Origin of the sequence: Vagococcus martis (assembly GCF_002026305.1) — a bacterium.
In the GTDB taxonomy this organism is placed as follows: domain Bacteria; phylum Bacillota; class Bacilli; order Lactobacillales; family Vagococcaceae; genus Vagococcus; species Vagococcus martis.
On record NZ_MVAB01000001.1, the window covers coordinates 2,117,672 to 2,233,014 of the forward strand.

The 115,343-nt window shown below is 33.6% G+C and carries 106 protein-coding genes, 1 tRNA gene, 1 pseudogene and 1 riboswitch (2 of these 109 running past the window's edge); of the genes and pseudogenes, 93 read left to right on the plus strand and 15 right to left on the minus strand.

The window, feature by feature from the left end:
* The 17 genes from nadE to BW731_RS10410 all read left to right on the plus strand — a co-directional run.
* Window positions 1-587, plus strand: the 3' portion of a protein-coding gene (gene nadE, locus BW731_RS10330) for an ammonia-dependent NAD(+) synthetase (protein ID WP_079347929.1). The gene continues 247 nt to the left of window position 1, outside the view; only the last 587 of its 834 coding nucleotides appear in the window; the start codon falls outside the window, past its left edge; it ends in the stop codon at window positions 585-587.
* Entirely contained in the window at window positions 584-2,452 is a 1,869-nt protein-coding gene (locus BW731_RS10335; RefSeq protein ID WP_079348628.1) for an LTA synthase family protein, read from the plus strand. Before nadE ends, BW731_RS10335 begins: the two co-directional genes overlap by 4 nt.
* Window positions 2,453-2,695: 243 nt before the next feature.
* The gene (locus BW731_RS10340; protein WP_079347931.1) at window positions 2,696-5,368 is read left to right on the plus strand and encodes a calcium-translocating P-type ATPase, PMCA-type; all 2,673 of its coding nucleotides are present in this window, start codon (window positions 2,696-2,698) and stop codon (window positions 5,366-5,368) included.
* Window positions 5,369-5,548: 180 nt separating this feature from the next.
* The gene (locus BW731_RS10345) at window positions 5,549-5,989 is read left to right on the plus strand and encodes a hypothetical protein (protein ID WP_079347933.1); all 441 of its coding nucleotides are present in this window, start codon (window positions 5,549-5,551) and stop codon (window positions 5,987-5,989) included.
* Between the two features lie 130 nt (window positions 5,990-6,119).
* Entirely contained in the window at window positions 6,120-8,453 is a 2,334-nt protein-coding gene (locus tag BW731_RS10350) for an HAD-IC family P-type ATPase (protein ID WP_079347935.1), read from the plus strand.
* A 96-nt stretch (window positions 8,454-8,549) separates the two neighbouring features.
* Window positions 8,550-9,005, plus strand: coding sequence for a hypothetical protein (locus BW731_RS10355; protein ID WP_079347937.1), 456 nt, complete (start codon window positions 8,550-8,552; stop codon window positions 9,003-9,005).
* Between the two features lie 106 nt (window positions 9,006-9,111).
* Entirely contained in the window at window positions 9,112-9,642 is a 531-nt protein-coding gene (gene rimM / locus BW731_RS10360; RefSeq protein ID WP_079347939.1) for a ribosome maturation factor RimM, read from the plus strand.
* Window positions 9,632-10,372: a tRNA (guanosine(37)-N1)-methyltransferase TrmD gene (gene trmD / locus BW731_RS10365; RefSeq protein ID WP_079347941.1), complete on the plus strand. Its 741-nt coding sequence runs from the start codon at window positions 9,632-9,634 to the stop codon at window positions 10,370-10,372. Before rimM ends, trmD begins: the two co-directional genes overlap by 11 nt.
* Window positions 10,373-10,490: 118 nt before the next feature.
* Complete coding sequence (rplS, locus tag BW731_RS10370) at window positions 10,491-10,838, plus strand: 50S ribosomal protein L19 (RefSeq protein WP_079347943.1); 348 nt, start codon at window positions 10,491-10,493, stop codon at window positions 10,836-10,838.
* Between the two features lie 277 nt (window positions 10,839-11,115).
* Entirely contained in the window at window positions 11,116-12,495 is a 1,380-nt protein-coding gene (locus tag BW731_RS10375; RefSeq protein ID WP_079348630.1) for a M24 family metallopeptidase, read from the plus strand.
* 93 nt (window positions 12,496-12,588) lie between these two features.
* Entirely contained in the window at window positions 12,589-13,350 is a 762-nt protein-coding gene (locus BW731_RS10380) for a threonine/serine exporter family protein (protein WP_079347945.1), read from the plus strand.
* A 12-nt stretch (window positions 13,351-13,362) separates the two neighbouring features.
* Window positions 13,363-13,833, plus strand: a complete 471-nt coding sequence (locus BW731_RS10385; protein ID WP_079347947.1) for a threonine/serine exporter family protein — start codon at window positions 13,363-13,365, stop codon at window positions 13,831-13,833.
* An 87-nt stretch (window positions 13,834-13,920) separates the two neighbouring features.
* The gene (hprK, locus tag BW731_RS10390; protein WP_079347949.1) at window positions 13,921-14,862 is read left to right on the plus strand and encodes an HPr(Ser) kinase/phosphatase; all 942 of its coding nucleotides are present in this window, start codon (window positions 13,921-13,923) and stop codon (window positions 14,860-14,862) included.
* Window positions 14,859-15,677 carry a prolipoprotein diacylglyceryl transferase gene (lgt, locus tag BW731_RS10395; protein WP_079347951.1) on the plus strand — a complete coding sequence of 273 codons (819 nt, stop codon included), beginning with the start codon at window positions 14,859-14,861 and terminating at the stop codon, window positions 15,675-15,677. Before hprK ends, lgt begins: the two co-directional genes overlap by 4 nt.
* A gap of 101 nt (window positions 15,678-15,778) precedes the next feature.
* Window positions 15,779-16,789: an NAD(P)H-dependent glycerol-3-phosphate dehydrogenase gene (locus BW731_RS10400; RefSeq protein WP_079347953.1), complete on the plus strand. Its 1,011-nt coding sequence runs from the start codon at window positions 15,779-15,781 to the stop codon at window positions 16,787-16,789.
* Window positions 16,790-16,804: 15 nt separating this feature from the next.
* A complete protein-coding gene (galU, locus tag BW731_RS10405; protein WP_071457146.1) occupies window positions 16,805-17,734 on the plus strand; it encodes a UTP--glucose-1-phosphate uridylyltransferase GalU in 930 nt (309 codons plus the stop codon).
* A gap of 35 nt (window positions 17,735-17,769) precedes the next feature.
* A complete protein-coding gene (locus BW731_RS10410; RefSeq protein ID WP_079347955.1) occupies window positions 17,770-18,762 on the plus strand; it encodes a nucleoid-associated protein in 993 nt (330 codons plus the stop codon).
* Here the strand turns inward: BW731_RS10410 and BW731_RS10415 are convergent.
* The 4 genes from BW731_RS10415 to BW731_RS10430 form a co-directional block, all read right to left on the minus strand.
* Window positions 18,759-19,520 (minus strand): alpha/beta fold hydrolase, encoded by a 762-nt coding sequence (locus tag BW731_RS10415; protein WP_158080209.1) that lies wholly within the window; start codon window positions 19,518-19,520, stop codon window positions 18,759-18,761. The genes BW731_RS10410 and BW731_RS10415 overlap by 4 nt on opposite strands.
* 107 nt (window positions 19,521-19,627) lie before the next feature.
* Window positions 19,628-20,380 (minus strand): TPM domain-containing protein, encoded by a 753-nt coding sequence (locus tag BW731_RS10420; protein ID WP_158080210.1) that lies wholly within the window; start codon window positions 20,378-20,380, stop codon window positions 19,628-19,630.
* A 41-nt stretch (window positions 20,381-20,421) separates the two neighbouring features.
* Window positions 20,422-21,471 carry a TFIIB-type zinc ribbon-containing protein gene (locus BW731_RS10425; RefSeq protein WP_079347961.1) on the minus strand — a complete coding sequence of 350 codons (1,050 nt, stop codon included), beginning with the start codon at window positions 21,469-21,471 and terminating at the stop codon, window positions 20,422-20,424.
* A gap of 19 nt (window positions 21,472-21,490) precedes the next feature.
* Window positions 21,491-22,717, minus strand: a complete 1,227-nt coding sequence (locus BW731_RS10430; RefSeq protein ID WP_079347963.1) for an SPFH domain-containing protein — start codon at window positions 22,715-22,717, stop codon at window positions 21,491-21,493.
* Window positions 22,718-22,897: 180 nt separating this feature from the next.
* Between BW731_RS10430 and dnaX the strand changes: the two genes are divergently transcribed.
* From dnaX to BW731_RS10550, 23 genes are all read left to right on the plus strand, one after another.
* Window positions 22,898-24,616 (plus strand): DNA polymerase III subunit gamma/tau, encoded by a 1,719-nt coding sequence (gene dnaX / locus BW731_RS10435; RefSeq protein ID WP_079347965.1) that lies wholly within the window; start codon window positions 22,898-22,900, stop codon window positions 24,614-24,616.
* A 25-nt stretch (window positions 24,617-24,641) separates the two neighbouring features.
* A complete protein-coding gene (locus BW731_RS10440) occupies window positions 24,642-24,956 on the plus strand; it encodes a YbaB/EbfC family nucleoid-associated protein (RefSeq protein ID WP_079347967.1) in 315 nt (104 codons plus the stop codon).
* 60 nt (window positions 24,957-25,016) lie between these two features.
* Window positions 25,017-25,613, plus strand: a complete 597-nt coding sequence (gene recR, locus BW731_RS10445; RefSeq protein ID WP_079347969.1) for a recombination mediator RecR — start codon at window positions 25,017-25,019, stop codon at window positions 25,611-25,613.
* Window positions 25,614-25,629: 16 nt separating this feature from the next.
* A complete protein-coding gene (gene tmk / locus BW731_RS10450) occupies window positions 25,630-26,280 on the plus strand; it encodes a dTMP kinase (RefSeq protein ID WP_332881443.1) in 651 nt (216 codons plus the stop codon).
* Window positions 26,281-26,297: 17 nt separating this feature from the next.
* Window positions 26,298-26,627, plus strand: a complete 330-nt coding sequence (locus tag BW731_RS10455; protein WP_071457136.1) for a cyclic-di-AMP receptor — start codon at window positions 26,298-26,300, stop codon at window positions 26,625-26,627.
* The gene (locus BW731_RS10460; protein ID WP_079347973.1) at window positions 26,627-27,568 is read left to right on the plus strand and encodes a hypothetical protein; all 942 of its coding nucleotides are present in this window, start codon (window positions 26,627-26,629) and stop codon (window positions 27,566-27,568) included. The genes BW731_RS10455 and BW731_RS10460 overlap by 1 nt, the downstream gene beginning before the upstream one ends.
* Before the next feature lie 12 nt (window positions 27,569-27,580).
* Window positions 27,581-28,399 (plus strand): PSP1 domain-containing protein, encoded by an 819-nt coding sequence (locus tag BW731_RS10465; protein ID WP_079347975.1) that lies wholly within the window; start codon window positions 27,581-27,583, stop codon window positions 28,397-28,399.
* 14 nt (window positions 28,400-28,413) lie between these two features.
* Window positions 28,414-28,746, plus strand: a complete 333-nt coding sequence (locus BW731_RS10470) for an initiation-control protein YabA (RefSeq protein WP_071457134.1) — start codon at window positions 28,414-28,416, stop codon at window positions 28,744-28,746.
* A 44-nt stretch (window positions 28,747-28,790) separates the two neighbouring features.
* Entirely contained in the window at window positions 28,791-29,657 is an 867-nt protein-coding gene (gene rsmI, locus BW731_RS10475) for a 16S rRNA (cytidine(1402)-2'-O)-methyltransferase (RefSeq protein WP_079347977.1), read from the plus strand.
* Between the two features lie 175 nt (window positions 29,658-29,832).
* On the plus strand, window positions 29,833-31,719 hold the full coding sequence (locus BW731_RS10480) for a coiled-coil domain-containing protein (protein ID WP_079347979.1): 1,887 nt from the start codon (window positions 29,833-29,835) through the stop codon (window positions 31,717-31,719).
* Window positions 31,720-31,743: 24 nt separating this feature from the next.
* Complete coding sequence (locus BW731_RS12660) at window positions 31,744-33,405, plus strand: glucosaminidase domain-containing protein (protein WP_158080211.1); 1,662 nt, start codon at window positions 31,744-31,746, stop codon at window positions 33,403-33,405.
* Window positions 33,390-33,487: riboswitch (purine riboswitch) on the plus strand. Its footprint overlaps the gene before it by 16 nt.
* 54 nt (window positions 33,488-33,541) lie before the next feature.
* Window positions 33,542-34,114, plus strand: a complete 573-nt coding sequence (locus BW731_RS10495; protein ID WP_079347983.1) for a xanthine phosphoribosyltransferase — start codon at window positions 33,542-33,544, stop codon at window positions 34,112-34,114.
* Between the two features lie 237 nt (window positions 34,115-34,351).
* Window positions 34,352-34,672: a 5-(carboxyamino)imidazole ribonucleotide synthase gene (locus BW731_RS10500; protein ID WP_143592783.1), complete on the plus strand. Its 321-nt coding sequence runs from the start codon at window positions 34,352-34,354 to the stop codon at window positions 34,670-34,672.
* Complete coding sequence (locus BW731_RS10505; protein WP_079347987.1) at window positions 34,651-35,529, plus strand: ATP-grasp domain-containing protein; 879 nt, start codon at window positions 34,651-34,653, stop codon at window positions 35,527-35,529. The genes BW731_RS10500 and BW731_RS10505 overlap by 22 nt, the downstream gene beginning before the upstream one ends.
* Complete coding sequence (locus BW731_RS10510) at window positions 35,516-36,145, plus strand: GntR family transcriptional regulator (RefSeq protein ID WP_158080212.1); 630 nt, start codon at window positions 35,516-35,518, stop codon at window positions 36,143-36,145. Before BW731_RS10505 ends, BW731_RS10510 begins: the two co-directional genes overlap by 14 nt.
* A 12-nt stretch (window positions 36,146-36,157) precedes the next feature.
* Window positions 36,158-37,075: an aldo/keto reductase gene (locus BW731_RS10515; RefSeq protein ID WP_079347991.1), complete on the plus strand. Its 918-nt coding sequence runs from the start codon at window positions 36,158-36,160 to the stop codon at window positions 37,073-37,075.
* A gap of 18 nt (window positions 37,076-37,093) precedes the next feature.
* Window positions 37,094-37,972 (plus strand): ATP-binding cassette domain-containing protein, encoded by an 879-nt coding sequence (locus BW731_RS10520; protein WP_079347993.1) that lies wholly within the window; start codon window positions 37,094-37,096, stop codon window positions 37,970-37,972.
* Window positions 37,973-38,728: an ABC transporter permease gene (locus BW731_RS10525; RefSeq protein WP_079347995.1), complete on the plus strand. Its 756-nt coding sequence runs from the start codon at window positions 37,973-37,975 to the stop codon at window positions 38,726-38,728.
* A gap of 180 nt (window positions 38,729-38,908) precedes the next feature.
* Entirely contained in the window at window positions 38,909-39,886 is a 978-nt protein-coding gene (gene guaC, locus BW731_RS10530; protein ID WP_071457124.1) for a GMP reductase, read from the plus strand.
* 149 nt (window positions 39,887-40,035) lie between these two features.
* Complete coding sequence (locus tag BW731_RS10535; RefSeq protein ID WP_079347997.1) at window positions 40,036-41,766, plus strand: ABC transporter ATP-binding protein; 1,731 nt, start codon at window positions 40,036-40,038, stop codon at window positions 41,764-41,766.
* Window positions 41,759-43,534, plus strand: coding sequence for an ABC transporter ATP-binding protein (locus BW731_RS10540; protein ID WP_079347999.1), 1,776 nt, complete (start codon window positions 41,759-41,761; stop codon window positions 43,532-43,534). Before BW731_RS10535 ends, BW731_RS10540 begins: the two co-directional genes overlap by 8 nt.
* Window positions 43,535-43,758: 224 nt before the next feature.
* On the plus strand, window positions 43,759-44,448 hold the full coding sequence (locus tag BW731_RS10545; RefSeq protein WP_071457857.1) for a response regulator transcription factor: 690 nt from the start codon (window positions 43,759-43,761) through the stop codon (window positions 44,446-44,448).
* 59 nt (window positions 44,449-44,507) lie between these two features.
* Window positions 44,508-45,989, plus strand: a complete 1,482-nt coding sequence (locus BW731_RS10550; RefSeq protein WP_233120461.1) for a HAMP domain-containing sensor histidine kinase — start codon at window positions 44,508-44,510, stop codon at window positions 45,987-45,989.
* A 61-nt stretch (window positions 45,990-46,050) separates the two neighbouring features.
* Here the strand turns inward: BW731_RS10550 and BW731_RS10555 are convergent, their stop codons facing one another.
* The 3 genes from BW731_RS10555 to BW731_RS10565 all read right to left on the minus strand — a co-directional run bounded on the left by BW731_RS10555 (window position 46,051) and on the right by BW731_RS10565 (window position 47,419).
* On the minus strand, window positions 46,051-46,563 hold the full coding sequence (locus tag BW731_RS10555; protein ID WP_079348001.1) for a thioredoxin domain-containing protein: 513 nt from the start codon (window positions 46,561-46,563) through the stop codon (window positions 46,051-46,053).
* 12 nt (window positions 46,564-46,575) lie between these two features.
* Window positions 46,576-47,169 (minus strand): ATP-dependent Clp endopeptidase proteolytic subunit ClpP, encoded by a 594-nt coding sequence (gene clpP / locus BW731_RS10560; protein ID WP_079348003.1) that lies wholly within the window; start codon window positions 47,167-47,169, stop codon window positions 46,576-46,578.
* Window positions 47,170-47,347: 178 nt separating this feature from the next.
* A tRNA-Arg gene (locus BW731_RS10565) sits at window positions 47,348-47,419 on the minus strand.
* Between the two features lie 62 nt (window positions 47,420-47,481).
* On the opposite strand from BW731_RS10565, the gene rpoN reads away from it, so the two are divergent.
* The 8 genes from rpoN (at window position 47,482) to BW731_RS12880 (ending at window position 56,875) form a co-directional block, all read left to right on the plus strand.
* A complete protein-coding gene (gene rpoN, locus BW731_RS10570; protein ID WP_079348005.1) occupies window positions 47,482-48,825 on the plus strand; it encodes an RNA polymerase factor sigma-54 in 1,344 nt (447 codons plus the stop codon).
* Between the two features lie 173 nt (window positions 48,826-48,998).
* Window positions 48,999-50,036, plus strand: a complete 1,038-nt coding sequence (locus tag BW731_RS10575; protein ID WP_079348007.1) for a sugar-binding transcriptional regulator — start codon at window positions 48,999-49,001, stop codon at window positions 50,034-50,036.
* Between the two features lie 42 nt (window positions 50,037-50,078).
* A complete protein-coding gene (gap, locus tag BW731_RS10580; RefSeq protein WP_079348009.1) occupies window positions 50,079-51,083 on the plus strand; it encodes a type I glyceraldehyde-3-phosphate dehydrogenase in 1,005 nt (334 codons plus the stop codon).
* A 90-nt stretch (window positions 51,084-51,173) separates the two neighbouring features.
* Window positions 51,174-52,361 (plus strand): phosphoglycerate kinase, encoded by a 1,188-nt coding sequence (locus tag BW731_RS10585; protein ID WP_079348011.1) that lies wholly within the window; start codon window positions 51,174-51,176, stop codon window positions 52,359-52,361.
* Window positions 52,362-52,382: 21 nt separating this feature from the next.
* On the plus strand, window positions 52,383-53,138 hold the full coding sequence (gene tpiA / locus BW731_RS10590; protein ID WP_079348013.1) for a triose-phosphate isomerase: 756 nt from the start codon (window positions 52,383-52,385) through the stop codon (window positions 53,136-53,138).
* Window position 53,139: 1 nt separating this feature from the next.
* Window positions 53,140-54,666 carry a 2,3-bisphosphoglycerate-independent phosphoglycerate mutase gene (gpmI, locus tag BW731_RS10595; RefSeq protein ID WP_079348015.1) on the plus strand — a complete coding sequence of 509 codons (1,527 nt, stop codon included), beginning with the start codon at window positions 53,140-53,142 and terminating at the stop codon, window positions 54,664-54,666.
* Window positions 54,667-54,769: 103 nt separating this feature from the next.
* Window positions 54,770-56,071 (plus strand): surface-displayed alpha-enolase, encoded by a 1,302-nt coding sequence (eno, locus tag BW731_RS10600; protein ID WP_079348017.1) that lies wholly within the window; start codon window positions 54,770-54,772, stop codon window positions 56,069-56,071.
* 648 nt (window positions 56,072-56,719) lie between these two features.
* Entirely contained in the window at window positions 56,720-56,875 is a 156-nt protein-coding gene (locus tag BW731_RS12880) for a helix-turn-helix domain-containing protein (RefSeq protein WP_079348021.1), read from the plus strand.
* A gap of 80 nt (window positions 56,876-56,955) precedes the next feature.
* On the opposite strand, the gene BW731_RS10615 is transcribed toward BW731_RS12880, so the two are convergent.
* Window positions 56,956-57,957 carry a hypothetical protein gene (locus tag BW731_RS10615; protein WP_198931938.1) on the minus strand — a complete coding sequence of 334 codons (1,002 nt, stop codon included), beginning with the start codon at window positions 57,955-57,957 and terminating at the stop codon, window positions 56,956-56,958.
* Between the two features lie 68 nt (window positions 57,958-58,025).
* Between BW731_RS10615 and BW731_RS10620 the strand changes: the two genes are divergently transcribed.
* The 4 genes and pseudogenes from BW731_RS10620 to BW731_RS10635 form a co-directional block, all read left to right on the plus strand.
* Window positions 58,026-58,829 (plus strand): DUF5677 domain-containing protein, encoded by an 804-nt coding sequence (locus BW731_RS10620; protein WP_079348023.1) that lies wholly within the window; start codon window positions 58,026-58,028, stop codon window positions 58,827-58,829.
* 29 nt (window positions 58,830-58,858) lie between these two features.
* Entirely contained in the window at window positions 58,859-59,620 is a 762-nt protein-coding gene (locus tag BW731_RS10625) for a hypothetical protein (protein WP_079348025.1), read from the plus strand.
* A gap of 71 nt (window positions 59,621-59,691) precedes the next feature.
* On the plus strand, window positions 59,692-60,195 hold the full coding sequence (locus tag BW731_RS10630; protein ID WP_079348027.1) for a hypothetical protein: 504 nt from the start codon (window positions 59,692-59,694) through the stop codon (window positions 60,193-60,195).
* Between the two features lie 117 nt (window positions 60,196-60,312).
* A pseudogene (locus BW731_RS10635) lies at window positions 60,313-60,426 on the plus strand (hypothetical protein); the annotation flags it as partial.
* Between the two features lie 142 nt (window positions 60,427-60,568).
* Here BW731_RS10635 and BW731_RS10640 read toward each other — a convergent pair.
* Entirely contained in the window at window positions 60,569-61,858 is a 1,290-nt protein-coding gene (locus BW731_RS10640) for an ISL3 family transposase (RefSeq protein WP_079348029.1), read from the minus strand.
* A 233-nt stretch (window positions 61,859-62,091) separates the two neighbouring features.
* Here BW731_RS10640 and BW731_RS10645 point away from each other — a divergent pair, with 233 nt between their 5' ends.
* The 14 genes from BW731_RS10645 (at window position 62,092) to BW731_RS10710 (ending at window position 77,943) form a co-directional block, all read left to right on the plus strand.
* Window positions 62,092-63,042: a hypothetical protein gene (locus BW731_RS10645; RefSeq protein WP_079348031.1), complete on the plus strand. Its 951-nt coding sequence runs from the start codon at window positions 62,092-62,094 to the stop codon at window positions 63,040-63,042.
* Window positions 63,043-63,142: 100 nt separating this feature from the next.
* A complete protein-coding gene (locus BW731_RS10650) occupies window positions 63,143-63,997 on the plus strand; it encodes a MurR/RpiR family transcriptional regulator (protein ID WP_079348033.1) in 855 nt (284 codons plus the stop codon).
* A 118-nt stretch (window positions 63,998-64,115) separates the two neighbouring features.
* On the plus strand, window positions 64,116-64,946 hold the full coding sequence (locus BW731_RS10655; protein WP_198931939.1) for a Cof-type HAD-IIB family hydrolase: 831 nt from the start codon (window positions 64,116-64,118) through the stop codon (window positions 64,944-64,946).
* 82 nt (window positions 64,947-65,028) lie between these two features.
* Window positions 65,029-65,802 carry an ankyrin repeat domain-containing protein gene (locus tag BW731_RS10660; RefSeq protein ID WP_079348037.1) on the plus strand — a complete coding sequence of 258 codons (774 nt, stop codon included), beginning with the start codon at window positions 65,029-65,031 and terminating at the stop codon, window positions 65,800-65,802.
* A gap of 223 nt (window positions 65,803-66,025) precedes the next feature.
* Entirely contained in the window at window positions 66,026-68,554 is a 2,529-nt protein-coding gene (secA, locus tag BW731_RS10665; protein WP_079348039.1) for a preprotein translocase subunit SecA, read from the plus strand.
* 66 nt (window positions 68,555-68,620) lie between these two features.
* Window positions 68,621-69,719, plus strand: a protein-coding gene (gene prfB / locus BW731_RS10670; RefSeq protein ID WP_143592784.1) for a peptide chain release factor 2 whose coding sequence is annotated in 2 segments (ribosomal slippage) — window positions 68,621-68,692 and window positions 68,694-69,719 — 1,098 coding nt in all. Because the reading frame shifts where the segments join, the coding sequence is not laid out codon by codon here.
* Between the two features lie 123 nt (window positions 69,720-69,842).
* Complete coding sequence (ftsE, locus tag BW731_RS10675) at window positions 69,843-70,529, plus strand: cell division ATP-binding protein FtsE (RefSeq protein WP_071457108.1); 687 nt, start codon at window positions 69,843-69,845, stop codon at window positions 70,527-70,529.
* On the plus strand, window positions 70,522-71,409 hold the full coding sequence (ftsX, locus tag BW731_RS10680; RefSeq protein WP_079348043.1) for a permease-like cell division protein FtsX: 888 nt from the start codon (window positions 70,522-70,524) through the stop codon (window positions 71,407-71,409). Before ftsE ends, ftsX begins: the two co-directional genes overlap by 8 nt.
* A gap of 119 nt (window positions 71,410-71,528) precedes the next feature.
* Window positions 71,529-72,425 (plus strand): RNase adapter RapZ, encoded by an 897-nt coding sequence (gene rapZ, locus BW731_RS10685; RefSeq protein WP_079348045.1) that lies wholly within the window; start codon window positions 71,529-71,531, stop codon window positions 72,423-72,425.
* Window positions 72,422-73,414 (plus strand): gluconeogenesis factor YvcK family protein, encoded by a 993-nt coding sequence (locus BW731_RS10690; RefSeq protein WP_071457106.1) that lies wholly within the window; start codon window positions 72,422-72,424, stop codon window positions 73,412-73,414. Before rapZ ends, BW731_RS10690 begins: the two co-directional genes overlap by 4 nt.
* 18 nt (window positions 73,415-73,432) lie before the next feature.
* Complete coding sequence (gene whiA / locus BW731_RS10695) at window positions 73,433-74,365, plus strand: DNA-binding protein WhiA (RefSeq protein ID WP_079348047.1); 933 nt, start codon at window positions 73,433-73,435, stop codon at window positions 74,363-74,365.
* Between the two features lie 152 nt (window positions 74,366-74,517).
* Window positions 74,518-74,859 (plus strand): putative DNA-binding protein, encoded by a 342-nt coding sequence (locus tag BW731_RS10700; RefSeq protein WP_079348049.1) that lies wholly within the window; start codon window positions 74,518-74,520, stop codon window positions 74,857-74,859.
* Between the two features lie 11 nt (window positions 74,860-74,870).
* Window positions 74,871-76,304 carry a signal recognition particle protein gene (gene ffh / locus BW731_RS10705; RefSeq protein WP_079348051.1) on the plus strand — a complete coding sequence of 478 codons (1,434 nt, stop codon included), beginning with the start codon at window positions 74,871-74,873 and terminating at the stop codon, window positions 76,302-76,304.
* Between the two features lie 205 nt (window positions 76,305-76,509).
* Window positions 76,510-77,943: an amidase family protein gene (locus tag BW731_RS10710; protein WP_079348053.1), complete on the plus strand. Its 1,434-nt coding sequence runs from the start codon at window positions 76,510-76,512 to the stop codon at window positions 77,941-77,943.
* A 22-nt stretch (window positions 77,944-77,965) separates the two neighbouring features.
* Here BW731_RS10710 and BW731_RS10715 read toward each other — a convergent pair whose 3' ends face one another.
* Window positions 77,966-79,180, minus strand: a complete 1,215-nt coding sequence (locus BW731_RS10715) for an FtsW/RodA/SpoVE family cell cycle protein (protein WP_079348055.1) — start codon at window positions 79,178-79,180, stop codon at window positions 77,966-77,968.
* A 197-nt stretch (window positions 79,181-79,377) separates the two neighbouring features.
* Here BW731_RS10715 and BW731_RS10720 point away from each other — a divergent pair, with 197 nt between their 5' ends.
* The 12 genes from BW731_RS10720 to arcC all read left to right on the plus strand — a co-directional run bounded on the left by BW731_RS10720 (window position 79,378) and on the right by arcC (window position 94,096).
* Window positions 79,378-80,541 (plus strand): MFS transporter, encoded by a 1,164-nt coding sequence (locus BW731_RS10720; protein WP_079348057.1) that lies wholly within the window; start codon window positions 79,378-79,380, stop codon window positions 80,539-80,541.
* Window positions 80,542-80,620: 79 nt separating this feature from the next.
* Window positions 80,621-81,589, plus strand: coding sequence for an asparaginase (locus BW731_RS10725; RefSeq protein WP_079348059.1), 969 nt, complete (start codon window positions 80,621-80,623; stop codon window positions 81,587-81,589).
* Between the two features lie 373 nt (window positions 81,590-81,962).
* Window positions 81,963-83,444 carry an allantoin permease gene (gene allW, locus BW731_RS10730; protein ID WP_079348061.1) on the plus strand — a complete coding sequence of 494 codons (1,482 nt, stop codon included), beginning with the start codon at window positions 81,963-81,965 and terminating at the stop codon, window positions 83,442-83,444.
* A gap of 12 nt (window positions 83,445-83,456) precedes the next feature.
* Window positions 83,457-84,824 carry an allantoinase AllB gene (gene allB / locus BW731_RS10735; RefSeq protein ID WP_079348063.1) on the plus strand — a complete coding sequence of 456 codons (1,368 nt, stop codon included), beginning with the start codon at window positions 83,457-83,459 and terminating at the stop codon, window positions 84,822-84,824.
* A gap of 162 nt (window positions 84,825-84,986) precedes the next feature.
* Window positions 84,987-86,225, plus strand: a complete 1,239-nt coding sequence (locus BW731_RS10740) for an MFS transporter (RefSeq protein ID WP_079348634.1) — start codon at window positions 84,987-84,989, stop codon at window positions 86,223-86,225.
* Window positions 86,226-86,231: 6 nt separating this feature from the next.
* Window positions 86,232-87,464, plus strand: a complete 1,233-nt coding sequence (allC, locus tag BW731_RS10745; protein ID WP_079348065.1) for an allantoate deiminase — start codon at window positions 86,232-86,234, stop codon at window positions 87,462-87,464.
* A gap of 24 nt (window positions 87,465-87,488) precedes the next feature.
* Window positions 87,489-88,274, plus strand: coding sequence for a (S)-ureidoglycine aminohydrolase (allE, locus tag BW731_RS10750; protein ID WP_079348067.1), 786 nt, complete (start codon window positions 87,489-87,491; stop codon window positions 88,272-88,274).
* A gap of 19 nt (window positions 88,275-88,293) precedes the next feature.
* Window positions 88,294-89,361, plus strand: coding sequence for an ureidoglycolate dehydrogenase (gene allD, locus BW731_RS10755; protein ID WP_079348069.1), 1,068 nt, complete (start codon window positions 88,294-88,296; stop codon window positions 89,359-89,361).
* Window positions 89,362-89,379: 18 nt separating this feature from the next.
* Window positions 89,380-91,056, plus strand: a complete 1,677-nt coding sequence (gene fdrA, locus BW731_RS10760; RefSeq protein ID WP_079348071.1) for an acyl-CoA synthetase FdrA — start codon at window positions 89,380-89,382, stop codon at window positions 91,054-91,056.
* A gap of 80 nt (window positions 91,057-91,136) precedes the next feature.
* Window positions 91,137-92,399 (plus strand): YlbE family protein, encoded by a 1,263-nt coding sequence (locus BW731_RS10765; RefSeq protein ID WP_079348073.1) that lies wholly within the window; start codon window positions 91,137-91,139, stop codon window positions 92,397-92,399.
* Window positions 92,399-93,157 (plus strand): DUF2877 domain-containing protein, encoded by a 759-nt coding sequence (locus BW731_RS10770; RefSeq protein ID WP_079348075.1) that lies wholly within the window; start codon window positions 92,399-92,401, stop codon window positions 93,155-93,157. Before BW731_RS10765 ends, BW731_RS10770 begins: the two co-directional genes overlap by 1 nt.
* Window positions 93,158-93,166: 9 nt before the next feature.
* Window positions 93,167-94,096 carry a carbamate kinase gene (gene arcC, locus BW731_RS10775; protein ID WP_079348078.1) on the plus strand — a complete coding sequence of 310 codons (930 nt, stop codon included), beginning with the start codon at window positions 93,167-93,169 and terminating at the stop codon, window positions 94,094-94,096.
* A gap of 34 nt (window positions 94,097-94,130) precedes the next feature.
* On the opposite strand, the gene BW731_RS10780 is transcribed toward arcC, so the two are convergent.
* Together BW731_RS10780 and BW731_RS10785 are read right to left on the minus strand one after the other, a co-directional pair.
* A complete protein-coding gene (locus tag BW731_RS10780; protein ID WP_079348080.1) occupies window positions 94,131-94,967 on the minus strand; it encodes an alpha/beta hydrolase in 837 nt (278 codons plus the stop codon).
* A gap of 90 nt (window positions 94,968-95,057) precedes the next feature.
* Window positions 95,058-96,686: a PucR family transcriptional regulator gene (locus BW731_RS10785; protein WP_158080213.1), complete on the minus strand. Its 1,629-nt coding sequence runs from the start codon at window positions 96,684-96,686 to the stop codon at window positions 95,058-95,060.
* A gap of 159 nt (window positions 96,687-96,845) precedes the next feature.
* Between BW731_RS10785 and BW731_RS10790 the strand changes: the two genes are divergently transcribed.
* The 5 genes from BW731_RS10790 to BW731_RS10810 all read left to right on the plus strand — a co-directional run bounded on the left by BW731_RS10790 (window position 96,846) and on the right by BW731_RS10810 (window position 102,028).
* Window positions 96,846-98,063: a pyridoxal-phosphate-dependent aminotransferase family protein gene (locus BW731_RS10790; protein ID WP_079348084.1), complete on the plus strand. Its 1,218-nt coding sequence runs from the start codon at window positions 96,846-96,848 to the stop codon at window positions 98,061-98,063.
* A 159-nt stretch (window positions 98,064-98,222) separates the two neighbouring features.
* A complete protein-coding gene (locus tag BW731_RS10795; protein WP_079348086.1) occupies window positions 98,223-98,801 on the plus strand; it encodes an MptD family putative ECF transporter S component in 579 nt (192 codons plus the stop codon).
* 27 nt (window positions 98,802-98,828) lie between these two features.
* Window positions 98,829-99,530, plus strand: a complete 702-nt coding sequence (locus tag BW731_RS10800; RefSeq protein WP_158080214.1) for an energy-coupling factor transporter transmembrane component T — start codon at window positions 98,829-98,831, stop codon at window positions 99,528-99,530.
* Window positions 99,527-100,927, plus strand: a complete 1,401-nt coding sequence (locus BW731_RS10805; RefSeq protein ID WP_079348090.1) for an ABC transporter ATP-binding protein — start codon at window positions 99,527-99,529, stop codon at window positions 100,925-100,927. Before BW731_RS10800 ends, BW731_RS10805 begins: the two co-directional genes overlap by 4 nt.
* Window positions 100,928-101,194: 267 nt before the next feature.
* On the plus strand, window positions 101,195-102,028 hold the full coding sequence (locus tag BW731_RS10810; RefSeq protein ID WP_158080215.1) for a YdcF family protein: 834 nt from the start codon (window positions 101,195-101,197) through the stop codon (window positions 102,026-102,028).
* 529 nt (window positions 102,029-102,557) lie between these two features.
* Here BW731_RS10810 and BW731_RS12745 read toward each other — a convergent pair.
* The 3 genes from BW731_RS12745 to BW731_RS10825 all read right to left on the minus strand — a co-directional run bounded on the left by BW731_RS12745 (window position 102,558) and on the right by BW731_RS10825 (window position 104,154).
* The gene (locus BW731_RS12745; protein ID WP_169817662.1) at window positions 102,558-102,707 is read right to left on the minus strand and encodes a hypothetical protein; all 150 of its coding nucleotides are present in this window, start codon (window positions 102,705-102,707) and stop codon (window positions 102,558-102,560) included.
* Between the two features lie 161 nt (window positions 102,708-102,868).
* Complete coding sequence (yidC, locus tag BW731_RS10820; RefSeq protein ID WP_079348096.1) at window positions 102,869-103,786, minus strand: membrane protein insertase YidC; 918 nt, start codon at window positions 103,784-103,786, stop codon at window positions 102,869-102,871.
* A 92-nt stretch (window positions 103,787-103,878) separates the two neighbouring features.
* Window positions 103,879-104,154 carry an acylphosphatase gene (locus tag BW731_RS10825; RefSeq protein ID WP_079348098.1) on the minus strand — a complete coding sequence of 92 codons (276 nt, stop codon included), beginning with the start codon at window positions 104,152-104,154 and terminating at the stop codon, window positions 103,879-103,881.
* 115 nt (window positions 104,155-104,269) lie between these two features.
* Between BW731_RS10825 and BW731_RS10830 the strand changes: the two genes are divergently transcribed.
* The 10 genes from BW731_RS10830 to BW731_RS10875 form a co-directional block, all read left to right on the plus strand.
* A complete protein-coding gene (locus BW731_RS10830; RefSeq protein ID WP_233120462.1) occupies window positions 104,270-105,031 on the plus strand; it encodes a TrmH family RNA methyltransferase in 762 nt (253 codons plus the stop codon).
* A 114-nt stretch (window positions 105,032-105,145) separates the two neighbouring features.
* Window positions 105,146-105,646, plus strand: a complete 501-nt coding sequence (locus BW731_RS10835; RefSeq protein WP_079348100.1) for an HD domain-containing protein — start codon at window positions 105,146-105,148, stop codon at window positions 105,644-105,646.
* A 76-nt stretch (window positions 105,647-105,722) separates the two neighbouring features.
* Window positions 105,723-106,049, plus strand: a complete 327-nt coding sequence (locus BW731_RS10840) for a winged helix-turn-helix transcriptional regulator (protein ID WP_079348102.1) — start codon at window positions 105,723-105,725, stop codon at window positions 106,047-106,049.
* A 301-nt stretch (window positions 106,050-106,350) separates the two neighbouring features.
* On the plus strand, window positions 106,351-107,397 hold the full coding sequence (pheS, locus tag BW731_RS10845; RefSeq protein WP_079348104.1) for a phenylalanine--tRNA ligase subunit alpha: 1,047 nt from the start codon (window positions 106,351-106,353) through the stop codon (window positions 107,395-107,397).
* Window positions 107,398-107,403: 6 nt separating this feature from the next.
* Complete coding sequence (gene pheT / locus BW731_RS10850; protein ID WP_079348106.1) at window positions 107,404-109,830, plus strand: phenylalanine--tRNA ligase subunit beta; 2,427 nt, start codon at window positions 107,404-107,406, stop codon at window positions 109,828-109,830.
* Window positions 109,831-109,949: 119 nt separating this feature from the next.
* Window positions 109,950-111,353 (plus strand): DUF1958 domain-containing protein, encoded by a 1,404-nt coding sequence (locus BW731_RS10855; protein ID WP_158080216.1) that lies wholly within the window; start codon window positions 109,950-109,952, stop codon window positions 111,351-111,353.
* Window positions 111,354-111,384: 31 nt separating this feature from the next.
* Window positions 111,385-112,233, plus strand: coding sequence for an aldo/keto reductase (locus BW731_RS10860; RefSeq protein ID WP_079348110.1), 849 nt, complete (start codon window positions 111,385-111,387; stop codon window positions 112,231-112,233).
* Window positions 112,234-112,297: 64 nt separating this feature from the next.
* Complete coding sequence (gene cls / locus BW731_RS10865) at window positions 112,298-113,830, plus strand: cardiolipin synthase (protein WP_079348112.1); 1,533 nt, start codon at window positions 112,298-112,300, stop codon at window positions 113,828-113,830.
* A 36-nt stretch (window positions 113,831-113,866) separates the two neighbouring features.
* Window positions 113,867-115,015, plus strand: a complete 1,149-nt coding sequence (locus tag BW731_RS10870) for a cysteine desulfurase family protein (RefSeq protein ID WP_079348114.1) — start codon at window positions 113,867-113,869, stop codon at window positions 115,013-115,015.
* A 58-nt stretch (window positions 115,016-115,073) separates the two neighbouring features.
* Window positions 115,074-115,343, plus strand: the 5' portion of a protein-coding gene (locus tag BW731_RS10875) for a cysteine desulfurase (RefSeq protein WP_079348116.1). 72 nt of this gene lie beyond the right edge of the window; only the first 270 of its 342 coding nucleotides appear in the window; it begins with the start codon at window positions 115,074-115,076; its stop codon lies off the right edge, out of view.

Genomic DNA, 115,343 nt, shown 5'->3' on the forward strand with positions numbered 1-115,343 from the left:
GTTTGCCTTATGGCGTTCAAAAAGATGAAGATGACGCACAAAAATCATTAAATTTTATTCAACCAGATGAATCATTAGTTATAAATGTAAAATCTAGCGTGGATGCTTTAGTGAAAGAATTAAATGAAGGTTCAACTATCGAGGTGAGTGATTTTAATAAAGGAAATATTAAAGCTCGTCAAAGAATGGTATCGCAATATGCGGTGGCAGGTCAAAGAAGTGGCGCGGTAATTGGGACAGATCATGCCGCTGAAAATCTAACAGGTTTTTTCACCAAATTTGGTGATGGCGCAGCAGATGTTTTACCTTTATTTGGATTAAACAAAAGACAAGGAAAAGCCTTGCTAAAAGAACTGGGTGCTGATAAATCATTGTATGAGAAAATTCCAACAGCTGATTTAGAAGAAAATAAACCAATGATAGCTGATGAAGATGCTTTAGGCGTGACTTATGAGGCAATTGATGATTACTTAGAAGGTAAAGAAGTTAGTGATAAAGATAGAGAAACAATTGAGAGATGGTATAAAAAGTCAGAACATAAACGTCATTTACCGATTACGTTAGGAGACACGTTTTGGGTAAAATAGAATCAAGGGTTCAAAGACGAGTAGAGCAGAAGCAAAAAAAATCATGGCTAAAAAGGATTTTTACTAATCCAATTACCAAAATCTTACTAACTTTAATTATTGTTTACTTAAGTAATTTCTATTTACAACTAAGTCAAAATTCTTGGAGCTTCTCGCTTGCGTGGAAGTTTGCCATGGAGTGGCATGTTGAGAAATTTCTACTAGGGACGCTAGTATTGCTATTTTTAGATATGTTTCTTATTAGTTTAAGCGGGTCGTTTTTAATAGGAAATATCATTTATATCACGAGTATTGGGTTACTGGGTATTGCCAACAGTCAGAAAATGGCATTGAGGATGGAACCTATCTACCCAGATGATTTAAAAATGATTTTTGAGTTTACGATGATGAAAGATATCATTGGAAATACGTATTTCATTTTAGCGTTGATACTGATAGGTCTAGCATTAGCAGGACTAGTCTATGCCTTGTATCGGTCAATTCGTTTAAGCAAGCGTCAACAAATCGTTCGTTTAGTGTGTTTTGCCGTGTCAATCGCAGGGCTATTTTATGCCAGCTTATTTAATCAACCAAACAACCTATTGCGAAAAGAATATAATAAAACAGCTTTATGGATTCCATATAGTCAAAAAATGAATTACTATAATACAGGTTTCATGGGAGGCTTTTTATATAATTTAAAAGTTGAAGCCATGGATGAACCAAAAAATTATTCGAAAGAAACAATCGACAAAATCGTCAAAAAATATGATACAAAAGCAAAAGAGAATAATGCTAAAAAGAAATACAAAGAAAAACCTAATGTGGTCTTTATCATGTCTGAAAGTTTTTCTGATCCTGAAAAGTTAGATGGCATTAAATTAAATAAAAGTCCTATTACTGATTTTAGAAGTGTAGCACGTCAGTCGGTTTATTCTGGTGAGATGTTGTCGCAAAACTATGGTGGTGGGACAGCAAATATCGAATTTGAAGCATTGACAGGAATTTCAATGGGGTTACTTAATTCTCAAATGACGACACCATATACTATGATGTTACCTAAGAAAACGGAATTTCCATCGATTGTATCGAGTTTAAAACAACAGGATTATCAAACGGTGGCTATTCATCCTTACAATACATCAATGTATAAACGTAAAGATGTTTACAATGTTCTTGGTTTTAATGAGTTTTTAGATGAAAATACCATGACTCATAAGGAAAAGTTATCAGATAATGGTTATATTTCAGATGCCTCAGCGTTTAGTGAAGTGCTAGATGTGATGGGTAAATCTGATCAAGCGTCTTTTGTGCACTTAGTAACCATGCAAACACATATGCCTTATAACAATAAATACACAAATTCGCCGTTTACGCAGACAACATCAACGACAAATGCGTCGATTGATAATTACGCATTTGATATTTCTTATACATCAGAAGCGTTGAAACAATTTATTGAAGAAATCAATAAATTAGATAGACAGACGATTGTGGTTTTCTGGGGAGATCATCTACCGTCTATTTACCCAGATGATATTGTTGAAAAAAACAACCCAATTACCACTCATTTAACAGAGTATTTGATATATGATACGTTGTCGAAAGGGATACATAAAGAAGAAGTCATGAGCCCATTTTACTTTTCAAGTTTGATTACTAATTTTTCCCCTGTCGAACAAACAGGATTTAATGCTCTATTACTTGAATTACAGAAAGTATTACCAGCATTTGAAAAACAAATGTATTATGTAAATGGAAAATGGGAAAAAGAAGTATCTTTTACTAAAGAAGAAAGAGAACTCTATGAGGACTATCAGTTAATGGTTTATGATTTGGTTTCAGGTGAAAAGTATGGTCAGAAAATGTTTGATGTCCAATCATAATATGAATTTTTTAATAAAATAGTGAATTAATTGTAGTTTAAAAATTTTCATGATATAATCAGTTAGAATTATTCATAAGGGAGTAACTGGCAGTGCTACATACTGCGATAATGCCACCAATCGAAATCACTGTGTATTTCTGGTATTATCTTAAATAGTGAGACTTATGTATGTAGTTAAGCATACATAAGTCTTTTTTTATTTGACTTATGTATAGCGCGACAAATAAAAGGAGGAAAAAAAATGTCAGATCAAAAAAAGAAGCAGTTGAATGATGCATTTTATGTTGAAGATGAGAATATAGTGCTAGAAAAACTGCAATCAACTCCTAATGGGTTGAGTACTGCTGAAGCAGAAAAACGCCTTAAGGAGTATGGTCATAATCAATTGGATGAAGGGAAGAAAAAAAGTTTATTTAGTAAATTTTTAGACCAATTCAAAGATTTTATGATTATCATTTTACTTGCGGCAGCGGTACTATCATTTTTCATGGGAGACCAAGTTGAAGCGATTATGATTATTGTCGTGGTATTTATTATGGCAATCTTCGGAGTGGTGCAAGAAGCAAAAGCTGAAGAAGCAATTGAAGCATTGAAAGATATGTCAACACCAAATGCTAATGTACGTCGTGATAACACAACGAAAACAGTTAAAAGTACAGATTTAGTACCTGGTGATATTGTGTTGCTAGAAGCTGGAGATGTGATTCCGGCTGATATGCGTTTGATTGAAACAGCGTCGTTAAAAATTGAAGAAGCAGCCTTAACTGGTGAATCCGTTCCAGTTGAAAAAGAAGATGTGGTTTTAGAAAAAGAAGATATCGGTATTGGTGATCGTATCAATATGGCTTATATGAACAGTAATGTCACATATGGTCGTGGTGTTGGTGTGGTAACAGGTACAGGAATGAATACCGAAGTTGGTAAGATTGCTAACATGTTAGCTCAAGCTGACGAAACGAATACACCATTAAAAGAAAACTTAAATAAATTAGGTAAGGTGTTATCTATTGCGATTATTTTCATCTGTATTGTGATGTTTGGAGTGGGAATGTTACGTGGTGGACATGATTGGATGGAAATGTTGTTAACATCTGTATCATTAGCCGTTGCAGCAATTCCAGAAGGATTACCAGCGATTGTAACGATTATTTTAGCCTTAGGAACTCAAAAAATGGCGAAACGTAATGCGTTGGTCAGAAAATTACCAGCTGTTGAAACATTAGGTAGTACAGACATTATCTGTTCTGATAAAACAGGTACATTAACATTAAACCAAATGACAGTGGAAGAAGTGTTTACAAACAATGAATCAATTCGCGATTCAAAAGATATTCCATTAGAAAACACAACCTTAAAAATCATGACATTTTGTAATGATACAAAAATTTCTGACGATGGCACATTAATTGGTGACCCAACAGAAACTGCTTTAATTAAATATGGTGAAGATCGTGGTTATGATATTGCATCAAAATTAAAAGAAGAACCACGTTTAGCCGAAGTACCATTTGATTCTGATAGAAAATTAATGTCGACATTCCATAAATTACCTGACGGTCGCTTCTTTGTAGCTGTAAAAGGTGCGCCTGATGAATTATTGAAACGTTGTACAAACTATGACGTCAATGGCGAAATTAAATCAATGGATAAATCAGAAGAAGACTTGATTTTAAAGACTAATAAACAATTAGCGACACAGGCATTACGTGTACTTGCTATGGCTTATAAAATTGTAGATGAGATTCCAAGTGAATTAACAAGTGAAAATGTTGAAACGGATTTAATCTTCTCAGGTTTAGTCGGGATGATTGACCCAGAACGTAAAGAAGCAGCTGAAGCTGTACGTGTTGCCAAAGAAGCCGGTATTCGTCCAATCATGATTACTGGTGACCATAAAGACACAGCTGAAGCAATCGCTGTGCGTCTTGGTATTTTAAAAGAAGGTCAACATGATGCTGTTATTACTGGTGGCGAATTGAATAATATGTCAGATGAGCAACTAGCTAATTCGATTGAACAATATTCCGTTTACGCTAGAGTGTCACCTGAACATAAAGTACGTATTGTTAAAGCATGGCAAAAAGATGGGAAAGTAGTGGCGATGACAGGTGATGGTGTCAATGATGCACCAGCTCTTAAAACTGCTGATATTGGTATAGGTATGGGTATTACTGGTACGGAAGTATCTAAAGGTGCAAGTGATATGGTCTTAGCTGATGATAACTTCTCCACTATTATCGTTGCCGTTGAAGAAGGGCGTAAAGTCTTCTCAAACATTCAAAAAACAGTTCAATACTTACTTGCTGCAAACTTAGGGGAAGTTTTAACCTTATTTATTGCGACAATGCTCGGTTGGGATACATTATTACCAGTCCATTTATTATGGATTAACGTCGTAACTGATACATTCCCTGCGATTGCATTAGGATTAGAGCCTGCTGAAAAAGGGATCATGAAACACAAACCACGTGGTCGAGATTCAGACTTCTTCTCAGGTGGTGTGATGAGTAGTATCATCTATCAAGGGATTTTAGAAGCTGGATTGACATTAGGTGTATACATGTATGCAATTAATAACCCTGTCCACTCAAGCTATGATGCTATTCATGCAGATGCGTTAACGATGGCTTATGCAACACTTGGTTTAATCCAATTAATCCATGCGTTTAATGTAAAATCTGTGCATGAATCACTATTTAAAGTAGGACCATTCAGAAATAAAATCTTTAACTACGCGATTTTACTTTCATTTGTTTTACTAGCATCTACAATTGTGATACCTGGATTTAATGATTTGTTTAAAGTAGCTCACTTAGATGGCCATCAATGGTTGGCAGTATTAATTGGTTCATTTGCTATTCTACCAATAGTAGAAATTGTTAAATGGGTTCAACGAAAAACGATTTATAAATAGGGCGTTTAAACTATCCATATTTTTTTGGATAGTTTTTTTATTTATGTTGACAAAATAAGAGTATATCTATAATATTGGAGTTAATGTGTTGCAATTTGAAAAAAATATGGCAGCCAATCCTTTAAAAAAATTTTAAAAAAAGGTAAAATAAATAAGAGTTAATGAAAGAAGGGAATATCATTGAAAAAACCAAATGTTGGCCAATATTTGCAAGTTATTAATGCAGTTGTCACAGAATCTGAAAACGTTGGAGAAAAGATGAATCCGTCATATGAAATTGTTCGTAAAGCAATTGATGACAATGAATTATCAGAATTAACTGTTGAGCAACTAACAGAAATAAAAAATCAATTTACTACTGGTACTGAGGCCTATCGAGTAATGGAAAACTCATTACTTCATTTAAAAGCACCTGTGAAAGTATTAGGTATCCATAAAAAACTAGAAAAAGCATTTAAGGATTATGTTGAAGGGTGTCAAGAAATGATTGATTCGATTGATGCTGAGAATGCTAAGGTTGATAGTGAAGCGTTTGATCTATCTGAAGCAAAACAAGATGCGGCAACAGATGGTATTTCATTCTGTATTCAACGCATTACACAGATTATTATGAATAAGTAAAGTAAAAGAGATGAGAGAATCATCTCTTTTTTAAATATAGGTAAAGATTTTTAAAATTAAATTAGTAAACAGACAGATAAAATAATTAATGGTATTCTTATTGTATAACAAGTGTTAGGAGTGGGATGATATGTCAAAAAGAAAATCCTATCCAGGACTGACAGATGAAGAAGTGTTAAATAGAATAGCTAGAGGAGAAGTAAATCAGGCAATTCCTAAGACAACACGTTCACTTAAACAAATTGTGTTTGAAAATAGCTTTACATTATTTAATTTTATTAACTTAGTGATAGCTGGCTTTATCGTATATACAGGTAGTTACAAAAATTTACTTTTTCTTGGGGTCATTATTACAAATACATTAGTTGGAGTATATCAAGAAATTAAAGCAAAAAATAATATTGATCGATTAAGTTTATTAAGTGAATCGAAAGTCAGTGTTATACGAAACTATAAGGTATTAGAGATTCCGCAAAATGAAGTGGTTAAGGATGATTTAATTAACATAAAAAGAGGACAACAAATTGTTGTTGATGGTATAGTGCTGGATACTGAAGGCATGGAGTGTGACGAATCTCAATTGACAGGTGAGTCCGATCCAATCATTAAAACAAATGGTTCAGAAGTCTATTCTGGCAGTTTTATCGTGAGTGGTAGTGGGTTGATGCAAGCTACACATGTTGGAAAAGATAGTTACAGTTATAAACTGAGTATAGAAGCAAAGCAAACAAAAGGCATATATAGTGAATTGATCATGATGATGAATCGCCTGATTCGTCTTCTTACTATGGTAATCATTCCAATTGGTGCCATTCTAATGATTACAAGTCTAACAAGCGGAACGCAATTAAATGAAGCGATACTCGGTAGTACGGCTGCTATTATGGGAATGATTCCAGAAGGATTAATTTTACTTACAACTGTTGCTTTAGCGGTTGGTGTCATAAAGTTAAGTCGTAGGCAGGTTCTTGTTCAAACGATGGGGGCAATCGAAACACTTGCTAGAGTAGATGTGTTGTGCCTTGATAAAACTGGAACGTTGACAAGCGGACAATTAAAAGTGGTTGAATTTGATACAGTTGATGAGAATCATCTATCAAAAGAAACATTTTCAGCAATGATAGGATCGATGGTTAAAGGTCTGGATGAAGATAATGCAACGGGTCTTGCTTTGATGGATTACTTTAATGAAGTAGATGAGCAGTTAATACCATCAAAACAAATTCCGTTTTCTTCTGCTAGAAAATGGAGTGCGATTACGTTTAAAAATGATTATACTTATTTCATGGGAGCACCTGAATATTTATTTGATGATTTTTCAGAAGCTCAAACAGCTAAAATGTCTGAAGCGTTTAGCCATGGATTACGTATCATTGCCATTACACGCAGTCAGGTTGATGAAGCAACAACAGTCTTACCAAATGATTTAGAGTTATTAGGGTTTATTTATTTGGAAGATGAGATCAGACCAGAAGCACCGCAAACACTTGAGTATTTTAAACAAGAAAAAGTAGATATTTGCATCATTTCTGGTGATCACCCTGAAACAGTAGCACAAATTGCGAAGCGATCGGGTGTGTCACATGATGAGGAATCAATTGATATGAGTAAAATACCTGATGATAAAATTCCGGAAGTAGTGAAGACTCACCGCATTTTTGGGCGAGTGTCACCAGAACAAAAGAAAAAACTCGTTACAGCACTCCAAGATGACCATCATGTTGTGGGAATGACAGGAGACGGTGTGAATGATATTTTAGCATTGAAACAAGCTGATTGTAGCATTGTTATGGCTAATGGTAGTGACGCAGCTAAGGGAATTGCTGATTTTGTTTTATTAGACTCTAATTTTGACTCCATGATTGATGTGGTGTTGGAGGGAAGACAAGTTATTAACAATATTCAACGTGTGTCATCTCTTTACTTAACTAAAACAGTTTACTCATTATTTTTAGCTGCTATTTTTATTTTTGTGAGTTCACCTTATCCGTTTCAACCAATCCAATTGAGTCCAATAAATGCCTTAACAGTCGGAATTCCGTCATTTTTCTTAGCGTTGCGACCAAATACACAACCAATTAAAGGAATGTTTTTAAAGAATGTTTTTGAACCGCCTTTAGCAAGTGGCTTGACTGTGGTTATCACAACATTACTTATTGAGGTGTTTGGAAATGTACTCGGTTGGAGTTATGAAGAAAAATCAACCGTGACAGTCTTATTAGCCGGGTTTATTGGTTTTATTGTTTTAAGAGAAATTTCAAAACCTCTTACTACGAAGATTAATGTACTTTTAAGTGCTTTGTTATTATTTTTCTTGTGTCTTTTTACTTTTTTTGATAGAATTTTTTCGTTAGTTAATTTATATAATATAAAATTAGCTATTGTGTATATACCATTAATGTTGCTAGCGATTCTAATATTCTATACAATTCGATGGCTTGTAAAAAAAATATTTAGAGAGTAAGTTAACACAAAATTCATACTTTATTATAAAAAAAAATGTATTTTACTTGTAATATATATTTATAGTATAAGAATTAGTTTAATATGGGAGGGTAAAATGAAAAAAATGGTCATAGGTAGTGTACTACTTGGTAGTGTATTTGTGATGTCTGGATGTACGTCAGGCTTAAATACATCGGCAAGTGAAGGTCAAACTACTAAACGCACAGGTGAAATTTCAACGTCTACTACGAATGAGATAAACTATGAAAGTAATCCTATTTTTGAGGGTAGATTAATCGGTGATCCAGTGATAGATAAGAATTCGGTTATTCTATCGTTTGAGTCAGTTGATGCGGTAAATGACCCTGAATCGATCCATGACGTGTTAGATTCAAACGGTGTAGTATTGAATGTTGATAAAACAATCTTTGATAAAACAAAACACAAAGAGAAGTTTAAACAAGGCGCATTAGTAGAATTTACGTTGACCAAAACACCTGCATTGACATATTCGATACCACCCCAAGTCCCTGGAGACTCAATTAAATCAGTACAAATTAAGGATAATTAATATCAAAAAGCATTTGGCAAGTCATGTCAATGCTTTTTTTATGTTTCGTAATGTAAATCAAAATGTTACAATAATAAAATGACACAAGTGAAATGAGGGAATATAGGTGACAGAGTATTTAAACGTTGGGAAAATTGTTAACACACAAGGAATTAAAGGTGAAGTTCGGGTGATTTCTCAAACAGATTTTCCTGAAAAGCGATATAAAAAAGGAACCGTCTTATATCTCTTTCAAGAAGGAAAAGACGTAGTAGAACTAACAATAAAATCACATAGAAAGCATAAAAACTTTGATATCGTGAGCTTTGAAAATCATCCTAATATTAATGATGTTGAAAAGTATCGAGATGGTATTTTAAAAGTTAAAAAAGACGAAGTAGGCCAGTTAGAAGAAAATGCCTTTTATTATCACGAAATAATCGGGTGTGAAGTGGTAGATGAAACAGGTAAACTCTTAGGGACAGTAAAAGAAATTCTATCTCCTGGAGCTAATGATGTATGGGTAGTAAAACACAAAGAACATGGTAAAAAAGATATACTTTTACCTTACATTGAGTCAGTCGTGTTAGACGTTAATGTCACAGATAAAAAGATTACGGTTGAAATTCCAGAAGGGTTGATTGACGATGAGAATTGATGTTTTGACTCTTTTTCCAAGAATGTTTGAAGGCCCACTAACAGAATCGATTTTAGGAAAAGCGATTGATAAAGAGTTATTGAATGTTTATGTTAGAAATTTTCGTGATTTTTCTACCAACAAACATCAACAAGTAGACGACTACCCTTATGGCGGTGGAGCTGGAATGTTACTTAAAGTCCAACCAATTCATGATGCTTTAACATTTATTAAAGAAGATGCACAGACTCAGCCACGCGTCATTTTACTAGACCCAGCAGGAAAACCATTTAATCAACAGATGGCAGAAGAGTTTTCCAAAGAAGAACATTTGGTGTTTATTTGTGGTCATTATGAAGGATATGATGAAAGAATTCGTTCGTTAGTAACAGATGAAGTATCACTTGGAGACTACGTATTAACAGGTGGCGAGCTTGGTGCGATGGTGATGATTGATTCAACAGTCAGATTGTTACCTGAAGTTTTAGGTAATGATGAGTCTGCTAAAACAGATTCGCACTCAACCGGACTGTTAGAACATCCGCAATATACACGACCGGCAAATTATGAAGGAATGGAAGTCCCTCATGTTCTGACAAATGGGAACCACAAATTAATTGAAGAATGGCAGTTAAAAGAGTCGTTAAGACGAACTTTTTTAAGACGACCAGATATGTTAGAATCACTTGACATGACGAAAGAAATGGAAAGATTACTTGAAGAAGTGAAAAAGGAAGAAAAAAGTATTTAGCCACTTTACTGAAAAGAGTAATTATGCTATTATAATTTAGTGAGTCAAATGGCTCATCTATTACAACATTCCGCTGTGCTAAATGCATATGAGTGTTTAGAATAAGGAGAATGTGGACATGAATCCATTAATAGAAGAAATTACAAAAGAACAATTACGCTCTGATATCCCAGCTTTTAGACCTGGTGACACTGTACGTGTACATGCTAAAGTTGTTGAGGGTACTCGTGAACGTATCCAGTTATTTGAAGGTGTTGTAATCAAACGCCGTGGAGCTGGAATTAGCGAAACTTACACTGTACGTAAAATTTCTAATGGTGTTGGTGTGGAACGTACTTTCCCAATCCATACACCACGTGTTGCTCAAATCGAAGTAATCCGTTATGGTAAAGTTCGTCGTGCGAAACTTTATTACATCCGTGCATTACATGGTAAAGCAGCAAGAATTAAAGAAATCCGTCGTTAATCATTTATTAACAGGTGAAGGCTCTATGAAAATAGGGTCTTTTTTTGTATCATTTATATATCAACTCCTTTTTTGAAAATATCATAAATCATAAGAAGAAAAGAAAACCTATCGTACTCGTTTAAATCATGATTATTATGTCGTTTAAAATCTAAATATGATCATATAGTTTTCTCTAAATTTATATAAACTATTATTCTATTAGGATGATAACAGTATTTAACTATGTTATGATATGAAGCAAGAATGCAAAAACAGGAGGTTTATTATGCGAGAGATTATATCACTGGAACCTGTAGAGGAGTTAGTCGTCGAAAGAAATTTGGTACCAGTTGCACTAACAGATGAAACCATGGATGAACGACTTGAAAAAGTAATCAGTAGAATGATAGAGGAAAACTTGGATGCATTAGCCATTTATTGTGATTTAGAACATGGTGGCAATTTTGAATACTTAACAGGCTTTATTACACGTTTTGAAGAAGGATTGCTCGTATTACACAAAAATAAAGATGCCTATTTAATATTAGGTAACGAAAATCTAAATAAAGCATCTAAATCACGTATCAAAGCTAAAGGAATCCATATGCCACATTTATCACTTGCAAATCAACCAATGGATGATGATAAACCAGTTGTAGATTACTTTGAAGAAGCTGGGCTAACAAGTGATATGCAAGTTGGTGTAGTTGGATGGAAATTATTTACTAGTCAATATGGTAATGACAAAACTTATTTTGATTTACCTAATTTTTTAGTTGATGGCCTAAAAGATGTTGTTGGAGAAAACAATCTATCGAATCAAACAGGTCTTTTTATTAATAGTGACACTGGAGCAAGAGTGACAAATAATAGTAATGAAGTTGCGCATTACGAATTTTGGGCACAATTATCTAGTCAAAGTATGTCGAAAGGATTGCAAAAATTTGATGTCGGTGTATCAGAAATGGAAATTGGAGATGTTATGCAAGAAAAAGGTCAGCCAAGAAGTGTCGTGACCATTGCAGCAACAGGCGAACGTTTTGTCAAAGCAAACATGTATCCAACAGATAAAAAAGTGACATTGGGTGATCCGGTATCGATGACAGTTGGCTATAAAGGTGGATTAACCTCAAGAGCAGGGTATGCTGTTGAAAAATCCAGTCAACTTCCAAAAGGGCAAGAGGATTATTTAGATGCTTTAGCTAAACCTTATTTTAATGCTATTGCGACATGGCTTGAGACAATAAAAATCGGGATGACCGGCCAAGAGATGTATGATGTAATAGAAAAAGTGTTACCGCAAGAAAAATACGGATGGCATCTAAATCCAGGTCATTTATTTGCGGATGAGGAATGGCTATCTTCACCAATTTATCCTAACTCTAATATCCAGCTAAAAAGCGGGATGATGTTTCAAACTGATATTATCCCTTCTCTTTCAGGTTATGCTGGGACAAGTTGTGAGAGTGGAATTTTATTAGCCAATAAAGAACTACAAGAAGATATCAAAAAAAACTATCCAGAAATGTATGATAATTTTATGAAACGAAGAGAATTTATTAAAACACAACTAAATATTGATATTAGTGAAGATATATTACCTATGACAGATACAGTGGCTTATTATCGACCATTTTTCTTAGATAAAAAGCAGGCATTAAAACGAAACAAATAAAAAAATCATTATTTATTCCTATTATATTTTTATAATAGGAATTTTTTTTCGTTATAGTGGTACAGATACCTTGTTTGAAAGAAGGAACGAATCATGGATTCACAAACTAACTTTGATGATATCGTGCAAGTCTGTCTGCTTTATGGCAAAATTTTACAAGAGAGCAATGCGACGAGTGATATGATAAATGGAAATATACAAAAAATAATTCACCATCTAAACGTAGAAAATGATGAAATATCAACATTTAATGCTGAAACGAGCTTTGTTATTATTAATCGTCATGATAATACAGTAAAGATGATTCCAGTTGAACGTTCTGGATATAACTTTGAAAAAATACTTCGGGTAGAAAGGGTACTAGATGATTTTTTGGCTAATAAACTAGATACCCAATCTTTTCTAAATGAATTAAGAGTGATTAATAATAAAACCTATTCTTTCCCAAAACGCATAAGAATCATTAGTGCAGCCCTTGTTTGTGGTGGGATGAATGTCATTATGAATGGCTTGAATTGGAATTTTTTGACGACGTTTTTCTTAGGCATGATTGGTTACTGGTTGTATTTAAAAATTAAAGAAACAACAAAAATTAATATCTTTGCGATTTTGTCTTATTCAACCATTATTTGCTTTTTGATTGTTGGTTTAGTCAAGCTTCATATTGTTGTAGAGCCGTATTCGATTTTATTTAGTTGTATCATGCCATTATTACCAGGCACGACATTTGTTAATGCGATTCGTGCCATGATGGATGGTAATTATTTAACAGGCATGATTCAGTCGATGGATGCCTTTAGTACGGCTTTGATGTTAGGTTTACCTGTAGCGATTATATTTTCAAGTGTGTTATAAGGAGATGATTGAATGCTGATTAAATTATTTTTTAGTTTTGTCGCCGGATGTGCGATTGCGATTCTTTATAATATAGAAAAAGATTACACATTGCTATGTGGGTTGTCAGGGATGTTTACGTGGTTCATCTACTATATTTGTACAAAATTGTCCTTTAGTGAGGCGATGTCTTCATTAATAGCGTTGCTAGCGTTAATCTTTCTTTCTCATCTTTTAAGTAAATGGAAAAATGTCTCCAGTCTGGTTTTTAATATGCCAGGAATTATGCCGATAGTCCCTGGAGGATTACTATTTAAAACGTTTAATAATTTAACTGAGAAGCACTATGAAGTAGCGCTACATTACGGATTTCAAGCATGCTTAGTAGGGGGTGCGATTGCGATAGGATTTATTATCAATGAAGCGGTATCTAAAATTTTATTGGCCGCTAAAATAAAAATCGAGGAAGAACCATTTATTAACAAAAAAAATAAATCATCTTAAGAAGTAAAACGGTATCAAATGATAGTCACTTGTAACTTTAAATGTTAGAATGGATAAGATGAGTATTTAAAGTAAGGAAGTGAATAAATGGTTCAAGTTAAAGATATTGTGAATCAACTACATTTGGATGTCTATTCAGGTGATGACTTTTTAAATCGTACTATAGCATCTAGTGAAATATCTAGACCGGGATTGGAATTAACAGGGTACTTTAATTATTATCCGTATGACCGAATCCAAGTTCTAGGGATGAAAGAAATTACCTTTATAGAAAAAATGACATCTGCTGAAAAATCGATGATTTTTAAAAAATTATGCAATGAAGACACACCTTGTTTTGTCATTGCACGAGGTCTAAGCATACCCGAAGAATTAGTTAATGCAGCAAATAAGAAAGAAATACCAATTATACAGTCGACAATTTCTACCTCACGATTGTCTGGGATGATTTCAAATTTCTTAGAAAGTCAATTAGCAGAACGTGTATCGATTCATGGCGTGCTTGTTGAAGTCTATGGATTAGGTGTATTAATTCAAGGAAGTAGTGGTATTGGAAAAAGTGAAACCGGTCTTGAATTAATTAAAAAAGGGCATCGCTTGATTGCAGATGATCGTGTCGATATTTACCGTCAAGATGAACGAACAGTCATAGGTGAGTCACCAAAAATTTTAGAGCATTTAATGGAAATTCGTGGTGTTGGTATTATTGATGTGATGAATTTATTTGGAGCAAGTGCTGTGAGAAATCATGCTCATATCTCACTCGTTGTCAACTTACAAGACTGGAGTGTCGACAACACATTCGACAGGTTAGGATCTGGTACAGAATCAATTGATTTAGCTCATGTTCCAGTACCAAAAATTACGATTCCAGTTTCCAATGGACGTAACGTTGCGACAATCATTGAAGTCGCTGCGATGAACTTTAGAGCTAAAACAATGGGGTATGATGCGACGAAAAAATTTGAAAATAATTTAGCACAATTAATTGCTGAAAATTCTGAGAGTGATAAGGAGTTTGATAAATGATTGCAGCGATAAATCCGACAGCTTTTCATATTTTTGGTATAGGCATTCAGTGGTATGCGGTTATCATCGTGTCAGGAATAGTCCTTGTGTCATGGTTGGCAACCAAAGAGGCTGTTAAAGTTGGATTAAAAGAAGATGATGTCATAGATATGATGTTATGGGCGTTACCTATTTCGATTATCGGGGCAAGGCTATACTATGTTATATTTGAGTGGCAATATTACGCACAGAATCCTATCGAAATTTTTGCGATACGAAATGGTGGGCTTGCAATATATGGTGGATTAATTGCCGGTGGATTGGTACTGTATTTTTACACACGACATCATTTCATTAATACATGGACATTTTTAGATATTGCAGCACCAAGTGTGTTGTTAGCACAAGCAATCGGGAGATGGGGAAACTTCATGAATCATGAAGCCTTTGGAGAAATTACAACCAAAGCGTTCCTTATGAAACTTCATCTACCTAATTTTATTATTGAAAACATGTATATTGATGGGGCGTATAGACAGCCAACGTTTCTATATGAAAGTTCATGGAACGTATTAGGATTTATTATGATAATTTTACTAAGACGAAAAGAACATTTCTTTAAGCAAGGTGAAATAGCTTTAACATATGTTTTATGGTATTCATTTGGGCGTTTCTTCATTGAAGGAATGAGAACAGACAGTTTGATGTTCTTTGGTGGCTTGAGAGTGTCACAAATATTATCTGCTGTTTTATTCTTTGGAGCATTAGCTATTATGATTATTAGACGTCGTAATAAAGAGTTACCATACTATAATCGCTCGTATAGTATTAAATAAGAAGTAAGATGTGAGGCGTTTTCGTCTCTTATCTTACTTCTTTTAGTAACCTATGATAAAATAAGGTTACCAATGTTTTTTTAAAGGAGACAATTAATTTTATGAAACAAAAAATTGCTGTTTTAGGAGCAGGCTCATGGGGCACCGCTCTAGCTATGGTTCTCGTAGAAAATGGTCATGATGTGACGATTTGGGGAAATAAAGAAACGCAAATAAATGAAATAAATGAGAAGCACACAAATACGCATTACTTAAAGGAAATAACGTTACCAACGGAATTAGTGGCAACAATTAATTTAGAAGAAGCGATTAAAGACGCTGATGCTGTATTATTTGTTGTGCCGACAAAAGCGATGCGAGATGTATCGAAACAATTTAATGAAGTTTGTCAAAATAAACCAATTGTCATCCATGCAAGTAAAGGCTTAGAGCAAGACACACATAAACGTATTACTGAAGTACTTGAAGAAGAAATTTCTCCAAGTCATCGTGAAGCGATTGTAGTATTGTCTGGGCCAAGTCATGCTGAAGAAGTGGCTGTAAAAGATGTGACAACAATTACGGCAGCATCAAGCTCAATGGAAGCTGCTGAATACGTTCAAAAGTTATTTTCAAATGATTATTTTAGAGTATATACCAACAGTGATGTGATTGGTGTCGAGATGGGCGCTGCGTTAAAAAATATTATTGCGCTTGGATCTGGTGCTTTAAAAGGGTTAGATTATGGCGATAATGCACGTGCGGCTATTATGACACGTGGATTAGCTGAAATTAGTCGATTAGGTGTGGCAATGGGGGCGAACCCGTTAACATTTATCGGCTTAAGTGGTGTCGGTGATTTAGCTGTAACGTGTGCTAGTGAACACTCTCGTAACTTTAGAGCAGGTTACTTGTTAGGGAAGGGTAACTCTTTAGATGATGTGTTAGATAATATGGGCATGATCGTTGAAGGGGTTTATACGACAAAAGCGGCGTATGAACTAGCGCAAGAAAGACAAATTGAAATGCCAATTACTGAAGCGATTTATGATGTTATTTATAACCATAAAGATGTGTCATCAACAGTTAAAAATATTATGCTTAGAGAACATAAATCTGAGCAGGAATTATAAAGGAGATAGTAAACAATGGTTAAAGTTAAAAAGGCTGTTATTCCAGCAGCAGGGTTAGGAACGCGTTTTTTACCAGCAACAAAAGCAATGGCAAAAGAGATGTTACCAATTGTCGATAAACCAACGATTCAATTTATCGTAGAAGAAGCACTTGCTTCAGGGATTGAAGATATTTTAATCGTCACAGGCAAAGCAAAACGCCCAATCGAAGATCATTTTGATTCAAACTTAGAACTTGAAACAAACTTAAAAGAAAAGGGTAAATTAGAGTTATTAGAGCTTGTTGAAGAAACAACTGGTCTAAACTTACACTTTATTCGTCAATCACATCCTTTAGGGTTAGGTCATGCTGTCTTGCAAGCAAAATCATTTGTAGGCAATGAGCCATTTGTCGTGATGCTAGGTGATGATATTATGGAAGATGATATTCCTTTAACAAAACAATTAATCAATGACTATGATGCGACTCACGCTTCGACACTTGCTGTGATGGAAGTACCAAAAGAAGATGTGTCAAAATATGGCATCATTAACCCAGGTGGTGAAGTAGCTAAAAACTTGTTCAATGTCAAAAATTTTGTAGAAAAACCACCAGTAGAAAAAGCACCAAGTAATATGGCGATTATCGGTCGTTATCTATTAACGCCAGAAATTTTCCAAGTTCTTGAAGAACAAGAACCAGGAGCTGGAGGAGAAATCCAATTAACAGACGCGATTGATACATTAAATAAAACACAACGCGTATTTGCACATAACTTTACCGGAATTCGTTATGATGTTGGTGATAAATTCGGTTATATGAAAACAAGTATTGAATATGGTTTGAAACATCCTCAGATTAAAGATGATTTAGCCCAACTTATTTTAGATTTGAGTGAAGACATCAAAAAAGAAAAAGGCATCACAACAAAAAAAACTGAGAGCAAAAAAACTGAGAAGGAATAATTCCCTTCTCTTTTTCTTGTTTAAAGGAGATTATCATGGAAATAAATAAAGCAATTTTGCACATTATTGATAAAGATTCGGGGCAATTGATTTGTTCACAAGCTGAACTTGACTTACGAGAATTTCATGTGAGTCAGTATATGGAAACTATTTTAAAAAGACTTGATAAAGGGGAATACAAGCATGGGATATTGTCAGAAGACAATGAGATTGTTCCTTTTATTAAAGAAGTGCAAACAGATTTTATTAAGGCAACACAAGATATTGCACAATCGATGTTTGATGTGTTAGCTATTAGTGAGGATGCGCCAAGTGGGGATGTGTTGTTTTTAGATACGCAAGATTCAGAGGACAATCATTCGTTAGTGGTGATTAAATTTAACTATAAGCCACAGTTTACTCATCACGTAACTTATGTAGATGATGTGATGCAAAACAACATCATTTTAAATCGAACAGTGTTTCCTTCAGTAACCCAGAAAATAGATGAGTGTTTTATTGTTAATTTGAATGATTTAGCCACACGAGTGATTGAAAAACGCTACATGTTTGAAGGTGAGAAACGCTTCTACTTTACAGAACGATTACTACAGCTTGATCCACTTCCAACTGTTAGTGAGAAGTTGAAAATTGTTAAAAAGGCAGTTAAACAAGTCGCAAAACGCTACAACGAAGAAGAATATGTCAGCATGAGCCAAGCACAACAAGCTATTTTTGAAAGTATCGAATCTGATGGAATCATTGACACACAAAAAGTGGCAGATGTTGTGTTTAAAGACAACATTTCTGCCAAAGAAGAGTATCAAGAAATTATTGAGAAAACCAAATTCACAGAAGACATTCCAGAAAATATTGTGAAATATGAAAAAAAATACAGTAAACAAAAGTTTAAATTAGCAAATGGGATTGAATTATCCATCCCAAGTGATGTGTTTAACGACCCAAACATGGTTGAATTTATTAATAATCCTGATGGAACCGTATCAGTAATGATAAAAAATATTGAAGAAATCATTAGTAAGTTTTAGTGTGTAAAATGTTTGTCTAAAAACGTCGCCATTGTTTCCATTGTTTCTATTGTTAAAATATGTGGTTCATCAACCCCTGTGTCAAAGACCATTTGTTGTCCAAAAGGTTTATGTCGATAGGTTTCAAAAAAATCGTGACTTGCATGGTATGGTATTTTTTCATCTTTTGTTCCATGCCAAAAATAGATTGGGCGGTCTGCCATTTTTTCTGGTTGAGTATTCAAATCATAGTGTTTTGTCCATGACAAACTATCTTCTAAATCTGGTGGCAACGGGATATTTCTTTGATTACTGTGAAATACTAATCGGTCAATAAATCCTTGATAATCAGGTGTTCCCATTAAGATTGCAGCAGATGTGATATCGGGATGCTTGGTTAGTAATCCAGCACTTGTCATGCCACCCATGGAAAAACCAGCAACAGAAAGTTGGTTATTTAGAACGAATTGTTTTTTATATAAATAATCTTTAATTAGATTAAACTCAATTAAATTATGTTGAATACTAGACCAAAATGCAAATGATGGAATTTTTGAACGATTTTCGACACGTCTTGAGCCATGATACATTGCATCAGGTACAATTACCCGATTATTTAGTTGTGCAAGTTTTCTCGCAGGAGTTAAAGCAAGTTCTTTTGAGGTTTGCCACCCGTGATAAAATACGATGCACGGAAGTTCGTCATATTGATAATTATCAGGAACTACCTCAAGAACTGGAATATGTTCTATCATTCTCTCTTTCGTAATAGTTTTCATAAACATCACTCCTTTTTGTTAAGGGTATCTGTATTTTAGAAAGAATGCAATTTATAAAACTGACAAAAAATAAGGACCAAGTATATAAACTACTTCGTCCTTATTTTTTAAAAACTACCGCTACCTCCACCGTGACTTGTTCCGCTGCCACCCATGTGAGTACTTGACCCATTGCTTGGTGGTGGTTTTGGTATGTGTCTTGTTGTGGTAACGTCAAATACTTTGTTAGTACGTGATTCTGTCAATTCTAGCTGACTCATTTCATAATATGGATAACGATATGTTGCTTTTTTTAGTAGATAATTTCTAGAAATATAAAAATAAAACCCAAGAGCTGACGCAATACCGGCAATACTAGCGATAATAATGGTCACAAACGTAAAAGAAGATTTATCACGAGAAACACGATGTGAATTAGCAGCAGGACCTTGTTGTACGTAGCTTTCTGATTTAGCTAAAACATTTTCTATGGCATCGTAGTAACGACCATCTGCCATATCGCTTGTTGAACTCTCAATAATGTTATCAATACGATTGTCATTGAGTATGTCAATCATACTTCCCGTAGTGGAGATGTGAAATTTACGATGCTCCATGTCGATTAAAAACAGCATACCATTTTTATCATCGCCAAGCCCAAAGCCATTATCATCATAGTAATCATCAGCATATTCTTCCCATGTTTTACCTTTAGTATCATTTGTTGAAACAAAAACAAAATCTTGGTTAGTTTGTTCTTTAAAAGACGTAATCGCTTGTTCAAGCGAATTTTTTTCATCAGAAGAAAGTAACCCAGCGTCATCAAATACACGGGTACTTGCTTCAGCAAAAACAGTCAGAGATGAAAAAGACAGTCCCAAAAGAATCAATGTGAAGAGGTATAGTAAGATAACTCGCTTCTTTAAAATAGTAAATACCCCCCAACTAAAATAAGTAAAGTAACCAAAACACCAATTGAAATAGAAGTGCCGATTAATTTAGGTTTATTTAAAGGTAATTTCCCACTAGTTTTACCTGTCACACCATTCATCGCATAATAAAACGGTTCATCGCTCGTTTCTGATTGATATGTTACTACCCAAACAGGTAAAAGGAGGTATTTATTTGATTGATTGATGATTTGACTATCATGGTAAGTAGTAGAAATGGTCGTAAATCCTTGCATTTCGTTTTCTAAAATATTTTGTGTGTAGTGTGATAACTCACCTGTTAAAGAAGGCTCGATGTCAGAAAACTCAAGATCACGTTTTTCAGCCTGAAAACCAGATAGATATTTTGAATCAAAATTTGTCACATCCGTGAGTGGAAAAGGTTGAACAGACTCAATCATCAATTGTTTAGTGTTCTTTTGTAACGCGTTTTTGATTAAATCTCTAAATTCGATTTTTCCACCGCGTGTTAGTTTATATTTTCTTGTACGAGTGTACTCTGTTTCACCAACACGCCAAACAGTGATTTTTGTTCCAGTTGCATCGACACGTCCTTTTGTAGTGGCATCTGTTTTCCAGTAAGGGAAATAAATGCCAGTGATTTTTTCAATTTGAGACTCGTCAAAAAAATCTTCTGGAATGAATTTTTTTGATTTTGCCCAAGATAAAAATTGCTCTTTAGCTTCATCTTCTGAAATTTTAAAAGGTAGAATATTGTTTGGTAAAAATTCACCACTCACTCTATCTTTCAAGACAACAGGATTATGACAATAATAACAAAATGTTGCAGCCGTTGTATCATCGGTGACTATTTCAGCTCCACAAGAAGGGCAATCATATAGATTAAATAGCTCGCTACTTGTGTGAGTTAAATTTTCAGCTGATTTTTTTTGTGCTGTAGCATCTAGATCTTGCTCATTAAAAACACTTAAACAATATTCACAATGGAATGTTTGATTGCTTGGATCAAATAAAAGAGGACCATCGCAATTTGGACATTTATGAGATATTACATCAGACATAAGCTAACCTCATTTCTTATTATAAAGGCAAGCCTTGGAAAGGAGCCCCACATTCTGGACAGAATTTTGGCATTTGAGTTGTGATTGTCACAACATGATGGCAGTTGGCACATTTCATTTGAATGCCTGAAGATGCTTGTTCAACTGGTTTAGCTTGCCCGCATTCAGAGCAGAATTTCCCAGTGTTTTCTGTTTGATCGTTTGGACAAGTCCAAGTGTCATTATTTGTTTGTTTGGCCTGTTGCTGTTGCATTTGTTCTTGATTTCCTTTAGAACTTTGGCTTAAATAATCACCCGTTGCATTCATTCCCATGCCGACACCCATAAAACCATTGACGCTGCCGTTAGGATTACTACCAGCATCTTGTAAACCTTGTGCCACTGAACCTTGAACAAACCCTTCGCGAATAGATGCATCAGATAACATGGCACCTTTGTTTCTCATATTGATGAGTTCTTGTGAGTCATCTGTATAAGAAATACTTGCGACACCTACACTGACAACTTCCATTCCACGAAGTTTAGTCCACTCTTCATCAAGGGCAGACGCCATGAATTTACTTAGTTCCATACTTTTTGATGGAACGTATGAAATTCGTTCACCCATCATAGACATTTGATTGATTGAAGTTTGTAGGGCGGATAAGAATTCAGATAAAAATTGATCATTGATATCAGAAATGGATACATGATTTTTATTCTTAGGTAACACATTTTTATAGAATAAAATAGGATCTACCACTTTGACAGAATAAGTTCCATGAGCACGTAAAAAGAGTTCTGCATTATAAAAATTATCAAAATAATTTAAAGGACTAGGTGTGCCAAATTTGATGCCTTTAATTTCTTGTAGATTAATGTAAATAACTTGCTGTGTTTGAGGTGGTAGGCCGCCAAACTTGAAACGATTAAAAGATTCTTCAATCGCCCCTTTTAAATTACCAGTAAACATTGAGGGAGCACTAGCATTATTCACTGTGTAGTAGCCTTCCTCAGCGGTAAAATCGATAATTTTTCCACCATCAACTAATAGCATCATAGTGTTTGGGTATACATAGACAACAGAACCATCTGTAATAAATCCATCTGTGCCTTTTTTATTTCCTTGACGTTTACTATCTTTTCTAACTGGAACACCTGTTGTCATAACAGTGTCATCACTTAAATTATATGGCTCAATGACTTCTAACCATTGATCAGCTAAGCCACCGCCAACAGAGTTTACTGCCGCTTTTATTAATCCCATAATTGTCCCTACTTTCGTTTAAAATACTTGATTTAGATAAGTTTACCATAGTTAAAAATCAGCGACAATCGGCCAAAAGAATGATTTATATATTTGCGTTCACCTATTTAAGACATAGCTAGAAATTTTTGTGATTTTAACTTATAATAGAGAAGATTGAAATTAGAGGGGAGTGTTTATGTGGCATATCAAGCATTGTATCGTGAGTGGCGACCACAGACATTTGATGACTTAGTTGGTCAAGGAATTATCACACAAACGTTAAAACATGCCATTATGCAACAAAAAGTGTCACATGCGTACCTCTTTACTGGCCCAAGAGGAACAGGGAAAACCAGTGCGGCAAAAATTTTTGCAAAAGCAATTAACTGTCAGCATTCAGTTAATGGTGAACCGTGTAATGAGTGTGACAATTGTATCGGTATTACAAATGGTCGAATCAATGATGTATTAGAAATTGATGCGGCGAGTAATAACGGGGTAGAAGAAATTCGTGATATAAGAGATAAAGTAAAATATGCCCCAACACAAGTTCCGTATAAAATCTACATCATAGATGAGGTGCATATGTTATCTACAGGTGCATTCAATGCGTTACTAAAAACACTTGAAGAACCACCTGAGCACGTTATTTTTATATTAGCGACAACTGAACCTCACAAAATACCTGCGACCATTATCTCAAGAACACAACGATTTGATTTTAAACGCATTAATACGAGAGATATTGAAAATAGATTAGCTTTTATTTTAAAGGAAAAAGAAATCAGCTTTGATGAACAGGTCCTAAAAATAGTCGCACGTTCTGCTGAAGGCGGTATGAGGGATGCGTTAAGTATTTTAGATCAGCTTATTTCATTTAGTGATGGGACATTAAGTGTGGCAGATGCGTTAGAAGTTACTGGTAGTTTAACTAGTCAAATGATGGATGATTATTTTTTTGCTTGCTTTAATCACGATACACAAAAAGCATTAGGGTTAGTAGATGATATGTTAAATGAAGGAAAAGAGAGCAATCGGATTGTTGAGAATTTATTAATTCATTGCCGTGACGTCTTAATGTATCAACAAGCACCTAACGTTGTTGAAAGTCAATTACCAACTATTAGTGAGTCGTTTAAACGCTTGAGTCAAGATATTAATAGTAGTATATTGTACAGTTGGATTGAAGAATTAAACGATATACAAAAAAATATGAAGTTTACCTCTCAACCATCGATTTATTTAGAAGTGTTAACCATTAAACTATCTGAAACTTCTGCTAAAAAAGAGATACATCGACCAGCCGTAGAGAGTCGTGATGAGGTAAGTATATCAGGTGAAGTATCTGCAGATTATCAAGAATTAATTCAAAAAGTTCAACTACTAGAACAAAAAATTGAACGGTTACAAGAAAATGGTGGTCAGGTACAAGAGAAGAAGCAAAAAAGTAGTACTTCTCGTAACAAACAACCATTATACAAAGTACCAACTGAAAGAGTCTACCAAGTGTTAGAAAAAGCAACGAAAGATCATTTGGTAAGTGTACGTGATGTTTGGGTGGATTTATTGCAATTACTATCTGTAACACAACGTGCGATGCTTAAAGCTTGTGAACCTGTCGCAGCAAGTGAAACAGGATTAGTCATCGCTTTTGAGTATGATATTTTATGTCAAAAAGCGAGTAATGATGAAGAATTGCAAGAGGCAGTGTATAATAGTCTTAATAAACTAATTGGTTATACACCAAGTTTAATTAGTATCCCTAAAGATAACTGGAAAGAACTAAGACAGCAATTTATTTCACAGACAGATGTGACAAAACCAGAAACTAAAGAGGATACGCCTGATGAGGATATACTCATTAGCGAAGCAAAAAAAATGTTCGGTGAACAAGCAATTGAAGTAGTAGAAGATTAAAACAATAGAAACGGAGACGATAATTATGATGCGTGGAATGGGAAATATGCAAGGAATGATGAAACAAGTTCAAAAAATGCAAAAAGAGATGGCTGAGGCAAAAGAAACATTAGATGCACAAGTATTTGAAGCTGAAGCAGGAAATGGTTTAGTAAAAATCACCATGACTGGTGAGAAAAAAGTAACAAATATCGAAATTAAACCAGATATTTTAGACCCAGAAGATCCAGAGATGGTTCAAGATTTAGTCTTAGATGCAACAAATAAAGTAATTGAGAAGATTGATGCTGAAACAGAACGAGTAATGGGGAAATACGCAAAAGCCATTCCAGGATTATAATAATTAAAAGAAAACAGGGAGGAGACTTCCTGTTTTTTGACAGAAAAAGGAGGGTTTTGCATGCAATATCCAGCGCCAATTGCAAAGTTAATTGATAGTTATATGAAATTACCTGGTATAGGGGCAAAGACTGCAACACGTCTAGCTTTTTATACATTGAATATGAAAGAAGAAGATGTAACTGATTTTGCCAAAGCATTGATTAGTGTGAAAAGAGATTTACATTTTTGCGAAATTTGTGGCAATATAACAGAGGAAAAATCGTGTGATATATGTCGAAATCCTAATCGTGATCAATCAACCATTTTAGTCGTTGAAGAAACAAAAGATGTCATGTCTTTAGAAAAGGTTAGAGAGTATAAAGGCCTTTATCATGTATTACATGGTGTGTTGTCTCCAATGGATGGAACAGGACCTGATGACTTAAACATTGCTAGTTTAATCAAACGTTTACACAATAATGAGGTAGAAGAAGTCATTATTGCAACTAATGCGACAACTGATGGTGAAGCCACTGCTATGTATCTTTCACGATTAATCAAACCATCTGGTATTAAGGTGACTCGTCTAGCTCATGGGTTATCTGTGGGTAGTGACATTGAATATGCTGATGAGATTACATTATTAAAAGCAGTTGAAGGCCGAACTGAGTTATAACGAAGGAGAAAATATGGTGGAAAAAGGATTATTTATTACGATTGAAGGGCCTGATGGTGCGGGAAAATCAACCGTTATAAAAAAATTAGTTGAAATATTATCAAGAGAATTGTCTCAATCAATAGTCACTACAAGAGAACCAGGTGGCATTCCCATTTCTGAAAAAATTCGGGAAGTCATTTTAAATCCAACACATACTATGATGGATGAGCGAACAGAAGCATTGCTTTATGCAGCAGCTAGACGTCAACATCTAATTGAAAAAATACTTCCGGCATTAGACTCTGGAAACATGGTATTTTGTGACCGATTTATTGACAGCTCGATTGCGTATCAAGGTGCTGCTAGAGGAATCGGAGTGAAAGAAGTTCGTCAAATGAATGATTTTGCGATTGAAGGTCATTATCCCGATTTGACTCTTTACTTAGATGTAGAAGCATCAGTTGGTTTAAGTCGTATCAACAAAGGACGTAAAGAAGAAGAGTTAGACCGATTAGATAAAGAATCTTTAGCATTTCATGAGAAAGTAAGAGCGGCTTATTTAGATCTTTTAGAGGAAGAACCAAATAGGATTAAAAAAATCGATGCGAGTGAATCAATAGAAAACGTCGTAAATAATTGTTATACTTTAATTAAAGAAACATATCCAATGCTATTTACTAAATAATAAAAAGGGTGATCACAATGAAATTACTACTAGCCATTATCCAAGATAAAGACAGCTCTCGCTTGCAAAATAAGTTTAATAAAGAAAATGTCCGCGCAACGAAACTATCAACAACAGGTGGATTTTTAAAATCAGGTAATACAACGTTTATTATTGGGATTGAAGATGAGCGAGTGGAAGAGGTTTTATCCATCATAAAATCTGTTTGTCATTCTAGAGAACAATACATGACACCACCAATTTCTTTAGATATTGCAATGGACGCTCATTCAACTCATCCAATCGAAATACAAGTTGGCGGTGCAACGGTGTTTGTTCTTCCAGTTGAAGGGTTTTATCATTTCTAATGAGTACCATAAAAGAAACGGTTAAACTGCACCAACCATTACTTTTTGAAAAACTAAGTAAAGTGTTTCATGAGAAATCGTTAAGCCATGCTTATATCATTCAAGGAAGTAATACTGAAGAAGAAAAAAGTGTTGCGTTGTTCATGAGTCAAGGTTTATTTTGTGAGTCGCCTAGTAATGATGGTAGTCCTTGTGGTGCGTGTCGTTCTTGTCTAAGGATTGAGCAAGATGAACATGCCGATATAGCCAGTATTGAGCCAGATGGTCAGACGATAAAAGTAGATCAAATCAGACAAACAAAATCATTTTTTACAAGTAGTGGTGTTGAATCACGAAAAAAAGTGTTGATTATCTGTGAATCTGAAAAAATGACCGTCCAATCTGCCAACAGTTTATTGAAGTTTATCGAAGAGCCAGATGGAGAGTTATATATTTTCTTTTTGACGAATAATGCGATGGCATTGTTACCAACTATTCAGTCAAGATGCCAGTTGATTGTCTTGAAAAAAATAGCAAAAGACTACTTAAAAGAACAATTAAGTGAGTTGTCTTCTGGAAATACTGAGTTGTTATTAGAGTTAACAAATTCAGTTGAAGAGGCAATAGAACTTAATGAAGACGAGTGGTTTAATGAGACAAAATCATTGTTAAATAGATGGTTAGAGTATTTAGAGAAAAAGGACTCTCGTTCGTTTATTTTTGTCCAACAATACTTAGTGAAACATACACAAGATAAAAATCAACAGAAGGATTTGTTTGATATGTTGATTGCGATGATGAAACTAAAGATGAGAAAACAGATAGATACACAGTTTTCTAATAGTGTCGACTATGTTAGAATGATTATGATTGCTACTGAAGCAAAACAAAAACTAACATCAAACGTTAGTTTTCAGAATACATGTGAACAACTAGCTTTGAGAATTATGACATCTCATTAGGAGGAATGCACTGTGGTAGAAGTAGTTGGCGTACGTTTTAAACAATCTGGACGAATTTATTATTATTTACCTAAAAAAGGTGAACAATATAGCTATAGAGAAAAAGTAGTGGTTGAGTCTCAAAAAGTGAAAAATGTGGCGGAAATCGCGCTTCCCAATAAAGAAGTTGAAAAACAAGACTTACCAGAAGATTTAAACACGATTCTGCAAATTGCAACTGATAAACAACTAGAACAAGTTGAGAAAAATAAACAAGACGCATTAGCTGCTTTTGATATAACGAAAGAAAAAATCAAAGAACATGGACTAGACATGAAGTTAGTAGATGTAGAATACACACTCGATAGAAGTAAAATGATGTTTAGTTTTACAGCTGACGGACGAATTGATTTTCGTGAGCTAGTAAGAGACTTAGCGTCAATGTTTAAAACACGTATTGAGTTGAAACAAATTGGTGTAAGAGATGAAGCAAAAAAACTTGGAGGAATCGGTCCATGTGGACGTCCATTATGTTGTAGCACATTCTTAGGAGATTTTGTTCCAGTGTCCATTAAAATGGCTAAAGACCAAAACTTATCATTGAACCCAGCTAAAATTTCTGGCCTGTGTGGTCGTTTAATGTGTTGTTTAAACTATGAAAATGATGAGTATGTCAGATTAAGAAAAATGATGCCCGATTTTGGTGAGAGAATTGAAACACCTGACGGAACAGGGAAGGTTATTGGTTTAAATTTACTCAGTGAAGTTATTAAAGTTAAACTAACTTCAAGAGAAACACCAGTTGAATATCAGTATGATGAATTAGTAATGAGTCAAACAGAAAATGGTTAAAGAGGAAGAATAGCATGGATAAAATAAAATTATATGATGAGTTAGTCAATGTAGAGCGTCAATTAGAAACCATGTTATATCAAGTGAAAGAGATGAAGCCTGTTTTAGATGATTTAATCGAAGAGAATTTAAATCTGAAACTAGAAAACCAACATCTGCATGATAAGTTAGATAAATTAGAAAAACAAGAAGTAGCAGAGGATGGCAGACAAGAATTATCTAAATCAAGACTAAACTTAGAAAAATTATATGAGCAAGGATTTCATGTTTGTAAAGACTTTTATGGTTCTAGACGTGAAAATCAAGAAGAGTGTGTTTTTTGTTCAAGTATGATTTATGGTAAATAAGCTGGTAGGGTTACTCCTCCCGGCTTTTTTAAGGAGGGAAAATGATGAACAAACAAAAGAGTTTTTCTACACAAGAATATGGTAAATTATATCTCGTTCCAACGCCAATTGGAAATTTAGAAGACATCACATTTCGTGCTGTTCGATTGTTAAAAGAAGTTGATTTAATCGCAAGTGAAGACACTAGAAATACTCAGAAGTTGTTAAATCATTTTGAGATAAAAACAAAACAAATTAGTTTACATGAACATAACTCACATGAAAGAATTCCTTCTTTAATCGAGACGTTAAAATCTGGACAGGATATTGCACAAGTAAGTGATGCTGGGATGCCTTCAATCAGCGACCCAGGACATGATTTAGTTTTGGCTTGTATCGAACAGCATATTTCTGTAGTGTCAATCCCCGGTGCAACAGCTGGTATGACAGCTTTAATAGCTAGTGGTTTATCACCGCAACCGTTTTATTTTTATGGTTTTTTACCAAGGAAAAAAAAAGAACAGCTTGAAACGTTGCAAGAATTGAATCAGATAAGTGGCACGATTATATTTTATGAGTCACCTTATCGTGTGTTAAAAACGATAGAAAATATTGGAACAGCATTTACCACAGAAACTAACATTGTTCTGTGCCGTGAATTGACAAAACTGCATGAAGAGTATATTCGCGGAAGCGTAGAAGAAGTAGTTGCATATTTATCGGAAAATACGATTAAAGGAGAATGTTGTTTACTCGTTGAAAATATACAAGCAAAGTCACAAGAAGAAGGATTTGATTCTGATTTATCTCTAATAGAACACGTAAATCTAGTCGTTGACCTAGAAGAAATATCTGTGAAAGATGCGATTAAAGAGGTTGCTAAAATTAGAGGATTAAAAAAACAAGAAGTATATAAAGAATATCATAGCTAAATTGAGATAAAGTGATGTTTTCAAGACCAAAGAGATATACCGAAAAATCTTGCATAATAATGACTGTGTGATATAATTTCATTATATATGTACAATTTCTATAATCAACTTTTTATGCTTAATTATAGAATTAAATACAAAAGAAGATAGGTAAATATAGTGAGGTGAAAGTTGGTTGTTTAATAGATGGCTAAGAAGACAAGACGATAATGCTGACAAGGATTATGAGGAAGAGTATAGTTCAGAGGAACTTCCCCAAACAACGAATGAGTTGTTTTATGATACGGAAGATAGTGATGATGACTATTATTATTACTATTATTATGAGGAAGAAGTAGCGGAAGAAAATGAGAATCCTAGTATTCCTATTATTTCTGAAAATGATAGTAATGAAGAAGACGTGGATGATTTATATGATGAATCGAATCAATTTTATACAGAATCTTCATTTACAAGTAATACCATTACTCCAGCGAAAGAGGATCTATCTGTTGGTATCGATACGAGTAATCAATTTGATAAGCTAGTGTTGGAGAATGAGCAGCTTAAAGCCCAAATTGATCAATTGTTAATTGAAAAAGATGGTTACGTAAAAGAAACTGCTGAATCGGAAAAAATAAAAGAGCATAATGAGTTGTTACGAAGTCAAATTACAGGGTATGAGACGATTCTTGATGAAAAACAACAGCTGGAAAGAAAGCTATTAGAGTTTAATCATACAAAAGAAGAAAATAGTTTATTAAAAGATGAAAATGATAAATTAAAAGCTAGTTTAGAAGAAAAAGATCAACAATTATCATCCATTGAATTAGAAGTTAAGAACAAAGATGAAGAAATTATTGATCTGGTCAATGAACTAGAAGTGGCAAATAGTAAATTAAAAGAAACAACAGACTCAGAATCAACAAGAGTTAGCAAAATTGAAGAATTAACAACTAAGTTATCTGAAGCAGAAACTGAAATAGTGGAGTTAACTAGCAAGTTATCAATAAAAGATGAAGATGTTTTACGCTTAGCTGCTGAGTCAAATGAAAAAGATGATGAAGTTCAAGTTCTACAAAACGAAATATCTGAAAAAGAATCAACTGTTAATCAATTAATGGGTGAATTAAAAGAAGCACAAGAATCAATTGCATCATTGAGTGCTGCAATGAAAGAGTTAAGAGAAAATCAACAAGTAGATCATATGGATGAGACTATTGCAAGTCTTGAAACACAATTATCTAGTAAAGAGTCTATCATTGCGACAAACAAAGAAGTAATTGATACATTAACCGAAGAGAACAATCAATTAGTAGTGAAATTAAAAAATGTTGAAGATGAGTTGAGCAACACGACAGTTGAATTGCTAGAATTAAAAGATGTTCAGAGAGCATTAACTGAATTACAAGATGAACTCCAACAATCAAAAGAATTAGAATTAAAATTGACTAGTGAATATAAAAAAGAACAAGATATAGCACAAGTTGCTAATGAAAAACGTGAGAAAATGGAACAGGAGTTAAATCAAATGACTGAAAATCTTGAAAATCAATTAAGCAAAACTGAAAAATTAGAAAAAGAGCTAGCTGAATTACGTGAAAGTCAACGTATTATTGATGAGTTAGAGCAACAAATTAATGGTATGAAATCTCAACAAGAACGTTTAACTGAAAGTTTAACTGATTTAAGTAGTGAAAAAAATCGTGCAAAAGAATTAGAAGATGAAGTTCAACGTTTACGTGCTGAAAAATCATCGCCAGAAGTGGAGTTACTTCAAGAAGAACTAAGGCAAACAAAAGAACAATTGAGACGCGCTAAAGCTCAACAACAAATGGGCATGAATCAATCAGATATAGCACAAGTAATGATTGAGGCTCAATCGAAAGCTCGTGAAATTGTGGAAACTGCCAATCAAGAAGCTAAGCGTAGAATTGTCGATGCTGAATCTGAGTTAAGTACAATTAGCCAAGAAGCTCGTAATTATTATCGAAAATTAGAGACAATTAAATATGAATCTGAGAGTGTCTTTTCTGAGTTATTAAGAAAACTAGAGTCAATTGGGGATATTGACCGCATTTAGTCAAGGAAAAAGGGGGAACCATGCATGAAAAAAAATACGTCAGCGAAAATTTTAATAAACACTGCTTTAGGCGTTAGTTTATCTATTTTGTCGGTATGTACACCAGTGTTAGAAGTGGTAGCTGTTACAAAATCAGATAGTTCTCCCTTAAGCCCAAAACCGTTGCTTAGTTTAAATGTAAATGAGAATATTTTAAAAAGTACGGTGAAAGAGACCAGTGATACTGTTAAGTCATCACAATCAGAGGAGAATGAATTATCATCGAGTCATTCATCGGATGAATCATCTAGTGACAATCAAGAATCAAGTGAATCATCAAGTCAACAGGATACAGATCAAGATTCATCTGAGGGGCATACTGAGAGTTCAACATCTGGTACTTCCTCTTCTAATGGGAATAATTCAGAGACTAAACCATCCTCAAGTGATAATCAAACATCAAGTAGTTCTAGCAGTAAGAAACCTGATAATTCTAGCAGTAAACAAGATTCATCTTCAAAACCTGAAAGTAATGGAGGCGGAAATACGTCATCAACATCATCTGGTGAAACAAAAAAAGATACGTCACCTATTACTTATGTTCGCAATCGAACCACAGGCGAGTTTGTAGAAGAAATTGGTGAAGATGCTAGAGAAATTGCGCAAAATAAAAACTTATATGCTTCTGTTATGATTGCTCAAGCAATTCTTGAAAGTGGGTCAGGTAATAGTAGTTTGGCTAGAACACCAAATTATAATTTATTTGGAATTAAAGGTTCTTATAAAGGAGAATCTGTTGAGATGGCCACTCTTGAAGACAGTGGAGATGGTGGGCTATACACAGTTAATGCAAAATTTAGAAAGTACCCTAGCTACAAAGAATCATTAGAGGATTATGCTATGTTGATGTCTGGAGGAGTTTCTGGTCGTTCTACTTTTTATCAAGGAGCATGGAAATCAAATACTCAAAATTATAAAGAGGCGACTAAGTACTTAACCGGCCGATATGCATCAGATTCTCGCTATAATGAGAAATTAAATGGATTGATTGAAACATATGACTTAACACAATATGACTCAGTCAAACCTAAAAAAGAAACTATAGAAAAAACAAAAGAAACAGAGGCTTTTATTAAAGATATTGCACCTAAGATTGAAGCTGTAGCGGATAAAAATGATTTATATGCTTCAGTTTTGATAGCGGAAGCTGTGATTAAGAGTAATTCTGGATTAAATGAGTTGTCTGAGCAGTTTAATGTGTATCAAGTTACAGGGAAAAATAACAATCAATCGGTTAAATTTGATACATTAACCACTGATGCTAAATCAGGAAAAACTAAGTTAGATACTAAAGAGTACAAGGTATATTCAACTATGGATGAAGCGATTGATGACTATATTGCCGAATTAAAAAAAGATGACACAATCTATCATGAAATGACACGCTCTAAAAAAGATACTTCAAGAAAAGTAACAGCTTATTTAACAGCTCAAAACAAAGAGGATAGACGTTACCATAAACGTCTCAATGGATTGATTGATACTTATAACTTAACACAATATGATAAGTTACCAAAAGAAACCAAAAAAGAAGATAATAAGAGTAAACCATCTGATATGGTTAATGAGTTAGGAATTAATATGGTGACGCAACTGGCTGAGAGTTTTTCACCAACTAAATTGACGTCACTAACAACTAAAAAATAAATACTTATATATGACTTTAATATGGAAAGTCGTTTCTACCTGATACCGTAAATATCAGTCTATAAGTAAATGAAGGATAGCTCCCTTTTTTACTTAATTGTAAAATGGGAGCTATTATTTAATTGGAGGAATAAAATTGGACGCATTGAAGCAAACGATTCTTAAACAAGGCAGAGTATTGGATGAAAATATTTTGAAAGTTGATAGTTTTTTAACTCATCAAATCGATCCAAAATTAATGGATGAAATAGGTAGACATGTGGCGAATACATACAAAAATAAGGGAGTCACAAAGATTGTTACAATTGAATCATCAGGTATAGCGCCTGCCGCATTTATTGGACTACATATGGATTTACCTGTTGTGTTTGCAAGAAAACAAAAAAGTTTAACTATGAATAGTGAATTATTGACGTCTGAAGTCTATTCTTTCACAAAACAGGTGACAAATACAATTGCTATCTCTAATAAATATCTTCAAGAGGGTGATAATGTACTTGTAGTAGATGATTTTCTTGCTAATGGTCAAGCTGCTTTAGGCTTGATTGAATTATGTAAACAAGCTGGTGCATCGATAGAAGCGATTTCAATTGTAATAGAAAAATCTTTTCAAGAAGGTAGAAAATTACTGGAAGATAAAGGTTATAAGGTAGATTCATTGGCTCGTGTTGGCTCACTAAAAAACAATCAGATACAGTTTATAGATTAATTGAAGGTTTAACTATTTTTTTATCAATTAGGTGTAATATGTTATTTATATATCGGTTTTATCAGGTTAATGATTATTTTGTCTAATAAAGAAAATAAAATAAATGATTATGAAATAAAATATTCTGTCAAAAGCAAGTGAGAGTGTCATCTATCCTTGCTTTTTATTGTTTAAACCTTTACACATTAACAATAGATTGATACTATTAAGGTGTTTTAAAAGAAAAAGTTGAAGGTAGTGAAGGATTTGTCGGAAAAAATTTTACCTGGTAGTACAATAGGTATAATTGGCGGAGGAGTTGTATCCTATCAATTAGTAGTGTCCGCAAAAAAAATGGGATATAAAGTAGCTGTACTGTCCGAATCAAAAAATTGTATAGCCGGAAAAGCTGCCGACATGCATTATATAAGTGATATAAATGATGCAGTTTATTTGCTTAAATTATCAGAAATATCAGATGTTGTCACTGTTGTCACTGAAAAATTAGATAAAGAAACATATAGATATTTAGCAGAAAAACATTATTTGCCCAAAATATGTATTCGCATTCTATTATAAAAAATCGTTATCTTCAGAAACAGTTTTTAGATGCCCATTCGATTAATATTACACCATATGAATCGGCTGTTGTGGTATCAGATATTTATGATGCGGCTGAAAGAATTGGGTACCCATGTATTATAAAGCAAGAGAACCGTCGCCATTACAATGAGGACAGCAGTTTAATTATTCATAGTGCTTATGAGATAAATAAGGCAGTTCCTTTAATTCAACAAGGACTGTGTATAGTTGAGTCATACATAGAAGTTGAGAGCGAATGGGAAGTGACTTTGTGTGTTAATGACGAAGGATATTATACTATCTTCCCATTTATGAGAATGGAAAAGACAAATGTCAATGATCTGTTTTATATTCAATCATTTGATGAATGGGATGATTTGAAAAAAGAAAGTACAAATCAAATGGAACTCATCACTAAAGTCATTGCTTCAGAGTTAGGTGTTTCAGGTACAGTAAAAGTGACTTTTTTTTTAACAAAAGAAGGGAACCTTTATGTCAATAATATTTCTATTTTTCCAAAAGAATACGATATCTTAACGATGACGTCATGTAATTTATCAATTTTTGATATGCATATTAAAAGCATTTGTAATTTTATGATTCCACCAGTGACGCAATTATCGCCTACCTATCTTTTACCAATCGGTGAAGAAAAAAAAGAGGATATTGCTAATCTAATGGATAAAAAGAATAAATGGCAGTTTTTTATTTATGAAGGATTTCGATACGAAAATATTTATGCTTTTGCACAAGTATATCCAACTAATTTACAAGAAAGTTTACAAGAAATAAAATATACAGGGTTAATTAGTGATTCTGTAAATGTTCAGGATGGTCAGAGTGAAAAAAGGTAAAACACAAAAGAGAGTTTATGATTATATCAAACAGCAAATTGAGACAGATACATGGTTAAATGGCTATCATATTATTGAACAAGATTTGGCAAATAGTTTATCTGTTAGTCGCACACCGATTAGAGGAGCGATTGCACAGCTAATTCAGGAAAAATATTTAAAAAAAGAAACAAATAGAGGCGTCATTGTTAGTAAAAATAAAATTAGTAACAAAGAGTTTGTTGAAAGAACACAACTAATCGAACTTCTTTGTTCACATTATTTATTCCAGCTTCAAATTAAAGAATACATGGTTGATAGAGAAGCATTTATATCATTAGTCGAGATAAATAAAAACAAACAATTAAATAAAGAAGAGTTTTATGACAAGTTTTGGCAATGTTTTTTAGTACCATTGAGTAACGACTTAATGAAAAAAACTATCATGACGCAAGTTTCAGCCATAAAGCTTGTCAAATTTCCTAATGCATCGATTGATTTTTTATATAAAGAAACCGAGCAGTTAGGTCAGAAGGTATCTCTATTGTTGCTAGATAGGAAATTTGAATTAGCTAGAAAAGAGCTGCGTGTTTACATTAATCGTTTAAATCTAGAGCTAATTGATCAACAAATATAAGGAGGAATGATGATGAAGTTATTACAAATTGGGACGTCTAATATCATGGCGTCACAACTTGCACTTGGGTGTATGAGAATGGCTGGTTTATCAAAAGAAAGAGCAAAAGAAGTAATAGAAACGTCTTTGGAATCAGGCATCAACTTTTTTGATCATGCTGATATTTATGGAGATGGAGAGTCTGAAGTGATTTTCTCTAAGGCAATAAAAGAAATAGATGTTAAGCGTGACGATATTTTTATTCAATCAAAGTGTGGAATTAGAAAAGGTTTCTATGATTTTTCTAAAGAGCATATCATTCAATCAGTTGAAGGCAGTTTAACCCGTTTAGGAACAGACTACCTTGATGTATTAGCATTGCATCGTCCTGATGCTTTGATGGAACCTGAAGAGGTGTCAGAGGCTTTTTACCAATTAAAAAAGGCTGGTAAAGTTCGATATTTTGGTGTCAGTAATTTTGCACCAACAACAGTTGAATTATTGCAACAATCATTGTCAGATAAACTAATAGTTAATCAATTACAGTTTGGATTGCAACATGCTAGCATGGTAACGAGTCAAATGAATGTTAATATGGAAAATGAATTGGGAATCAATCGAGATGGAGCAGTTTTAGACCATATGAGGTTAAAGCAAATGACCGTACAGGCTTGGTCTCCTTATCAATTTGGTTATTTTGACGGCGTATTCATTGATCATCCTGATTTTAAAGAGTTAAATGAATGTTTAAATAAATTAGCTAATTCATATAGTGTTACATCAACAGGAATTGCGACAGCTTGGATTAATCGACATCCGGCTAATATTCAAACAATTATTGGAAGTATGAATCCAAGTAGAATTAGAGATATCACTCAAGCAAGTGATATCAGGTTAACAAGAGAAGAATGGTATGAATTATATCAAGCTTCAGGCTTTACCTTATTATAAACAGTAAAGGATAGAAATATGGATATAAAAATAACAAAGTTAGAAAAAAAATATGGCTCATTGCAAGTACTATCAATTGATGATTTAACCTTTGAAACGGGAAAGTCATATGGAGTGATTGGCCCAAATGGTGCAGGTAAAACTACTCTTTTTAAATGTATGACCAATATCATTACAGATTATCAAGGTGATGTTAAAATTAATAATGTGTCAGTTCGCGATGACAATAGCATTCTATTTAATCTAGGGATTGTGTTAGATGGAGCTTCTGTTTATAAAGAAAGAACAGGTTGGTTTAATATTGAGTATTTCTCTGGATTAAGAGGAGAATTTGATGTAAACAAAGCAGAAGCGCTTGCAAGAGAATTAAATATTTCAGAATTTTTAGGAAGAAAAGTAAAAACTTATTCATACGGTACAATAAAAAAACTAATTTTATTGATTGCCTTATTACATGACCCTAAAATATTAATTCTTGACGAGCCATTTCGTGGGCTGGACACTGAGACAGTAGATTGGTTTAAGTTTTATCTTAAAAAAATGACTTCAGAAGGAATGACGTTAATCATTTCATCTCACGTAAAAAGCGACATCGAAACACTATGCGAGGAAGTTGTAATCTTGAAAAATGGTGAAAAAGTGCAACAGCTATCATTAGATGAAATGGATGATAAAAAAATTCGAGACATCGAGACATCAAACCAAGAGGCGTTCTTGGTGATTTTAGAAAATATGAACTATTACTCCAAAGTATTATCAAACGGCTGTGTAAGACTGGATATTGAAGATGTGAGATGGTCTGAAGTAAAAGACCGACTAAATGAGCAAGGCATCGAGATATTAGAAATGAAAAAAGTTACACTCTTAGATAATCATTTGAATGGAGGTAACAACTAAATGACAGCAACTCAGATTTTTAAGATGGAACTATTTAAATATACAAGGGACAGAACGTATATTATCACAACTGGTATATTAGCCATTATCAACATTCTTCTAACAGTATATTTTATGAATATTTTTGATAATATAAATCAGGTCAATGGACTTGAAAATGATTATTTATTTGGATTAATGATTATCCTCTTAGTTTTCACTATTTTTGCTAATATGATTTTTATGTTTGTTTATCCATTTCATTTAGTTTCAATGGATTATAAGAACAATGTCATGAGTATGCTGGTTTCTTCGGGAGTAAATAGAACACAACTCTTTTTCGCTAAAATAGGTGCGATATTTTTATGGAATATTATATTAACGTTAATCCTTGTATTCATTCCATCAGCACTTATTTTGTTCAGGTTCCAGCAAGTAGTGGATATCCAAACCATTTTATCAGGAATCTCAGCAGGATTTAATACAGTTGGTTTTTCATTTTTAGGAGTGATTGCCTCTAGTTTTATTTCATACATAAACAGTCTTGTGATAATTGCAACAGCTACTATTATGCTAAAAGGGAGTAATTTAACTATCTTCTTATTTATGGGATTATCTATGTTACAAGGAGTTATTACGAATACGTTATCTATTATTCCTACATCATTAGGATTTTCGATGACAGGAATCTTGATTATGAATAATTTGATTGTTGTAGTAATTACTTTGATTTTCGTTTTAATGTCATTACACTTTATGAAAACACAAAATCTTTAATTATTTTCAAGTAAACACGAACAATATTGGAAAAAAGTAAGAACTTTCATAAAAGCTCTTGCTTTTTTTTTATAATGATGTAGATTATCATAGGAATAGGAAACATTATTTAAATAATTTTAAATGAATATTCGTCTTTTTATTCCCGATATCACGTTTTGACTCTCTAGGAGGATGGAAATGAAGATTTTTGATTATGAAGACGTTCAATTAGTACCAAACAAATGTATTGTATCTAGTCGTTCGGAATGCGATACAACAGTGACACTGGGAGGCAGATCATTTAAGATGCCTGTTGTACCAGCCAATATGCAGACGATTATAGATGAACCAATTGCTGAATATTTAGCATCAAATGGCTACTTTTATATTATGCATCGTTTTAATGAACAAGCTAGAAAACAATTTATTACAGATATGCATGACAAAGGATTATTTGCTTCAATCAGTGTAGGTGTTAAGCCAACAGAATATGATTTTGTTAATGAACTAAAAGCTGAAAATTTAATCCCTGAATATGTTACCATTGACATTGCACATGGTCATTCTGATTCAGTGATTAATATGATTAAACATTTAAAGAAACAATTACCAGAAACGTTTGTTATTGCTGGAAATGTAGGAACTCCTGAAGCAGTAAGAGAATTAGAAAATGCTGGAGCTGACGCAACAAAAGTTGGGATTGGGCCTGGTAAAGTCTGTATCACGAAACTTAAGACAGGGTTTGGTACTGGTGGTTGGCAACTTGCAGCACTTAGAAGATGTAGTAAAGCAGCAAGAAAACCATTGATTGCTGATGGCGGTATCAGAACACATGGAGATATTGCAAAATCAATTCGTTTTGGTGCGACGATGGTCATGATTGGCTCATTGTTCGCTGGACACGAAGAATCTCCTGGTGAAATGAAAGAAGAAGATGGTGTATTATACAAAGAGTATTTTGGTAGTGCTTCTGAATTTCAAAAAGGTGAACATAAAAACGTTGAGGGTAAAAAAATATGGACACCGTTTAAAGGGAAACTAGAAGACACACTAAATGAAATGCAACAAGATTTACAATCTTCTATCTCTTATGCAGGTGGTAAAGATGTTGAGGCTATTCGTAAAGTTGACTATGTGATTGTTAAAAATTCCATTTTTAATGGTGATATTTTCTAAACAATAAAGTTTAACTACTAAGTGTTAATTGCTTAGTAGTTTTTTGTTTCGAATAACACTAATAAAATATGAGAGATATAAAACATAATAGTAGAAGTTGTTTTTTTATTGATGTATCATAATCTCTGATAGTAAAAAGGAGGAAAAGAATGAGGATTTTAATAACAAAATTAAAACAAAATAAGTCTTTAGTAGGTTTATCTTTGTTTATGACAGTTATCATGGTTGCATCTCAGTTGTGGCAACCAAAATTATTACAAAAAATCATGAATTCAATCATGACTGAAAATCAATCTGAGCTGAAAAAAGTAGGTATTATGTTAATTGTAGTGGCATTATTTGGTTTAGTTGCAGGGGTATTAAATACAATTTTTTCTGCGAAATTATCTCAAGAAGTTGCCTCAGATATTAGATCAGATGGATTTAAAAAGGTACAAGAGTTTTCGTTTGAAAATATCGAAACATTTTCGACAAGCAATCTTGTTATCCGTTTGACAAATGATATTACTCAAATTCAAAATGTCGTCATGATGATGTTTCAAAGTATCTTTAGAATACCCATTATGTTTATCGGGAGCTTTATTCTAGCGATGATGACTTTACCAAAATTGTGGTGGATTATTATTCTGTTAGTCGTTTTAGTTGTACTAACAGTAATGATTGTTTTTAGTATGATGGGAAAACACTTTGCAAAAATACAGCATTACTTAGAGAAAAGTAATGGTATAGCAAAAGAAAACTTAGCTGGGATGAGAGTGGTTAAATCATTCGTTCAAGAAAAAAATCAAATTAATAAATTTTCTGCTGTATCTGAAAAACTAACAAGTCATACGATTTCAGTGGGGAATTTATTTTCAATTATGATTCCAACATTCATGTTAATCTCGAACTTAGCGATTGTCATGTCTATCTATTTTACAGCGAATTTAGCTAAGACAGATATTGAGGCTATTAGTGCGGTTGTATCATTTATGAATTACTTAATGCAGATTATGATGAGTATTATTATTGGTGGTATGATGCTGATGATGGCATCACGTGGGATGGTTTCAATTAAACGTTTAAATGATATTCTTGAAACAAAACCAACATTGACTTATTTACCAGATAATGAATCAGAACCAATTAAAAATGGCGATGTATCATTTCACGACGTTAGTTTTACTTATGCTGGTGATGATATGCCAACTTTAAAAGATATTTCGTTTAAGATTGATCATGGGATGTCAGTTGGGATAGTCGGGGCAACAGGGTCAGGTAAATCGACTTTAGCACAATTGATTGCCCGTATGTATGACCCAACTACTGGGACAATACAAGTTGGTGATGCTGACTTAAAACATGTGAGCAAAGAAGAATTAAGAAACGCGATTGCGATTGTTTTACAGCGAGCGATTTTATTTTCTGGAACCATTGCAGACAATCTTCGCCATGGAGATGAGCATGCTGATGAAAAAGAATTGTATCGTGCGTCAACTATTGCACAAGCGTATGAATTTATCGAGCGTCAAATGGATGGGTTTGAAAGCCGAGTTGAAGAACGAGGGTCTAACTTTTCAGGTGGTCAAAAACAACGGTTATCCATTTCACGTGGGGTGATTGGTCATCCTAAAGTATTGATTTTAGATGATAGTACAAGTGCATTAGATGCTAAAAGTGAAAAATTAGTTAAAGAAGCTTTAGCTAAAGAATTATCTGATACAACTGTATTCATCATTGCCCAAAAGATTTCTTCTGTGGTTCAGGCAGATACTATCATAGTGCTGGATGAAGGTCATTTAGTTGCACAAGGAACACATCAAGAACTTTTACAAACAAGTGAGGTCTATAGAGAAATCTATGACACACAAAAATCAAAGGAGGTTGAGGTAATTGACTAAAAAAGAACCCAGTGTATTAAGCTTCTTTTGGACCTATTTAAAAGTCTATAAAGTGAAGTTTTTTGTGATTATTGTCGCAATTATTTTCTCAACTTACCTACAAGTTAAGGCACCCCAATTTACTGGTAAAGCAATAGAAGAATTAGCGAAATATGCGGGCACTTATATGTCTGTAGGACACGCAGATAAATCACCGTTTACGAGTGTGATAAAATTGTTAGTTGGTTTATATGTGTTAAATGCTATTTCAATGTTTATTCAAAATATTTTAATGTCTCGTGTAACAGGTCAATCGACGAATAGTATGAGAATTGGTTTATTTAAAAAGTTACAAACAATGACGATTCGTTTTTTTGATACACATCAACATGGCGATATTTTGAGCCGTTTTACCAGTGATTTAGATAATATATCAAATACAATGAATCAAGCACTGATTCAAGTATTGACTAATGTGTCGATGTTAATTGGTGTGACGTTCATGATGTTTAGAGAAAATGCTCAGATGACATGGATTACACTTGGTATGGCACCATTTGCAATTATTTTTGCAGTTGTCATCATCAAACAGGCTGAAAAGAAAGTTGGTATTCAGCAAGAAAGCGTCGGACGTTTGAATGGTTATATTGATGAAAAAATATCAGGTCAGAAAGTGATTATCACAAATGGATTAGAAGACCAAACAATCGAGGGATTTGAAAAGGTAAATAATGAAGTAAAAGAAGCAACATTTAAAGGACAAGTATATTCAGGCCTACTATTTCCAACTATGCAAGGTATTTCCTTATTAAATACTGCTATCGTGATTTTCGCTGGTGGTTGGTTAGTCAATAGTGGAAGTATTGAAAAAGCAGCAGGATTAGGTTTAATTGTGACGTTTATTCAATATTCACAACAGTTTTATATGCCACTCACTCAGATTTCTTCTCAGTTTAGTATGTTACAGTTGGCATTTACAGGAGCTAAAAGATTGAATCAAGTGTTCATTCAGCCAGATGAACCAAACGACAGTCATCTAGAAGCATTGACAGGATTGCATAAAGATGTGACGTTATCACATGTTGACTTTTCATACGAAAAAGATCGTCCTATTTTAAAAGATATTTCGATAGAAGCTAAGAAAGGGCAAATGGTGGCATTGGTTGGTCCAACTGGTTCAGGTAAAACAACCGTCATGAACTTATTAAATCGTTTCTATGATGTTGATTCTGGTAGTATTACGATAGATGGCCGTGATATTCGTGGCGTGACATTAGATAGTTTACGTTCACATATCGGGATTGTTCTACAGGATTCTATTCTTTTTTCTGGCACAATTAAAGATAATATCAAGTTTGGAAAACCAAGTGCGTCAGATGAAGAAGTCATATTTGCTGCTAAACAAGCGAATATTCATGAATTCATTATGTCACTTGAAGATGGTTATGACACCCTTGTCAGTGATGAAAATAGTGTCTTCAGTGTGGGACAGAAACAATTAATTAGTATTGCTCGTACAATTATTACGAATCCAGATTTATTAATATTAGATGAGGCGACAAGTAATGTTGATACCGTGACTGAAAGTCGGATTCAAAAAGCAATGGAAACTGTCATAAATGGTCGGACTAGTTTTGTTATTGCCCATAGGTTAAAGACAATCCTAGATGCAGACTTTATTGTGGTATTGAATCAAGGTGAAATTATAGAAGTTGGTACGCATGATACTCTGATAAATGAAGGTGGATTTTACGCGGAATTGTATCACAATCAATTTGTCTTTGAATAGAAAACAAAAGAACAATCTGTTACAGGTTGTTCTTTTTAAAGAAAATCGTTCAATTAACATATCTTTTTGATTAAATAAAATAATGATAATAGGCATCTACCCTATAATATTATTGAGTTTATAAAAATTATGACATAATTATAATAGATTTTTAATCAAAATATCGTTATAATGAGTGAGACTATGAAGAAATATATAAGTATACGAGAAAGGCATGTGTGTTTATGTCAAATAGGATTTTGATAATTGAAGATGAAAAAAATTTAGCTCGCTTTGTGGAATTGGAGTTAAAGCATGAAAAATATGAAACAGAAGTTCATTATAATGGACGTACCGGATTAGAGGCAGCGTTATCACAAGATTGGGATGCGATTTTATTAGATTTAATGTTACCTGAGTTAAATGGTTTAGAAGTCTGTCGTCGAATTCGTCAGGTGAAAAATACGCCTATTATTATGATGACAGCAAGAGATTCGGTCATTGATAGAGTATCTGGTTTAGATCACGGAGCAGATGACTATATTGTTAAACCATTTGCTATAGAAGAGTTATTAGCACGATTGCGAGCATTACTTCGCCGAATCGATATCGAAGGTGATAAAAATGTGACGAAACAAACGACATTATCTTATCGAAACTTAACAATTGAAAAAGAAAATAGGGTGGTTCGCCGAGGTGACGATATCATTGAACTAACTAAAAGAGAATACGAATTATTACTTATTTTAATGGAAAATGTTAATGTTGTACTTTCTAGAGATGTACTATTAAATAAAGTATGGGGCTATGAAATTGAAGTGGAAACAAATGTTGTAGATGTCTACATTCGTTATTTAAGAAATAAAATTGATGTTCCAGGAGAAGATAGTTATATCCAAACTGTTCGTGGAACTGGGTATGTAATGAGATCGTGATAAATAAGCTTAAAAGGAAATTTAATTGGCCCGCTAAATTTTCTTGGAAATCAATTACGTTGAAATGGACCATTCTAACATCATTAGTGATATCAATTTTATTTGCTGTGTTTGCAGTCATTTCGTATCAAATTAGTTCAAGATTAATGATTCAGCAAGAAGAGTTAACCTTTAATCGGACAATATCTGAGGTAACTAGCCGATTATCTAGAGGAACAGAGCCATTAAGTTTTAATAGCTCTGTTTTTTATCTGAAAGAATCGACCGGTGAATATGTTGGTGACAGTTATTACGGAGCCAGTACGTTAGAGTCTACTATGATGAATTTAAATAGCTTTATTTCTGAACTTTCAAGACCAGAAATGGATTTAAAAGTTTATAATACTGACGGTAATTTAGTTTTTGAAACAAAAAATCGCTATGTACCCTTTGATAAGTCGACTCAATCTGAAACAACAATTAGAACCTATGAATACGTTACAGGTTTGGTTTTACTAAAGCCAGTTTACTCTGATCAAACGGGGAAGTTAATCGGTTATGCACAAGGCTTTTATGATTTAGGTTTTTATTATAAATATCGACAACAATTATTACAAAATTTAGTAATTATAGGATTATTTGGTTTATTAGTCAGTGTGATGGTGAGCTTTTTATTATCAAGCTATTTTACCAGCCCTCTTAGGAAAATGGTAAGAACGCTAAATAATATTGAAACGGCACATAAGACTGGTCTTCGAATGCCAGTACCAAAATCAAATGATGAAATTTATGATTTAGCAAAAGCTTTTAATGATATGATTGAACGTATGGAACGATTTATTACGCAACAACAACAATTTGTTGAAGATGTGTCACATGAGTTAAGAACGCCTGTAGCTGTGATTGAAGGCCATCTGAATCTGTTGAATCGTTGGGGGAAAGATGACCCTGAAGTATTGGAAGAGTCTTTGAGTGCCTCACTACAAGAAATCACTCGTATGAAAAGTTTGGTACAAGAGATGCTTGATTTATCAAGAGCTGAGCAATCTGAGTTTCATTATAAAAATGAAACGTGCTTAGCAAAAGAAACAATCCAAACAACTGTAAGCAATTTTCAAATGCTTTACCCTGAATTTGTTTTTAATTTAGATGACGATGATTTAGATAATTCGGTTGAAATTAAGATGTATCGTAATCACTTTGAACAAATACTGATTATTTTATTAGATAATGCAGTGAAATATTCACGAGATAGAAAAGAAGTGATTATTTCAGCATCAAAATCTTATCAATATGTTGACTTAATGATTCAAGATTTTGGTGAGGGGATTTCTGAAGAGGAAATCGAAAAAGTGTTTAACCGCTTTTACCGAGTGGATAAAGCAAGAGCAAGACACACGGGTGGTAATGGCTTAGGTTTATCTATAGCTCAACAGCTTATTGAAAATTACAATGGGACAATTAATGTGAAAAGTCACGTCAATTTAGGTACGGCATTTTATTTATCTATTCCATATGTAGTCAAACAAAAAAATCCACAAATACCAACTGTTACAGAATAAAAAAGTATCTATCGAGATCTGCTATTAAAAGCGAGATTAAGATAGATACTTTTTATTTTAATTATCGTAATAAAGAAAGAAAATCGTCATTGGATATTTTTTGATCAAAATCAAAATCATCAACAATTAAAGTTGGAACAAAGTGCACATCGGCGTTTGCAGCTTCTTCTACAATATCTTGTAGCATTTTTTGATTATCTTGTTTGATTAACCCAAGTGTTTCCTCAGCAAATTCTCGTACTTCTTCTTGTGTGCTGAGAGATCCCCATTGACTTTGTGAATTATAGATATCTGTGATAACTTTAATTGCTTGTTCATTTGCTGGCACGTACTCATGCATCACATTGCCTAATGATAAACTAGCAGAATCTTTATTAAAAAGTTTAATCACGTAATGCAGATTTTCGCTGTTCACTTCTTTTGAGATTAAATCTAATTTTTCATCCCACCATTGTTTACAAAACGGGCAACGTAGATTAACAAATTCAAACAATAAATTTGGTGCATCAGCTTTACCAATTTTGATTCCAACAGAGCTAGTTACTTTTGTTGGATCGATTTTTTTTGTACCCATTGACTCATCTCCTTATTTTAAGGCAGCACTGTTAACCATTACTTCATCAATTAAGCCGTATTTTTTTGCTTCCTCAGCTGACATAAAGTTATCACGATCAGTATCTTGTTCGATGATGTCTAGTGGTTGACCTGTGTTTTCAGCTAAGATTTTATTTAATCTCTCACGCGTATTTAAAATATGGCGTGCTGCAATTTCGATTTCTGTCGCTTGCCCTTGAGCTCCTCCCAGAGGTTGATGAATCATGATTTCTGCGTTTGGTAATGCAAATCGTTTCCCTTTTGTTCCAGATGACAGTAGAAAACTTCCCATTGAGGCTGCCATACCTAAAACAATGGTCTGGATATCAGATTTGACAAAGTTCATTGTGTCGTAAATTGCAAGGCCAGCAGAGACACTTCCTCCAGGTGAGTTAATGTAGAGGTAAATATCTTTTTCTGGATCTTGGGCATCTAAAAATAATAATTGTGCAATAACACTATTTGCAACGTTATCATCAATAGGTCCGCTTAACATAATAATACGATCTTTTAGTAAACGAGAATAAATGTCATAAGCACGTTCACCTCTAGCAGATTGTTCGATAACTGTTGGTATTAAATTCATATAAATTCCTCCTAATAGTAACGCTACTAGACATATTTTAACATACTCTTTTTAATCTACCTAGAATTTAGCGTAAAAAAGGTCAATAAAGGTCAAAAAATTAAAAAGTAAAGAAAAAGGACATTCGTCCCCTAAATATTATGCTAAAATATGATATACTTTTCTTAAAAGAAAGTAACACGCCCTAAGGGAATCGAACCCCCGTCTCAAGAACCGGAATCTTGCGTGATATCCACTACACTAAGGGCGCATCTACTTGTATTAGTTTACCAAAAATATCTTAAATAGCAAGATGAAAAGGAGGAAAAGGTTATGAAGTTTACCCAAAATTTTCGACAAGGTCAAGCTCAGGTTCAAACCCAAAAATTATCTATGACCCAACAACTTCAACAATCTATTAAGATGTTACAGTTTGGTACTGATGACCTCCTGTCTTTCTTAAATGATAAAATGTTAGAAAATCCGCTAATTGATGTATCCGTTTCCGATATGGATACTCAGTATTTAGAAAGCAGTCACTATAATAGGTCGCAAGACAACGATAAAACAGATTGGATAAATCAAATACCAGAAAACGAGCAATCGCTATTTCATTATTTGATTGAGCAAATTCATCTTAATTATCGAGATACCCAACTTAGAAAAATAAGTTTATTTCTAATTGAGTTCATAGATACGAATGGTTATTTGACAATTTCTATAGAAGAAGCGATGGCTATAAATCATGTCAGTTATATTGAAGTGTTAGATGCTTTGACGTTAATACAGATGTTAGAACCTGCAGGAGTTGGAGCGAGAAATTTACAAGAGTGTTTAATGCTGCAAACAGAGCGAGATGATGAAGCACCTAATCAAGCTTACCTAGTATTAGAAGAATATTTTGATGATTTAGCAAATAGAAAATGGCAACGAATTGAAAAAAAATTAGGCCTATCATTAAAAGAAATACAAGAAATATTTGATTATATTCAAAAGTTGCATCCAAATCCCGGAGCAATATTTAGTAATGATGAGAACAGTTTGATTTATCCAGATTTAGTTGTAAAAGTAGATAAAGAAACAGATACTATTACTATTTCATCTACTAAAGTAGGACAGCCAGAAGTCAACTTTCAATCAAAATACTTTGAACGAATGTTGCGACAAGGTGGCACAGAGGTAGAAAAATATTTAAATGAAAAAAAAGCAGAATACGACTGGCTAAAAAAATCTCTTGAACAACGAGGAGATACTATATTAAGAGTTGGCAAAGAAATTGTTAAAAGACAATCTAACTTTTTTCTAAAAGATAGTCATCCACTGACACCGATGAAGCTAAAAGAGATCGCAAACGACCTATCACTTCATGAGTCAACGATTAGTCGAGCTGTAAATGGAAAATATTTAACGACAGAATTTGGCATATTTGAGTTAAGAAGTTTTTTTACGACAGGATTAGAGCAAAAAAATTCTTCTGATGTGATCGCAACTAGTGACATAAAAGAAACAATAAAAGAGTTAATAGAGGATGAAAACAAAGCAAAACCACTTTCAGATCAAAAATTAGTAGACCTGTTGAAAGAAAAAAACATTGATATTTCCAGACGTACAATAGCCAAGTATCGTGAAGAATTAGGAATACAATCATCAACAAAGAGAAAAAGATTTGATTATTAAACAAAAACTTGAGTGTCAGACTTGTATTATTTAGTCAGACTTGTTATTATAAGCATGTAAGGGTTGGACGAAATCATTAGTTATTTTGCATCAACCCTATCAAAATACAACATGTGGGTCAGAAAAAGTCTATCATGGACTAAATTTGTCCCTGTACTTAAGGAGTATAATCTATGAGCGATGATTTTGATATTATTGAACAGATTGCTCCTGACATGATTCAAGTGATTGAACAACGGTTTCGTATTTTGCGAAATATATATTGGAATCAGCCAGTTGGACGCAGAAAATTATCTGAAAAGGTAAATTTAACTGAGCGGATACTTCGAAGTGAAACAGAGGTATTAAAACAACTTAGTTTAATCGAAGTCTCTAAAATTGGAATGTCGCTTACTGAAAAAGGATTAAGTCTTTATAGTGATTTAGAAATAGTCATGGCAGAGCAGACGGGCAATCGTGTCCTTGAGAAAAAACTTGCTAGTAAACTTAATATTGAAAGGTGTTTAATTACTCCTGGCGATAGTGATGTTGAAAGTAAGGTGTTAGAGAAATTTGGAGATTTAACTTCTGATATTCTTGCAACACGTTTACCTGATGGTGAAAATATTATCGCCGTCATGGGAGGCACGACAATGGCTACAGTAAGTAAATGCATGTACCGACTAGAAACACCTAAAAGACATAATATATTTGTCCCTGCAAGAGGTGGGATTGGTGAAACCATTCAAACTCAAGCAAATTCAATAAGTGCAACCATGGCAGAACAAACAGGTGGCGAGTTTAAAGTGTTATATGTACCAGAACAAGTTAGTTCTGAAACGTATGAGTTACTCCTTCATGAGCCGACTGTTCAACGCGTATTAGAGTTGATATCTAAGTCAAACGTTGTGATTCACAGTATTGGACGTGCACTTCATATGGCAAAACGTCGTAACATGAGTGCAAGTGATTTAGCAATGCTTTCTAATAAGGGTGCTGTTGCTGAATCGTTCGGTTACTTCTTTAATAAAGACGGAGAGGTCGTCTATAAAATACCTCGAATCGGTCTTCAAATGAAAGACCTTCAAGAAATACCGTATGTTATTGCTGTTGCTGGCGGTAAAACAAAAGCCAAAGCAATTGAAGCATACATCAAAAATGCTCCTAAACAGACGTGGTTAATCACAGATGAAGGAGCGGCAAAACAGATTTTAAAAGAGGAAACTCTTTAAAATAAATAAATTTTTTCGATTTTCTAAAGGAGGAAATCTCACATGACAGTTAAAGTAGGTATTAATGGTTTTGGACGTATTGGACGCTTAGCATTCCGTCGTATCCAAGAAGTTGAAGGATTAGAAGTTGTAGCAATCAATGACTTAACAGATGCACAAATGTTAGCTCATTTATTAAAATATGACACAACTCAAGGACGTTTCAATGGTGACGTTGAAGTTCATGACGGATTTTTCAAAGTAAACGGAAAAGAAGTTAAAGTAACTGCTAACGCTAACCCAGCTGAATTACCATGGGGCGAATTAGGCGTAGACATCGTTTTAGAATGTACTGGATTCTTTACATCTAAAGAAAAAGCAGAATTACATTTACAAGCTGGTGCTAAACGTGTTGTTATCTCTGCTCCTGGTGGAAATGACGTTCCAACAATCGTTTATAACACTAACCATGAAATTTTAACTGGTAAAGAAACAGTTATTTCTGGCGCTTCATGTACAACAAACTGTCTTGCTCCAATGGCAGATGCTTTAAACAAAAACTTTGGTATTGTTGAAGGATTAATGACAACAATTCACGCTTACACTGGTGACCAAATGACATTAGATGGACCACATCCAAAAGGTGATTTCCGTCGTGCTCGTGCAGCGGCTGAAAACATCGTACCTAACACAACTGGTGCTGCTAAAGCAATCGGTTTAGTTATTCCAGAATTAAATGGGAAATTAGACGGAGCTGCTCAACGTGTTCCTGTTGCAACTGGTTCTTTAACTGAATTAGTAACAGTTTTAGACAAACAAGTTACGGTTGAAGAAGTTAACGAAGCAATGGAAAAAGCTGCTAACGAATCTTACGGTTACACAATTGATCCAATCGTATCTTCTGATATCGTTGGTATGACTTATGGCTCTTTATTTGATGCAACTCAAACTAAAGTTATGACAGTTGGCGACAAACAATTAGTTAAAACTGTTTCTTGGTATGATAACGAAATGTCATACACAGCTCAATTAGTTCGTACTTTACAATATTTCGCATCATTAGCTTAATTTTAATACACCCTATCAAGATTATCGAAGCGGGGAAGCAATCGCGCTTTCTCGCTTTTTTTGTTAATTCATAAGGAGGCGTCAACAAGCATGGCAAAAAGAACAGTTGAAGATTTAGATTTAAACGGTAAAAAGGTCTTAATACGTGTTGATTTTAATGTTCCAATTAAAGATGGAAAAATTACAAATGATAACCGTATTGTTGCAGCTTTGCCAACAATTAATTATGTTATCGAGCATGGTGGAAAAGCAATTCTTTTCTCTCATTTAGGTCGTGTAAAAACTGAAGAGGACAAAGAAGGCAAATCATTACAACCAGTTGCTGCTCGCCTTTCAGAATTACTAGATAAACCAGTTTCTTTCGTTCCTGAAACTCGTGGAGCTGAGCTTGAAAAAGCTATTAGCGAAATGAAAGATGGAGATGTGTTAGTTGTTGAAAACACTCGTTTTGAAGATATTGATGGCAAAAAAGAAAGCAAGAATGATCCAGAATTAGGTAAATACTGGGCTTCTTTAGGCGATGTATTTGTAAATGACGCGTTTGGTACAGCTCATAGAGCACATGCTTCAAACGTTGGAATTGCATCTAACTTACCTTCAGCTGCAGGTTACTTAATGGAAAAAGAAATCAAATTTATCGGTGGAGCTGTTGACGAACCTAAACGTCCATTCGTGGCAATTTTGGGTGGAGCAAAAGTATCTGATAAAATTGGTGTTATCGAAAACTTAATTGACAAAGCTGATAAAATCCTTATCGGTGGTGGGATGACTTATACATTCTACAAAGCCCAAGGAAAAAATATTGGGAAATCAATTTGTGAACCAGATAAAGTTGATTTAGCTAAAGAATTACTTGAAAAAGCAGCTGGAAAAATTATTTTGCCAGTGGATACAGTATGTGCACCTGACTTTGATAATGATGCACCAACTGAAATTCATGAAAGTAATATTCCAGATAATTTAGAAGGATTAGATATTGGTCCAAAAACAATTGAATTATTCACTAAAGAATTACAAGGTGCTAAAACAGTTGTATGGAATGGCCCAATGGGAGTCTTTGAATTACCGACATTTGCTAAAGGTACAATTGGCGTATGTGAAGCTATCGCAAACTTAAAAGATGCTACGACTATTATTGGTGGTGGAGATTCAGCAGCTGCTGCAATCCAATTAGGTTTTGCTGATAAATTTACACATATTTCAACTGGTGGTGGCGCATCACTTGAATACCTTGAAGGTAAAAAATTACCAGGTGTAGAATCTATTTCAGATAAATAAGACTAATAAGGAGTCGAGAACATGCGTAAACCGATTATTGCAGGAAACTGGAAAATGAATAAAACTGTTTCAGAAGCACGTGACTTTGCTGAAGCAGTAAAAAATAAAATCCCTAGTAACGATGTAGTGGATTCAGTTATTGGCGCACCAACTTTATTCTTAACAGATTTAGTTGATATTGCTAAAGGAACTGATTTAAAAATCGCTGCACAAAACTGTTACTTTGAAGACAACGGAGCGTTCACTGGTGAAACTTCTCCAGCAGCTCTAGAAGATTTAGGTGTTGACTATGTGATTATTGGTCACTCTGAACGTCGTGAGTATTTCCACGAAACAGATGAAGACATCAATAAAAAAGCAAAAGCAATCATCGCTCATAACATGACACCAATCGTATGTTGTGGTGAATCTTTAGAAACTTATGAAGCAGGTAAAACTGCTGAATGGATTAAAGGACAAATTACTGCAGCATTAGAAGGTTTAACAGCTGAACAAGTATCTAACTTAGTTATTGCTTATGAACCAATTTGGGCTATTGGAACTGGTAAATCTGCTGACGCAACAATCGCTGATGATATCTGTGGAGTTGTTCGTCAAACAGTTGCAGATCTTTATTCAGATGACGTAGCTGGAAAAGTTCGTATTCAATATGGTGGTTCAGTTAAACCTGAAAATATCGCTGAATACATGGCTAAAGAAAATGTTGACGGAGCACTTGTAGGTGGCGCAAGCTTACAACCTGATTCATTCTTAGCATTATTGGAGGCATTAAACTAATATGGAAAAAGCACCAGTAGCAATTATTATATTAGATGGTTATGGTAAACGTGATGAAGTTACAGGTAATGCTGTTGCACAAGCGAATACACCTAACTTTGATCGTTTTTGGAATAACTATCCTCACAACACACTAAAAGCATCTGGTTTAGATGTAGGATTACCTGATGGTCAAATGGGAAACTCTGAAGTTGGACACACTAATATTGGTGCGGGCCGTATAGTTTATCAAAGTTTAACTCGTATCGACAAAGCAATCGAAGACAAAGAGTTTCAAACAAATGTTGCCCTAAATAATGGGATTCAACATGCGTTAGATAATGATTCTGCGCTTCATTTATTTGGTCTATTATCTGATGGTGGGGTTCATAGTCACCAAAACCATTTATATGCCCTTTTAAAAATGGCAAAAGAGAGTGGCGTAAAAGAAACTTACGTACATGCTTTCTTAGATGGTCGTGACGTAGCACCAACTTCAGCTTATGGTTATATGGAAGAATTACTTAAAGTCATGAAAGAATTAGATTATGGAAAAGTTGCGACAGTTTCTGGGCGTTTCTATGCAATGGATAGAGATAAACGTTGGGAACGTGTGTCAAAAGCTTATGAAGCAATTGTAGATGGTATTGGCGTGAAAGCGACTGATCCACTGCAAGCTATCCAAGAATCTTATGACAATGAAGTAAATGATGAGTTCTTAGTGCCAGTTGTAATCGAAGAAAATGGTAAACCTGTTGGACAAGTAAAAGACAATGACTCTGTTATTTTCTTTAACTTCAGACCAGACCGTGCGATTCAATTGTCAAATGCTTTCACTGATAAAGAGTGGGAGCGCTTTGAACGTAAAAATCATCCTGAAAATGTTAAATTTGTGACAATGACTTTATATAATCCAAGTATTGTAGCAGAAGTAGCATTTCCTCCAATCGAAATGAAAAATGTAATTGGTGAAGTATTATCAGATGCAGGATTAAAACAATTAAGAATTGCTGAAACTGAAAAATACCCACACGTAACATTCTTCATGAACGGTGGACGTAACGAAGAATTTCCAGGAGAAAGTCGTATTTTAATCAACTCACCTAAAGTTGAAACATATGACTTGAAACCTGAAATGAGTGCTTATGAAGTAACAGATGCGTTACTTGCTGATATTAAAGCAGATAAACATGATGCGATTATCTTAAACTTTGCTAACCCTGACATGGTAGGTCATTCAGGTATTTTAGAAGCAGCGATTAAAGCAATTGAAGCTGTGGATGAATGTTTAGGTAAAGTAGTAGATGCAATTATTGCTAAAGGTGGATCTGCTATCATATTTGCCGATCATGGTAACTCAGAAACAATGACAACACCAGAAGGAAACCCACATACAGCTCATACGACTGTACCAGTTCCTGTTATTGTTACAAAAGCTGGCGCAACTCTTAGAGATGGCGGTCGTTTAGCAGATGTGGCTCCTACAATGTTAGACTTATTAGGTATCGAAAAACCTGAAGAGATGACAGGTGAGTCATTAATTAAATAATTCACGAGCTTTTAATTGAAAGTATTCGTGAAAATGGTACAATGATTATGGAAGAATCCTTCCATAGCTATAAAAACAATAATCCTAAAGGAGAGAAATGTTAATGTCAATTATTACAGATATTTATGCTCGCGAAGTCTTAGATTCACGTGGTAACCCAACTATTGAAGTAGAAGTTTATACAGAAAGTGGTGCTTTTGGCCGCGGTATGGTACCTTCTGGTGCTTCAACTGGTGAACACGAAGCTGTTGAATTACGTGATGGAGATAAATCTCGTTATTTAGGTAAAGGTGTTTTAAAAGCTGTTGATAACGTAAATAACATCATCGCAGAACAATTAATTGGATATGACGTAAGAGACCAAATGGGAATTGACCGTCGTATGATCGAATTAGACGGAACTCCAAACAAAGGTAAATTAGGAGCTAACGCTATCTTAGGTGTGTCTATTGCATGTGCTCGCGCTGCAGCTGACTACTTAGAAGTACCTTTATACCATTACTTAGGAGGATTTAATACTAAAGTATTACCTACTCCAATGATGAACATCATCAATGGTGGTTCTCACTCTGATGCACCAATCGCTTTCCAAGAATTTATGATTGTACCTGTAGGAGCTCCTACATTTAAAGAAGCTTTACGTTGGGGTGCTGAAGTATTCCACGCATTAGCTAAAATCTTAAAATCTCGTGGATTAGAAACTTCTGTAGGTGATGAAGGTGGATTTGCACCTCGTTTTGAAGGAACAGAAGACGGCGTTGAAACAATTTTAGAAGCAATTAAATCTGCTGGATTTGTACCAGGAAAAGACATTATGATTGGATTTGACTGTGCATCTTCAGAATTCTACGAAAATGGCGTATATGACTATACTAAATTTGAAGGCGAAGGTGCTGCAAAACGTACTGCTGCTGAACAAGTAGATTACTTAGAAGAATTAGTTAACAAATACCCAATCATCACTATTGAAGATGGTATGGATGAAAACGACTGGGATGGTTGGAAACTATTGACTGAACGCTTAGGCGAAAAAGTTCAATTAGTTGGTGACGATTTATTCGTTACAAACACTGAAATCCTTTCTCGTGGTATCGAAATGGGCGTAAGTAACTCAATCTTAATCAAAGTTAACCAAATTGGTACATTAACTGAAACATTTGATGCTATCGAAATGGCTAAAGAAGCTGGATTTACAGCTGTTGTATCTCACCGTTCTGGTGAAACAGAAGATTCTACAATCTCTGATATCGCAGTTGCAACAAATGCTGGACAAATCAAAACTGGTTCTCTTTCTCGTACTGACCGTATTGCTAAATACAACCAATTATTACGTATTGAAGACCAATTAGGTGAAGTAGCTGAATACAAAGGTTTAGCTTCATTCTACAACTTAAAAAACAAATAATTAACGTTTAAATATAGCTTATTCTAATGGAATTAAAACTGTTCGGACGTAGAGCACCCTCTAGGAAACTGGAGGGTGTTTTTTGTTTAATGAAGATCGTTTGGTAAGTATACCTAAACTATACAATACGTAGTCATTGATATATAATTGTTTAAATTCGTTAAATATACGTGTTTATTATATAAAAATCATTATAGGAAGATTACGTGATAAGAATTGGGTATGCGAGAGTTTTTTCCAGAGAACAAAATTTAGAAAGACGATTTGTGTTGGTAGAGGGTACAGAGGTTAAAAAAGGTTTTTCAGATAGATAAAGTGGTAAAGATAATAGTCATCCACAACTAAAAGAAATGATTAACTATATTAGAGAAGATGATATAATATGTATATTGGAATTAGACGGATTAGGACGAAATAATAAAAAATAACTAGTATCATGAATCAGATACAAGACAAAGGAGCCATACTTAAAATTCTTCATTTTTCGGCTCTAAATGGTATACAGGAGGATAACTTGAGAAGGTTACTAAATAATCTTTTCATTGAACTGTTTAAGTATACAGCCGAAAATGATCGTAAAAAGGTATGTAAAAGGCAAAGACAAGGTATTGAGTTAGCGAAAGAAAAAGGTAAATATAAAGGCGTCCTTTGGCTTATAGTGCTGATTCAGCAGATAAACAGAAGCGTGTAACTTATGAAAAAATAGTTGAGATGTTAGAGAAAGATGTTCCTATAACACAGATTTCAAAAGAGTTAGATGTAGCTAGAAATACGATTTATAGGATTAGAGATGAAAGAAATTAACTGTAATAAAGCGTCTCTAAAAAAATTTAGAGACACTAAATAAAATTAAGATAGCTTTAAGTTTTCCTCTTCTGTTTTTATTAAATTAGAAAAGTAAATCTCTTTTGTTGGATTAAAAAAATCAGGTTTTTTCCTATTTTTACTTTTTTCCTGATAGTAGTTAATAAGGTCAATAGCATCTTTTTTGAAAAACAATCGTAAATTAAGTTGTAGAGATTTTCACCACTGTGACAATTAATAAATATTCTTTTTAAAAGAATATCAGCAGTTGCAAAAAAATGTATGTCGTTTGAAGAAGACTCATTCCAATATAGAGTACTCCATATTGATAAATACGTTAAATCCCAAGCTTGGTTTATACACCCTTTTTTTATTTTCTCAAAATCTTTTGAATTAGAGTTTTTAGGAGCTTTTATATTCTCTTGATTAGAGAATAACAATATAACGTAAGTATTTATATACTGAGAAATAAGTAATTTATCAAAATTCCAATCCCAAAAATTCTTTATTTTTTCTACTGAAGAGTAGTTATTATTTTTATACAATTGTGTAATGTGTAAAATACTGGCATAACACATTTTAAAGAAGTCATTTCCAGCGTGGTAACTTAGATTATTATTGATAGTTGTTTCTTTGTTCTCCATGATATTGATGGGTAATCTATCAATTTTACCTTTAGCTAAATCAAACCAAAGTTGAGTTGGGATAAGATTAAATATTTCTTTGAATTGTACTAGTTCTTTTTTCGCATTATTAGAGTTGTTACTGTTATATGCATTCTCCATAATTGCAATGCTAGCATTAGGATTAATATCTAATAGGTGTAACCAAACCATCAATACAGATATTAAATTTTCTTCATTAGAGTCTTTTAAAAATCCATCAGTGCTTATTTTTAAAAGACTTGTTAGCAAATTTCTATCTAAAATTATTTGGCAATTATTTTCAAATGAAAGTTTTTTTATTATAGAATAGTCTAAAGCACCTTCTAATGAGTATTTTGGATGAAAAATAATCTGTTCATTATTTATATATTTTAAAATGTCGTCTATATCATTTTCTTCTAATATTAGAAAACTCATGAAATCATCTTCAAGCAATTTAATTAAAATCTATGTACTTTATTTTACTATGAATGAGAAACTTTATCATGTTAGAAAAAATAATTGTTATAAAAGCGAAAGGAGTTCTTATGAATACTTTAAGTTATGAATCAATTTTTTATAAGGTAGGCAGAAGATTAAAAAGATTACAAACATACTCAAATAATGAGTATGATACATTGCTTTTTTTGATACTAGGGAATATGAATTTACGAATAAACACACTTTTTTTTCTAGTTAATAATTCAACTTTTGATGGAGTGTTCCCACTTCAAAGAACAATTTATGAAATGAACATTTCTTTTAAAGTTTATATTGATGCAAATAATAAAAAAGAAATGTTAGAAGTTTATAAAAATAAGAAAGGTTTTGAGTTATCGCATAAAATCAGTAGGTTTATTAAAGAGGAGGATAGTAAAGTAATTACTGATAAAGAAAGCAAGAAATTAGAGGCGATGAAAAAAGATTTAATCAATGAATTAAAATCAGTTTCTGACAAAGGTATATACAAAACATGGTACGAGTTTGCTAGTAAAAAGTCTTTGTTAGAATTGAGTTTAGAATATGAGAATATATCATCATATTTATATAGTTATGATTTGATGTCAAACTGGGTACATCCACAAACAATGGAAGAAAACTTAAGTAATGACTTTCAGAATTATATATCAAGCCACAATAAAATGATTCTCTATACTAACTTACTATTGTCATTAAAATATTTGGAAGATAATTTATTATTATTATGTAATTATTTAGGATTAGTTGAGAGTAATCCAATATATGAAATAGGAAAAGAATTGGAGATATTAAAAATCAAAATCGAAAAATTACGTATAGAAAATGAATAAAAATGATTTATTGGAGTGAACAGAATATAATGCCCGATTTTAAAGAGAAGCTATCAAGTGTTTTATATAAAGATAAAGAATTTAAAATAAAGACTTCATTCAGAGAAGGATTTTATAATATAAATCATAAAGAATTGAATGATTTGATAATAAATTTGATGGATAATAATTTTAAATATCTCACTGATAAAAAATATATTTTACATTGGGATGGAATAGTGACTTATTTACAAATCTGCTCAAATGCAATGATGTATTTTGAAACATTTGAAATTAAACAAGCTTTATTATTTAATATTTTTGATGTAACAGACAATAAATTGGAGACAAAAATAGTAAATGATTTTCAAATAGAGTTGAATGAAAAGACGCTATTTAACGCTTTGAAACCTGATTATTTTACTTATATAGTTGGAGCATTTACAAACTTGAATGTTCTTCATAAGTATTTAATTCAATTTGTAAAAGAAACAAAGTTGAATACTTACTTAACTGATGAAATTAGTTTTAGTACTTATAAGGAAAGTATTGATAAACTGAAATTTATCAGAAATAAAGTTTTTATTCATCCTGAAGGAAATAATACTTTGATTGATACTTATTCCGAGATTGATTCAATAGAAGATGATTTTTTTAATTCGGAGATTGAAATAAAATACATTCATAAAGGCGAAGAATATAGTGAAAATTTGATTGAATTATTTATATCAACTTACTATAATTTATTATCATATTTTTTAAATATTTTAATTTTAAATAACAAAAATTACTATATAGATAATACTCAATAAAATTCTGATTTTATTGAGAAATATTTAAATTAATTTTTTCAAATAAATAAAATGCAAAAGAGAGTGATGTAATGAAAGAAGATAAAAATTCAGGTGTTGGATTTAGCTTGGCATTAGCTATAATTGTAGTTGGAATAGTATTACCGATTGTTTTTAAACAAACCCTAATAACAACAGTTTTTAGTGTAGTACTCGTATCAGTTGGAGTAGCAGGTTTAGGAATAGAACTTGAATCTTTTGATAATGGAAAAGGCTTTGCTTCAATTGGGATAGGAATATTATTTTTAGTACCAGCAATCAGCTTATTTTTTATAAATTCAACTTTAATTAAAATAGTTGGAGTTCTTTTACTTTTAATAGGAGTATTTGGAACTTTTGTAGGTGTCTCAGAACAAATTACAGTAAGAAATTCAAAAAAAACGACCAAAGAAGTAACTAAAGAAATAAAAAGTACTGATAAATCTATTAGTAAAGGCATGATACCTAATGTTAAAATTTTATTTTTTATCCTAGGAGCACTTGCTGGATTTATTGCTAATTTAGTAACTATTTTAGATTATTTAAAAATTAGATGATGAGTTGGATATTGCTAACTACAAAATGCATCCTAGTTAGTAGTACACTACAATCTATTTTTGAGAATGTTGATATATAAAGCTTTATGTAGTATGATTTCCTTCAAATAAAAGAAAAGTTCGTCTGACCGTATTGCTAAATACAACCAATTATTACGTATTGAAGACCAATTAGGTGAAGTAGCTGAATACAAAGGTTTAGCTTCATTTTACAACTTAAAAAACAAATAATTAACGTTTAAATATAGCTTATTCTAATGGAATTAAAACTGTTCGGACGTAGAGCACCCTCTAGGAAACTGGGGCTCTTTGTCAACTACTGTTGGTAAGAGTTAAAACGTTAGAATTTAGGATCTAGAAAACAACATGTTTTCTAGATCTTTTTTGGTGTCTTGAAGACAGATTTCTTTAAACAAATTGCTATTCGTAATTTGAAATTATAAAAACTTCTCATGCCATAGTCATTACGCTTAATGACTTTAATATGATTGTTCATACATTCTAAAGGACCGTTTGAATACGATGTTTCAAAAGTATTTTTTATTTCTTCTTGATACTTTCTAAATGTTTTAAAAACAGGTATATACTCTTGAAAAAGAGTTTTTTGATTGATTAAATCTACAAATAAAGAATAATCTTTTGTTTGAAAAGCTCTTAAAATCTGTTGATAAATATTATAAGCATCTGTAAGTTCAGCATTGTAAGTAAGTAGGCGTTCAAGTAATTCTTTTTCAGAAAGATACGTTTTAAATGAAGAGTGCCATTGTTGTTGAATAAAGTCTAGTTTGCCATAACTTTTTTGAAGTAATTTCCAATATTTTTTTATTCGTCTATAAATAATTCCATTATCTTTATGCTTTAATTGATTCATTATTCTAATTCGTATTTTTTGAAAAGCTCTACCAATGTGTTGAACTAGATGAAATTTATCTAAAACGACTTTAGCGTTAGGAAAAAGTCTCTTAGTTAAGATGATGTAGGGTTGATAAATATCAGAAACAACATACTTCACTTGTTCTCTGTTAGATAAAGAGAATCCGTTAAAGTATTTCTCGATCTTCGGTAATCTTCGATCAGGTAAAATATCAATTAACTCCTTAGTGTCAGCATCTATCATAATAAAACTCATAGATCCAGCTACTTTTTTTACAGATTTAAACTCATCAAAACAAAGGACAGCTGGTAAGGAATAACTATATTTCTGAATGGGTTGATACCATTCTTTAAGTACCCGATAAACAGTTGAAGTAGAAACGTTTGCTTGTTTTGAAATGTCACTCATAGATTGTTTAGAAGTTAGTTTTTTAGCAACAAGACGTTTTAAATTGTTAGAAATAGAATTGTTTCTAGAAACAAAAGGCGTATCTAAAACAAATGTCGATTTACAATCTTTGCACAAGAAACGACGTTTCTTTAATTGAACATATGTAACGTATTCAGAAATAGCAGGAACTTTAATTAAACTAGTAGTATATCCCCACTTAATAATGTGTGTATCCTTTTCTTCGCAATGAGGACAACATTCTGGTGTTTCATCTAAAAAACCTTCAAATACTCTAGAGAAAACTCCCTTTATTTTCCTAGTAGACAAACAATTTTCATTAAAAATAATATTTAGGTCTAGTATATTTAAGATATCTTTGATAGTCTGTGAGTATGACATGTGGTATCCTCCTTAGATTGTTGTTTCGCAATTTCATTCTAACGGATAACACATGTTTTTGTGTACTAAAAACTGCTGGTAACTTTCATTACCAACAGTAGAAATTATAGAGCCGAAACTGGAGGGTGTTTTTTGTTTTATAACAACATAATATACATCGTTATATCATTTCATTAAATCATAATAGATACTATGATATACTCATCGTGGATATTAAATTTACGGAGGGTATTATGGATAATAATTCAAACGATATGAATCGATTGCTACAAGAGTTAGCAAATCAAAAAAATAAAGATAGAAAATATCTCTTAAAAATAGAAATAGCAAAGGCGACTGATAGAAGTGTGAAGTTAGCCTTACAAGAGATATTAGATGATATTGAGAAAAAAGAAAAGACCAGTCGTATCATTGGGATCATTGCCTTAGTTGTTATAATCGGTGCTGTTTTATTTGTATTAGGCACACGAGAATCTAATTCAAAGAATACGGATAAATCACCAATCACGTCATTAAGTTCTAGCGAAGTAGTGTATTCAAGTCAAAGTGATTCAACAGAGATAAAAGAAAGTCGCAAGAAAGAAGTCAGTCTAACAAATCATCAAGTAGAAGAATGGGTTAGTGCAGTGTGGGATAAAAGACATCAAAACTATCCTGATTTGAAAGATAAGCGACTGAATATTAGAACTGATGATACAGACAAACTTGTCTACATTGATGTATTACCACCAAGAGATAAAGAGGTAGATAAATATTCTGTTTTTCGTATCAATGCAAAAGGTGAGTTAGAAGAATCAGGCTATTTTAATCAAAATGGAGGAATTAATAATTGGGTGGTTGTTTCAAGAGAATTTATGGATACATCAGAGGTTGATGTTAAACCAGAAATCACAGTTGATCAAAGTAGTTCTAAACAAAGTATTACCTCTGATGAAGCAATAAAATGGGTACAAGATTATTTAAAATCACAGGCTACAGAGCCTCTAGATTTTGAGGAAGTAACTTTTGACACGCAACAAAGTAGTGAGGGATTAACAGAAGTCATGATGTACACTTGGAATTCTGCACATACAGCAAAAACTTTTGTCGCTGTATATAGAGTGAATGCTGATGGTAAACTTGAAGAAGGTTCAATATATGGACATGATGACTGGCATGTTGTCAGTGATGAGTTTATTAAATAATAAAGAAAGACGAGTCACCTATTTTTTAGGTGGCTTTTATTTATATAGAAAACCATGATAAAATTTATCATAACAAACCAATGAGTGAGTGGAGGATTTTATGACCATTATAGATGAGTTATCAAGATTAACGCATGTTACACCAAATGAAAAAGCATTAGTAAGCTATATTTTAACTAATACACAAGACGTTCTAAACTACTCTCCCAAAGAGTTAGCTGATGAGGCTTTTGTGTCTATTGCAACGGTTTATCGTTTACTAAAGAAAATAGATCAACCTGGTTTCAATGAATTTAAAGTTGCTTTAGCACAGTCTTTGTCTACAGAACGAGTTGAGTTAACTGACGTAAATATCGACTACCCAATTAAAGAATTAGAAACAACAGATTCCATGATTAATGCTATGGAAAAGTTATATCAAAAAACGCTTTTAGAAACAAAAAAGGTGAGTAATGCTTCTTCTTTGAAAGAAGCCGTAGATTTATTACTACAAGCAAAACAAGTTGATGTTTACACAGCAGCTGGTAATTTATATTTTGCACAGAATTTTCAGTTTCAATTACAAGAAATTGGCTATGTGATACAAGTACCACAAGAAGATTATCTCCAACGTTTATATGCTGCTAATAGCACATCAGATCATGTAGCATTAGTAATTTCTTATGGTGGTAGAGGACAAACAACTCGTGCGGTTGTAGATTTACTAGTAAAAAATCAAACACCGATTATTTTGATCACCTCAACACAATCAAATCCTTTAACCACATTTTCAGATATTAAATTATATCTGAGTTCAGTCGAGAATCATTACAATAAATTATCCTCTTTTTCGACACGTTTTTCTTTATTGATGGTACTTGACTTACTTTATGCTGAACTATTTAGTCGAGAATATGACAAGAATCTAGAGTATAAAGTAGCTAATTATCAGAAAATGAATGATGAATTGAAATAGATGTTTCAATATAGGTTTAACTTTTTAATTGAAATTGATAACAATATTTCAACTTGTTTCATAAAGCCTCTTACGTAAAAAAATCGTGATAGTATTTAATTACAAGGAGATGAGTTTTATGAAAACAATTGTATTAGATATAGATGGAACATTATTAACCACACAAAAAACTATTACGGAAGCAACGAAAAATTGTTTGATTGACTTGCAACAAAAAAGGAATAAATTGATTTTGGCATCAGGTAGGCCAACTACAGGGATGCTACAGCTATCTGACGAGTTAAAAATGGCTGAATATGATGGCTTACTTGTATCTTATAATGGTTCAAAAGTGATTGATTGTCATACAAATATGGAATTATTTAATCAGGCAATGAGTATTGAAGAGGGAAAAGCGGTCTTAGAACACATGAAACAGTTTAGTGTGTCACCTATGATAGATAAGGATGACTATATGTTTGTGAATGATGTTTTTGGGTGCGTGATTGATTATAAAGATGCACCATTTAATGTTATTGAATATGAATCTCGTGGTGGTCATTATAAATTGTGTGAAAAAGATGATTTGGCTGAATTTTTAGATTATCCAATTAATAAAATTTTGACAGCAGGAGAGCCTGATTATCTAGCCGCTAACTATAAAAAAATGATGGAACCTTTTAAAGACACGTTAACTTGTGTCTTTACGGCAGATTTTTATTTTGAATTTACGGCAAAAGGTATCGATAAAGCAAAGGCTTTGGATACTGTTTTACGCCCATTAGGAATTTTTCCAGAAGATGTCATTGCTTTTGGTGATGGTCATAATGATAGGACTATGCTTGAATACGCAGGTGTTGGAGTAGCAATGGAAAATGCGGTGAAAGAGTTGAAAGATTCTTCAGACATTACCACAAAATCAAATGATGAAGATGGTATTGTCCATTTTTTTAATGAATTATTTGGTTAGGCAGATAAATAGATAAGGTTTGCATAGTATGATACACTTTCTTTATAATTACTTTTAGTAAGTGAAAAGAGAGGTGTCGTGTATGAAAAAAGTATTTCAACTATCTATTTTATTAGTATTTTTATCAGCTTGTTCAAATAATGAGGTAAATAATATGAGCGGTACAACAGAGAAAAGTAAAGTGACTTCAAGTCAAACTAAGCAATCTACTAGAGAATCCTCAATAGCATATTCAACAGTGTCTGGTGAAAAAGAAACGCAATTTGACGCAGGAACACTACTCACTGCAGTAGAACAAAATGACCTCACACTAGTGAAAGACATAGTGTCCAGTAAAACTTACAATATCAATGAACAAAATGAAAAAGGTGAAACCCCATTACTTATTGCAACACATAATAATCAAGTCGATATAGCAAAAGTATTGATAGATGCTGGAGCGGATGTTAACAAACAAGATAATATAGAAGATAGTGCTTATTTATATGCTGCAGCACAAGGTAAAACAGAAATCTTATCTTATATTTTGAAACACGCTACGCCTAATCAGACAGTTTATAATCGTTTTGGTGGCAATGCGATTATTCCAGCAGCTGAAAAAGGCCATCTTGAAAATGTTAAACTATTGCTTAAAGATGGAAAAGTAGATATCAATCATCAGAATGATTATGGATACACGGCTTTGATAGAAGCAGTCGCACTAAGAGATGGTTCAAAAGTCTATCAACAAATCGTTTCTGAACTGTTAAAAAATGGAGCCGATAAAACATTAAAAGATAATTCAGGACGAACAGCAGAAGACTATGCATCCCAACTAGGTTATGAAACTATTCTGAAACTATTGAAACAGTATTAAATTATGTTATTAAAATGACCGTTTAAGTGCTACTTTTTTGCCCTTATAATGGTTATTTTGTTTGAGAATGATAAATTTTTAAAGAAATATCTCTTAATCGTCCCTTTTTTTTCTTAAAGAGTTTTATTTTTCATAAACAAATGATAGAATGTATAAGATGACCTTATTATGTAAGATGTCAGTACTTCTAGGAGAATAAGGATGAGAGGGTAGGAAAGAATTCATGGCTAATTTTTTAAAGCAATTAATTGAAAATGATAAAAAAGATTTAAAACGCTTAGGGCATATGGCTGATAAAATTGATAAACTAGCACCACAAATGTCAGAGTTATCGGATGAAGAATTAAAACAAAAAACTGAGGAATTTAAAGCACGTTATGCTAAAGGCGAAACACTAGATGATCTACTTTTCGAAGCTTTTGCCGTAGTAAGAGAAGCAGCGAAACGTGTATTAGGACTATTTCCATATAAAGTACAGATGATGGGGGGGATTGTCTTACACGAAGGCGGTATTCCAGAGATGAAAACCGGTGAAGGTAAAACATTGACTGCCACTATGCCTGTATATTTAAATGCATTATCTGGTGAAGGGGTGCATGTTGTAACTGTAAATGAGTACTTATCAACACGTGATGCGAGTGAAATGGGTGAGCTATATAATTTCCTTGGATTAACAGTTGGTTTAAATATTAATTCAAAATCTTCTGATGAAAAACGTGTGGCTTACGCATGCGACATCACTTATTCAACAAATAACGAATTAGGATTCGACTATTTAAGAGATAACATGGTTGTCTATAAAGAACAAATGGTTCAACGTCCATTAAACTTTGCAGTAGTGGATGAGGTCGATTCAATCTTAATTGATGAGGCAAGAACACCATTGATTATTTCTGGACAAGCAGAAAAATCAACGGCTTATTATACAAGAGTTGATAACTTTATTAAAACTTTAGTTGAAGAAGAAGACTATAAAATTGATGTTCAATCTAAAACAATTAGTCTAACTGAACAAGGGATTACTAAAGCAGAAAAAAACTTTGATGTAAGTAACTTATACGACATTGAAAACACATCATTAACTCATTATATTGATCAATCACTACGTGCAAACTACATTATGTTACGAGATATTGATTATGTGGTACAAGAAGGAAAAGTACTGATCGTTGACCAATTTACAGGTCGTATCATGGATGGTCGTCGTTATTCAGATGGTCTTCATCAAGCAATTGAAGCTAAAGAAGGCGTTGAAATTGAAGATGAAACAAAAACAATGGCGAACATTACATTCCAAAACTACTTCCGTATGTATAAAAAGTTATCAGGAATGACTGGTACGGCGAAAACAGAGGAAGAAGAGTTTAGAGAAATCTATAACATGCAAGTTATTCAGATTCCGACAAACAAACCAATTATTCGTGATGATAGAGCAGATTTATTATATCCAACTTTATCAAGCAAATTCCAAGCTGTAGTAAAAGATATTAAAGAGCGTCATGAAAATGGTCAACCAGTCTTAGTCGGTACTGTAGCGGTTGAAACATCAGAATTATTATCTGATTTATTAACAAAAGAAAAAGTACCTCATCAAATCTTAAACGCGAAAAACCACTTTAAAGAAGCGGAAATCATTATGAATGCTGGTCAAAAAGGCGCAGTAACAATCGCGACAAACATGGCTGGTCGTGGTACGGATATTCGTTTAGGAGCAGGGGTTCGTGAAGCAGGAGGACTTGCTGTTATTGGTACAGAACGTCATGAATCTCGTCGTATTGATAACCAGTTACGTGGACGTGCGGGTCGTCAAGGAGATCCAGGTATGTCTCAGTTCTATCTATCATTAGAAGATGATTTAATGAAACGTTTTGGTTCTGAAAGAATTAAACTGTTCTTGGATCGCATGAAATTAGAAGACGAAGATGCCGTTATTCAAAGTAAAATGTTATCAAAACAAGTAGAATCAGCGCAAAAACGTGTTGAAGGGAATAACTACGATACACGTAAAAACGTCTTACAATACGATGATGTTATGCGTGAACAACGTGAAGTTATCTATAAACAACGTCGTGAAGTAATCATGTCAGATGTTGATTTAGAGCCTGTGTTATTAGGAATGGTTGAGAGAACGATTGGTCGTTATGTTGATGGTCACACTCAAGGAGAGAAAAAAGATTGGAATCTTGAAGGTCTAGTTGATTTTGTTGGTTCAACAATCACTCATGAAGATGCGATTAGTTTAGCTGACTTTGAAAATAAAACACCTGAAGAGATGAAAGTATTTATCTATGATAAAGCCAAAGCTATTTACGAAGAAAAAGCTGAAATCTTAAGCAGTGAAGAACAACTGATAGAATTCCAAAAAGTTGTTATTCTAAGAGTAGTTGATACAAAATGGACTGACCATATAGATGCAATGGATCAATTGAGAGAATCAATTGGCTTACGTGCATACGGTCAAAATAATCCATTGGTTGATTACCAAACAGAAGGATATGACATGTTCAACAATATGGTTGGGTCTATCGAGTATGAAGTAACACGTTTGTTCATGAAATCAGAAATTAGACAAAATGTTCAACGTGAACAAGTTGCTCAAGGTGAAGCGGTAAAACCAACTGCTGAACAAGGTCAAGTATCTAACGATGAGAAGAAACAACCGATTCGTGTTGACGAAAAAATTGGACGCAATGATTTATGTCCATGTGGCAGTGGCAAGAAGTATAAAAATTGCCATGGTAAACCATCATAATAAATCAAGGAGCGACTTAGTTTAACTGAGTCGCTTCAATTGTTTACAAAATAAGGAGATTATTTTATGGAAATAAGCGATATAAAAAATGAATTAAGTAAAATAGAGACAAAAATTACTAATTTTAGGGGGTCTCTTTGACTTAGAATCACTTGAGGAACAAATTGCTGAAGGTGAATATGAGATGGCGACCCCTGGTTTTTGGGATGATAACGAATCAGCTCAAGTTGTTATAGATAAAGTCAATCAGTTAAAATCACAATATGATACTTTTAAAAATACAGAAGAAGCCTATGAAGAATTAGAACTTTTACTTGAAATGGTAGAAGATGAAAATGATAGTGAGATGCAAAAAGAATTAGAAGAAAAATTAATTCAAACGATTCAAATTGTTGAAGACTACGAGTTATCTCAATTATTAAATGGTGAGTACGATCAAAATAATGCTGTATTAGAGCTGCATCCAGGAGCAGGTGGCACTGAATCACAAGACTGGGGTAGTATGCTTCTTAGAATGTATACTAGGTGGGCTGAATCAAAAGGTTTTCAAGTAGAAACACTTGATTATCAAGCTGGTGATGAAGCTGGTATTAAAAGTGTTACGTTACTGATTAAAGGATACAATGCTTATGGCTATTTAAAATCAGAAAAAGGGGTACATCGTTTGGTGCGTATCTCACCATTTGATTCAAACTCGAGACGTCATACGTCATTTTGTTCAGTAGATGTGATGCCAGAATTAGCGAATGACATCAATATTGAAGTGAAACCGGATGATATTAAAGTTGATACATTTAGAGCAAGTGGAGCAGGTGGTCAGCATATAAACAAGACTGATTCAGCCGTTCGTATTACACATATTCCAACTGGATTTGTGGTTTCTAGTCAGGCTCAACGTTCCCAATTAAAAAATAGAGAACAAGCAATGAGCATGTTAAAAGCAAAATTATACCAATTAGAAATAGAAAAACAGGAACAAGAAGCTGCGGCAATAAAGGGCGAGCAACTAGAAATCGGCTGGGGATCGCAAATACGTTCATATGTGTTTCATCCATACTCTATGGTAAAAGATCATCGAACAAATTATGAAGTTGGAAATACGCAACCAATAATGGATGGTGATATAGATGGATTTATTGATGCTTACCTACGTTGGAAGTTGTAATACTTTATTTGACAGTTAACAAGTAATTGATATATATTTGTAATCAAATGCCAAAGAAGACATGTTATACTGTATGAGAATAAGATTGTGTCGTTTAAAATAACAGGTTGGAGAGATAAATCTATGATAGAAATGAAAAAAGTAACAAAAAAATACTCCAATGGGACAACAGCCATTCGTAACTTATCTATCACTATCAATCAAGGTGAGTTTGTATATGTCGTTGGTCCAAGTGGGGCAGGTAAATCAACTTTTATTAAATTGATGTACCGAGAAGAAGTCGCGACAAAAGGGACACTTAATGTGTGTGGTTATGATTTATTAACAATAAAAAATCGAAATGTACCATACTTACGTCGCGAAATAGGTATCGTGTTTCAAGATTATAAATTATTACCACAAAAAACAGTCTATGAAAATGTTGCCTATGCTATGCAAGTAATTGGTAAAAAACCGCGTGAAGTAAAACGCCGTGTTTTAGAAGTACTAGACTTAGTTGGGTTAAAGCATAAAGTACGTGTGTTTCCTGATGAGTTATCAGGGGGAGAACAACAACGTGTGGCGATTGCTAGAGCCATCGTCAATACACCTAAAGTATTAATTGCCGATGAACCAACAGGGAACCTTGACCCAGAAAATTCTTGGGAAATTATGGAACTACTAGAAAGAATTAACAATCAAGGGACTACGGTCGTCATGGCTACGCATAATAGCACTATCGTAAATGAAATCCGTCATCGCGTGTTGGCTATAGAAAATGGACGTATTACAAGAGACCAAGATGAGGGGGATTATGGCTACGATGATTAGTAATTTTTTTAGACATTTAGGCAGTGCGTTAAAAAATTTAAAAAGAAATGGCTGGATGACAATAGCATCTGTTAGTGCTGTGACTGTAACACTAACACTTGTAGGAATATTTTTGGGTGTCATATTAAATGTGGCGAAAATTGCCGATGATATCAAAGATAATGTCGATGTATCAGTTTTTGTTGATATTGGAACGCCTGATAATGAAGTGAAGGAGTTAAGCAATAAATTAAAAGACATCCAAGGTGTGTCTAAAGTAACATTTTCGAGCAAGCAAGATGAATATAAAAAATTAGTTGATAAATTAGGTGATACGTGGAAATTGTTTGGAGAAGATGAAAATCCACTATATGATGTGTACGTTTTAACTGCAAAAGATGCTGAGGATATCCCATCTATTCAAAAGGCGGCATCAGCACTACCTAGTGTATCAAAAGCGGATTATGGCGGTCGAAATTCCGATAAGTTATTTAAATTATCTAAAGACATTAGACTTTGGGGAACAATTGCAGCTGTTTTCTTATTAGGTGTAGCAGTCTTCTTAATTTCTAATACCATTCGAATTACCATTATTTCAAGAAAACGTGAGATTCAAATTATGCGTTTAGTTGGGGCTAAGAATAGTTATATAAGAGGGCCATTCTTTTTAGAAGGAGCATTTATTGGTATTTTAGGTTCCGTTATCCCAGTTCTATTAGTAACATTTGCTTACCCAAGAGTTTATGTCATCTTTACGAAAAGTATGATTGCTAATGCTTCCTATGACTTAATTGCGCCAGGTAACTTAATTTGGCAATTAAATACTTTATTAATCGTTGTCGGTGTAGTGATAGGCTCAATTGGATCGGTTATGTCAATGAGACGCTTTTTAAAAGTTTAATAGTAAAATTGTGAGAATAAGGAATGTGTTCCTTATTCTCTTTTTTGTACATTTTATTCACGAATGATACACCAGGTATGCTATAATGTAGAATAGAGAATATAGAAGGAGTGATGTATATGACTGATCACCAGACTGATAGTTTACAATTAGTAGTCATTACTGGAATGAGTGGTGCAGGTAAAACTGTTGCGGTACAAAGTTTTGAAGATATGGGTTACTTTTGTATCGACAATTTACCACCAACGTTAATTCCAAAATTTTGGGAATTGATTAAAGAGTCAGGTAAAATCACTAAAATTGCATTAGTTATTGATTTAAGATCTCGAGCGTTTTTTGAAGAAATTCAAAGCATGCTAGTTGAAATAGAGAATACAAAATTAGTTGATACGACCGTGATGTTTTTGGATGCGTCAGACCAAGAGTTAGTATCACGATATAAAGAAACAAGAAGAGCCCATCCTCTTGCAATGGATGGTTTAGTCACAGAAGGAATCAAAAAAGAGCGTGCTCTTTTAGAAGAGTTAAAAGGGGAAGCACAACTCGTCATTGACACAACAGAACTAGCTCCAAGAGAGTTAAGAGAGCAAATCATGCAAAACTTTAAAAATCATGATTCTGATACTTTTAGAGTAGAAATGGTTTCATTTGGTTTTAAGTATGGTTTGCCTATTGATGCGGATATTGTAATGGATGTTAGATTTTTACCAAACCCACATTATGTTGAGGAGCTAAGACCGTTAACTGGAAAAGATAAGCCAGTGTATGATTATGTCATGAGTTCAGAGATGACAGAATCTTTCTATAAAAAATACGAAGATTTAATTTTAGATATATTACCAGGATACATTAAAGAAGGAAAAATGAGTTTGACGATAGCAATTGGTTGTACAGGAGGTCAACATCGTTCAGTTGCCTTAACTGAGCGATTAGGAAGCAAAATTTCGGAAAACTACAAGACCAATATTACCCACAGAGATATGATGAAACGTAAGGAATCAATCAATCGTTCATGAAAACGTATCGCATAAGAAAACCTAAAATTGTTGTGATTGGTGGGGGAACGGGCTTGCCAGTCATATTACATGGTTTGAGAGATCAAAGTGCTGATATTACAGCAATTGTGACCGTAGCAGATGATGGTGGAAGTAGTGGGCTTCTACGTCAAAGCATTAATATGAGTCCTCCTGGTGATTTGAGAAATGTTCTTGTGGCACTATCTGATATGCCACAAATGTATGAAGATATTTTTCAATATCGATTTAAAGAAGAAGATAATTTTTTAGCGAATCATACGATAGGAAATCTAATTATTGCTGCGATGTCTGAAATGAAAAATAGTACTTATGAAGCAATTCAGTTATTAAGTAAATTTATGCATGTTGACGGGCATATTTATCCAGCAAGTGAGCAGTCAATGACGCTTCATGCTAAATTTTCAGATGGCAGTAACGCAACAGGTGAGAGTGTTATTGCAAAAGAAAGAAAGAAAATAGATTACGTGTACGTAACCAATACAGCAGATGGTAAACCAGTAAAACCTGCTAGAAAAGTTATTTCAAGTATTCGTGAAGCAGATATGATTGTTCTTGGACCGGGTAGTTTGTTTACGAGTATTTTACCTAACTTAATGATTAAAGAACTAGGTGAAGCTGTATGCAAATCGGAAGCCGAAGTCGTTTATATTTGCAATATTATGACGCAAAAAGGAGAAACAGAGCATTTTTCTGATGCAGAACATGTTAAAGTATTACATAATCATTTAGGGAAACAATTTATAGACACTGTGTTAGTTAATACAGAACCAATACCTGAAGATTATATTGATCCTGATGTATATGATGAGTATTTATTACAGGTAAAACATGATTTTAAAGGATTGCGTGATGAAGGATGTCGCGTGATTTCTGCTGACTTTTTAGAATTAAAAGACGGCGGTGTTTTCCATGACCGAGCAAAAGTAGTAGATGAGCTGTTTCGTTTGGTCTTTGGAGCTAAATATTAGAAGAATGGGGTGGTCAACATGTCTTTTGCATCGGATGTAAAAAAAGAACTGACAACACTAGAAGTTCATAAAGAACATGCAAAAGCGGAATTGGCAGCTTTAATTCGAATGAATGGTTCGGTGACATTAGCCAACCGACAATTTGTGTTAAATGTACAGACTGAAAATGCGGCAATAGCTAGACGGATTTATACATTATTAAAAGACCACTATGAAGTAAATAGTGAATTATTAGTTCGTCGTAAAATGAAATTAAAAAAAAATAATGTCTACATCGTTCGATTGAAACAAGGGACAAAAGAGATACTAAATGATTTAGAAATCATGGATGGTGTGATGTTTAATACACATGTTTCAGATAATATTATGGGCAACGAACAAAAAATGCGTTCTTATCTTCGTGGGGCATTTTTAGCTGGAGGCTCTGTTAATAATCCTGAGACAAGTCGCTATCACTTAGAAATTTATTCGATGTATGAAGAACAATGTCTTGATTTGTGTGAAATGCTAAAGTTTTATGGGTTGAATGGCCGTGTCGTTGAAAGACGTACAGGGTTTATTACTTATTTAAAAGGGGCAGAAGAAATTGCTGACTTCTTAGTCTTAGTTGGTGCGACTAATGCCATGCTTAAATTTGAAGATGTCCGTATTGTCCGTGATCTGCGTAATTCCGTGAATCGCTTGATGAATTGCGAAAATGCCAATATGAACAAAACAGCAGATGCGGCAAAACGCCAAATCGAAAACATAAAACTTATTAAAGACACAGTTGGCTTAGAGCAGTTACCAGAAAAATTACGTGAAGTAGCTGAAATAAGACTTGAAAACCCTGAAATTAGTTTAAAAGAACTTGGAGAGATGATTCCTTCTGGTCCAATCACTAAATCTGGTATCAATCATCGTATTAGAAAAATTAATGAATTTGCGAATACCTTAGTTGAAACGACTTAAATAAGCAACCAATGGATAGCCTTATCTGTAAAATAAATAATGTTATTTACGGATAGGGTTTTTTTATGTTTTTTTCCTCTAAATATCTTTAATTAAATATGGTATAATGTGAAAGTGATTGTATGATATGAATCAGTTGGAGGAGGGGCAATATGGAAATCGAAAAAACAAATCGAATGAATGCTTTATTTGAGTTTTATTCAACTCTTTTAACTGAAAAACAAATGAATTATATTGAATTATATTATGCTGATGATTTTTCTCTAGGTGAAATTGCAGAAGAATATGATGTGAGTAGGCAAGCGGTCTATGATAATATAAAACGTACTGAAAAATTACTAGAAACATATGAGAAAAAATTACATCTATACTCAAATTATGTGGTCAGACAAGAGATGATTGATGAAATAAAATCATTACTTAGAGAGTCTTATCCTGAAACAGAGAAAATTAAAGCATTATTAGATAACATTCAAGAAATAGAAGAAGAGTAGGAGTTTTAAATATGGCTTTTGAAAGTTTAACAGATCGCTTACAGGTAGCGATGAGTAAATTAAAGAAAAAAGGGACGGTAAAAGAAGAAGACGTTAAAGATATGATGCGCGAGATACGTCTTGCGCTACTTGAAGCTGACGTTAACTTACAAGTCGTTCGTGGATTTGTTAAAAGTGTTGGTGAACGAGCTGTCGGAGTTGAAATCCTAGAGTCTCTTAATCCAACGCAACAAATCGTAAAAGTAGTTGATGAAGAATTAACGAAAGTATTAGGTTCTGAAGCAGTTGGTTTAAATAAATCACCAAAAATTCCAACAATTGTTATGATGGTTGGGTTACAAGGTGCTGGTAAAACAACTTTTACAGGTAAAATTTCAAATTTTCTGAAACAAAATGAGAAAGCCAGACCTTTACTAATTGCAGCTGACGTGTATCGTCCAGCTGCTGTTGATCAATTAAAAGTAATAGGCCAACAACTTGATATTCCTGTTTTTGAAATGGGAACTGATGTTGACCCAGTGGAGATTGTTCGTCAAGGTTTAGAACAAGCAAAAGAAAATAAAAACGACTATGTATTTATTGATACGGCAGGTCGTTTGCATATTGATGAAACGTTAATGGATGAGTTGAAACGTATAAAAGATTTTGCTCAACCAAACGACATCTTGCTAACAGTTGATGCGATGACTGGTCAAGATGCCGTAACAGTTGCTCAAAGTTTTGACGAGCAGCTAGATGTTACAGGGGTTGTGTTAACGAAACTTGACGGGGATACTCGTGGTGGTGCGGCGCTCTCAATTCGAGCTATTACAGGAAAACCAATTAAATTTATAGGTACTGGTGAAAAATTAACAGATATCGAAGTATTCCATCCAGATAGAATGTCTAGTCGTATTCTTGGTATGGGGGATATGCTTACTCTGATTGAAAAAGCTCAAAAAGAATATGATGAAGAAAAAGCAGAAGAACTAGCGCAAAAAATGCGTGAAAATAGCTTTGATTTTAATGATTTTATCGAGCAATTAGACCAAGTGATGGGCATGGGACCATTAGAAGATTTGATTAAAATGATTCCTGGAATGAACAATGTACCAGGTCTTGATCAATTACAAGTTGATCCAAAAGATGTGGCTCGTAAAAAAGCGATTGTATTCTCAATGACTCCTGAAGAAAGAGAAAATCCAGATTTATTAAATCCAAGTCGTAGAAGACGTATAGCGGCAGGTTCTGGTAACTCAGTTGTTGAAGTAAATAGAATGATTAAACAATTTAATGAATCACGTAAAATGATGCAACAAATGACTAAAGGTAATATGCCAGCTGGACTTGAGAATATGATGGGTGGCGGAGTCAAAGGCAAACTTGGTAAAATGGCCATGAACAAAATGATGAAAAAGAATAAGAAAAAAATGAAAAACAAGAACAAAAAGAAAAAGAAAAAATAAAAGAAGGCCGTGTAGTGCACCCAAAAAGTCTAACTTTTTGGGTGCACTAAACTAAGAGCCTTCTTTTTTTATTTAAACAAAATTGTTTATATACGAAATAAAAATAGGGTGTTTGAAGCTATTCATAACTTAATAACGTTTATTTGTAGTAAGAAATAATTCAAACGGATAAACTGTACTTATATAAATGAATGAGGTGAACAGAATGAAGGATGCTACTTATTGGGCAAATGAAGTGAAAGAAAAACGAGTTTCAGTAGATGAGTTACTAGATGAAACGTATAAAAAAGCGGTAGAAAACAACGAGTTGCATTGTTTTGTAGATCTTGATTTAGATAGGATAAAGGATAATGTGGCAAGAACAGATTATAATGGAGCGTTCTATGGCGTTCCATTTCCTTTAAAAAATATCGGACAGCAAAAAAAAGACTGGTTAAACACATCAGGTTCAAAATTATTTTTAGATAATCGGTCGCATTTAACGGATAACTATGTCAGTCAAATAGAATCTGCTGGATTTATTCCATTTGGTGTTACAAATGCCCCTGAGTTTGGGTTTAAAAATGTAACAGATCCAGAATGTCATGGCGTAACAAAAAATGCATGGGATAAGGATTATCATGCAGGGGGAAGCAGTGGAGGAGCAGCATCAGCTGTCGCATCTGGTATTGTTCCAATTGCTGGAGCAAGTGATGGTGGAGGGTCTATTCGAATTCCTGCAAGTTTTTCCGGTTTATTAGGATTAAAACCAAGTCGTGGAGCTATTATAACCGGCCCAAACGAATGGCGTGCATGGCAAGGGGCTTCTGTTAATTTTGTATTAGGTGTATCTGTAAGAGATGCAAGAAGTCTGTTGTCTATCTTGAAACCTAGACAGCAAGTGTCTCCTTTTTTATTCCCACAAGAAAATGCTTATGATAAAAAGCATTTAAAAATTGCCGTTTGTCTTGATTCACCAGTAGGAAATCAAATATCAGATGAGGCTAAAAAAGCAGTAAAAAAAGCTATTCGTTTTTTTGAAAAAGAAGGTCATACTGTTACAGAAATCAACTACCCAATCAATGGTGAGCAGTTGATTAGAAGTTATTACACGATGAATGGTGGGGAAACGGCTGCAATGATGTCATCAATTGAAAATAATTTAAAACGTGAGCTAACGATGAATGATATGGAATTAATGACCTGGACATTGTATCAATATGGTCAGAAATTATCAGCTGCAGATTATGTTCAAAGTTTTTATCCATGGGATGATTCGACCAAAATAATGGAAGAATTGTTCACTGAATACGATGCATTTTTATCGCCTAGTGCGACAACCACAGCACCCAAAATAACTGATGATTTACAAAGTGGTACTATTCGTAAAAGTATGCACGCAGCAAACGAATTAGATAAGCATGAATTAGCTAACTTAGTATATGATATGTTTGATAAAAGCTTGCAAATCACACCATATACTCAACTTGCTAATCTGACTGGTCAACCAGCGATTAATTTACCTATATATGTAGCAGATAATGGGTTACCAATTGGTGTTCAGTTGATGTCAGCCAAAGGAAATGATGGTCTGTTATTAGATATAGCCGAAAAATTTGAATTAGAAGAGCAATTTATCCTACCAGCTTATTATAGATAAATAAAAAACTGACTAGTGAGAACTACATCTCATTAGTCAGTTTTATTGGATTCATCAATTGATAATTATCATGATGTTCTTGGTATAAGGCTTTTCTTTTTTCTTCAGCACTGATATTTAATGCAATACCGACAAGTATGGATAGGGTCATTAGGTTTGAACCACCGTAACTCATAAATGGAAACGGCACACCAGTCATTGGCATGATACTCAAAATACCGCCTAAATTGACAAATAGTTGAAGCAAGATAGCTGTACTAATCCCAATACACGCTAGAGAGTTAAACGCATTGGTTGATTTAATTCCAATAGATAAAATTCTGAGAATTAAATAAAATAAAATCATCAGGATAATGATACTAGCAATTAACCCAAGTTCTTCCATAGTAATAGAAAAAATAAAGTCAGTTTCAGCTACAGGTAAAAATCCTTTTTTCTGAATACTTTTTCCTAAGCCTTTACCAAACCAACCGCCATTGTATATAGCAAAGTACGAGTTAACTAACTGAAATCCATTATTTAACTTATCTTCAAAAGGATTGCTCATAACAGAAAATCGTTTGTAGACGTGAGAAAAACGCTCAGGAATTAACATCCCACCATTAAACATGACGATTTGCCAAACAAGTCCAATGAAAACGACCAGCCCTCCGAAACTTAAGAAAGTATATCCCCAAGGAATTCCACTTGCTAATATTAATATGGCAAAAAGGAAGAAGATAATTGCAGCGCCCCCCACGTTTGGTTGGATAAGGACTAGCAGAATCATGCCACCGATAATGGCTGTTGGCACCAAGACTGACTTAAAAAAATTTTGATTAATTGACTTTTGTCGTTTTGAAAAAATAAATGAACAATATAAAATGGTTGAAATCATCACAAATTCAGATGGTTGAAAACTAAAACTTCCGATTGAAATCCATCGCTGTGCTCCACTAATGGTTTGTCCCAGACCTAAAATACTTGTAGCAACCAATAAAATGTAGGTGATAGCTAACATGATTTTTTGAAAGACATCGGTTTGGTAGACTCGTAATTTGGTTTTATAAATAATGGCTATAAGGATAAGTGAAATAATAAAAAAGATGCCTTGCTTTGTTGCAATGGAAAAAATACTTTTTCCTTGTTGGTTTAATTTATAAGAGCTAGCACTAAAAATCATCATAATGCCAATAATGTTAAGAATCATATATGGAATTAAAATTTTAAAATCAATAAATTGTAGTTTTTTTCTCATGGAGTTGTCCCCTCTATTGCAATTACATTTTGATACATACTAACTAGTATAACAAAAAATAACACTAAAAAAAGATGATTTAACAAAATATCATAATTTTATCAAACTTTTAAAGAGTTATTAGTCACTAGATAAAGTCTATCTGAAAACAAAGAAAAATGGTATGATAAGGTGTTGATTATTAAGGAGTGAAGTATGTGAGAAAAAAGATTGAAATGAATCCATTAACGAGTATTTCGATTCTATCTATTTCGTTTATTTTAACAAGTGGTGTATCAATAAATGGGACTCTCCCTTTTATCAAAAAATCGTTAGAATTAAGTCAAGTAAAAGCAGAACTACTCAGTACAATACCAAGTATCACAGTTATTATATTTATTTTACTGTCTTCCAGTATCTCAAAAAAAATTGGCATGAAAAAAACAGTCGTTGTTGGCTTATTATTAGTTTGTATAGGTGGTGTATTACCAAAATTCACACCAAATAGTTATGCATTAATCTTTTTAGGTAGATTATTATTAGGTGCTGGTTTTGGGATGTACAATGCGTTATCGGTCAGTTTTATAAATGGTTTATATAATGGTAGAAAACGATCAGAGCTTTTAGGTATTAGAAATGCTGTTGAAGGACTAGGTCAAATGATTCTAACCTTTATTGCAGGAGTTCTTATCACAAGTAATTGGACAAATGCATATTTAATTTATTTTTTAAGTTTACCTATCGCTGTTTTATTTTACCGATTTGTTCCGGACATTGTGTCACAGACAAAAAAAGAAAAGGGTACATTCAAGCTGACGTTTCCACTTCTTCTTACAGCATTATTTGCATCAAGTTTAGTGATGAATTCCATTGCAGTAGCTGTAAGATTTCCATCACTAGCTATAGACCTTAAAGGAGAGCAAGTTAATACAAGTTTATATCTTTCTATCATGCCGATTTTAGGGATTATTGCTGGATTTCTTTTTGAAAAAGTTATTCGTCGCTTTTCATTTAATACAATTTATTTGGCATTAGGAATTAATATATTATTTAACTTATTGGTTTATTTATCAGATATATCATTCACATTGTTATTGATTGGTTTGTTTATATCTAGTGTCCCTGTCGCTTGGGTTCTACCATATATTTTTAATCATATCGAACAAATAGCAAAGGACATGGATATTAATCAATCAACTTCTGTTATTTTTATTGGATGCAATTTGGGTGTTTTATTAGCTCCAGTTATCATGAGTTTATTGAATTCATTGTTTCATTCGATAGATTTAAAATTTCCGTTTCTTTGCTTTACCATAATCTATACTTTAGTTTTTGCATTGATTCGTTTGAAGCATAACAAGATTGAGAAATTCATGAGTTAATAATGAGAATTTATTCGTCTAAGCCTTTAACTGTAAAAACTGCTTTATAATGAGTCTAGAAAATAGATGAGGTGACGTGATGAAAAGAGTTCTTGTTTTACACACAGGTGGTACGATATCTATGACACAAGGAGATAGTGGTGGGGTTGGTTTATCTGATAAGCATCCATTAGGAGATAAATTTTTACCTTTACCAAAGAACATTGAATTGGTAACAGAAGAAATATTTAATCTCCCTTCACCACATATTACACCTAAAGAGATGTTAATTTTAAAAGAACGCATAGAGCAAGCTGAGTCACAAGATTTTGTCGGAGTTGTGATAACTCATGGGACTGATACACTAGAAGAAACAGCTTATTTTCTTGAATTAACTTTAAAAAATCATTTAGCAATGGTTTTGACAGGTGCGATGAGAAGTAGTAATGAGATTGGATCAGATGGATTATACAATTTTCGTCAAGCAATAATTACAGCTTCACATGAATCTGCTCGAGATAAAGGTGTGTTGGTTGTAATGAACGATGAAATTCACGAGGCAAGATTTGTTACAAAGACTCATACAACAAGTGTTGATACTTTTCGAGCACCGACTTTTGGACCGATTGGAATATTGTCTAAGAACAAACCAATATTCTTAAAAGATGTTATAGAAGAAGAAGCATATTCAATTAGAACAGTTGATGGAACCATACCGATTGTTAAAGCCTATGCTGGGATGGATGGGACTTTGTTCCATTTATTATCAGAGACAGAGATTGATGGGGTCATCATTGAGGCACTTGGTGCTGGCAATTTACCTCCAGAAGTTTTACCTAGTTTAGAAAAATTACTAGAAAAGGGTGTTCCGGTTGCTCTTGTATCCCGCTGTTCTAACGGAATTGCAGAAGATATTTATAGTTATGTTGGTGGTGGTGTGGAACTTAAACGTATGGGTGTGATGTTTGTTAGAGGGATTACTGGACCTAAAGCTCGCCTAAGATTACTTGTTGGTTTAAATGCAAAATTGAACAAAGAAAGTTTAAAACATTATATGACTGAAATTTAACATTTTAAAAGTGTTTAATTATAGGTTCTAAAAGAACTATCATAATTAGGCACTTTTTTCTTTTATGTATATGTTTTTAAAAAAGGTACATTATGTTATAATTTAGTTACGTAAAAGTGATAAGAAAATGACAATATGAGGTGATTTAATAGAGAATATTAAGACACATAAGTTCAAAAAACAAACGATTTATTTTTGTGTGGTTATTTATAGTATTTTTTTCATAAAAATACCTATAAAAGTTTGTGAAATAAATGTCCTATAAATAGTCAGATTGCACAAATATAGCCACAGATATGTAAGACCACACAATGAAAACGCTTTTTCTTTTATGTATTATTTGAGTATAAATAAATTTGTCAAGGAGGACGTTATGGAAACGGGAAAGAAGGGTATCGCGTTACTTGAAAAAGGGATTGACGTTTCAAACGGTGAAGTCGAAAAGATTGCACAAAGAGGATACAATGAAGACTTGTTACCTAAGACAGAGGATCAACGTTCAATGAGTTGGAAAAACTATTTTACACTTTGGATGGGATCGGTTCATAATATTCCTAATTATGCAGCAGTTGGCGGTTTTTTATTTTTAGGATTATCGCCTGCTAATATTATGTTTGCATTAGTGTTAAGCAGTTTAGTCGTTGCTGGACTAATGATTTTAAATGGAAAAGCCGGAGCAAAATACGGTATCCCATTTTCAATGCATTTACGATCTACTTATGGGACTCTAGGGGCTAAACTTCCCGGATTTTTAAGAGGGATTGTAGCAGCAATTGCTTGGTTTGGATTACAAAATTATACAGCATCATTGGCATTATTGATTCTTATAGGTAAGTTTTGGCCTGGTTTTTTAACTCTTGGAGGAGATTTTAATTTCTTTGGTATTGGTTTGCCAGGATTAATTGCTTTTACTATATTTTGGGGGATAAATGTATTAATTGGATTAGGTGGAGGGAAAGTCTTAAATAAATTTACGGCTATACTAAATCCACTTATCTATGTTGTGTTTATCGGCATGACGGTTTGGTCAGTAAATGCAGCCGGTGGGTTTGGCAATATACTAGCTTATAGACCAAACCTAGAAGGTGTGACAATCTATTCACCTCTAGTCGTTTATCTCATGATAATTAACTCTGTTGTTGCAGTTTGGGCAGCACCTAGTTCAAGTGTAGCAGATTTTACACAAAATACTAAATCAATGAAAGATCAAGTATTTGGTCAAGGATTAGGTTTATTGGTTGGCTATGTTATTTTCGCTGTATCAAGTGTGTCAATTTTAATTGGTGGTTCAATTTATTACGGTGTTGAAGAATGGAATGTTTTAAATATTGTAAATAAATGGGGAAATTTACCAGCTGTAATTTTATGTATTATCGTGTTGTTGATGACGACTATTTCAACAAATGCAACAGGTAATATTGTACCAGCAGCTTATCAATTGTCCGCCCTGTTTCCGAAAAAAATTAATTACAAAAAAGGTGTGTTAATCGCAGGGGTGATTAGTTATGTGATTATGCCTTGGAAATTAATGGAAAACCAAGAAAGTATTTATACGTTTCTAAACATGATTGGTGCGGTTATTGGACCAGTTGTTGGAGTCATGTTAGCCCAATATTATTTTGTTGCAAAGCAAAAAATTAATTTAGATGATTTGTATATGGATACAGAAAATAATAATAGCAATAATGCGTACTACGGTGTCAATAAAGCAGCGTATATTGCAACTATCATAGCTTTAGTTGTTTCAATCAGCGGTGAATTTATTTCATCATTAAAAATGGTTTCAAGTCTATCATTCATAATAGGATGTGGATTGTCATTTGTTATATATTTATTATTAAAACTAAAAAAATAGGAGGAATTAAAAATGACTTTTGATTTATTAATTAAAAATGGTTTGGTTATTTTAACTAGTGGAGAAGTGAAAACTGATGTAGCAGTAAAGGATGGTAAAATTGTAGCTATTGGGTCTCAGTTGGGCGAAGCAAAAGAAGAAATTGATGCAACTGGTTTAATTGTTAGTCCAGGAATGGTGGATGCCCATGTACATATCACTGATCCAGGTGGTGGTTACCGCGATTTATGGGAAGGTTATGTAACAGGAACTAAAGCATGTGCTAAAGGTGGTGTAACGTCATTCATGGAAATGCCGTTAAACCAAGTTCCAGCAACTGTTGACAAAGAGTCATTAGAAATAAAATATGATGCAGGTAAAGGAAAACTATTATCAGACGTAGGCTCATTTGGTGGATTAGTTCCTTACAATCTTGAAGGAGGAATTCAAGAATTAGATGATGGTGGTGTAGCTGCTTACAAATGTTTCATGGCAACATGTGGAGATAGAACAATTGATGGTGACTTCATGAATGTTGATGATTACTCATTATATGAAGGAATGAAGCAAGTTGCTAAGACTGGTAAAGTATTAGCTATCCATGCTGAAAATGCAGCAATCACTGATAAATTAGGAGATATTGCTTACAAAAATGGAGAAACAACATTAGCAGCTTACGTTGCAACTCGTCCTGTATTTACTGAAGTTGAACCAATTCGTCGTGCGATTTTATTTGCTAAAGAAACAGGTTGTCGTATTCATATTTGTCATATTGCTTGTCCGGAAGGTGTAGAAGAAGTTGTTAAAGCACAAGCTGAAGGTGTGGATGTAACGTGTGAAACATGTACACACTATCTATACTTCACAACAGATGAATTAGACGCAATTGGACCTGTTGTAAAATGTTCACCACCAATCCGTGATAAAAAAGCACAAGATGGTTTATGGGAATATGTAGCAAACGGAGGATTATCATTTGTTACATCAGACCACTCACCATGTACACCAGACTTAAAAGATAAAGAAAACGCATTTGAAGCTTGGGGAGGAATTTCAGGCGTACAAAACAATGTGGATGTATTATTTGATGAAGGTGTCCAAAAACGCGATTTACCATTAACAACATTCGCTAATATCATTGCAACTAATCCAGCTAAACGTTTTGGATTGGATGAAAAAGGTGAAATTGCAATTGGTAAAGATGCAGACTTTGTTCTAATTAAACCTAATGCACCATACACATTAAAAGCAGAAGATTTGGAATATAGAAATAAAATCAGCCCATATATTGGAAGAACAATTGGAGCACAAGTAGACACAACTATTTTAAGAGGTCATACAATTTATTCACAAAAAAATGGTGTGAATGATGAAGCAATTGGAGTATTTATCAAAAAATAGTTTTTGAGAAAATAGAGTCTAGTAATAGATTCTATTTTCTTCGTTAGATTTGGACAAAAGGGAATTATCATTTGGTTAAGAGTAACCAATGTAAATGGTTAAATAGTGTAATAAGATAAGAATATATCGTAATAAAAATTAGAAGGAGGTTTTTGAGTGACGATGCATACACACAATTCATCAAGAACAATTCTTCAACCCTATTGGAAACAAGTTATATTAATCTCAACTTTAGGATGGATAGTGGTTTGGTTTAATCGAACAGCTTTAACACCAATCTATCCTCAATTGAGTATTTTCTTTGACAACGCAAGTGATGCACAAATAGGAGCTATTTCAAGTTTCTATTTTTTAGGTTATGTGTTAATGCAAATACCTTCAGGCTTATTGGTTGATAAGTTCGGTAAGAAGACGGTTTTGATTCCAGGATTTATATTATTCGCGATAGGAACATTACTTTTAGCTACGTCAAATTCATTAAATATCATGTATTTGGGAAACGTTTTAGCAGGTGTTGGTAGCGGAACATTCTATGGAGTGGCGTTCTCTTTAACCAATGAATATGTGCCTTATCAATACCGAAGTATTGCTACAGCAATTGTGAATTGCGGAACGGCGATCGGTAGTGGTATTGGGATGATTGCATCAAGCTACTTTATCTCGCAAAAAGGGATGGATTGGCAAATAATTGAGTATGTTTCTTTAGGAACTATTTTAGCAATGATTATATTATTTCTACTGTTCTTAAATCGAGATGTCAAACAAAAAAGAATAGATGATACCGTTATACCATTAGAAAATAAAATGACGTTTAAAAAGTTAATGGCACCTAAAATGCTAGGAGCGTATACTGTTTATTTTTCAACATGTTATGCTTATTACCTTGTAAATACTTGGTTGCCTAATTTTTTAGAAACAGAACGAGGGTTTACAGGAGCAACAATTGGACTTGCTACATCATTAATTTTCATATCTTCTGTACCAGGAGCGTTGATTTTTAGTCGATTGGCAGATAAATATAGTAATCGTAAAATAGATTTAGTGGTTTTTTTAGAAATTATGGCTGCTATTACACTATGTTTAACGGTTATGGCAGGAAATAAAATAGTGTTACTAATTGGGTTAATACTATATGGTTTTTTTGGGAAAGTGGCGGTTGAACCAATTATTATTTCTTGGTTAGGGGAAAATGTTTCTGTAAAAGGTTTAGCAACAACACTGGGTGTTTTTAATTTTCTTGGAATGAGCTCATCTGTAATAGCTCCCTCCCTTACTGGTGTCATATCAGATACAACAGGTTCTAAAATCACTGCTTTTTATTTATCTATTGTCATATTAATAATAGGTACTGTTTTCTTTTATATAGTCAATCGAAAAAGTAGCAATAATAAGAAAGGATGAAAAATAATGACAGATTTGCAACAAGAAATAGATCAAGAGATTACATGGTTGTCATCTATCGGACTTGACGACAAACAAGGAACGACACGTTTACTTTATGATAATCACTGGGTAGCTGCCCAAAATGGTTTAAAAGAAAAATTTGAACAAGAAGGTTTAGAAACATCTTTTGATGCAGTTGGAAATTTATCTGGAAAACTAGTTGGAAGTAACTATCCAAATGAAGTGGTTCTGACAGGATCTCATGTTGACACAGTAGTTAATGGAGGAGCCCTAGATGGACAATTTGGTATTATCGCATCATTTATCGCAATAAAACACTTGAAAGAAAAATACGGTCAGCCATTAAGAAGCTTAGAAGTAATCGCAATGGCTGAAGAAGAAGGTAGTCGTTTCCCATTTGCTTTTTGGGGAAGTAAAAACATTTTTGGGTTAGTTGATCCAGAAGAAGTAAAAGACTCAGTTGATTCAGAGGGCATTGTTTTTGCTCAAGCGATGGAAGACGCGGGATTTGATTTTCCAGAGAAAAAACAACCCGTTCGTGATGATATTCATGCCTTTGTTGAAATTCATATCGAACAAGGAAATGTTCTTGAAAATACGGGTAAACAAGTAGCAGTTGTTGATAGTATTGTTGGACAAAAACGTTATGACATCACGTTAAAAGGTCAAGCGAATCATGCCGGAACAACACCAATGAGCTACCGAAAAGATACTGTTTATGCAATGAGTAAAATGATTAGTGAAGGCATTGATGACGCAAAAAAAGAAGGCGATCCACTTGTTTTAACATTTGGACATGTTGCAGTTAAACCGAATACTGTAAACGTTGTCCCAGGTGAAGCATTCTTTACAATGGATTGTCGTCATACTGATGGTGGAGCTTTAGATAAATTCACCTCTAATTTAGTGAAAAGGTTTAAAGAAATTGCCAAAGAGTGTGATGTTGAGATTGAAATTGATAATTGGATGGATGAAGAACCAGTTCCTATGTCAAAAGAAATCGTATCAGTGTTACAGGAAGCGTGTGCTGAGGCTAATCTAAACTATACAACAATGCATAGTGGAGCAGGACATGATTCACAAATTTTTGCTCAACATGTTCCAACAGCTATGTTATTTGTTCCGAGTATTAATGGCGTGAGCCATAATCCTGATGAATCAACTAAATTAGAAGATTTAACTGAGGGAGTAAAAGCATTAATTGCTTCATTATATAAATTAGCATATCAAGAATAAAAATTGTGAAAGAGGTTATTGATTATGGGTTATCGTACAAACGAGTTGGGGTATCCAACAGATTTATTGCATTCAAGAGCAGTTGTGGAAAGAGGAAACTTTGCGTTGATTCCACCACAAGGATTAGTTAAAAATATGTTACCAAACTTTGATGACTGTGAAATGACGATCTTAGCCACGCCAAAACTTGGAGCAGAATTTGTTGACTATATATGTCGTGTGCTACCTGGTGGAGGTAATAAAGCAGGATTTGGTGAAAAAGGAATTGAAACATTTTTATATGTTTTAGATGGTGAATTAACGGTTAGTGACGGAGAAAAAACATACGATTTAACAACTGGTGGATATATTTATGTACCAGAAGATAAAACATTAACATTTGAAAATAAAAGCCAAAAGCCAACTGAAACATTCCTGTATAAAAAACGTTATCAATTTGTAGAAGGACTTAAAGCTTATACTTACGTGGGTAATTCAAATGATGTTGAGGGTGTCGATTATGAAGATATGACGGATGTTGATTTTAAAACGTTATTACCATCAGATTTAGATTTTGACATGAACTTTCATATCTTAAGCTTTGCAACAGGTGGATCTCATGGCTATATCGAAACACATTATCAAGAACATGGTGCACTTCTTTTAAGTGGAGAGGGTATGTATAACTTGGATAACAACTGGATTCCAGTAAAAGAAGGCGATTATATCTTTATGGGAGCTTATAACTTACAAGCATGTTATTCAGTTGGGCGTAACGCACCACTTAGCTATTTATATTCTAAAGATTGTAATCGTGATGTAGACATTTAAAAAGGGAGGATAACAATTAATGAGTGAAGAATTAGTTTATTTAAAAGCAAAAGACCTCCAAGATTTAATGCAAGTGAAATTTGAGCGTGCAGGTTTATTACCTGAACACGCTCAAGAAGTTGCAAAACATTTGACTTATGCAGATTCAAGAGGTGTTCATTCACATGGAGCCGTTCGTGTTGAATATTATTCAGAACGAATTGCCAAAGGTGGAACAACAATAACACCAAACTTTTCGTTTGAAAAAACAGGACCTAGTACTGGTGTCTTTCACGCTGATAATGCGATTGGACATGTGGCAGCAAGAAAAGCGTTAGATTATGCGATTGATATGGCAAAAGAAAATGGTGTTGCTGTAGTGGGTGTGTCACAGATGGGACATAGTGGTATGTTATCTTACTATGTTGATATAGCGGCACAACAAGATTTGGTTGCGCTTGCTGTTTGTCAGTCAGATCCTATGTCAGTACCATTTGGTGGAACTAAACCATATTTTGGAACAAATCCAATTGCATTTAGTGCACCAACTAACGGTGAACGTCCAATTATTTTTGATATGGCGACGACCGTTCAAGCATGGGGTAAAATTTTAGATGCACGAAGTAAAGACAATGAAATTCCGCCAACATGGGCAGTAGATGAAACTGGGGCTCCTACAACAGATCCACATAAAGTAAGAGGATTGTTACCAATTTCTGGTCCAAAAGGTTATGGATTAATGATGATGGTTGATATTTTATCAGGATCGTTATTAGGATTACCATTTGGTCAACATGTTAGCTCGATGTATGCTGATTTGTCAGCTGGTCGAAATCTTGGTCAATTATTTATTTTAATTAACCCTAGTTATTTTACCGATTTAGACAAATTTAAAGCGAATTTATCAAAAATGATTGATGAGTTACATGAGAATAGTCCTGCACCTGGATTTGATCAAGTATATTATCCTGGAGAATTGTCAGAAATTCGTCATAACAAACATGAAGAAACGGGTATTCCGATTCCAACAGGGATTTATAACTATTTACAAAGTGATGTTGTTCATAACAATCAATATGATAACTCTGATGCATTTGCAGAGAAATAAAATAATGGAGGGAAGATAATGCTACAAACAATTATCAAGAAAAATAGCTACCAAGATTCAGTAGTATTAATGTTATTAACAAGTAAATTAAATCAATTAGATGAAGTATCACGTGTGTCAATTATGATGGGAACACCATCAAATATTGATATTTTTAGGGCAAGTGGGTTTGATACACCAGAATTATCAGACGCTTCTTCTAATGACATGGTAATCATGCTTGAAGTTTCAAGTGAAGATGACAAAGAAAAAGTATTATCTATCATCGACGAAGAGTTAAGTAGCACACAAGATGGTAGTGGAGAGGTAGAAGAAACAATTAATTCTTGGGCAAAAGCCATGAAGAAAGCACCAGATGCATCTGTAGCACTTATCTCTGTTCCTGGAGAATATGCTGCTCTTGAAATAGAACAAGCCCTAGATAACGATTTACATGCATTTGTATTTAGTGATAACGTGGCGATTGAAGATGAAAGACGCCTAAAAGAAAAAGCTCATGATAAAGGATTATTAGTTATGGGACCAGATTGTGGAACTGGTGTTATTCACAGTATTCCTCTAGCTTTTACTAATAATATTCGTAAAGGAAAAATTGGTGTTATTGGAGCTTCAGGAACTGGTATTCAAGAGGTGACAACACTTATTCACCGCTACGGTCAAGGCGTAACAAACGCAATTGGTACTGGTGGACGTGATTTATCTACTGAAGTTGGTGCGATTTCAATGTTAGATAGCATCGTGGCTTTAAATGATAATCCAGATACTGAAGTTATTGTGGTTATTTCAAAACCACCTGCAAAAGAAGTAGAAGAAAAAGTATTAAATGTTTTAAGAAAAGTAGATAAACCTGTTGTCACTTTATTCTTAGGAACAAAACCAACATTCCATGAAGAAAATCTTTATCATGCCTATACTTTAGAAGAAGCAGCGCAATTAAGTGCTAAGCTATTGTCTAAAGAAGAGGTTGTATACACACCTTCACCAATCATTAACTTAGAAAACAAACCAACTGGAAAAGGTATTAAAGGATTTTATTCTGGTGGAACACTCGCTTATGAAGCAGCTTTCTTATTAGAAGATGCTCTGGGTATTGAACACGGATCTTCACCTGAAGGATTTACTTTAAAAACTGATTTACATGAAGTAATCGACTTAGGTGACGACATGTATACAAAAGGTAAACCGCATCCAATGATTGATCCAGAAATCAGAATCAATAAAATTAAATCAGTAGTAGAAGATGCTGATACAGGCGTTGTTGTGTTTGACGTGGTTCTAGGTTATGGAGCACATGACGATATGGCAAGTGCTTTGAAACCAGCAATTGTTGAAGCACAAAAAGAATTAGAAAAACAAAATAGACAAGTTAATTTTGTAAGTGTTCTTGTTGGAACTGATGAAGATCCTCAAGGAATGGATGAACAAAAACGTATTCTAGAAGAAATTGGTGTCACAGTTTGTGAAAATAACGTACAAGCGATTCGTACAGCATTAAATCAAGTTGGCGCTACTCTAGAGTTATTAGAAAAAGATGTGAAACCAAAACAAGCGAGTGATTTAGAACAATTACCCGAAACATCAGCTAAATTAGCAGAATTATTAACAGAAGATCCTAAAATTATCAATGTCGGTTTACAAAGCTTTACTAAATCAATAATTGATAATAAAGCAGATGTCGTGCAATTTGATTGGTGACCAACGGCAGGTGGAAATGTTGAATTACAAAAAGTTCTTTATTTCTTAAATCACTATACTTTTTAATAGGAGGATAAAAGATGTCATTTAAAACAATCGACGAAGCAAATCAAGCAGTCATTGATAAAATTGTACAATCAGCACCATTTTTATTAGATGTAGTACCAGCAAAAAGTGTTATCAAAGAATTAGAAGGTCACATGTTATTACATGCAGGACCACCTATTGCATGGGAAGATATGACTGATCCAATGCAAGGTTCATGTGTGGGAGCTGTTCTATTTGAAGAATGGGCAGATAATGAAGCAGATGCTCGTAAAATGTTAGCAAATGGAGAAATTACCTTTGCACCATGTCATCATTATGATGCTGTGGGTCCAATGGGCGGTATTACTTCTGGTAACATGCCTGTATTAGTTGTAGAAAATAAAACAGATGGAAATCGTGCTTATTGTACAATGAACGAAGGAATCGGAGCAGTGTTACGTTTCGGTGCTTACTCTGATGAAGTCATTACACGTTTACGTTGGATGAGAGATACATTGGGACCAGTGCTCAGCCAAGCATTGCAAACAATGGAAGATGGCTTAAACATCAACGTTTTAGTAGCAAAGGCTATTGCTATGGGGGATGAATTCCATCAACGTAATATTGCAGCATCTCTTGCTTTTTACAAAGAAGTGGGACCAATTATTACACGTTTATCAATTGACGAAACTAAAAAAGAAGAAGTGTCACAGTTTTTAGCTGACACAGATCAGTTCTTCCTAAATATCATGATGGCTGCAGCAAAAGCTGTGATGGATGGAGCAAGAATGATTGAAGAAGGAACCGTTGTTACAGCTATGTGCCGTAACGGAAAAGATTTTGGTATCAGAATTAGTGGTATGGGTGACGAATGGTTTACTGGACCAGTTAACACACCTCAAGGATTATACTTTGCAGGATATAGCGGAGAAGATGCTAATACAGATATTGGTGATTCTGCGATTACTGAAACATTCGGTGTTGGTGGAATGGCAATGATTGCTGCTCCAGCCGTAACACGATTTGTTGGATCAGGTGGTTTCTACGACGCACTAAATACGTCGAATGAAATGTCTGAGATTTGTATCAGTCAAAATACCAACTTCCCTGTACCAACTTGGGACTTTAGAGGAATTTGTTTAGGAATTGATGCAAGGTTAGTTGTTGAATCAGGTGTTACACCTGTAATCAACACAGGTATTGCTCATAAACAAGCAGGAATTGGTCAAATTGGTGCGGGAACTGTACGTCCACCATTGACATGTTTTGAAAAAGCAATCACAGCTTATGCTAAGAAATTAGGAATGGCTAATTAATGTGTGCTTACACGTTCTCAAGTGATTATCATGGGGAAAAAGTAGAAACATTATTATCAGATAGCTCTAAAGACGTGTCATTTCATAGTGAATTTAAATCTGGGGTGAATGTGAAAGTAGGAGATGACTTATTGTATATCAGTTATCCCTATTTTCAAATACCACCATTTGGATTGATGTTAAGAAAAGAAGTAATGGATTATATTAAACCGTTATTTAAAGAAGCTAAACTCTCGCTTCATCAAGGAAGATTAGTTATTGGAGATTTTCAATTAACATTAGAAAAAAGTAGGGAAGTATCAACTTATATTCAAAAAAAGGAATTAAAAACAGATTTATTTTTAGAATCATTAGAATTTTATGCCAAACAGTCACCATTAATAGAATATTCATTAAATGAAAACTTAGAGAAACTTGTAATGGAGTTAATTGGGTTTGGTCAAGGCTTAACACCATCTGGAGATGATTTTATAGTGGGGTTACTTGCTTTAAACAGTCGAATAAATTATTTACCATCATCTATCTTTTCTGTGATTGAGAAAAAAATTAACGCCAAACAAACGACAGATGTTTCTATAGCCTATTTGAAAAGTGCTTTAGAAGGTCAGTATAGTACAGCAGTAGTCGAAGTTATGAATAAATTAGACAATCCTGTAGGACTATCAAAAGCATTAGAATTACTAGCACAAACGGGACACTCATCAGGAAAAGATACGATTTATGGGATGTATTATGGATTAACATTAATTCAAAAATAGGAGGAAATTATGGGGAAAAAAGTTGTATTAGCTTTAGGCGGAAACGCGATTTTGCAACCGGGACAAGTTGGAAATTATGATGTTCAAAAAGGAAATGTAGAAACAAGTGCGAAAAGTATTGCTAAAGTGGTAAATGAAGGACATAATGTTGTGGTAGTTCATGGTAACGGACCGCAAGTTGGTCAAATATTACGTCAAAATGAATTATCCAAAGAAGAAGTACCTGAGCAACCGCTACCAGTTTGTAGTGCAGAATCTCAAGGTTTTATTGGATACATGATGCAAGAATCATTAAAAAATATGTTACCTACTAAACAAGTTGTTACATTATTAACAATGACAGAAGTTGATAAAAATGATGAGGCATTTAATCATCCAACAAAACCAATAGGATCTTTTTATAGTAAAGAGGAAAGTATTGAACTAGAAAAAAGTAAAGGATGGGTTATGGGAGAAGATGCCGGACGCGGTTATCGTCGATTGGTACCATCGCCTGAACCAAAAAGTATTGTGGAAGTCGATACAATCAAAACACTAATTGATAATGGAACACTTGTTGTTTCAACTGGTGGAGGAGGCATCCCTGTTGTTAGAGATAAAGACAATCAATTATCAGGAGTTGCTGCAGTCATTGATAAAGATTCTTCGGCACTAAAATTATCAGAAGAATTAGATGCTGATGTGTTAATGATACTGACTGATGTGCCAAATGTTTATATCAATTATGGTAAACCAAATCAAGAAAAATTAACGATGTTATCAATTGAAAAAGCACAACAATATTTTGATGAAGGTCATTTCTCAGATGGAAGTATGGGACCTAAAATGCAAGCATGTATTGAGTTTGCAAAACTAGGTAAAACAGCTATTATTTGTTCCTTAGAAGATGCTGCACAAGCTTTAGCAGGTAATGCTGGAACACAGGTAATAGGAAAATAAAAAAAAACCATCGCCGATTTGGTGATGGTATTTTTTATTTTTGTAAACATATGAGCCAATTCATTAATTGATGGTAGGTTTTTTTTGTTTGCACATCATCCACTAATCGATCAAAATCATGTGGTAAATCATTAAGAGTGTACATGTCAGATTTAGTGGCTAAGTCATGTAGATAGATTGATTGTGTATAAGGAACATCTTGATCGTCTTTACTTACCGCAATAAATAGAGGTGGTAAAGCACGAATGTCATCGTCTGTTAACGAATAGTTTTCTATATCTGATACTTGATCAAGCATTTTGTTAATCCAGACACCACGTTGGCGATAGGATAAGTAAATAGGAAATCTTTGCTCGATGGGTGCATTAAATAAAGGCTGTTTTTGGATAAGAGGGGCAATCATGACATCATCTAGTAAAGGATATTGTGTGTAAAAATCACTTGGTTTTTTAAGTTCTTTATCCATTAGTGAATAGTATCCATAAAAAGAAATGATTGCTTTTGGTTTAATATCTAAAAACTTAGCACTCAAAATCAATGACAGATAAGCACCAGCTGAACGTCCAAATAAAATAAAATCATCATTAGTTGTAAACTTCGATACTCCCCAATTAATGCCATCTAGTAAACTATTAATCAATTTTTCTAGTGAACTTTCAGGGATTAACGGATAGTCAAGAGCTAGTATATTAAATCCTAATTGTGTAAATTTTTCAATATGAACTAATGGTAAATCATCTTTTGAACCATAGATTAGTCCGCCACCATGAATATAAATAATCAGTGGATTGTCTTTATTTTGTTTTGTACTTTTATGAAATGTGGCCTCTATTCGATTGTTTTCTCTGTCAGCATAAGAATAAACCGTCATATTTTCAACTCCTTTATATAAGATTATATTAAAAAAAGAAAATAATCTTTGGGCGAAAAGTCCAAAGGTTACTTTCTTTTTGTGCACGAGTTAAGGTTCAGTTAGCTCCAAAGCTAAACGTAACTTAAAGCTATTTTCAGGAGTATCAATTTTACAATCAAGAAGTTCTTCAATGTTGTCAATACGATATTTTACTGTGTTTCTATGGATAAATAACTCGTTGGCAGTTTTTGTAATTTCACATTGATTATCAAGGAATGTCTTTAGTGTTTTTCTTAATTCGATATCCATTTCACTTTGCGGATAACTTAGTATTTTTAAACAATCTTGACTGAAATATTTTGCTTCTTCTTTTTCTATATTTTCTAGTAAACGTGTGATTCCTTTGGGTTTGTATACGGAAACAATTTCTTTATTATTAAATTCGGTTCGCTCTTTGTCAATGATTTTTGCTTCATTTAATGATTTTGCTAGGTAATCAAGGTGTGAATACGGTTGTCCACAACTGAATAATACGTTTATAGGTAGTTTTTTTTGAATTAAATGATTAAGCGTTTCTAATTTTTCTTTTAAATCAGATGAACTGATTTCTTTTTGCAATAAGATAATACTATTATTGATTATTTTATCTAGAAAGACTACAGAACCTGGTAGTTCTTTTACCATATGAGTATCTAACCACTCATAAGTTAATTTTAATTTTTCTTCGTATCGTCTAGACGTATAGACCATGCTAGATGTTTCTTGGACGCGAACGTAAACCATTTGGTAGAAAGAAGATAATTTTATACCAAAATTGGATTCATATTTGAACCACTCTTTTTCATTAAATAAGCTTCTTTCTTGTCTATCGATGAGTGTTGAGAGGTAGTCACTTTTTCTAAGCTTGTTGACTTCATATAGCTTATCATTTTTTAAAATAGTAAAACTTAATACCATTAGGCCTTGGTCAATAGCAAATTCCGTTACAGGGTATAAAATATTTTTTGGAAACAAAATAACTAAATAGTATGGAAAATAAGTGTGACTTTTTATTGGATACACCGCGATATCAAGTTGATTAATATTTGGAGTATTAATAATAATCGTCGCATTTTTATCGCTTTGAAAGGCATCTTTTTCTGATAGGATATTAATGATGTCTTCAGGAGAATCATGTAATTTATTCCAATTATCAGAAATGGCAATGTTTTCTTTAAAAGGATTTAATAGCATAATCGGTGTATTTGTTAGTTCACCAAATTCTTTTATAATGCGTTGTAATGTCGCGTCATTTAGGAATAAAGTAGAGAATTTACGTTGTATATCAAGAGCATATGCAATTTCGGCTTCTTTTGTTTCACTTAGATAACTCATTATTTCCTTTAATATCGTCCCTAAAGGCTTTGTTGAGGGACATTGTAATATTGGAACGTCGCGCGTATTAGCATAATCGATGATATCTTGAGGTATGCTATCTAAAAACCGCCCTACTTTAATACATAAGCCAGCACATTGTATAATGGAAAGAGAATCTATCAATTGATACATTTCATTTTCTTTATCTTTATAATACATACCAGTAGTTAAAATTAATGTTTGACTAGAAATATAGTTTGCTATATCAGGTGTTTCTGTTATTTCAACATTATTAATCCCTTTTTTTAAATTGGTCTTTTTAGTTAATAAAATTAAATCATTAAACCGTGGAACAGATAGAACTTGTTCTAGTGTTTTCATAAACTGTACCTCCCAATAGCTATTATAGAGAGTTTTATATAAAAAAAAAAGAAAAAGTCTATTTTTGTGCATTTCGTATAACGTATATTTTATTTTGTGCATAATGTATAATGGCATTGTGGTAGCAATAGTTCATAATAAAATAAAGGAGAGATAATTATGAGACAACCATTAAATCATCCAATGAGAACCATTATGACACCAGGACCTGTAGAGGCTTATCCATCTGTTTTAAGAACAATGGCAACGCCGATTTTAGGTCAATTTGATCCTGCTTTTGTAGCAATTATGAATGAAGTCAAAGATATGATTAGAGAGACATTTCAAACCACAAATGAAGAGGCTTTTGTGGTGGATGGGACAAGTCGTTCTGGCATAGAAGCAGCATTGATTTCGCTAATTAGCCCAGGTGATAAGGTATTGGTACCAGCATACGGACGTTTTGCTTATTTATTAGTCGAAATCTGTGAAAGAGCACAAGCTGACGTTGTGATTCTTGAAAAATCATGGGACGGCGTTTTTTCAGAAGAAGAAATAATTGAAGCAGTTAAAGAACATCAACCAAAAATTTTAGCTATGATTCATGGAGAAACAGCTAACGGTCAAATGCAGCCTTTAAGTAAAATTGGCGAGTATTGCCAGAACAATAATGTCTTTTTCGTAGTAGACGTTGTAGCGACTTATAGTGGTGTGGAGATAAAAGTTGATGACTGGGGTATTGATATGGCCATTGCTGGAACACAAAAATGTCTAAGTGTGCCATCTGGTTTATCACTTATCACCTATAGTGACCGAGTGAAAAAGGAAATTAATAAACGCTATCAAAAAGAGCTTGGTTTAGGAGATGATTGCAGAAATGATAATCCAATCTCAAGTAATTACCTTGATTTAACTCAGCTTCAAAGATATTGGAATAAGGACCGAATCAATCATCATACGGAGGCTACTAGTATGATTTATGCACTGCATGAAGGATTACGTCTATATTGTAATGAAGGATTAAGAGAACGAGCTAGACGTCATGAAATTCATGATAGAGCAATTGTTGAAGGTATTAAAGCAATGGGGCTTGAGTTATATGGTGATGAAGCAACTAAAATGCCAACGGTAACACCTGTCATCATTCCAGAAGGAGTAGATGGTGAGTCTGTGAGACAAATGATGTTAGATGATTTTGGTATTGAAATTGCCTCTTCATTTGGTCCATTAGCGGGTAAAGTATGGCGAATTGGAAACATGGGATTTAGTAGCCGAAAAGAAAATGTCTTACAAGTTTTAACAGCATTAGAAGCAGCATTAATTCATCATAATGTATCGATTAATCAGGGTGTAGCTGCTCAAAAAGCATTAAATATTTATCATGAATTAGGAATTTAACAGTTTGACTCTTTATCACAAAAATGTGGTAAAGAGTTTTTTATATAAAAAGTATGATTAACATGATGTTTTGGTAAATATTTTAAGTAAAAACAATGTCTGTTGATTTTTAACTATGTTATAATGACTAGGTTAAAAAATTTTTGAGGAGTTTTAATTATGAAAAAGTTAAAAGTACAAGATTTAATATCGATAGGGATATATGCGACAGTTTATTTTTTTACGGTCTTTATCGCCACTATGTTAATGAGGTTTACTGTGCCTGTGTTTCATAGTCTATTAGTTCCTAGTATGTCAGCATTAATATCTGGTACTCTATATATTATAGTTGCAAATAAAGTTCCTAAATTTGGCGCTATTACATTAGTTGGATCGGTCATGGCGGTCTTTTTCTTTGCTTTCGGGTATTTTCCGTTGGCTTTTTTACCAAGTTTTCTTTTTCCATTATTGGCTGATTTTGTGCAAACTAAAACAAAGATTTCAGACAGTCTAAAACTAATGGTTAGTTATACAATTTTTAGTTTTGGCTTAACAGGTCCAATTTTGCCATTATGGTTTATGAAAGATGCTTATAGCGAGTCTTTATTAAATAAAGGAAAAGACATGAGTTATGTGAATAGTGTATTCGAAGGTGTAAGTACTGCAAGTTTCTTTGTCTCAATGCTTTTAGTTATTATTACTAGTATAATAGGTTTGAAAATCGGGAAAATTATTTATACGAAACACTTTGCTAAGTAAAAAATAAACGAGAGGGGTGAGTTGGCTTTGGAAAATAGATATGTCACGTTTGATCCAAGGAGTAAACTAGTTACAGTCCTTTTTGCTAGTGTGTTACTAATTTCTCGTGCCAATCCATCCATGGAGTTTGTTTTTATAGTATTTATTACATTTTTGTTAAGTATTAGTGGCTCGTTTAAAAAAGGCTTTATAATATTAATTAGTTATGTGTTCCTAAACTTTTTAACAATGACAGTGTTTCATGAGATAACTGGTATTATAACAGCGATTGTGTCATTTGTCTTAGTGGTATATAAAAGTTTACTCCCACCCATAGCAGCAGGGATATTTGCGACACAACATACTTCTGTGGGCGAATGGGTTTCGGCGATGAAAAAATGGCACATTCCAAACTTTCTTGTTATTCCTTTTATTGTTATTTGTCGTTTTTTTCCGACACTTCGTTCTGACGTGAAGTCGATTCGTCAAGCTATGAAGTTTAGAGGAATTGACTTATCTGTTTCAGAAGTGATACGTCATCCTATTCAAGCCATGGAGTATTTTTTAGTCCCTATTTTAAAGCAAGTGGAGTATACCGCTCAAGAATTATCTGCAGCTGCACTTGTGAGGGGATTAGGTTTTGAAGGGAAACATACAAGTGTTATTCCGATTAAATTAAAAATACAAGACTATTTACTACTTGCTAGTTTGTTGGTATTGTTATTAGTTGAGGGTGGTGGTGTTTTTTGATTCAACTCAATCAGGTAACACTTATAAGAGATGAAAAAAAAGTATTGGATAATATCAATTTAACCGTAAGATCCGGAGAGTTAGTTGTGTTGACAGGTGAAAGTGGCAGTGGAAAAAGCTCTCTAATTAGTGTATTAAATGGTTTGATCCCTGAATTGTATGACGGAGAGATATTTGGTCAGTTAACAGTGTTGGATACCCCACTTCCGCCTATTGACTTTAATAAATACGTTAAAGACATAGGTGTTGTATTTCAAAATCCTAAAACGCAATTTTTTACGACGTCAGTATTAAGTGAGTTAGCTTTCTCCATGGAAAATTACGGATTTTCTGCAGAGGATATAAATACAAGAATGAACGATGTTATCGAATTATTTCATTTAGAAGACTTGATTGGTAAAAAAGTAACAGAGTTATCTGGCGGACAAAAACAACGCATCGCATTTGCATCTGCCTGTATGTTACCGCATCGTTTGTTTTTATTTGATGAACCATCTAGTAACCTGGATTATGTAACAATCAAACAATTATCAGATTATATTAAGTTATTAAAACAGCGTGGTTGTACGTTGATTATATCTGAACACAGGTTATTTTACCTATCTGAACTGGCAGATCGATATGTTATCTTAAAAAATGGCAAACTGACCTATGACTTACCAGCTGCTCAATTTAAGGCACAATTTCCGATAATTCAAGAAGAGATGGGATTAAGGAGTTTGCAAGAACCAAAATTATTGAAATCATTTGTTGAAAAGACAGAGCCAGATGACGTCAGTCGAGTACTTCAAATTAAGGATTTAACTTATCAGTACAGTGATCGAAAATCAGTTCTTAATATTCCATCTCTTGATATTTCTATAGATAACATAGTTGGATTAGTTGGACAAAATGGTTCTGGAAAAACAACCTTTGTACAATTGTTATCAGGTTTACTTACAGATAAAAGTCACAGTTTTTCTATTATGGGAGCCAACTTGTCTGCTAAAGAGCGTATTGCGCGGAGTTTTATAGTGATGCAAGATGTTAATCTCCAATTATTTTTTGAAACAGTCGAAAAAGAGTTGCTAGTACAATCAAAAAGAACAGAATTATTTGATGATGTAGTGGATGATCTTAATTTAAGAGGGTTATTAAGTAGTCATCCACAAAATCTTTCTGGTGGAGAAAAACAACGAGTAGCCATTGCTAGTGCCATACTATCTGGAAAAGAGTGGTTGATTTTAGATGAACCAACAAGTGGTTTGGATTATCAAAATATGTTAGCAGTTAGTAAGCTACTAAAAAAGGCTCAATCACTTGGTTTGTTTGTCCTAGTAATTAGTCATGACAATGAATTGCTCTCACAAACAGCATCATGTATTTTGAAAATGGATAACGGTCGGTTTATAAGCTAATTTAATAATCGTTTTTTTGAAAGGAGTGTACTCATTGTTAAGTATGACAGTTTTTTTCTATGTCATTTTTTTGATCGTCCCTTTGATATGTTTTTTTATTTAAATTATTTTCGCCCAACAAGTTTATGGAATGGTTTTTTCTTTCTTGTATCTGCAGCGACCTTATATTCTCTATTTATTTTATTAATAGAAAAAACAAATCAAAGCCTTGCTTTAGTTTTTTTAATTCCAGCTATATTGGTTATGGTATTTCTAAGTGTACTAGGTTTGAGTACTAGTATAGTCGGGTTATTTTGGAATGAAAAAATTCTTTTACAAAGAGAGGGGAAATCATTAAGTAATTTGGTTCCTTTAATTGTTGCGTTATGTTTATTAGGGATTCAGGTTCTAATAATTATTGTCACATTTTATTCGCAAAATGTATTTTTGACAACTTTGTTAGGTTTTACTACAGCTACGTTATCGTATTTAATCTTTTTATTTATTATGTATGCAACAACAGCTGTTTTATATAATCATTTTCCTATTTGGAAGAAAGTAGATTATATTATTATTTTAGGAGCTGGATTGATTGATGGTGAGCGTGTGACACCATTGTTAGCGAGTCGGATTGACCGAGGTGTTAGATTATACTTAAAACAAAAGAGAAATTTAGGTCATAAACCAACGATTATTTTATCAGGCGGTCAAGGAAAAGATGAAAAAATATCAGAAGCACAAGCAATGAGTCATTACTTAGATTCTTTACCTGTGGTTATTGAAAAAGTATATCTTGAAGAACAATCAACCAATACCAAAGAAAATATTCTGTTTTCAGAAAAATTGGCTAGTGTTGTGGATGGTATTAATGATTTTAAAGATAAAAATATTGTGATTGCGACTAATAATTATCATCTCTTAAGAGCTGGTAAAATAGCATCACGTTTAGGTATTCATGCGAGAGGTGTTGGATCTAAAACTAAGTTGTATTATTTACCGACAGCTTTTATTCGTGAATATGTTGGTTATCTTGTGATGACAAAGAAAAAACATTTTTTATTTATTGGATTCTTTTTTATAAGTGCATTGATTCGACTATTTGGTCACGTTATTGGTGGATAATTAAATGGTATGAAAAACGTAACAATTGGAGTTATCCTATTGTTACGTTTTTTTTAAAATAAGTTTTAATTCATAACAAGTGCTAAGTATTATGTCATAAATAGGTACTATGATACTATTTTTTTATTAAAATATATCGTTTTATGAAGTATGGTATACTAGTCAGTATAGAAGGGAATGATTTTATTTGTCTAATATATTAGTTTCTATAGGTTCAACGATTGAAAGCTCAACTGTCCATCATAAAAAGGTAGCAGGAACAGTAGAGTTGATTTTAAAGCACACTGTATTAATACGAGATGAATTTGATGAAACCCATTTAGTACTGATTGAAACGCTCGCGAAACACGGTCTTGAGGTGGATGAGGAAACCTATATATATAAAAGTAGATATAGTAGAAGATAATCGTGATTTGTAGTCCTTTCATGATGAAAATGCATAAAAAAATAAGCATCTACCATTAATCTAAAGTTAAAAGGTAAATGCTCTTTCAGTACGAACTGGTTTCATCCATTAGGTCGTTACTCCTTATGCAATTTTTTGTAATTCATGTACTGCGTTTTGAATAGTAGTACCTGTTGCCACTTTTGATTCATCATCTTTAAGAAAAACGATAAATAAATTTAAGTCAGTATCTAGTGTTACACGGTACTCTATTGTTGTGTTATTGAATGTCATATAGCATTCTCCTTTCTTATGTATAACGAAAGGCAACTAAAACGTTCATAACGAAATTCCATTACTAATTATAGCATTTAAAAAATATATATGCAAATGAAATTTCATTTGGTTAGTAAAATAATAGAAGCACTAATGAAATGACTCATCAGTGCTTCCTATTATTTTTTATTTTGTTTTCCTTGGTTACGTCCAGCATTACGATTGTTTAGATTATTCTTAGGAGCATTTTGTTTAACTGTTGTGTTCTTAACAGTCGGCTTAACGATTTTTACTGGATTTTTTTCAAAATGTTCCGCAATTTCACGTTTGACTTTTGGTTTGTGATAGAGATTGGTAATAAGAGATTGTATACAACTAAAAATACCACCAATAACCCAATACAATGTCACACCAGCAGGAGCTTTGAATGAGAAGAAAATAATCATAAGAGGAGACATATACGTCATCATTCGCATTTGTTTTTTCTGTTCATCACTCATCCCAATCATACTGATATAACTCTGTAAGAAATAACTAATACCAGCTAAAGCGACTAATACTAAACTTGGTTTTCCAAGGTTGATACCAAAGAAAATAGACTCTGATATTCCAGGAGTTACTTTTGCTGCGAAAAATAATGCCGTAAAGATAGGCATTTGAATGAGCAACGGTAAGCACCCAATTCCTCCCATAATGTTAATATCATTATCTTTATAAAATTGTTGAAGTTCTTGTTGAGCTGCCATTTTATCTTCAGGAGTTGTGGCAGTTTTCATTTTCTCATTGATAACATCCATATGAGGTTTGATTGCGGCCATCTTTTCCTGTTGAATCATAGATTTTTTCATTTGGTTTAAACCAAGGGGTAAAATAATCAATCGAACAATCATGGTTAGTAAAATGATTGACCAACCAAAACCTAATCCCCAGTTTTCGGCAAAAAAGGTAATTAAGTGACTCATTGGTTTTACTAATAAATTATAGATGATCCCTTCACCAGTGGGAGTACCTGTAGAATCAGTTTTGACACATCCGGATAAAAAGATTAGCATTCCGAAAAGACCAGAACCGATCATCCAACGTTTTAAATTTTTCATTTATTTCTTCCTTTACTATGATCTACGTATATCTACACAAGCAATACTATAACGAATTTTGGAACATAATTCAATTAATTTATGGAAAGAAATTAAGAATAAACCACGTTAAATCGTTTATGCTCTCTAAACGTTGGATTAAAGTCGATTGAGTAATTTGTGACGTTTCCCATTGGTGCAGGAGATTTTTTTACTTCTTCAATGAATTGTTGAACGGCTAGTTTATCACCATTTGCTTCAATATACACGCCACCATCATCGAGGTTTTTAACAATACCATGTACGCCTAGTTCATCGGCGACCATTTTAGTCATATAACGAAAAGCCACTCCTTGTACTCGACCATGCACTGTCATCGATATTTTCATAACATCACATCCTTCATGTTTTCTTAAGTTTATTATACAGTTTTTACTGGGAAATGAGTGAATGAAATAAAAAATCTGATATAATAAAGCAAGTATTGAGAGGAATGAACTAATCATGATGAAACGAATTGAATCATTGACTAATCAATGGGTAAAAGACACGAAAAAATTGCATAAAAAAAAATACCGAGATTTAACCAATAAGTTTATTATAGAAGGGGAACACTCTGTCCAAGAAGCGATTGAAAGTAAGGCTGATGTTGATGTGATTGTGACGACTGATAAGGGGATAGAAACATATCAATCACTATTGAATGAAATCAATGAAGATAAACTGGTGATTGTACCAGATGCTATTTTAAAACAACTTTCAGAATTACCAACTCCACAAGAAATTATAGCAGTCATGAATAAACAAGAAGAATCACAAAGTTTAGGACGAAAAATGTTAGTACTTGATACTGTTCAAGACCCAGGTAACGTTGGAACGATGATTAGAACAGCTGACGCCGCAGGGTATGATCAAGTGATACTCGGAGAAGGGTGTGCGGATGTATATCAATCAAAAGTTCAGCGAGCATTACAAGGAAGCCAATTTCATGTATCTATTTTGACTAATGTAAACTTAGTTCAGTGGATAAACGAAGTCAAAGAGAAAAATATTGTGACGATTGCTACTGCTCTAGATGAAACGGCAATGTCATATGAAGAGATTGGCGAGCAATCATCCGTTGCTATTGTGATGGGGAATGAAGGACAAGGTGTGTCACAAGAAATATTAACACTAGTCGATAAAAAAGTTTATATACCTATGAAGGGAAAAGCCGAATCTTTAAATGTGGCTATAGCTGCTGGAATTGTGATGTTTGAAATATAAATTGTTATAAATTTATTAAAGTAACGATTTTTGATATATTTTTTGAAAATTTACTGATATATTGTTATCATTAATACATAAAAAGTTAATGTTTAAGAAAGAAAGTGATGAAATATGTCATTAAATTGGCAAGAAGATCATGATTATTTAGAGCTTGTAAAAGATCTTATCTATACAGATGACGTTCAAAGTTTAAAAGAATACACACAACACCATTACTCAAATCGTTTGGAACACTCGATTCAAGTATCATATAAAAGCTATCGTTTAGCCAAAAAATGGGGTGGAAATGTCAGAGCTACTGCTAGGGCAGGGTTACTTCATGATTTATTTTTTTATGATTGGCGTCAAACAAAAATGGGTGAAGGCTCGCATGCTTACGTTCATCCAAGAATTGCTTTAGAGAATGCCAAGAAATTAACAGATATTTCTCCATTAGAAGAAGATATTATCGTTAAACACATGTTTGGGGCGACGATTGCGCCACCTAAGTATAAAGAAAGTTACATTGTGACATTAGTAGATAAGTACTGTGCGTGTGAAGAAGTCATTAAACCATTGTTAAAAAAAGTTAAAGTAAAAGCAGTTGAATATTCAAAAGTAGTACATTTTTGAGCTGACAGATAGTATTTGTCAGCTTATTGTTTTATACTATAATTACGGATGAAATGTTAGTATAAGGGGGCAGTCTATGAATTCCTGTGAAAAGAGACAATTTGAGTTATGTCCAAAGTTTGAGAAGACGTTTGATATGCTGGGAAAAAAATGGAATGGGTTAATTATCGACGTGTTATTGGAAGATGGCACACAACGTTTTGTTGAGCTCGCTAATAAAATACCAGAAGTCAGTGATCGTGTCTTAGTTGAACGATTAAAAGAGTTGGAAGAAAAAGGTATCGTGATGCGACGAGAGCATCCTGTTGAAAAAAAACGCATTGATTATTCTCTAACAGAAAAAGGTGAGTCCCTTCGCCCAGTGATGGTGGAAGTACAAAATTGGGGAGAAAAGTGGATGTAAGAATCATCTTGACGAGGCATTTTATTTCTTGTACACTTTAGCTATATAGTAAAAAACGTTTATGGAAACGAGTAATTTAGTATTTTTCTCGCTCAGGGAGGTTTGCCAAAGACTGAAAGCAAACTGTGAAAAAGCTAGACGAAGTTCACTTCCTTAGTTGTTTGGTTATCAAACCGGTGATTATTATCATCGTTAACAAATAAAGATGCTTTAAGCATAAAAATTGGATGGTACCACGAGACATCGTTCCTTTTATAAGGGATGGTGTCTTTTTTTGTTGGATTAAGAAAGGATGAAAAAAATGGAAATCAAAGAAAGATTGGAATCACTACGTAAAGATTTTATTGAAAAAATTGCGCAAGTGGAAACATTAGACCATTTAAATAACATACGGGTTGAGGTAATGGGTAAAAAGGGAAGTATGACTGAAATACTTCGCGGAATGAAAGATTTATCAAATGAAGAGCGACCAGTTGTTGGTAGTTTGGCTAATGAAATTAGAGATGTATTATCAACACAAATTGATGAGAAAAAACAAGAACTTGAAGAAGAAGCACTTAATCAAGCATTATTAAATGAAACAATTGATGTCACATTACCAGGTAAAGTGTCAAGTACTGGTACGCCACATATTTTAACGCAAGTGATGCAAGAAATTGAAGATGTCTTTTTAGGTCTAGGTTATGAAATTATTGAAGGATATGAAGTTGAAAAAGATTACTATAACTTTGAGCGAATGAACTTACCTAAAGATCACCCAGCTCGTGATATGCAAGATTCATTTTATATTACAGATGATATGTTATTACGTACACATACATCACCTATTCAAGCACGTACGATGGAAAAACATGATTTTTCAAAAGCACCACTTCGTATGATTAGTCCAGGTAAAGTTTACCGTCGTGATAGTGATGACGCGACTCATAGTCATCAATTCCATCAAATCGAAGGATTGGTTGTTGATAAACACATTACAATGGCAGACTTAAAAGGAACGCTTGAAGTGTTACTTAAAAAATTATTCGGTGAAGATCGTCATATCCGTCTAAGACCAAGTTATTTCCCATTTACAGAGCCTTCAGTCGAGGTGGATATTAGCTGTTTCAAATGTGGTGGTAAAGGCTGTAATGTATGTAAACACACTGGCTGGATTGAAATTCTAGGTGCAGGTGTTGTGCATCCAAGCGTTCTTGAAATGTCAGGCATTGATTCAAACGAGTACAGTGGATTTGCCTTTGGGTTAGGACCAGATAGAGTGGCGATGTTGAAATATGGTGTTAATGATATCCGTTATTTCTATCAAAATGACGTCAGATTCTTAGAACAATTTAAGGTAAAGGGGTAGAGATAAATGTTAGTATCATATAAATGGTTACAAGAATTAGTTGATATAAAAGATATTGATGTAAATCAATTAGCAGATAAAATGTCTCGTTCAGGTATTGAAGTAGAAGATGTCGCGATTCCTGAAGAAGGACTGAAAAAAATTGTTGTTGGAGACGTTAAAGAATGTGTTCCTCATCCAGATAGTGATCACTTATCAATTTGCCAAGTAGATGTTGGTGAAGAAGAGTTGTATCAAATTGTTTGTGGTGCGCCAAATATAACGGCAGGCAAAAAAGTGATTGTGGCTTTGCCGAACTCACGTATTACTGGAAATGTAAAAATTAAAAAAGGTAAAATGCGTGGTGAAGTGTCTTTAGGTATGATTTGTTCATTGCAAGAATTAGGTTACTCAGATAGTGTGGTTCCTAAAGAATATTCTGAAGGAATTTATTTCTTACCAGAAGATGCAGTACCAGGTCAACCAGTATTCCCATATTTGGAAATGGATGATGCAATTATTGAATTATCTGTCACACCAAATAGAGCCGATGCTTTAAGCATGATAGGGGTAGCTTATGAAGTAGCCGCGATTTATGACAAAGATATCACGTTACCAACTGTGACAATCAATGAAAATCCAGATGAACAAGTGGAAAATTTTGTGTCAATCAAATTAGCAGATGAAGAAGATGTGCCATCATATGGAATGAAAATTATCAAAGATGTCACAATTAAAGAAAGCCCAATGTGGTTACAAACTCGTTTAATGAATGAAGGAATTCGTCCGATTAATAATATTGTCGACGTAACAAACTATACTTTATTATTATTTGGTCAACCACAACATGCGTTTGATTACGATAAACTTGATTCAAAAGAAATCTATGTTCGTCGTGCAACAGACAAGGAAGAGTTGACAACCTTAGACGGCGTTGAACGTGAGTTAACTACCGAAGACTTAGTGATTGCAAATGGTAAAAAAGCCATCGCTTTAGCTGGTGTAATGGGTGGAGAAAATACCGAAATCACAAATGATACCACAACAATTGCATTAGAAACAGCTGTTTTTAATCCAACTCGTGTTCGTCGTACAGCAAGAAGACTAGCTTTATCAAGTGAATCGAGCCGTCGCTTTGAACGTGGAATTAACTGGTCAGTGATTCGTCAAGCTAGTGAATTTTCTGCCAACTTAATGGCTGAACTTGGTGGTGGGTCGATTGTGACAGGTGAAGCTCTTGTTGAATCAAGTGTTCCAACAGAACCAACTATTTCAATCACTTTAGACAAAATTAACCACTCACTAGGAACTGATTTATCAGCAATGGATGTAGAAAAAATCTTCTTACAATTAGGATTTGACGTGTCATTAAGTGGTGAAACATTTGATGTGACAATCCCATTAAGACGTTGGGACATTAAGATTCCAGCAGATTTGATTGAAGAAGTTGCTCGTATTTACGGCTATGACAACTTACCATCTACTTTGCCAAGTGGTGCCTCTTTACCAGGTAAATTATCATTTAAACAACAAATGATTCGTCATATCAGATCATTACTTGAAGGAAAAGGACTAACTGAAGCGGTTAGTTATGCATTGACTTCTCCAGAGTCTGCTACCCAATTCAAATTAGATACAGATAACTTAGAAGACATTGTGGAACTTGATTTTCCAATGAGTGAAGAACATTCAGTCTTACGTCAAAGTTTAGTTAATGGCTTACTTAAAGATGTTTCTTATAATGTCGCGAGAAAAGCAAGTGGTGTAGCATTTTACGAAATCGGTCATGTCTTTAATTGGTATGACAAATCAGATTTACCGAAAGAAACCACTCATTTAGGTATGGCGATGACAGGTGTTTCTCGTAAAAAAGACTGGAAAGAATCACAAGAAGTAGTTGATTTTTATACAATGAAAGGTATTGTCGAATCATTAATTAGTTTCTTAGGACTTGAAAATGAAGTGGTTTATCAACCAAATCAAACACTAAAAGAGATGCATCCAGGACGCACAGCAGATATTTTAGTAGGTGAAACTCGCGTTGGGTTTGTTGGACAAATCCATCCTAAACTTTCTAAAGAAATGGATTTAAAAGAAACATATGTTGTTGAAATTGACTTAGATAAACTATTTGAGTTTGTACCAGAAGATAATGTTTACAAAGAAGTAGGTAAATACCCATCAATTAAACGTGATATTGCCTTGTTAGTTGATGAAACAGTGTCTCATCAACAAATTGTTGATGTTATTGAAGCAAATGGTGGTAAAAACTTAAGATCTGTTCATCTATTTGATTTATTCAAAGGAGAAAAATTAGGTAAAGGGAAAAAATCTCTTGCTTATTCTCTCGTATTCCAAAATGATGACTCAACTTTAGTTGAAGACGAAGTAGTTTCTGTTATGAACAAAATAGAAAAAGCGTTAGTTAATGAGTTAAATATTGAAGTCAGATAATATGAAAACAATTAGTGTGTGATAATAATCATGTGCTAATTGTTTTTTTATTTAAAAGGAAAGAAAAATGAATGAAAGTTTGGTATTATAGACAGGATAATATATTAAAGGAGATTAGGATGGGATTAAAAAAGTTTTTGAGAAGATTATTTGTGGGAGTAGTCTTTTTTAGTTTTGTATTTGCAACAAAAACTTCAGCTGAAGAGATGCCAAATATGATGGATTTAATCAAAGAGTCAGGCTTTACGGTAAATGAACTCGATAAACCTAAAGGAGCGGTTTTGATAGATGCGAATACGGGTCAATTTTTGTGGGGAGAAAACCCGGATGCACCACATAATCCAGCAAGTATCATGAAGTTAATGGTTGTCTATTTAGTGTATCAAGCGATAGAAGAAGGGAAACTATCACTTGATACAGAGGTCGAAGCAACAGAGCGTTATGTGGCGATTTCACAAATTTACCAACTAAGTAACAATAAAATACAGTTAGGTGTGTCATACCCTGTTAAAGAATTATTAAAAATGGCAGTAGTGCCATCTTCTAATGTTGCAACAGTGATGTTAGCGGACTTGATTGAACCAAATGCCGTATTCATGTTACAAAAAATGAATGACACTGCGAAAGAATTAGGTATGACAAACACCAAAATAGTAAATATTACTGGAGCGGAAATTAGTGCATTTCAAGGGATGTATGCAGCAGAAGGGGTAGATACATCAACTCTTCAATCAACGGCGTCTAATGTGACAACTGCTAGAGACCTTGCGATATTTACTTACTTTTTATTGACGAAATACCCAGATATATTAACGATAACGAATACGCCAAAAGTAACGTCGATGAGTGGAACACCTTATGAAGAAACATTTGATACCTATAATTATTCTCTACCTGGATTAGAGTATTCCTATGAAGGGGTGGATGGTTTGAAAACAGGGTCAAGCCCGACAGGTGGATTTAATATAGATATGACAGCCAAAAAAGGGGATTTACGCCTTATCGCGATTGTTTTAGGTGTGGGAAATTGGGCAGATCAAACGGGAGAATACAAACGCCATCCCTTTGCTAATGCCATGCTAAATTATGGTTTCAACCATTATGAATACAAAGAATTATTAACAAGTGGTGAGCACGAAATTGATGACAAAACGATTACAACCGAATCACCGTTACTTGATACAGTCAAAAAAGAAGAAGCCTATACACTTAAACTTAATGATGATGGAAAAATTGTGGTAGAAAATGGCTTAGAAAGAGTGTCAGATACCATTCCACAAATTGCAGTGACATACAAAGAAAAAGAAGAAGAACAAAATCCTGTGAAAAAAGTGTTAACTAATCCATCAGTAAACGAAATTACCTCATCAAGTTTTGTCAAAAAAATGTTAAAACACTGGAAAGTAATCGCAGGATTAATTGGTGGTTTAATTTTTTTACTATTTTTAATAATATGGTATATTAGAAAAAGAAACCGACGAAAAAGATTAGAAGCGAGAAATAGATATCGTCGAAGAAGATAAATTGTCGGTAAAAATAAGGGAGGATGTAATGATGACAGAACAGACTTACTATACTCTAAAAGACGGTAATAAAATACCGGTAATAGGTTTTGGTACATGGCAAGCTGAAAATGGGGATATTGCTAAACAAGCAGTTAAGTCGGCACTAGAATCAGGGTATCGCCATATTGATACAGCCATGATATATGGTAACGAAACCAGTGTTGGTGAAGCTATTAAAGAAAGTGGCATCCCACGTGACGAGTTATTTGTTACCACGAAACTATGGAATCATGATCATTCATATGATAAAGCCAAACAAGCGATTAATGAGTCGCTTGAAAGGTTAGGATTAGATTATTTAGATTTATATTTGATTCATTGGCCAAATCCAATTGATTATCGTGAAAACTGGCAAGAAGCAAATGCAGGTGCATGGAAAGCCATGGAAGAGGCAGTGAATGAAGGGAAGATTAAAAGTATTGGTGTATCTAACTTTTTAATTCATCACTTGAAAGCACTAGAAGAAACGGCTGTAATTCAACCAGTGATTAATCAAATCTATTTAAATCCAAGTGATCAACAACATGAAATCGTGGATTATTGTAGAAACAAAGGGATTATTTTAGAAGCTTATAGCCCTCTTGGTACAGGAGATATTTTTAAATTAAAAGAGTTAGAAGAAATTGCAGACACACATCATAAGACTGTGGCTCAAGTTGTGTTGCGTTGGTCGTTACAAAAAGGATTTTTACCTTTGCCAAAATCAGTGACACCAAGTCGAATTAAAGAAAATATTGAGTTGTTTGACTTTGAGTTATCAGAATTTGATATGGGATTAATTGATGCACTACAAGGTAAAGCTGGTTCTGCAAGAAATCCGGATGAAGTTACCTTTTAAAAGGCTCTCTAGTGAAGAGCCTTTTTCTTCATTTAGTAAGAAAATAAATGGATTGGAGAGATTGATGGAAAAGTTAATAAAGGTCATATCAAATAGAGCAGTCTTAATAGTCTCATTAATCTTGATACAATTAGGTGTATTGTTTGCTATTGTGTTTAGATTTCAGAATTACTTTGTCTATTTTTATACATTCTATTTGATTATTTCTAGTGCCGTTATCATAAAAATAATCAATAGTCGAAGTAATCCAGCCTATAAAATTGCTTGGATTATTCCTATCATGTTAATACCAATTTTTGGGACAGTCATTTATTTAGTCTTTGGTCGTGTTCGTTTCAGTAAAAAAGAAAAAATGAAGATGGCAATGGTTCAAGAACGAGAGCGAATGGCTAACGAGAGTACTGTTGCTAAAACGACGATAGAAGATGGGAACCCAAATGCTATTATTCAGTCTAATTATCTTAGCAAACATGGTGAGGCTTCTTTATTTGAGCATACGACAAGTGAGTATTATCCGTTGGGGGAGGAAGCTTTCAAAGCGATGATTGAAGACCTTGAAAAGGCTGAGAAGTATATTTTTATGGAGTACTTTATCGTCCATGAAGGTGAGATGTGGGATACAATGCTTGACATCATGGTTAGAAAAGCCAAAGAAGGTGTAGATGTTCGTTTCATTTATGATGATTTTGGTTGCTTGTTTACTCTACCTCATGGTTATGATAAAAAGTTACGCGAGCAAGGCATTAAGTGTTGTGTATTTAATCCATTTATTCCAGTATTATCGCCAATTTTTAATAATCGCAATCACCGAAAAATTACTGTGATTGATGGAAAAGTTGCTTATACAGGTGGCATTAACTTAGCGGATGAATATATTAATACGATCGAACGATTTGGTCATTGGAAAGATAATTCGATTAAAGTTGAAGGTGAAGCAGCTTGGGTCTTTTCTCTTTTATTCTTATCAATGTGGGATTTTGTGAATTCAACCGAAAGCAACATTGAAGAGTTTATTCCAGAATATGCTCCTGGAGAATTACCAGAGAATCAGGGTTATTATCAACCATATGTGGACTCACCGTTTGATAGAGAAACAGTCGGGATGAACGTGTATTTAAACTTGATTAATCGTGCGACAGAATATGTTTATTTTACAACACCTTATTTGGTGATTGATAATTTATTAATGGAAGCGTTATGTAATGCTGCTAAGGGTGGCGTTGATGTTAGAATCATAACCCCTCATATACCGGATAAATGGTATGTTCATGCTGTGACGAAATCCAACTATGCACAATTAATCGAAGCAGGTGTCAAAATATATGAATACACACCAGGTTTTATTCATTCAAAAACGTGTGTTGTAGATGGACTTTATGCAACAGTTGGAACGGTGAATTTAGATTACCGTAGTTTGTTCCTACATTTTGAATGTGGTGTGTGGATGTATAAAACAAATGGCGTTGATGCTGTATTACAGGATCATATGGAGACTGAAAAACTCAGTCAACAAATTTCATTGGAGCAAGCAAAAAATGTGTCGTTTCCAAAAAAAGTAGTGCGAGCATGTTTGTCTGTGTTTGCGCCACTATTGTAAGAAATTAGAGAGATAAAAAATGAAAGAGTGAAAAAAATGCAAGCAGTTTATTTAGATCATGCCGCAACAACACCAATGGCTCCAGAAGTCGTAGAAGAGATGACACGAGTGATGTCAACTATATATGGTAATCCTTCAAGTGTGCACCAATTTGGTCGCCAAGCTGAGTTTGAATTAGATAAGGCAAGAGATGTCGTTGCTTCTTCGATTGGTGCACAGCCACGCGAAATCGTCTTTAATGGTGGTGGTTCTGAAGGTAATAATACAGTGTTGTTGGATATTGCTAGACAAATGAGACACAAAGGAAATCATATTATCACAACAAATGTGGAACATTCAGCAGTAATCAAACCACTCGAAACATTAGAAAATATGGGATTTGAGGTTACTTATTTACCAGTTGAATCAACAGGACACATTAGTGTGACACAATTAGCATCAGCTATTAAACCTGAAACTATCCTCGTTTCAGTGATGTATGGTAATAATGAAATTGGAACGCTTAATCCGATAAAAGAAATAGGTCAATTACTTTTTGATCAAGATATTTTATTTCATACAGATGCTGTTCAAGCATTTGGAACAGAAACAATCAATGTCGATGATTTAAAGGTTGATTACTTAACTATTTCAGCTCACAAAATTAATGGACCTAAAGGAGTTGGGTTTACTTATATTCGTTCAGGTCAACCAATTCCTGTATTGATACAAGGTGGCGATCAAGAAGAAAGAAGACGTGCGGGGACTGAAAATTTAGCAGGAATAGTTGGTTTAAAAACGGCTGTATCACTTCTTACAGCAGAGAAAAAAGCTGTAAATAAAGAACATTATAAACAATTCGAACGTCTTATTTTAGAAGCATTAGATGAGCAACAGATAGAGTATCAGATAAATGGAGACACAGAAAATAAATTACCTCATATTTTAAACATTTGGTTTAAAAATGTTCCTAATAATATTTTGTTATCTCGTTTAGACTTAGCTGGTTTTGCCATATCAATTGGATCGGCTTGTAGTGCAGGAGACGTAAAACCATCACGCATTATTCAAGCTATTTATTCAAACGACAGTAATGCAGCTAAAGAATCAGTCAGAATGAGTTTTGGCTATGGGGTGACTAAAGAGCAAATTATTGAATTTGCACAAACCTTAGTATCAACGGTTCAATCAATTTTAAAAAAATAGTTGGTATTTGTAAACAGATTCATTATAATGAGGGTATCAAGTTTATAGGGGGATAAGTATGTCATTCTTAGAAAAAGCAACAGTGGAAGGATGTCCACAGTTCTACAAAATAAATCCAAAGGCAAGAGCCTATACGTTTAAAGATTATGGTTTCCAAGTCACACCTTCAGGCAATTTACAATTGGTGAGACCATTAGATATCACACCTCAAGCAAAGCAAAGTCCAAAGTTAAAAATAACAGTGGCAAAAGATTTAAAAACGTTAAAAATGTCTTTAACAACGCCTAATGGATTAAAAGCGATTAATATTTTTAAATCAGAGGACCAA

What these genes read in the sequence shown, in the direction of transcription:
- BW731_RS10725 (WP_079348059.1), top strand. Translation starts at nt 80,621, where the DNA reads ATGAAAAGAGTTCTTGTTTTACACACAGGTGGTACGATATCTATGACA.
- allB (WP_079348063.1), top strand. Translation starts at nt 83,457, where the DNA reads ATGACTTTTGATTTATTAATTAAAAATGGTTTGGTTATTTTAACTAGT.
- pheS (WP_079348104.1), top strand. Translation starts at nt 106,351, where the DNA reads ATGGAAATCAAAGAAAGATTGGAATCACTACGTAAAGATTTTATTGAA.
- BW731_RS10870 (WP_079348114.1), top strand. Translation starts at nt 113,867, where the DNA reads ATGCAAGCAGTTTATTTAGATCATGCCGCAACAACACCAATGGCTCCA.
- BW731_RS10830 (WP_233120462.1), top strand. Translation starts at nt 104,270, where the DNA reads ATGATGAAACGAATTGAATCATTGACTAATCAATGGGTAAAAGACACG.
- BW731_RS10625 (WP_079348025.1), top strand. Translation starts at nt 58,859, where the DNA reads ATGCCCGATTTTAAAGAGAAGCTATCAAGTGTTTTATATAAAGATAAA.
- BW731_RS10505 (WP_079347987.1), top strand. Translation starts at nt 34,651, where the DNA reads ATGTATTCGCATTCTATTATAAAAAATCGTTATCTTCAGAAACAGTTT.
- BW731_RS10655 (WP_198931939.1), top strand. Translation starts at nt 64,116, where the DNA reads ATGAAAACAATTGTATTAGATATAGATGGAACATTATTAACCACACAA.
- allC (WP_079348065.1), top strand. Translation starts at nt 86,232, where the DNA reads ATGACAGATTTGCAACAAGAAATAGATCAAGAGATTACATGGTTGTCA.
- ftsX (WP_079348043.1), top strand. Translation starts at nt 70,522, where the DNA reads ATGATTAGTAATTTTTTTAGACATTTAGGCAGTGCGTTAAAAAATTTA.
- allD (WP_079348069.1), top strand. Translation starts at nt 88,294, where the DNA reads ATGAGTGAAGAATTAGTTTATTTAAAAGCAAAAGACCTCCAAGATTTA.
- secA (WP_079348039.1), top strand. Translation starts at nt 66,026, where the DNA reads ATGGCTAATTTTTTAAAGCAATTAATTGAAAATGATAAAAAAGATTTA.
- BW731_RS10425 (WP_079347961.1), bottom strand. Translation starts at nt 21,471, where the DNA reads ATGTCTGATGTAATATCTCATAAATGTCCAAATTGCGATGGTCCTCTT.
- BW731_RS10400 (WP_079347953.1), top strand. Translation starts at nt 15,779, where the DNA reads ATGAAACAAAAAATTGCTGTTTTAGGAGCAGGCTCATGGGGCACCGCT.
- galU (WP_071457146.1), top strand. Translation starts at nt 16,805, where the DNA reads ATGGTTAAAGTTAAAAAGGCTGTTATTCCAGCAGCAGGGTTAGGAACG.
- BW731_RS10835 (WP_079348100.1), top strand. Translation starts at nt 105,146, where the DNA reads ATGTCATTAAATTGGCAAGAAGATCATGATTATTTAGAGCTTGTAAAA.
- gpmI (WP_079348015.1), top strand. Translation starts at nt 53,140, where the DNA reads ATGGAAAAAGCACCAGTAGCAATTATTATATTAGATGGTTATGGTAAA.
- BW731_RS10660 (WP_079348037.1), top strand. Translation starts at nt 65,029, where the DNA reads ATGAAAAAAGTATTTCAACTATCTATTTTATTAGTATTTTTATCAGCT.
- BW731_RS10740 (WP_079348634.1), top strand. Translation starts at nt 84,987, where the DNA reads ATGCATACACACAATTCATCAAGAACAATTCTTCAACCCTATTGGAAA.
- BW731_RS10825 (WP_079348098.1), bottom strand. Translation starts at nt 104,154, where the DNA reads ATGAAAATATCGATGACAGTGCATGGTCGAGTACAAGGAGTGGCTTTT.
- BW731_RS10640 (WP_079348029.1), bottom strand. Translation starts at nt 61,858, where the DNA reads ATGTCATACTCACAGACTATCAAAGATATCTTAAATATACTAGACCTA.
- rplS (WP_079347943.1), top strand. Translation starts at nt 10,491, where the DNA reads ATGAATCCATTAATAGAAGAAATTACAAAAGAACAATTACGCTCTGAT.
- BW731_RS10855 (WP_158080216.1), top strand. Translation starts at nt 109,950, where the DNA reads ATGGGATTAAAAAAGTTTTTGAGAAGATTATTTGTGGGAGTAGTCTTT.
- BW731_RS10515 (WP_079347991.1), top strand. Translation starts at nt 36,158, where the DNA reads ATGAAGTTATTACAAATTGGGACGTCTAATATCATGGCGTCACAACTT.
- BW731_RS10410 (WP_079347955.1), top strand. Translation starts at nt 17,770, where the DNA reads ATGGAAATAAATAAAGCAATTTTGCACATTATTGATAAAGATTCGGGG.
- BW731_RS10690 (WP_071457106.1), top strand. Translation starts at nt 72,422, where the DNA reads ATGAAAACGTATCGCATAAGAAAACCTAAAATTGTTGTGATTGGTGGG.
- recR (WP_079347969.1), top strand. Translation starts at nt 25,017, where the DNA reads ATGCAATATCCAGCGCCAATTGCAAAGTTAATTGATAGTTATATGAAA.
- rpoN (WP_079348005.1), top strand. Translation starts at nt 47,482, where the DNA reads ATGAAGTTTACCCAAAATTTTCGACAAGGTCAAGCTCAGGTTCAAACC.
- rapZ (WP_079348045.1), top strand. Translation starts at nt 71,529, where the DNA reads ATGACTGATCACCAGACTGATAGTTTACAATTAGTAGTCATTACTGGA.
- BW731_RS10380 (WP_079347945.1), top strand. Translation starts at nt 12,589, where the DNA reads ATGGATTCACAAACTAACTTTGATGATATCGTGCAAGTCTGTCTGCTT.
- trmD (WP_079347941.1), top strand. Translation starts at nt 9,632, where the DNA reads ATGAGAATTGATGTTTTGACTCTTTTTCCAAGAATGTTTGAAGGCCCA.
- hprK (WP_079347949.1), top strand. Translation starts at nt 13,921, where the DNA reads ATGGTTCAAGTTAAAGATATTGTGAATCAACTACATTTGGATGTCTAT.
- allE (WP_079348067.1), top strand. Translation starts at nt 87,489, where the DNA reads ATGGGTTATCGTACAAACGAGTTGGGGTATCCAACAGATTTATTGCAT.
- pheT (WP_079348106.1), top strand. Translation starts at nt 107,404, where the DNA reads ATGTTAGTATCATATAAATGGTTACAAGAATTAGTTGATATAAAAGAT.
- guaC (WP_071457124.1), top strand. Translation starts at nt 38,909, where the DNA reads ATGAAGATTTTTGATTATGAAGACGTTCAATTAGTACCAAACAAATGT.
- BW731_RS10645 (WP_079348031.1), top strand. Translation starts at nt 62,092, where the DNA reads ATGGATAATAATTCAAACGATATGAATCGATTGCTACAAGAGTTAGCA.
- rsmI (WP_079347977.1), top strand. Translation starts at nt 28,791, where the DNA reads ATGAACAAACAAAAGAGTTTTTCTACACAAGAATATGGTAAATTATAT.
- BW731_RS12745 (WP_169817662.1), bottom strand. Translation starts at nt 102,707, where the DNA reads ATGACATTCAATAACACAACAATAGAGTACCGTGTAACACTAGATACT.
- BW731_RS10525 (WP_079347995.1), top strand. Translation starts at nt 37,973, where the DNA reads ATGACAGCAACTCAGATTTTTAAGATGGAACTATTTAAATATACAAGG.
- yidC (WP_079348096.1), bottom strand. Translation starts at nt 103,786, where the DNA reads ATGAAAAATTTAAAACGTTGGATGATCGGTTCTGGTCTTTTCGGAATG.
- BW731_RS10535 (WP_079347997.1), top strand. Translation starts at nt 40,036, where the DNA reads ATGAGGATTTTAATAACAAAATTAAAACAAAATAAGTCTTTAGTAGGT.
- whiA (WP_079348047.1), top strand. Translation starts at nt 73,433, where the DNA reads ATGTCTTTTGCATCGGATGTAAAAAAAGAACTGACAACACTAGAAGTT.
- tpiA (WP_079348013.1), top strand. Translation starts at nt 52,383, where the DNA reads ATGCGTAAACCGATTATTGCAGGAAACTGGAAAATGAATAAAACTGTT.
- BW731_RS10615 (WP_198931938.1), bottom strand. Translation starts at nt 57,957, where the DNA reads ATGAGTTTTCTAATATTAGAAGAAAATGATATAGACGACATTTTAAAA.
- BW731_RS10860 (WP_079348110.1), top strand. Translation starts at nt 111,385, where the DNA reads ATGACAGAACAGACTTACTATACTCTAAAAGACGGTAATAAAATACCG.
- BW731_RS10700 (WP_079348049.1), top strand. Translation starts at nt 74,518, where the DNA reads ATGGAAATCGAAAAAACAAATCGAATGAATGCTTTATTTGAGTTTTAT.
- fdrA (WP_079348071.1), top strand. Translation starts at nt 89,380, where the DNA reads ATGCTACAAACAATTATCAAGAAAAATAGCTACCAAGATTCAGTAGTA.
- BW731_RS12660 (WP_158080211.1), top strand. Translation starts at nt 31,744, where the DNA reads ATGAAAAAAAATACGTCAGCGAAAATTTTAATAAACACTGCTTTAGGC.
- eno (WP_079348017.1), top strand. Translation starts at nt 54,770, where the DNA reads ATGTCAATTATTACAGATATTTATGCTCGCGAAGTCTTAGATTCACGT.
- BW731_RS10650 (WP_079348033.1), top strand. Translation starts at nt 63,143, where the DNA reads ATGACCATTATAGATGAGTTATCAAGATTAACGCATGTTACACCAAAT.
- BW731_RS10585 (WP_079348011.1), top strand. Translation starts at nt 51,174, where the DNA reads ATGGCAAAAAGAACAGTTGAAGATTTAGATTTAAACGGTAAAAAGGTC.
- BW731_RS10795 (WP_079348086.1), top strand. Translation starts at nt 98,223, where the DNA reads ATGAAAAAGTTAAAAGTACAAGATTTAATATCGATAGGGATATATGCG.
- cls (WP_079348112.1), top strand. Translation starts at nt 112,298, where the DNA reads ATGGAAAAGTTAATAAAGGTCATATCAAATAGAGCAGTCTTAATAGTC.
- clpP (WP_079348003.1), bottom strand. Translation starts at nt 47,169, where the DNA reads ATGAATTTAATACCAACAGTTATCGAACAATCTGCTAGAGGTGAACGT.
- gap (WP_079348009.1), top strand. Translation starts at nt 50,079, where the DNA reads ATGACAGTTAAAGTAGGTATTAATGGTTTTGGACGTATTGGACGCTTA.
- BW731_RS10770 (WP_079348075.1), top strand. Translation starts at nt 92,399, where the DNA reads ATGTGTGCTTACACGTTCTCAAGTGATTATCATGGGGAAAAAGTAGAA.
- ftsE (WP_071457108.1), top strand. Translation starts at nt 69,843, where the DNA reads ATGATAGAAATGAAAAAAGTAACAAAAAAATACTCCAATGGGACAACA.
- BW731_RS10460 (WP_079347973.1), top strand. Translation starts at nt 26,627, where the DNA reads ATGAGTACCATAAAAGAAACGGTTAAACTGCACCAACCATTACTTTTT.
- arcC (WP_079348078.1), top strand. Translation starts at nt 93,167, where the DNA reads ATGGGGAAAAAAGTTGTATTAGCTTTAGGCGGAAACGCGATTTTGCAA.
- BW731_RS10545 (WP_071457857.1), top strand. Translation starts at nt 43,759, where the DNA reads ATGTCAAATAGGATTTTGATAATTGAAGATGAAAAAAATTTAGCTCGC.
- BW731_RS10340 (WP_079347931.1), top strand. Translation starts at nt 2,696, where the DNA reads ATGTCAGATCAAAAAAAGAAGCAGTTGAATGATGCATTTTATGTTGAA.
- BW731_RS10630 (WP_079348027.1), top strand. Translation starts at nt 59,692, where the DNA reads ATGAAAGAAGATAAAAATTCAGGTGTTGGATTTAGCTTGGCATTAGCT.
- BW731_RS10765 (WP_079348073.1), top strand. Translation starts at nt 91,137, where the DNA reads ATGTCATTTAAAACAATCGACGAAGCAAATCAAGCAGTCATTGATAAA.
- BW731_RS10620 (WP_079348023.1), top strand. Translation starts at nt 58,026, where the DNA reads ATGTTAGAAAAAATAATTGTTATAAAAGCGAAAGGAGTTCTTATGAAT.
- BW731_RS10780 (WP_079348080.1), bottom strand. Translation starts at nt 94,967, where the DNA reads ATGACGGTTTATTCTTATGCTGACAGAGAAAACAATCGAATAGAGGCC.
- BW731_RS10575 (WP_079348007.1), top strand. Translation starts at nt 48,999, where the DNA reads ATGAGCGATGATTTTGATATTATTGAACAGATTGCTCCTGACATGATT.
- BW731_RS10455 (WP_071457136.1), top strand. Translation starts at nt 26,298, where the DNA reads ATGAAATTACTACTAGCCATTATCCAAGATAAAGACAGCTCTCGCTTG.
- BW731_RS10520 (WP_079347993.1), top strand. Translation starts at nt 37,094, where the DNA reads ATGGATATAAAAATAACAAAGTTAGAAAAAAAATATGGCTCATTGCAA.
- BW731_RS10840 (WP_079348102.1), top strand. Translation starts at nt 105,723, where the DNA reads ATGAATTCCTGTGAAAAGAGACAATTTGAGTTATGTCCAAAGTTTGAG.
- BW731_RS10710 (WP_079348053.1), top strand. Translation starts at nt 76,510, where the DNA reads ATGAAGGATGCTACTTATTGGGCAAATGAAGTGAAAGAAAAACGAGTT.
- BW731_RS10790 (WP_079348084.1), top strand. Translation starts at nt 96,846, where the DNA reads ATGAGACAACCATTAAATCATCCAATGAGAACCATTATGACACCAGGA.
- BW731_RS10385 (WP_079347947.1), top strand. Translation starts at nt 13,363, where the DNA reads ATGCTGATTAAATTATTTTTTAGTTTTGTCGCCGGATGTGCGATTGCG.
- BW731_RS10785 (WP_158080213.1), bottom strand. Translation starts at nt 96,686, where the DNA reads ATGAAAACACTAGAACAAGTTCTATCTGTTCCACGGTTTAATGATTTA.
- BW731_RS10415 (WP_158080209.1), bottom strand. Translation starts at nt 19,520, where the DNA reads ATGAAAACTATTACGAAAGAGAGAATGATAGAACATATTCCAGTTCTT.
- ffh (WP_079348051.1), top strand. Translation starts at nt 74,871, where the DNA reads ATGGCTTTTGAAAGTTTAACAGATCGCTTACAGGTAGCGATGAGTAAA.
- BW731_RS10715 (WP_079348055.1), bottom strand. Translation starts at nt 79,180, where the DNA reads ATGAGAAAAAAACTACAATTTATTGATTTTAAAATTTTAATTCCATAT.
- allW (WP_079348061.1), top strand. Translation starts at nt 81,963, where the DNA reads ATGGAAACGGGAAAGAAGGGTATCGCGTTACTTGAAAAAGGGATTGAC.
- BW731_RS10355 (WP_079347937.1), top strand. Translation starts at nt 8,550, where the DNA reads ATGAAAAAAATGGTCATAGGTAGTGTACTACTTGGTAGTGTATTTGTG.
- BW731_RS10430 (WP_079347963.1), bottom strand. Translation starts at nt 22,717, where the DNA reads ATGGGATTAATAAAAGCGGCAGTAAACTCTGTTGGCGGTGGCTTAGCT.
- BW731_RS10440 (WP_079347967.1), top strand. Translation starts at nt 24,642, where the DNA reads ATGATGCGTGGAATGGGAAATATGCAAGGAATGATGAAACAAGTTCAA.
- BW731_RS10470 (WP_071457134.1), top strand. Translation starts at nt 28,414, where the DNA reads ATGGATAAAATAAAATTATATGATGAGTTAGTCAATGTAGAGCGTCAA.
- BW731_RS10350 (WP_079347935.1), top strand. Translation starts at nt 6,120, where the DNA reads ATGTCAAAAAGAAAATCCTATCCAGGACTGACAGATGAAGAAGTGTTA.
- lgt (WP_079347951.1), top strand. Translation starts at nt 14,859, where the DNA reads ATGATTGCAGCGATAAATCCGACAGCTTTTCATATTTTTGGTATAGGC.
- BW731_RS10555 (WP_079348001.1), bottom strand. Translation starts at nt 46,563, where the DNA reads ATGGGTACAAAAAAAATCGATCCAACAAAAGTAACTAGCTCTGTTGGA.